At 39.6% G+C, this 115343-nt stretch carries 104 protein-coding genes, 5 tRNA genes and 4 pseudogenes; 52 read left to right on the forward strand and 61 right to left on the reverse strand.

Annotation, left to right across the window (positions count from 1 at the left end; translation table 11 throughout):
* Window positions 1–844: RHS repeat domain-containing protein (locus tag PR709_RS04715; protein WP_272570765.1), on the forward strand; the 844-nt coding region annotated here is incomplete at its 5' end.
* A gap of 11 nt (window positions 845–855) precedes the next feature.
* Window positions 856–1296: a hypothetical protein gene (locus PR709_RS04720; RefSeq protein WP_004918544.1), complete on the forward strand. Its 441-nt coding sequence runs from the start codon at window positions 856–858 to the stop codon at window positions 1294–1296.
* A gap of 158 nt (window positions 1297–1454) precedes the next feature.
* On the opposite strand, the gene PR709_RS04725 is transcribed toward PR709_RS04720, so the two are convergent.
* The gene (locus PR709_RS04725) at window positions 1455–1622 is read right to left on the reverse strand and encodes a SymE family type I addiction module toxin (RefSeq protein ID WP_154611413.1); all 168 of its coding nucleotides are present in this window, start codon (window positions 1620–1622) and stop codon (window positions 1455–1457) included.
* 659 nt (window positions 1623–2281) lie between these two features.
* Here PR709_RS04725 and PR709_RS04735 point away from each other — a divergent pair.
* Window positions 2282–2446 carry a hypothetical protein gene (locus tag PR709_RS04735; protein ID WP_004918543.1) on the forward strand — a complete coding sequence of 55 codons (165 nt, stop codon included), beginning with the start codon at window positions 2282–2284 and terminating at the stop codon, window positions 2444–2446.
* Complete coding sequence (locus PR709_RS04740; protein ID WP_004918541.1) at window positions 2446–2940, forward strand: CPCC family cysteine-rich protein; 495 nt, start codon at window positions 2446–2448, stop codon at window positions 2938–2940. The genes PR709_RS04735 and PR709_RS04740 overlap by 1 nt, the downstream gene beginning before the upstream one ends.
* A gap of 95 nt (window positions 2941–3035) precedes the next feature.
* Here the strand turns inward: PR709_RS04740 and PR709_RS04745 are convergent, their stop codons facing one another.
* From PR709_RS04745 to PR709_RS04795, 11 genes are all read right to left on the reverse strand, one after another.
* Window positions 3036–3326, reverse strand: a complete 291-nt coding sequence (locus PR709_RS04745; protein ID WP_071599647.1) for a SymE family type I addiction module toxin — start codon at window positions 3324–3326, stop codon at window positions 3036–3038.
* 690 nt (window positions 3327–4016) lie between these two features.
* Window positions 4017–4349 carry a helix-turn-helix domain-containing protein gene (locus PR709_RS04750; protein WP_004918538.1) on the reverse strand — a complete coding sequence of 111 codons (333 nt, stop codon included), beginning with the start codon at window positions 4347–4349 and terminating at the stop codon, window positions 4017–4019.
* Between the two features lie 970 nt (window positions 4350–5319).
* Window positions 5320–6093 carry a DeoR/GlpR family DNA-binding transcription regulator gene (locus PR709_RS04755; protein ID WP_004918537.1) on the reverse strand — a complete coding sequence of 258 codons (774 nt, stop codon included), beginning with the start codon at window positions 6091–6093 and terminating at the stop codon, window positions 5320–5322.
* 19 nt (window positions 6094–6112) lie between these two features.
* A complete protein-coding gene (locus tag PR709_RS04760; protein ID WP_014658027.1) occupies window positions 6113–6742 on the reverse strand; it encodes an epimerase in 630 nt (209 codons plus the stop codon).
* 21 nt (window positions 6743–6763) lie between these two features.
* Window positions 6764–7198: a PTS sugar transporter subunit IIA gene (locus tag PR709_RS04765; protein ID WP_004918535.1), complete on the reverse strand. Its 435-nt coding sequence runs from the start codon at window positions 7196–7198 to the stop codon at window positions 6764–6766.
* Window positions 7199–7321: 123 nt separating this feature from the next.
* Window positions 7322–8128: a BtpA/SgcQ family protein gene (locus PR709_RS04770; RefSeq protein ID WP_004918534.1), complete on the reverse strand. Its 807-nt coding sequence runs from the start codon at window positions 8126–8128 to the stop codon at window positions 7322–7324.
* A gap of 11 nt (window positions 8129–8139) precedes the next feature.
* On the reverse strand, window positions 8140–9453 hold the full coding sequence (gene sgcC / locus PR709_RS04775) for a PTS sugar transporter subunit IIC SgcC (RefSeq protein ID WP_004918533.1): 1314 nt from the start codon (window positions 9451–9453) through the stop codon (window positions 8140–8142).
* Between the two features lie 17 nt (window positions 9454–9470).
* Window positions 9471–9749 carry a PTS sugar transporter subunit IIB SgcB gene (sgcB, locus tag PR709_RS04780; RefSeq protein ID WP_004918532.1) on the reverse strand — a complete coding sequence of 93 codons (279 nt, stop codon included), beginning with the start codon at window positions 9747–9749 and terminating at the stop codon, window positions 9471–9473.
* The gene (locus tag PR709_RS04785) at window positions 9746–10867 is read right to left on the reverse strand and encodes a M42 family metallopeptidase (RefSeq protein WP_004918530.1); all 1122 of its coding nucleotides are present in this window, start codon (window positions 10865–10867) and stop codon (window positions 9746–9748) included. Before PR709_RS04785 ends, sgcB begins: the two co-directional genes overlap by 4 nt.
* 1266 nt (window positions 10868–12133) lie before the next feature.
* A complete protein-coding gene (locus PR709_RS04790) occupies window positions 12134–12508 on the reverse strand; it encodes a hypothetical protein (RefSeq protein WP_225829581.1) in 375 nt (124 codons plus the stop codon).
* Window positions 12509–12903: 395 nt separating this feature from the next.
* Window positions 12904–12976 (reverse strand) — tRNA-Lys (locus PR709_RS04795).
* 250 nt (window positions 12977–13226) lie between these two features.
* Between PR709_RS04795 and cycA the strand changes: the two genes are divergently transcribed.
* Both cycA and PR709_RS04805 read left to right on the forward strand, forming a co-directional pair.
* Window positions 13227–14630 (forward strand): D-serine/D-alanine/glycine transporter, encoded by a 1404-nt coding sequence (gene cycA / locus PR709_RS04800; protein ID WP_076914412.1) that lies wholly within the window; start codon window positions 13227–13229, stop codon window positions 14628–14630.
* 419 nt (window positions 14631–15049) lie between these two features.
* A complete protein-coding gene (locus PR709_RS04805; protein WP_272570768.1) occupies window positions 15050–15796 on the forward strand; it encodes a glutathione S-transferase family protein in 747 nt (248 codons plus the stop codon).
* Between the two features lie 266 nt (window positions 15797–16062).
* On the opposite strand, the gene putP is transcribed toward PR709_RS04805, so the two are convergent.
* A complete protein-coding gene (gene putP / locus PR709_RS04810; protein WP_014658023.1) occupies window positions 16063–17547 on the reverse strand; it encodes a sodium/proline symporter PutP in 1485 nt (494 codons plus the stop codon).
* A gap of 472 nt (window positions 17548–18019) precedes the next feature.
* Between putP and putA the strand changes: the two genes are divergently transcribed.
* Window positions 18020–21985 (forward strand): trifunctional transcriptional regulator/proline dehydrogenase/L-glutamate gamma-semialdehyde dehydrogenase, encoded by a 3966-nt coding sequence (putA, locus tag PR709_RS04815; RefSeq protein ID WP_404823888.1) that lies wholly within the window; start codon window positions 18020–18022, stop codon window positions 21983–21985.
* Between the two features lie 407 nt (window positions 21986–22392).
* Here putA and fliZ read toward each other — a convergent pair whose 3' ends face one another.
* Entirely contained in the window at window positions 22393–22905 is a 513-nt protein-coding gene (gene fliZ, locus PR709_RS04820) for a flagella biosynthesis regulatory protein FliZ (RefSeq protein WP_004918523.1), read from the reverse strand.
* A 1188-nt stretch (window positions 22906–24093) separates the two neighbouring features.
* Here fliZ and PR709_RS04825 point away from each other — a divergent pair.
* Both PR709_RS04825 and PR709_RS04830 read left to right on the forward strand, forming a co-directional pair.
* Window positions 24094–24408 (forward strand): DUF5339 domain-containing protein, encoded by a 315-nt coding sequence (locus tag PR709_RS04825; RefSeq protein ID WP_004918520.1) that lies wholly within the window; start codon window positions 24094–24096, stop codon window positions 24406–24408.
* Between the two features lie 297 nt (window positions 24409–24705).
* Window positions 24706–25500 (forward strand): hypothetical protein, encoded by a 795-nt coding sequence (locus PR709_RS04830; RefSeq protein WP_239686473.1) that lies wholly within the window; start codon window positions 24706–24708, stop codon window positions 25498–25500.
* Window positions 25501–25559: 59 nt separating this feature from the next.
* On the opposite strand, the gene mgtA is transcribed toward PR709_RS04830, so the two are convergent.
* The 4 genes from mgtA to cspE all read right to left on the reverse strand — a co-directional run bounded on the left by mgtA (window position 25560) and on the right by cspE (window position 30156).
* Window positions 25560–28271, reverse strand: a complete 2712-nt coding sequence (gene mgtA, locus PR709_RS04835) for a magnesium-translocating P-type ATPase (protein ID WP_272570770.1) — start codon at window positions 28269–28271, stop codon at window positions 25560–25562.
* 153 nt (window positions 28272–28424) lie between these two features.
* The gene (locus tag PR709_RS04840; RefSeq protein WP_004918513.1) at window positions 28425–29123 is read right to left on the reverse strand and encodes an MgtC family protein; all 699 of its coding nucleotides are present in this window, start codon (window positions 29121–29123) and stop codon (window positions 28425–28427) included.
* A gap of 520 nt (window positions 29124–29643) precedes the next feature.
* Complete coding sequence (gene dsrB, locus PR709_RS04845; protein WP_004918512.1) at window positions 29644–29835, reverse strand: protein DsrB; 192 nt, start codon at window positions 29833–29835, stop codon at window positions 29644–29646.
* Between the two features lie 108 nt (window positions 29836–29943).
* Window positions 29944–30156, reverse strand: coding sequence for a transcription antiterminator/RNA stability regulator CspE (gene cspE / locus PR709_RS04850; RefSeq protein WP_008911725.1), 213 nt, complete (start codon window positions 30154–30156; stop codon window positions 29944–29946).
* 471 nt (window positions 30157–30627) lie between these two features.
* Here cspE and PR709_RS04855 point away from each other — a divergent pair, with 471 nt between their 5' ends.
* Window positions 30628–31146, forward strand: coding sequence for a YlaC family protein (locus PR709_RS04855; RefSeq protein ID WP_004918510.1), 519 nt, complete (start codon window positions 30628–30630; stop codon window positions 31144–31146).
* A 122-nt stretch (window positions 31147–31268) separates the two neighbouring features.
* Window positions 31269–31344 (forward strand) — tRNA-Asn (locus tag PR709_RS04860).
* A 37-nt stretch (window positions 31345–31381) separates the two neighbouring features.
* Here PR709_RS04860 and PR709_RS04865 read toward each other — a convergent pair.
* Together PR709_RS04865 and PR709_RS04870 are read right to left on the reverse strand one after the other, a co-directional pair.
* Window positions 31382–32569, reverse strand: coding sequence for an anaerobic sulfatase maturase (locus PR709_RS04865; RefSeq protein WP_272570773.1), 1188 nt, complete (start codon window positions 32567–32569; stop codon window positions 31382–31384).
* A gap of 12 nt (window positions 32570–32581) precedes the next feature.
* Window positions 32582–34297: an arylsulfatase gene (locus PR709_RS04870; protein ID WP_004918507.1), complete on the reverse strand. Its 1716-nt coding sequence runs from the start codon at window positions 34295–34297 to the stop codon at window positions 32582–32584.
* Between the two features lie 218 nt (window positions 34298–34515).
* On the opposite strand from PR709_RS04870, the gene PR709_RS04875 reads away from it, so the two are divergent.
* Window positions 34516–34591, forward strand: a tRNA-Asn gene (locus PR709_RS04875).
* Window positions 34592–34716: 125 nt separating this feature from the next.
* On the opposite strand, the gene PR709_RS04880 is transcribed toward PR709_RS04875, so the two are convergent.
* A complete protein-coding gene (locus PR709_RS04880; protein ID WP_004918506.1) occupies window positions 34717–35001 on the reverse strand; it encodes a hypothetical protein in 285 nt (94 codons plus the stop codon).
* The gene (locus tag PR709_RS04885) at window positions 35001–35639 is read right to left on the reverse strand and encodes a hypothetical protein (protein ID WP_230084754.1); all 639 of its coding nucleotides are present in this window, start codon (window positions 35637–35639) and stop codon (window positions 35001–35003) included. Before PR709_RS04885 ends, PR709_RS04880 begins: the two co-directional genes overlap by 1 nt.
* 626 nt (window positions 35640–36265) lie before the next feature.
* Here PR709_RS04885 and PR709_RS04890 point away from each other — a divergent pair.
* From PR709_RS04890 to PR709_RS04905, 4 genes are all read left to right on the forward strand, one after another.
* Window positions 36266–36341 (forward strand) — tRNA-Asn (locus PR709_RS04890).
* Between the two features lie 205 nt (window positions 36342–36546).
* On the forward strand, window positions 36547–37596 hold the full coding sequence (pyrC, locus tag PR709_RS04895; protein ID WP_004918504.1) for a dihydroorotase: 1050 nt from the start codon (window positions 36547–36549) through the stop codon (window positions 37594–37596).
* 210 nt (window positions 37597–37806) lie between these two features.
* Window positions 37807–38061, forward strand: a complete 255-nt coding sequence (gene bssS, locus PR709_RS04900) for a biofilm formation regulator BssS (RefSeq protein ID WP_004918503.1) — start codon at window positions 37807–37809, stop codon at window positions 38059–38061.
* Between the two features lie 241 nt (window positions 38062–38302).
* Window positions 38303–38896 (forward strand): LuxR C-terminal-related transcriptional regulator, encoded by a 594-nt coding sequence (locus tag PR709_RS04905; protein ID WP_014658016.1) that lies wholly within the window; start codon window positions 38303–38305, stop codon window positions 38894–38896.
* 34 nt (window positions 38897–38930) lie between these two features.
* Here PR709_RS04905 and trhO read toward each other — a convergent pair whose 3' ends face one another.
* The gene (gene trhO, locus PR709_RS04910) at window positions 38931–39977 is read right to left on the reverse strand and encodes an oxygen-dependent tRNA uridine(34) hydroxylase TrhO (RefSeq protein ID WP_014658015.1); all 1047 of its coding nucleotides are present in this window, start codon (window positions 39975–39977) and stop codon (window positions 38931–38933) included.
* A gap of 259 nt (window positions 39978–40236) precedes the next feature.
* Here trhO and PR709_RS04915 point away from each other — a divergent pair, with 259 nt between their 5' ends.
* Entirely contained in the window at window positions 40237–40869 is a 633-nt protein-coding gene (locus PR709_RS04915; protein ID WP_040132990.1) for a DUF1007 family protein, read from the forward strand.
* Window positions 40860–41885 (forward strand): nickel/cobalt transporter, encoded by a 1026-nt coding sequence (locus PR709_RS04920; protein WP_196715977.1) that lies wholly within the window; start codon window positions 40860–40862, stop codon window positions 41883–41885. Before PR709_RS04915 ends, PR709_RS04920 begins: the two co-directional genes overlap by 10 nt.
* Before the next feature lie 138 nt (window positions 41886–42023).
* On the opposite strand, the gene ttrA is transcribed toward PR709_RS04920, so the two are convergent.
* The 3 genes from ttrA to ttrB are packed head-to-tail and all read right to left on the reverse strand — an operon-like array spanning window position 42024 to window position 46868.
* Window positions 42024–45110, reverse strand: coding sequence for a tetrathionate reductase subunit TtrA (ttrA, locus tag PR709_RS04925; RefSeq protein WP_014658011.1), 3087 nt, complete (start codon window positions 45108–45110; stop codon window positions 42024–42026).
* Window positions 45103–46131 carry a tetrathionate reductase subunit TtrC gene (ttrC, locus tag PR709_RS04930; RefSeq protein ID WP_272570775.1) on the reverse strand — a complete coding sequence of 343 codons (1029 nt, stop codon included), beginning with the start codon at window positions 46129–46131 and terminating at the stop codon, window positions 45103–45105. The genes ttrA and ttrC overlap by 8 nt, the downstream gene beginning before the upstream one ends.
* Entirely contained in the window at window positions 46131–46868 is a 738-nt protein-coding gene (ttrB, locus tag PR709_RS04935; protein WP_088499399.1) for a tetrathionate reductase subunit TtrB, read from the reverse strand. Before ttrB ends, ttrC begins: the two co-directional genes overlap by 1 nt.
* Window positions 46869–47132: 264 nt before the next feature.
* Between ttrB and ttrS the strand changes: the two genes are divergently transcribed.
* The 13 genes from ttrS to PR709_RS05000 all read left to right on the forward strand — a co-directional run bounded on the left by ttrS (window position 47133) and on the right by PR709_RS05000 (window position 61248).
* A complete protein-coding gene (gene ttrS, locus PR709_RS04940) occupies window positions 47133–48878 on the forward strand; it encodes a tetrathionate respiration histidine kinase TtrS (RefSeq protein WP_014658009.1) in 1746 nt (581 codons plus the stop codon).
* Window positions 48879–49006: 128 nt separating this feature from the next.
* On the forward strand, window positions 49007–49603 hold the full coding sequence (gene ttrR, locus PR709_RS04945) for a tetrathionate respiration response regulator TtrR (protein WP_004918493.1): 597 nt from the start codon (window positions 49007–49009) through the stop codon (window positions 49601–49603).
* Between the two features lie 268 nt (window positions 49604–49871).
* A complete protein-coding gene (locus PR709_RS04950) occupies window positions 49872–50816 on the forward strand; it encodes a Kdo(2)-lipid IV(A) acyltransferase (protein ID WP_004918492.1) in 945 nt (314 codons plus the stop codon).
* A 71-nt stretch (window positions 50817–50887) separates the two neighbouring features.
* A complete protein-coding gene (mdtG, locus tag PR709_RS04955; protein ID WP_272570777.1) occupies window positions 50888–52108 on the forward strand; it encodes a multidrug efflux MFS transporter MdtG in 1221 nt (406 codons plus the stop codon).
* A gap of 443 nt (window positions 52109–52551) precedes the next feature.
* Window positions 52552–54084 carry a peptide MFS transporter gene (locus PR709_RS04960; protein WP_004918490.1) on the forward strand — a complete coding sequence of 511 codons (1533 nt, stop codon included), beginning with the start codon at window positions 52552–52554 and terminating at the stop codon, window positions 54082–54084.
* A 142-nt stretch (window positions 54085–54226) separates the two neighbouring features.
* Complete coding sequence (locus tag PR709_RS04965; RefSeq protein WP_036943694.1) at window positions 54227–55018, forward strand: PhzF family phenazine biosynthesis protein; 792 nt, start codon at window positions 54227–54229, stop codon at window positions 55016–55018.
* Between the two features lie 212 nt (window positions 55019–55230).
* Window positions 55231–55641: an acyl-CoA thioesterase gene (locus PR709_RS04970; protein ID WP_014658007.1), complete on the forward strand. Its 411-nt coding sequence runs from the start codon at window positions 55231–55233 to the stop codon at window positions 55639–55641.
* A gap of 265 nt (window positions 55642–55906) precedes the next feature.
* Window positions 55907–56362 carry a DUF1097 domain-containing protein gene (locus PR709_RS04975; protein ID WP_014658006.1) on the forward strand — a complete coding sequence of 152 codons (456 nt, stop codon included), beginning with the start codon at window positions 55907–55909 and terminating at the stop codon, window positions 56360–56362.
* 435 nt (window positions 56363–56797) lie between these two features.
* Window positions 56798–57844, forward strand: coding sequence for an aliphatic amidase (locus PR709_RS04980; RefSeq protein WP_004918358.1), 1047 nt, complete (start codon window positions 56798–56800; stop codon window positions 57842–57844).
* Window positions 57845–57989: 145 nt separating this feature from the next.
* Entirely contained in the window at window positions 57990–59003 is a 1014-nt protein-coding gene (locus PR709_RS04985) for an AAA family ATPase (RefSeq protein WP_272570778.1), read from the forward strand.
* Window positions 59004–59006: 3 nt separating this feature from the next.
* On the forward strand, window positions 59007–59492 hold the full coding sequence (locus PR709_RS04990) for an AmiS/UreI family transporter (protein WP_053110773.1): 486 nt from the start codon (window positions 59007–59009) through the stop codon (window positions 59490–59492).
* Window positions 59493–60056: 564 nt separating this feature from the next.
* Window positions 60057–60623, forward strand: coding sequence for a tetratricopeptide repeat protein (locus tag PR709_RS04995; protein WP_004918352.1), 567 nt, complete (start codon window positions 60057–60059; stop codon window positions 60621–60623).
* 187 nt (window positions 60624–60810) lie between these two features.
* On the forward strand, window positions 60811–61248 hold the full coding sequence (locus PR709_RS05000; RefSeq protein ID WP_004918350.1) for a universal stress protein: 438 nt from the start codon (window positions 60811–60813) through the stop codon (window positions 61246–61248).
* A 183-nt stretch (window positions 61249–61431) separates the two neighbouring features.
* On the opposite strand, the gene PR709_RS05005 is transcribed toward PR709_RS05000, so the two are convergent.
* Both PR709_RS05005 and agp read right to left on the reverse strand, forming a co-directional pair.
* Window positions 61432–61923, reverse strand: a complete 492-nt coding sequence (locus PR709_RS05005; RefSeq protein ID WP_014658003.1) for a GNAT family N-acetyltransferase — start codon at window positions 61921–61923, stop codon at window positions 61432–61434.
* Window positions 61924–62076: 153 nt separating this feature from the next.
* Window positions 62077–63336, reverse strand: coding sequence for a bifunctional glucose-1-phosphatase/inositol phosphatase (gene agp, locus PR709_RS05010; RefSeq protein ID WP_004918346.1), 1260 nt, complete (start codon window positions 63334–63336; stop codon window positions 62077–62079).
* A 289-nt stretch (window positions 63337–63625) separates the two neighbouring features.
* Between agp and PR709_RS05015 the strand changes: the two genes are divergently transcribed.
* Both PR709_RS05015 and PR709_RS05020 read left to right on the forward strand, forming a co-directional pair.
* The gene (locus tag PR709_RS05015; protein ID WP_004918344.1) at window positions 63626–64066 is read left to right on the forward strand and encodes a GNAT family N-acetyltransferase; all 441 of its coding nucleotides are present in this window, start codon (window positions 63626–63628) and stop codon (window positions 64064–64066) included.
* A gap of 13 nt (window positions 64067–64079) precedes the next feature.
* Complete coding sequence (locus tag PR709_RS05020) at window positions 64080–64628, forward strand: GNAT family N-acetyltransferase (protein WP_272570779.1); 549 nt, start codon at window positions 64080–64082, stop codon at window positions 64626–64628.
* 10 nt (window positions 64629–64638) lie between these two features.
* On the opposite strand, the gene PR709_RS05025 is transcribed toward PR709_RS05020, so the two are convergent.
* The 7 genes from PR709_RS05025 to PR709_RS05055 all read right to left on the reverse strand — a co-directional run bounded on the left by PR709_RS05025 (window position 64639) and on the right by PR709_RS05055 (window position 72388).
* Window positions 64639–65097: a YbaK/EbsC family protein gene (locus PR709_RS05025; protein WP_036943686.1), complete on the reverse strand. Its 459-nt coding sequence runs from the start codon at window positions 65095–65097 to the stop codon at window positions 64639–64641.
* 127 nt (window positions 65098–65224) lie between these two features.
* On the reverse strand, window positions 65225–65905 hold the full coding sequence (locus tag PR709_RS05030) for a hypothetical protein (protein WP_036943684.1): 681 nt from the start codon (window positions 65903–65905) through the stop codon (window positions 65225–65227).
* 104 nt (window positions 65906–66009) lie between these two features.
* The gene (gene fdnI / locus PR709_RS05035) at window positions 66010–66663 is read right to left on the reverse strand and encodes a formate dehydrogenase-N subunit gamma (protein WP_004918336.1); all 654 of its coding nucleotides are present in this window, start codon (window positions 66661–66663) and stop codon (window positions 66010–66012) included.
* A complete protein-coding gene (gene fdxH, locus PR709_RS05040) occupies window positions 66656–67537 on the reverse strand; it encodes a formate dehydrogenase subunit beta (protein ID WP_004918334.1) in 882 nt (293 codons plus the stop codon). Before fdxH ends, fdnI begins: the two co-directional genes overlap by 8 nt.
* Before the next feature lie 12 nt (window positions 67538–67549).
* Window positions 67550–70597, reverse strand: a complete 3048-nt coding sequence (fdnG, locus tag PR709_RS05045; RefSeq protein ID WP_102780659.1) for a formate dehydrogenase-N subunit alpha — start codon at window positions 70595–70597, stop codon at window positions 67550–67552.
* A gap of 533 nt (window positions 70598–71130) precedes the next feature.
* A complete protein-coding gene (locus PR709_RS05050) occupies window positions 71131–71454 on the reverse strand; it encodes a YnfA family protein (protein WP_014657996.1) in 324 nt (107 codons plus the stop codon).
* Window positions 71455–71482: 28 nt separating this feature from the next.
* Window positions 71483–72388, reverse strand: a complete 906-nt coding sequence (locus tag PR709_RS05055; protein ID WP_004918324.1) for a LysR family transcriptional regulator — start codon at window positions 72386–72388, stop codon at window positions 71483–71485.
* Between the two features lie 97 nt (window positions 72389–72485).
* Between PR709_RS05055 and PR709_RS05060 the strand changes: the two genes are divergently transcribed.
* Window positions 72486–72926, forward strand: coding sequence for a PACE efflux transporter (locus PR709_RS05060; protein WP_004918323.1), 441 nt, complete (start codon window positions 72486–72488; stop codon window positions 72924–72926).
* Window positions 72927–73390: 464 nt separating this feature from the next.
* Here PR709_RS05060 and PR709_RS05065 read toward each other — a convergent pair whose 3' ends face one another.
* Entirely contained in the window at window positions 73391–74821 is a 1431-nt protein-coding gene (locus PR709_RS05065) for a 6-phospho-beta-glucosidase (protein ID WP_060560715.1), read from the reverse strand.
* A gap of 43 nt (window positions 74822–74864) precedes the next feature.
* Entirely contained in the window at window positions 74865–76304 is a 1440-nt protein-coding gene (gene ascF, locus PR709_RS05070) for a PTS cellobiose/arbutin/salicin transporter subunit IIBC (protein WP_036943678.1), read from the reverse strand.
* 356 nt (window positions 76305–76660) lie between these two features.
* On the opposite strand from ascF, the gene PR709_RS05075 reads away from it, so the two are divergent.
* Complete coding sequence (locus tag PR709_RS05075) at window positions 76661–77674, forward strand: LacI family DNA-binding transcriptional regulator (RefSeq protein WP_196715971.1); 1014 nt, start codon at window positions 76661–76663, stop codon at window positions 77672–77674.
* A 220-nt stretch (window positions 77675–77894) separates the two neighbouring features.
* On the opposite strand, the gene PR709_RS05080 is transcribed toward PR709_RS05075, so the two are convergent.
* From PR709_RS05080 to PR709_RS05100, 5 genes are all read right to left on the reverse strand, one after another.
* Window positions 77895–78158, reverse strand: coding sequence for a DUF2798 domain-containing protein (locus tag PR709_RS05080; RefSeq protein WP_014657992.1), 264 nt, complete (start codon window positions 78156–78158; stop codon window positions 77895–77897).
* A 243-nt stretch (window positions 78159–78401) separates the two neighbouring features.
* Window positions 78402–78938, reverse strand: a complete 537-nt coding sequence (gene aac(2')-Ia / locus PR709_RS05085; protein WP_004918308.1) for an aminoglycoside N-acetyltransferase AAC(2')-Ia — start codon at window positions 78936–78938, stop codon at window positions 78402–78404.
* A 102-nt stretch (window positions 78939–79040) separates the two neighbouring features.
* Window positions 79041–79628, reverse strand: coding sequence for a YcxB family protein (locus PR709_RS05090; RefSeq protein WP_272570780.1), 588 nt, complete (start codon window positions 79626–79628; stop codon window positions 79041–79043).
* 166 nt (window positions 79629–79794) lie between these two features.
* Window positions 79795–80808, reverse strand: a complete 1014-nt coding sequence (locus PR709_RS05095) for a LacI family DNA-binding transcriptional regulator (RefSeq protein WP_004918303.1) — start codon at window positions 80806–80808, stop codon at window positions 79795–79797.
* A gap of 75 nt (window positions 80809–80883) precedes the next feature.
* Window positions 80884–81435 carry a D-lyxose/D-mannose family sugar isomerase gene (locus PR709_RS05100; RefSeq protein ID WP_272570781.1) on the reverse strand — a complete coding sequence of 184 codons (552 nt, stop codon included), beginning with the start codon at window positions 81433–81435 and terminating at the stop codon, window positions 80884–80886.
* Window positions 81436–81646: 211 nt separating this feature from the next.
* Here PR709_RS05100 and PR709_RS05105 point away from each other — a divergent pair, with 211 nt between their 5' ends.
* The 5 genes from PR709_RS05105 to PR709_RS05125 all read left to right on the forward strand — a co-directional run bounded on the left by PR709_RS05105 (window position 81647) and on the right by PR709_RS05125 (window position 87824).
* Complete coding sequence (locus tag PR709_RS05105) at window positions 81647–82684, forward strand: NAD(P)-dependent alcohol dehydrogenase (RefSeq protein ID WP_040132983.1); 1038 nt, start codon at window positions 81647–81649, stop codon at window positions 82682–82684.
* A 3-nt stretch (window positions 82685–82687) separates the two neighbouring features.
* The gene (gene xylB / locus PR709_RS05110; RefSeq protein ID WP_272570782.1) at window positions 82688–84199 is read left to right on the forward strand and encodes a xylulokinase; all 1512 of its coding nucleotides are present in this window, start codon (window positions 82688–82690) and stop codon (window positions 84197–84199) included.
* Window positions 84196–85698: a sugar ABC transporter ATP-binding protein gene (locus PR709_RS05115; RefSeq protein WP_061064186.1), complete on the forward strand. Its 1503-nt coding sequence runs from the start codon at window positions 84196–84198 to the stop codon at window positions 85696–85698. Before xylB ends, PR709_RS05115 begins: the two co-directional genes overlap by 4 nt.
* A 42-nt stretch (window positions 85699–85740) precedes the next feature.
* Complete coding sequence (locus tag PR709_RS05120) at window positions 85741–86781, forward strand: ABC transporter permease (RefSeq protein ID WP_036943664.1); 1041 nt, start codon at window positions 85741–85743, stop codon at window positions 86779–86781.
* An 83-nt stretch (window positions 86782–86864) separates the two neighbouring features.
* Window positions 86865–87824 carry a substrate-binding domain-containing protein gene (locus tag PR709_RS05125; protein WP_376738367.1) on the forward strand — a complete coding sequence of 320 codons (960 nt, stop codon included), beginning with the start codon at window positions 86865–86867 and terminating at the stop codon, window positions 87822–87824.
* Window positions 87825–87862: 38 nt separating this feature from the next.
* Here the strand turns inward: PR709_RS05125 and PR709_RS05130 are convergent, their stop codons facing one another.
* Together PR709_RS05130 and PR709_RS05135 are read right to left on the reverse strand one after the other, a co-directional pair.
* Window positions 87863–88228: a hypothetical protein gene (locus PR709_RS05130; RefSeq protein ID WP_004918288.1), complete on the reverse strand. Its 366-nt coding sequence runs from the start codon at window positions 88226–88228 to the stop codon at window positions 87863–87865.
* A 284-nt stretch (window positions 88229–88512) separates the two neighbouring features.
* The gene (locus PR709_RS05135; RefSeq protein ID WP_004918286.1) at window positions 88513–89874 is read right to left on the reverse strand and encodes an alanine/glycine:cation symporter family protein; all 1362 of its coding nucleotides are present in this window, start codon (window positions 89872–89874) and stop codon (window positions 88513–88515) included.
* A gap of 462 nt (window positions 89875–90336) precedes the next feature.
* Here PR709_RS05135 and PR709_RS05140 point away from each other — a divergent pair, with 462 nt between their 5' ends.
* Entirely contained in the window at window positions 90337–91527 is a 1191-nt protein-coding gene (locus PR709_RS05140; RefSeq protein ID WP_171830837.1) for a TPM domain-containing protein, read from the forward strand.
* A 184-nt stretch (window positions 91528–91711) separates the two neighbouring features.
* Here the strand turns inward: PR709_RS05140 and PR709_RS05145 are convergent, their stop codons facing one another.
* Window positions 91712–92470 (reverse strand): YnfC family lipoprotein, encoded by a 759-nt coding sequence (locus tag PR709_RS05145; protein ID WP_004918281.1) that lies wholly within the window; start codon window positions 92468–92470, stop codon window positions 91712–91714.
* Between the two features lie 964 nt (window positions 92471–93434).
* Between PR709_RS05145 and PR709_RS05150 the strand changes: the two genes are divergently transcribed.
* Window positions 93435–93815, forward strand: a complete 381-nt coding sequence (locus tag PR709_RS05150) for a nitrogen fixation protein NifS (RefSeq protein ID WP_072197195.1) — start codon at window positions 93435–93437, stop codon at window positions 93813–93815.
* Window positions 93816–93981: 166 nt separating this feature from the next.
* Here the strand turns inward: PR709_RS05150 and PR709_RS05155 are convergent, their stop codons facing one another.
* Together PR709_RS05155 and PR709_RS05160 are read right to left on the reverse strand one after the other, a co-directional pair.
* Entirely contained in the window at window positions 93982–94434 is a 453-nt protein-coding gene (locus PR709_RS05155) for a hypothetical protein (RefSeq protein ID WP_230088470.1), read from the reverse strand.
* A 737-nt stretch (window positions 94435–95171) separates the two neighbouring features.
* Window positions 95172–95840: a hypothetical protein gene (locus tag PR709_RS05160; RefSeq protein ID WP_272570784.1), complete on the reverse strand. Its 669-nt coding sequence runs from the start codon at window positions 95838–95840 to the stop codon at window positions 95172–95174.
* Between the two features lie 639 nt (window positions 95841–96479).
* On the opposite strand from PR709_RS05160, the gene PR709_RS05165 reads away from it, so the two are divergent.
* The 4 genes and pseudogenes from PR709_RS05165 to PR709_RS05175 all read left to right on the forward strand — a co-directional run bounded on the left by PR709_RS05165 (window position 96480) and on the right by PR709_RS05175 (window position 99363).
* Entirely contained in the window at window positions 96480–97367 is an 888-nt protein-coding gene (locus PR709_RS05165) for a PhzF family phenazine biosynthesis protein (RefSeq protein WP_272570785.1), read from the forward strand.
* A gap of 284 nt (window positions 97368–97651) precedes the next feature.
* Entirely contained in the window at window positions 97652–98056 is a 405-nt protein-coding gene (locus PR709_RS05170; protein WP_036943657.1) for a DUF2251 domain-containing protein, read from the forward strand.
* A gap of 198 nt (window positions 98057–98254) precedes the next feature.
* Window positions 98255–98454 (forward strand): annotated as a pseudogene (locus PR709_RS19540) (IS3 family transposase); the annotation flags it as partial.
* Window positions 98455–98958: 504 nt separating this feature from the next.
* On the forward strand, window positions 98959–99363 hold the full coding sequence (locus PR709_RS05175; RefSeq protein WP_272570786.1) for a hypothetical protein: 405 nt from the start codon (window positions 98959–98961) through the stop codon (window positions 99361–99363).
* Here the strand turns inward: PR709_RS05175 and PR709_RS05180 are convergent.
* The 7 genes and pseudogenes from PR709_RS05180 to PR709_RS05210 form a co-directional block, all read right to left on the reverse strand.
* Window positions 99289–99691: pseudogene (locus tag PR709_RS05180) on the reverse strand (tyrosine-type recombinase/integrase); the annotation flags it as partial. The gene PR709_RS05175 and the pseudogene PR709_RS05180 overlap by 75 nt on opposite strands.
* Window positions 99692–100110: 419 nt before the next feature.
* Window positions 100111–100746, reverse strand: coding sequence for a hypothetical protein (locus PR709_RS05185; protein WP_187128955.1), 636 nt, complete (start codon window positions 100744–100746; stop codon window positions 100111–100113).
* Complete coding sequence (locus PR709_RS05190; RefSeq protein ID WP_272570788.1) at window positions 100737–101150, reverse strand: hypothetical protein; 414 nt, start codon at window positions 101148–101150, stop codon at window positions 100737–100739. The genes PR709_RS05185 and PR709_RS05190 overlap by 10 nt, the downstream gene beginning before the upstream one ends.
* Entirely contained in the window at window positions 101147–102214 is a 1068-nt protein-coding gene (locus tag PR709_RS05195) for a hypothetical protein (protein WP_132494587.1), read from the reverse strand. The genes PR709_RS05190 and PR709_RS05195 overlap by 4 nt, the downstream gene beginning before the upstream one ends.
* Before the next feature lie 126 nt (window positions 102215–102340).
* Window positions 102341–102649, reverse strand: coding sequence for a helix-turn-helix domain-containing protein (locus tag PR709_RS05200; RefSeq protein WP_132494585.1), 309 nt, complete (start codon window positions 102647–102649; stop codon window positions 102341–102343).
* A gap of 130 nt (window positions 102650–102779) precedes the next feature.
* Entirely contained in the window at window positions 102780–103067 is a 288-nt protein-coding gene (locus tag PR709_RS05205; RefSeq protein WP_272570789.1) for a hypothetical protein, read from the reverse strand.
* Window positions 103068–103598: 531 nt separating this feature from the next.
* On the reverse strand, window positions 103599–103787 hold the full coding sequence (locus PR709_RS05210; protein ID WP_272570790.1) for a hypothetical protein: 189 nt from the start codon (window positions 103785–103787) through the stop codon (window positions 103599–103601).
* 715 nt (window positions 103788–104502) lie between these two features.
* Here PR709_RS05210 and PR709_RS05215 point away from each other — a divergent pair.
* Window positions 104503–104942, forward strand: a pseudogene (locus tag PR709_RS05215) (hypothetical protein).
* 71 nt (window positions 104943–105013) lie between these two features.
* Here the strand turns inward: PR709_RS05215 and PR709_RS05220 are convergent.
* The 3 genes and pseudogenes from PR709_RS05220 to PR709_RS05230 all read right to left on the reverse strand — a co-directional run bounded on the left by PR709_RS05220 (window position 105014) and on the right by PR709_RS05230 (window position 106497).
* A complete protein-coding gene (locus tag PR709_RS05220; RefSeq protein WP_060560708.1) occupies window positions 105014–105481 on the reverse strand; it encodes a GyrI-like domain-containing protein in 468 nt (155 codons plus the stop codon).
* A 362-nt stretch (window positions 105482–105843) separates the two neighbouring features.
* Window positions 105844–106320 (reverse strand): annotated as a pseudogene (locus tag PR709_RS05225) (transposase); the annotation flags it as partial.
* An 89-nt stretch (window positions 106321–106409) separates the two neighbouring features.
* Window positions 106410–106497, reverse strand: a tRNA-Ser gene (locus PR709_RS05230).
* A 182-nt stretch (window positions 106498–106679) separates the two neighbouring features.
* On the opposite strand from PR709_RS05230, the gene PR709_RS05235 reads away from it, so the two are divergent.
* Window positions 106680–107009, forward strand: coding sequence for a TusE/DsrC/DsvC family sulfur relay protein (locus PR709_RS05235; RefSeq protein ID WP_004918228.1), 330 nt, complete (start codon window positions 106680–106682; stop codon window positions 107007–107009).
* 12 nt (window positions 107010–107021) lie between these two features.
* On the opposite strand, the gene PR709_RS05240 is transcribed toward PR709_RS05235, so the two are convergent.
* Window positions 107022–107303, reverse strand: coding sequence for an acylphosphatase (locus tag PR709_RS05240; RefSeq protein ID WP_223854711.1), 282 nt, complete (start codon window positions 107301–107303; stop codon window positions 107022–107024).
* Between the two features lie 219 nt (window positions 107304–107522).
* Between PR709_RS05240 and hspQ the strand changes: the two genes are divergently transcribed.
* Window positions 107523–107843, forward strand: a complete 321-nt coding sequence (gene hspQ, locus PR709_RS05245; RefSeq protein WP_004918224.1) for a heat shock protein HspQ — start codon at window positions 107523–107525, stop codon at window positions 107841–107843.
* A 70-nt stretch (window positions 107844–107913) separates the two neighbouring features.
* Here the strand turns inward: hspQ and PR709_RS05250 are convergent, their stop codons facing one another.
* On the reverse strand, window positions 107914–108327 hold the full coding sequence (locus PR709_RS05250; protein ID WP_036943643.1) for a CoA-binding protein: 414 nt from the start codon (window positions 108325–108327) through the stop codon (window positions 107914–107916).
* A gap of 261 nt (window positions 108328–108588) precedes the next feature.
* Between PR709_RS05250 and PR709_RS05255 the strand changes: the two genes are divergently transcribed.
* Window positions 108589–109047, forward strand: a complete 459-nt coding sequence (locus PR709_RS05255) for a methylglyoxal synthase (RefSeq protein WP_014657950.1) — start codon at window positions 108589–108591, stop codon at window positions 109045–109047.
* Window positions 109048–109086: 39 nt separating this feature from the next.
* Here the strand turns inward: PR709_RS05255 and helD are convergent, their stop codons facing one another.
* Complete coding sequence (gene helD / locus PR709_RS05260; protein WP_272570791.1) at window positions 109087–111141, reverse strand: DNA helicase IV; 2055 nt, start codon at window positions 111139–111141, stop codon at window positions 109087–109089.
* Window positions 111142–111399: 258 nt separating this feature from the next.
* Between helD and yccS the strand changes: the two genes are divergently transcribed.
* Window positions 111400–113586, forward strand: coding sequence for a YccS family putative transporter (gene yccS, locus PR709_RS05265; RefSeq protein ID WP_014657948.1), 2187 nt, complete (start codon window positions 111400–111402; stop codon window positions 113584–113586).
* Window positions 113587–113669: 83 nt separating this feature from the next.
* Here yccS and PR709_RS05270 read toward each other — a convergent pair whose 3' ends face one another.
* Window positions 113670–114272 (reverse strand): TfoX/Sxy family DNA transformation protein, encoded by a 603-nt coding sequence (locus tag PR709_RS05270; RefSeq protein ID WP_225829639.1) that lies wholly within the window; start codon window positions 114270–114272, stop codon window positions 113670–113672.
* A gap of 232 nt (window positions 114273–114504) precedes the next feature.
* Here PR709_RS05270 and sulA point away from each other — a divergent pair, with 232 nt between their 5' ends.
* A complete protein-coding gene (sulA, locus tag PR709_RS05275) occupies window positions 114505–115026 on the forward strand; it encodes an SOS-induced cell division inhibitor SulA (protein ID WP_014657947.1) in 522 nt (173 codons plus the stop codon).
* Window positions 115027–115343: the final 317 nt, after the last annotated feature.

The following is a 115343-nucleotide window of genomic DNA, read 5'->3' on the forward strand; positions in this document are numbered from 1 at the left end:
TACTGTGGCATATGATGCGGGTATTCAATGGCTCTATCAGCCGGGGGCCATCACTCCTACTGCTCGCTATCAAAAGGGGCAATTACACTATGTGGTCACTGACCATCAAGGTACACCCCGAGAGATTTTTACTGAAAAAGGGATAGCCAGTTGGGCAGGACGCCTCAATACGTGGGGGCAAATGGTATTTTGGCAGTCTCACGACGGTCGAGCCGACAATGACCCAAATTATACCGAATGCCATTTTCGTTTTGCCGGGCAATATGAAGACCGCGAAACGGGCTTGTATTATAACCGCTTTCGGTACTATGATAAGGACAGTGGGCAGTATATTTCACCAGACCCGATAGGGCTATTGGGTGGGTTGAATCCGTATAGTTACGTACACAATCCAACGAAATTTATTGATCCATACGGACTGAGTAGTTTTGATCCATTTATGCATGGAGAAATTACTGATTTTCCTAAAGACCTGCACTTTGGCCAAAATAGAATAGCCCCAAACTTTAGTAGTATTGGTAGTCAGGCCGATCCTTTAATAGCTGGAAGACCTATTCTCGATGTTGCGAATGATATTAAAGTTGGACATATTAGCCCCGATACCTTTGTTATTTCATACACAATTGATCCAGCTACAGGTAAACCTGTAACTCTTAATAATCGTGGCTTAGCTGCTATAATTGAGTCTGGTAAATACCCACAGCACGCAATATATGTTCCATATGAAAAGGTGCCAAAACACTTAGTTAAAGATATTTTAGATAGGCCTCCATCTAGATCTATAAGCATCACACAAAATAAAGATGGATCTGGCCTAAACAAAATAATTTGTTGTAAAAATTAATAAGGGAAAATATGAAACTACTATTAGCGTCTGAAAAATTAGCGTTTAAAGTATCTACTACGGATCTTGAGGTAATTTATACAGAATCAAGTGGGGTAAAACTGAGGATTGATATTCAAGATATTGATAATTTTAAAAGTGATACGTATCGTGAAATAGAAATTCACTTTTTAATGGTGGCTGAATTAAGATGTGTTTCTATGAATTTTTTTGATGCTTATTCTGATAATTATTCTATAGAAGGCCAAGGAATCATAACTAATAGAATTAACTTTTGGGAGCAAAATGGATACCACCCTGATTCAGGAATTTACCAAGTAATGAATTCTGATATATTGAAACATAAAAAAGTACTTTATGACCCATTAAATAGATTTAATTTAAAACATTATTTAATTACTGGAAATGATAGTTATGTTGAAATAGTTTCATCCAATTATGAATGTAATTAAATATAGTTATTAGGCCAGAAGAACCTTCCAATCTTCTGGCTTCTTCGTTTTTAAGAGCCGCTCAGTTTTGCTTTTAGCCGCTTGTATACTCTGTCATCAGCTCGCGCATCGTGTGCCGTATGGCAGTTAGTTGCGCTTGCTGTTGTTGGTTTTGTTGCTTAATCTCTCGGGTGCCTTCGCTGTCGGGGGATTAATACCAAACAGCCGTTTAAAATCTTCACCGTAAAAGTGAAACCTGTCTCAAAACCCGCGTCTTTTAGCCCTAGTCCTTTAAAGTGTATCGTGGGCGGTGGACTGGCTTTGCTGCCGTTCGGGGCATCCCCCACAGTGTAATGACGTTCTGTTTTGGGGCTTGGTACCGTAGCGTGTGATGCGGAAATTCAATGGCTTTATCAGCCAGCGAGCATCACCCCTACAGCTCGCTATCAAAAGGGGAAATTGCACTCTATGGTGACAGACTATCAAGACACACCCCGAGAGATTTTTACTAAAAAGGGATAGCCAGTTGGGCAGGACGCCTCAATACGTGGGGATAAATACATTTTTAGCAGTCCCAAGACGGTCAAGCCGACAATGCCCCGAATTATACCGAATGCCATTTTCGTTTTGCCGGGCAATATGAAGACCGCGAAACGGGCTTGTATTATAACCGATTTCTATACTAGGATAAGAATACCGGACAATATCTATGTCCTGACCCAATAGGGCTACTGGGTGGTGTGAATCCGTATGGGTATGTGCACTGTCCGACAGTTTGGGTGGACCCGTTTGGGTTGGCGGGGTGTTGCCTTGGGCTCACAGCATCCATTAACTGGAAGGGGTTCAATCCTCAGAAGAGAGATTACCAAATTGATGGTGTGACACATAATAACTTATCTGGTTTACAATATCATTATCTTAAGCATGGTAAGAATTCGGTGATATCACTCAGCCTCAATATTTAAATAAAGCCAAAGAGTTTTCTAAAAAACCGCTTACGGAAAGCATGCAGGAAGCTAAGGTTAATAACATTATTATTAAACATGATAAGAGTACTGGTGAGATCTTTGTCAGTCATGCTGGTAAAAGAGAAATGCGGACTTATTATATAGATGATGGTCGGGATAGCGATGCATTCCAAACTGCAATTGAATTAGCGAAGAGTTTATAATGAAGATTGAATTTTTATATTCAGAAGTGATTGATTTCTTGAAACTTCATGCATTATTTAAAGAGACTGTTGATGGGCGGGTTCAATTTCTTTTTGAGCTGAGTGAAATAGAAGATAAGCAACCACTAGAGGCAATAAAACAAAAGTATAATGATATAATACTTGATAATTTTAATTATTCAAAATTACTAAAAAATAGTTTTTTTGAAGAAATTATCAAAGATATTACAGGAAATGAAATAATAATTATAGACCGTGATGACAATTTAATTCGTGGTGTTCCTTGTTCCGCCTGTAACTATATTGTTTTTGAAGACAAAGAAGATGCATTTTATGAAATTTGTCCGGTGTGCAGATGGCAAAATGATGGTAGCTCTGGAGATGACTATAGTAGCTGTAACCATAGTTCCATGAATGAATACAAAAATACTGAATTTTTTAAACATCAATTAAATATAGAGAGTAAAAATTACGTGAAGTTTAATAACCAATAGCATATAAACAAGTAAAAACGATTATTTTGAGTAATAGACCGGAAAGATCCCCCCATGATTTTCCGGCTTTATTTGAGAGCTGCTCAGTTTACCCTTTAGCCGCTCACATACTCAGCCATCAACTTGCGCATCGTGTGTTTGATGGCACTGAGTTGCGCTTGCTGTTGTTGGTTTTGCTGCTTCATCGCTCGGATGTCTTCGCTGTCGGGTATCAACACCAAACAACCGTTTAAAATCTTCACCGTGAACGTGAAACCGGTCTCAAAACCCGCGCCCTTCAACCAATACCCTGTTAAGTGGATTGCCGGCAGTGGGTTGGTTTTGCTGCCACTCAGGGCATACCCTACCGTGTAATAACGTTCTATTTTTTGAGATTTAAGGGCTATATCAGCCCCAGTTTTGGTGCATCAACACAGTTATCGCCCTAAAGAGTGGCGATATCACTGGAATACCTAACACCAATTGATGGTCTGTTTCTCTCCCCCTTCCCCGCTGTATAGGAGGAGTTTACTAACGTTTAGGTATTAATAATGACTGAAAACTTACCATTTAACACCGGTTTTATATAAAAATTAAATGAGTATGCATGAATGTTGATATCAGTTTTACTACAGCGATAAAAGCAGATTTAGAGAATATAAAAATACTGAATAGAAGTAATAATCACTAGCTTAATTTTTACTAAAAGAGAAAAAGATGAGTTTAGAATGGCTCTTGGGAACACTATTTAGTTACATATACACCAATAGAGTATCATAATAGGTTATTATTTTATCGCTCAAATAAAACTCACACTCTAAATAAAAATGGAGGTCTGAGTGCTTAGTGAAATTGAAGTATATTTAATATATTACTACTATTTATATGCTCTTTATGTACAAAATCACTTATCTGATATCACCCATATAAGTACCACGAATACCTCCCCATCATGATCACTTAACATGATGGGGAAATTTTAAAATAACAATTAAACTCTACTTTATAACTTAAAGTAAAAATATAAAATACTTAAACATGCTAATAAGACTAAAAAATCATTAGATGAGTTTTATTTCAGGAGCACTTATGATTATTCAATGAGAAATAAAAACATTATAGTATTTATCTTGAACCATATTCATATCTATATCAAAAGCATTTAGATAAACCCCTTTAAAAAACTCAAACAGTGTAATTTTAAAAAAACCTAAAATTATAATCAAAACATCAGTAGGGATCGCACAAACACCACACTCATATCTAGATATTTGCTGCTGAGATACATTCATAATTCCAGCTAATTCCCTACCACTTAAAGAATAACTTTTCCTCAATTTTCTTAATTCTATTCCTACAGCTTTAATAAACACTTCCCTATGGCTCAAATCTAATTCAATTTGTTCAAATTCTAAATTACTAATTTTCATTTTTATTTAACCCCGAGTACAGAACGAAACATAAAGTCTGAATCATTCAATATTTCTTCGGTAATCTAATCAATTATCCTGATTAAATCAAATTATCCTAAAACAATATCCATTGATTATAGAAACCCCAAAAACAACAAATAAGTGTAAAAACTAATGGATTCTCTTGAACTTATAAGCCTTAATAGCCATTAATCCAAAAAAGACCATCATTATTGAATAGTAATAAAAACCAAAAGAAAACTCAGGAGGGAATATATTCAGATTAAATATTCGATTTTTACAAAAAAAAGCATTTAAATTTAATTGATAAAGTATATATTACAAAAAAAGGTAAAAATCATTAAGATTTATTCAATATCTTATAAATTAGGTTAAAAAACAGTCTACGGTGTAATACTTATATTAAAAAACGAAATATTACGAAACACTCAGCATCAAACTGACATAATACAGGCAGTTTACTCCCCTCTACGGCTTATTCAAAAATCTGATTTAGACATTCTCATTTATATTACTTTACTCATTTTATTAGATACATTTTTCTCTTGAAAAGAGTATTTCATCTCTTCATCAAATAAAATTTCAGCAACTCAGTTAGAGCAGAGCTTACTTCAAAATCAATATATATAAATTGGATTTTTTTACCTCATAATAAAAAATGAAGGCACTTAAATTCAATTAGAAGATATATAATAAAATAAAAACCAAGTAAACTCGAAAACAATAAAATAGATATTGATCATCGAAAAAATTAAATCATGCTATATCTCAATGCTAACTGAGCGCATCATGATGATAGCTGAAAATTAATAATCATCTAAAATAATACTATAAATCTGAAATTATTCACTTACTACTTATCCTAAAATAAGACAGCGACAACTAGATTCATCCTATCCTTTTAAGTGATCATATGAACAGCAATTTTACGGAAACATATAGCCGTAATAAATACGCCTATTATTCCCTAATAACCACATTTTAATTCACAGCCTGCTTGGCGATACCGTTGCTGAGTTTCACTCGATAGCCCACTATCGCTAATAATTGTTTTAATACAAGATAGGGTTGCAACAGCATGAGGTTCGAACATATCAAACTTTGTGTGATCCGCTAGCAAAATAACCTCTGGTGAACGCGCTATTAGTTTGCGTTTAACTCCCACCTCAAACATAGTAGCATTCGTTATTCCCATCTCAATCGATAATGCATCACAAGACATAAAGACACGATCAACGGCAAAAGCATTTAACGTCTCTAATGCTAGGCTTTCACCTACCGTAAAATAACCAGGCCTGATTAACCCCCCAATGATATAACTTTCTACATTTGGAAACATTCCAAGTTGGTTAGCTATTTTGATGTCATTACAAATGACTTTAACGCTAATATCCCCCAGACACTTCGCTAATTCTAAACAAGTAGAGCCTGAGTCAAGAAAAAAACAGTCGCCTTCATGAATTAATTTGCGAGCAATGAGTGCGATTTCACGTTTAGATGCACAATTTAAAGAGCGTCTGACATCAAATTGAGACTCTTTATCTGTCGTACTGTCGTCGAAATTTAAGTGCCCATGAGTTCGCGTCATACCAGGATAATGTTCAGCGATATATTGAAAATCGCGACGAATTGTCGCTTCTGCACAACCAAACAACTCCACCGCTTGTTGTGTTGAAAGCTCTCGACATTTCCAAAGATAGTGCAGCATCTGTTGGATCCGATCAGATTTATACAGACTCATAAGCGACTTCTCTCCGAATTTAATTGCTAAGTTGTTTTATCGTATTTTCATAATCGTCTGTCGAAAACAGTGCTCTTCCTATGACAAGATTATTAATACCAACCTTTTTTAATGACTGAATTTTATCTGCACTGATCCCACCATCAGCCCAATACTCCAGTTGGCTAAAGAGTGGTGGTATTTGCTGAATTTTATCCACTATTGATGGTATAAATTGCTGATTTTCACCATCCGGCTCGCTAGTCATCAACATCAAAGCATCTAATTTATTAATGAGGTATTGATAAGGAGCAACTGGTGTACTTGGATTTAATGCTATACCTGCTTTTGCCTTTATCTTTTTTATTTCAGCAATAATTTCTGAAGGGTTTTGCACCGCCTCAGGATGAAAGAAGATCCATTTGGGGCTAAAAGGAGCAAGCTCCCTTATCCAAAATAACGGTTGAGACACCATTAAATGAATAGATAATGCATGTTCTGTAGCTTGTGCAACTGCTTTTACCAACTTAATACCAAAAGTAATATTGTTGATAAAATTGCCATCTTCAATGTCCAGATGTAATGACCCAATATTCTGATTAGCCAGTTTATTAATAATTGAACCCAGCCAAAGTGGGTCAGCAGAAGCCAAAGACGGGTGTAATATCATCATCACTCCTTCATGGATAAATCAATATGAATTTAGCAACCGCAAAACATCATCATGGGTTTTAGCACAACGAATTTCATCAAGTAATAATGGATTATCAATAAGTTCAGCGATGTACTGTATGAGTCGAATATGATCATCACTTTGAGTTGCGCAAACAGTCATTAATAACCATACAGGGTCACAATCTTCATGACCGAATACAACGGGCTGTTTTAAGGTTGTGAGAGTAATTTGGTTATAGATAGCCCCTTGTTCCGGACGTGCATGTGGCATAGCAATGCCCGGAGCAATTAAATAATAAGGCCCCCAACTTTGGGTGTTTTTAATGATGCCTTGTAAATAGTTAGGCTCAGCAGCACCATGAATAATTAAAGGCGTACAAGCTATGCTAAGCGCTTCTTTCCAATCGGCTGCAACTTGATTTATTTGGATCCATTTAGCATCATCAATCATTGTATATTGACTCCTTTAAGGTTCGGTATATGCTTGATTATTGAGTCCTCGCCTAACTTTTGGCGAAGCTTGCGAGGACTCTTAGTATCACGAGGGAGATAAGTATTTTGCTTATCTCCTTTCTTATTGCCTTATGCTATGCACTTTCTCCATAAATCTTTCCACTCGAGTTTGATCAACAAAGTTGGCAAAAATGCCATCTTTTTTAAAAGTCGTCGCGGTGACACAGCCATCAGCAATACTCAGCTGCTCTTCAACGTTTTCGAGGCAAACCCCAGTGTTGGCAAAGACCACAGTATTCGGCACCGTATCTTTCACTTGTTTCAAAATTGCACTATCTGTTTTTGCTCCAGCAGTTAATCCCGAAACACATAGTGCATCTGGTTTATTATTAAAAACGGTAGACTTTGCTATTGAGCAGATATCTCGTCCACCTAGATATACCGCGGCTTCAGGTACAATATTAAAAAGCGTTTTTACATCCCCTGCCCCAATACGATGTTGATGGCGAATAGTTTCACCAACATTGGTATTCCATACGCCAAAATCACTTGCATAGGCACCCGTAAATATTTCTCGGATAAATTTCGCTCCTGTCGCCATCGCTAAATCGAACGAAGCGATCGGATCCCAAAGAACATTTACACCAAATGGTATACGGATCTCACTCATTAATTGACCAATGATCCGTGCCATTGCCGCAGTTGTCTCCGGCTTCACTTTAGTGAGATAAGGCAGGCTAAATTCATTTGAAAACATAACTGCATCAACACCGCCATTTTGTAATGCCATTAAATCCTCATATGCCCTATCAATTACCCATTGCATACTATGCTGCGCATTAAAATCAGGATCACCAGGTAATGCACGTAAATGGCACATAGCAATGACTGCTTTTTCTGTTCCAATAACATCCTTCAACCAACTCATTTCTATACTCCTTATTCAGGTAATTCACGATTACGTAAGAAAATAACGACACAGGCAACAATGCCAACAGTTAACACGACACCGATAAGACCAAATGACATTAATTCGTAAATAGACCAACCAAACATATTGCCAACTGACAGTGCGCTAATCTGCGCGCCATTTTCGGCAAAGTTAAATCCGCCATTACGTGCCATTTCGGTAAAGAAAGGGGCAAACTGCGTTGCGATGAGCAAAACGGTGCTCATAACAATCACACCACTCAGTAATGTGCGTAATAAGTCACCGCGGTGGATCACCGTGGCCATACAGATAAAGAAAGGAGCAACTGGCAAGTCAGCGAGTGGTAATACATTGTTCAATGGCAGGATACTTGCCAAAATCAACATGATAGGGATAAGAAGCAAACCCACTGCAATTGTGGTTGGATGACCCAGCGTTACGGCGGTATCTAGGCCAATAAACACTTCTCGATCATTAAAATGTTTCTGGAAAAATTTACGAGCGCCTTCAGAGATAGGAAGTAAGCCTTCAACAATTAAGCGGATCATGCGAGGGAATAGCACCATGATCGCGGCAACCGTAATCATTAAAGTCGCACAACCTTTAAAGTCTTCTCCTGCTGCAAGCCCAAATAATAATCCCAGTACAACACCGATAATAACCGGATCACCCACCATGCCATAGCGTTTTTGAATAGCTTGTGCATCGATATTCTTTCCTTTTAGGAAAGGGATCTTTTCATAGATAGCATCAAGAAGTACAAATAGAGGAACTGAGCTAGAGCCATACCCTTGAGGAATTGAAATCCCCTCCAAACCAACAATCGTCTGTACGCGTTTTGCCGTCCAATCTGCCATTTTTAGCGATAAGATGGCATGACACATAGCACCAGCGATACCATAAACTAAACTCCCCGTCGCAATTTGAACAACTGTTCCGGTAATTGCATAGTGCCAATAATTATAAATATCAACGTTCATTGTTTTCGTTAGGCGAGTAAACAATAACGTGATATTAAGTAAGAAAATAACGGGAATAATGACTGCACCAATCGCCGTTGCATAGCCAACACCGGATGCTGGCCCTGCCCCTACATCAAGTACATGTAGCGATAAGCCAAAACGTTCAATCATAATTTTGATGGGGGGGCTTAGGCTATCAATAGCCATCACGATCACTAGCCCCATTCCGACAAAACCAATACCGACGGTAACCCCAGCTTTAATGGCCTGTAGCCATGGAATGCGAAAGATTAAGCCAATAATTATCATGACGATTGGGACAAATACTGTACCGCCTAGAGAAAGTATATAGTCAAACATAACGTCACCTATGAGGTTTATTGTGATAACAACGTTTTAATTTTTTGTTTTAATGCATCGTCATTAACTCCTGTTAGTAAAGCGGCTCCATTCAAAGTCGGTACGCCATAATCTGTATCCGTTTTCATTGCGGTGATGATCAAATCAACACCGTGGCTGTTTAGTGGGATTTCGTTTAAACAACATTGTGAAGTCGCCACTAAGATGCCTTCACTAGCTAAGTAATCTTGGAGTTTTTGAGCAATCATTGTGGACGTAGACATACCCGTTCCACATGCAACGAGGACTTTTTTCATTTTAATGTAACCTCTTGGTTATTGTCTGAGTCAGACTCGATAGGAAACTGATTAGCGGGAAGTGTCGCTAATGCAGCCAATAACCGGATGCAGTCACTGAGATCTCGTAAGCTAGCAACTTCAGCCGGTGAATGTGTGTAGCGGCAAGGAATAGATAGGCTTGCGCAAGGAATGCCATCTTGTTCAACCTGAATATATCCCGTTTCTGTTATGACACCTGGTGCAACTTCTCTTTGTACCGGAATATGATTTTTGGAAGCTGTTTTTTCTAACATATTGATTAAGCGAACAGGAGTTACTAATCCCGCAAGCGTGCCTCTACCGTGATAGTTTAAGCAAGTAATGCCGACACCTTTGTTAATCACTAAATCCGAATAGTCTTGAAGGTCGGGCGTATCACAAGAAGGCGTAATATCGATCCCAATAGCAAGGTCGGGTTTTACACGGCGTAATACTGGTAAAATCCCACGAATATTAAATTCCTCTTGCACTGACGCGACAATAAATAGTGCGATTTCTAGCTTTTTATCTTTAATCGCATCAGCTAAACCAAGTAAAGCAGTGCATCCAAGTCGATCATCTAATGCTTTACTACACACCATGTCATTACCTAATTCTTGAGGCGGGTTATACAGTGTGATTGGCGTACCGACTTTTATGCCCATTCTTTCAGCGTCAGCCTTATCTTTCGCTCCGACATCAATCCACAATTGATCAATCGAGGGTGATTGCGTACGTTCATCACCTTTAGCAAAGTGATAGGATTTAATACCGATACATCCAGGTATTGAGCCGTGCTCTCCCGCAAGACGGACAACAGATCCCGACATCGTCACCTGTGCAGGCCCACCGACTCGTTCAAAACGAATAAACCCCGACGGTTCAATTTTTCGCACCATAAATCCCACTTCATCCATATGCGCAAATACCATTAAACGCAGCGCTTTTGCGTCGTCACTTCCATAACGAGCAACTATATTACCGAGGCGATCCTGCCAAACTTCCTTAGCGCTCTCTGTAAAATGTTTTTGCATAACATTGGCAATAGGGGCTTCATGACCTGAAATACCGTCCAAGGTCAGTAAGGAAAAAAGTGTATCTCGAATGGAAAATACCATAATGATGATCCTTCATTGACTAAAACGACATAAAGATGAGCGATTTATATGTAAAAAAAGATGGGATTATTGTGATTAAAATCACAACAAACCATTAAAAATAACAAATAGAAACAATTTTGTGACAAATATATAACAATTTCGCTCATGCTGATTGCACTAAATTTTTAGGCATTGATGGCTTTTAAATACTTAACAATGGTGATAGTGAATAGATCTTAGAAGCGTAAATGTCGATTTATCATGGACATAAAGCGCGTATATTGCCTTAATGGACTATGTTAGTTTACACGTCATTCCACACTGAAAGCTGATAACGTTTAACTATTGAGCTAAGTGAGCGTTTAAGCAGTGATATTTAATGAAAGGCAAATCGGCAGATTTATAGGGGATTGCATATCACTTTGTAGTAAATTTGCCTATCTTCATATTCATAAGTTGCGATGAAAATGTAATTACAAAACAGGGGTTTTTTAGTTAATTCATACTAAACCGCCTTTTAATATTTGTGTTAGTCATTTACCTGTAGTATTTTCTGTAAACCCATCCAATACTGATGATTATTTATGAACCCATTTAAAAAATTGATCACTGGACAATACCCTCTTATATCTGTTGCTATATTTTGGTTTATTTCTCAATTTTTAATTGGGGCGTTATTGAAAACGATCCAGTTGTGGTTGATTAAACACCCTGATGAATCCCTTTTATATTCAATAATTGCGTCATACGGCTTAAAAGTTGTTCTCTCCGTTTGTGTTCTATCTGGGCTCATATCCTTTTTAAGAAGAAAATTCTCAATTATTTACTTGCTGACTACTATTTTTATCATTCTCCATATTATTTTTAATGGATATTTATTTTTTACATTCGCACATTCTATTTTGTCATCCCTCTAACATTGGGGTTCGTTATGGTTATCACAATAAATTAAGGCATTGAACACCCTTGGTGGTGGCTCGATACTTTTTCATAAAATTAATATTTAACGCTGACCATATATTGCAGCCGTAAACTAGCAGGCAAGCAAGCACGATTTCTATTGCTTCGTCGCCACCTAGCATTGAAGCTATCGAGAGCATTCAAACCGCAATAGAACCTGCAAAATCTAAATAATGAGTTAGAATGTACCATACTTCGATTAATGTCCTCTGCCTCGATTTCGATACCACCGTGGAAATTGTGAAAAAGATACTCATCCACAAGATATATACGATAGAAGAAAATAAGGAAGATCACCTAATCTAAAAGCATGTTGGATTAATATTAATTCACACACCTTATCAAATCATCTACTAATTTAAAATTAGGGCGTACTGTAATTGGAATTCGAATCGAAGTGTCCATTCGTGCAGTAATAACAGCTCGATGATACTTTACGCCACTAATGTAAATATCTATTGTTTTTCCAGTGTTTTTAACAGAAAAATCACTCAGCCCAGTACCGCTTTTTAGCATAATAGCTAATGAGTCGTTTGTATCTATATATGTATTGAGTTTCGCTGATTCTATATTTTTACAAGCTATAGAGATTTCACTCTCACTGGTTTTAAAAGACAAGCACTCATTATCAGGTTTGCATTGGTTAGCCGCTATTGTCGATGTAGAGAATAATAAAGCAGCAACAGCTAGTAATTTCATAATCATAAACTCATTTTTTAAGTTACATGGATTATATCAGTTAATCATAGAGAGGGTATGATTAGAATCATTTGTAAATAGCATAGTGAGGAGTATTAGGAAAAGAAAATAACCGTAGAAAATGAGGAAGTTTACGCAGCGCATATATATTTATGGGCTATCATTCGAGCTAAGCGCTAGATATCCAAGAAATACATCAGCAGTAGCCTACCGCACCAACACACTTTCAACGAAGACTTACATCACACTTGGGTAATCTGGGGAGGCTCTATCCGCGCTTCAAGAAATGGGCGACTGGGAAAACATTGATGATATTTTAAATGCGAATGGCACGAATATGACACGCAAGATAATTTAAAAATACTCACTCACACATAACGCACTGATTTAATTAGTGGGTCGTGGGGGGTTCGAACCCCCGACCAATTGATTAAGAATCAACTGCTCTGCCAACTGAGCTAACAACCCGATGCACTCATTTAACGCCTCTCATTTAGCACAGTCAACATTATTCTGCTAATTTTACTTAACCAATTAAATTTTGGTTGCTAATGTTAACTTGGTGTTATATTCAGATTAAGATATCACCACTCTGATTACAGTCAGTTAAGTTTTTCTTACACTGACTGAGATTTGTGTCACAATATTTTATGCAAACACTGTCACACAATTAAAAATACACTGTGACTGCACATAACCACTTCTTTGGATAGATACTATGGAAGAAAATCAACCCTCAACATCAACAAATCCTCCCACAGAGAGGAATCAGCTAAAACGTAGCCTCAGCAACCGACATATCCAACTTATCGCTATCGGTGGCGCGATCGGAACGGGCCTATTTATGGGCTCAGGTAAAACTATTTCGCTAGCTGGCCCTTCTATCATCTTCGTTTATATGATTATTGGGTTCATCTTGTTCTTTGTTATGCGAGCGATGGGTGAATTATTACTCTCCGATCTTAATTACAAATCATTCAGCGACTTTTCTGCCGACCTGATTGGCCCATGGGCTGGCTTCTTTGTTGGTTGGACCTATTGGTTTTGTTGGGTCATTACTGGTATTGCTGATATTGTGGCTATCACATCCTATGTCAGCTTTTGGGTGCCTGATTTCCCTGAATGGGTGACCTCTTTCATCTGTGTTGTGACGCTGTTAACACTCAATTTAGTCTCAGTCAGATTATTTGGTGAACTGGAGTTTTGGTTTGCCATGATCAAAATTGTCGCCATTATCGCGTTAATTATCGTTGGCGGCACTTTAATCGCAATGAACTTCCAATCACCGGCTGGTCATACGGCATCACTAAGCAATATCTGGAATGACGGCGGAATGTTTCCTATGGGGATTAGTGGCTTCTTTGCTGGTTTCCAGATAGCTATTTTCGCTTTTGTTGGTATTGAATTAGTGGGAACTGCTGCTGCGGAAACCCGCGATCCCGAAAAATCATTACCAAAAGCAATTAACGCCATCCCTTTTAGAATTATTGCTTTCTATGTGCTATCGCTGATAGTTATTATGGCGGTAACACCTTGGCGCACCATCTTGGCGGATAAAAGCCCATTTGTAGAGATGTTTGTCCTGATCAGCCTTCCTGCCGCAGCAAGTATTGTCAACTTTGTCGTACTTACCTCTGCGGCATCCTCTGCCAATAGTGGCGTTTTTTCTACGAGCCGCATGCTATTTGGCCTATCAAAAGAAGGCGATGCACCAAAACAGTTTAGTCGCTTATCGAAAAAAGCCGTGCCTGCAACGGGGTTAATATTTACCTGCATTTGCCTAAGTTTCGGTATTATTTTGATCTACTTTATCCCAGATATCATGCACGCTTTCACGTTGGTTACTACCGTGTCAGCAATCCTATTTATGTTTATCTGGAGCATGATCTTATATAGCTATCTCAAGTTCAGAAAAAACCGCCCACAACTTCATCAGGCCTCGCATTATAAAATGCCAGCAGGTATTGTGATGTCGTGGATTTGCTTGGCTTTCTTTGTCTTTATGGTGATCCTGCTCGCCTTCCAGCACGATACAAGGCAAGCTCTTATCGCAACGCCTGTCTGGTTTATTATTCTATTCATTGGTTACCAAGTAGTTAAACGTCGTAAGCAGACCCATTAAAGACCAGATAGCAAAGTGTTCCCATAAAATTAGATACTTTGTTCAAATAACTTATCAGGCCTGATTTCAATACACTTCTGAACTCAGGCCTTTTAACGTTTATCTGTGTCGTAATGGCTTATCCATTCATATCCATAGCCTACCGATATGGCATATTTCTGCGCCAAATATGCTCAGCTCAAACTTCTTCATTTGTGCGAGTACATTTTCAATGCACTTTTTCCTAGCCATGCAGGCACCTTCTGTTAATGACGCCATTGACTTAAATTAGCATAGAGAATTTATATCTACGGACTATTAAGAATTTGAGCTGTTATTTATTAATTTATTTTGATATTACTTTGAAAGAGGTAAGTCACGAACTTGCCAGTAAAGTTCACTTTATCTCTAATGGGCAACGTTAAATTAAAGGTAAAAAAATGGCAGATTTATCCACATTAACTCTTTTTCATGATCCTACTTCAGAGCCAAGCAGAGCCGTTCACTGGCTTTGTATTGAAGCTAATATTCCCATCAATATCAAATACACATGGTTGACGCGGGGAGAACATCTTTCTAATGAATTTTTAGCCGTCAATCCGTTGCATCAGATACCCGCAATGCAGTACGACGATTTTTGCCTTTCCGAAGCAACGGCAATCATGAACTATCTTACAGATATTCACGGTTGCAGTGATAAATGGTTTGGAGCAACCCATCGAGCTAAGGCTGTCATCAATAAACATTTGTCTTGGTATCATACGAATCTTCGTAAAATATCAACATTGGAATATTTTCTTCCCGTACTGTTAATGCCTGCATATCTTGGGGTGGCAAAACCATCGGTCAATGAGATTGAAGCCAAATTAAATGCACTTCATGATATGTTTGCAAATTTAGATTTTCTGCTTGAAGGCAAAAATTTCTTAGCAGGAAGTGATATTTCCGCCGCAGATTTACTCTACGCTTGCGATATTTTTGCTTTAAGGATTGACCCCAATTTTAAGCAAATGATAGAAAAATACCCCAATATCCGTGGCTGGTTAACAAAACTTGAATCAAGGCCAAGTTATGAGCTTTCACATAAAGCATGGGATCATATTGTTCCGCAAATATTGGCACTAAACGGTGGGTCTAAGGGGTCTCCAGAGTGGATTGCGGATACTTGTGAGAAAGTCATCGGGTAACAAAAGCAAATAAGCGATTTAGACAAGCCTAGAGGAAGCAAGCTGAGCGCCTTACTCAAAGAAAATACTCAATTGGCTTATTTGTTCCGATTATTTTTACTGTCATTTACCGTGAAAAAACAACCAAAAAACTCAAATTTGAATGCTCATAAAATGAGACTATTTAAAAATAAAATCAATGAAAAAGATCCATTAGTCATTTTATATTTGCTCATAACCCCCAATAGTTGGTTACCCAACTATTGGGGGTTACTTTATTTTATCAATTATTTCATTTTATATTCCGCTTCAGCCTCATCAAAGCGGGCTTGAGCAGCGGCACTTGGCGCTTTAGTTATCATACTGACCACAATAATTGCAATTGTTGCAAGGATAAAACCAGGGATGATTTCATACAGATCAAACCATTTATATTTCATCCAGACTAATACGGTAACGGCACCAACAACCATCCCCGCAAGTGCACCTGTACGAGTCATTCGTTTCCATAACACAGAAATCAAGACGACTGGCCCAAATGCGGCACCAAAGCCAGCCCATGCGTTACTCACTAATGCTAACACCTTGTTATTCGGGTCACGTGCAATATAGATAGCAATCGCAGCCACTACCAGAACCATGATCCGCCCTACCCAAACCAGCTCTTTTTGGCTCGCATTTTTACGCAGGAACGGCTTGTATAAGTCCTCGGTTAACGCACTTGCGCACACAAGTAATTGACAGCTTAATGTACTCATAACCGCCGCTAAAATAGCAGAGAGTAAGATACCTGCAACCCATGGGTTAAACAGTATTCCTGCAAGCTCCATAAAAATACGTTCGTTATTTCCCATCACCGATGAGGCTAACGCAGGGTTAATTTCGAAGTAAGCAATACCAAAGAAACCAACCGCAGTTGTTCCTCCAAGGCAAAGGATCATCCATGTCATACTAATACGACGCGCAGAGCGAATCGTGCGATGTGAATCAGCAGCCATAAAACGCGCTAAGATATGAGGCTGACCAAAGTAACCTAGCCCCCACCCTAATAATGAAATAATCGCAACAAAATTCAACCCCTTAAACATATCTAAGTATTCAGGGTTTTTCGTTTGAATAACATCGATTGCAGTATCTAGTCCACCTAATGAGAAAATGATCACAATAGGCGTTAAAATAAGTGCAAATATCATCAATGAGGCTTGCACTGTATCAGTCCAACTGACAGCTAAGAAGCCACCAAGGAAGGTATAAGCGATAGTTGCTAACGCACCAAGCCACATAGCTTTTTCATAGCTAATATTAAAAGTACTTTCAAACAGTAATCCCCCAGCAACAACACCAGAGGCACAATAGATAGTAAAGAAAACAAGAATTACAACAGCAGAGATAATGCGTAAAATTTTACTATTATCCTCAAAGCGACTGGTAAAGTAGTCAGGTAGCGTCAATGCATTATTATTTTTTTCCGTTTGAACCCGCAAACGCCCAGCAACAAATAACCAGTTAAGATATGCCCCCAAGCTCAGCCCGATAGCAATCCAACTTTCTGAAATCCCAGCGAGGAAAATAGCACCAGGTAGCCCCATCAACAACCAACCACTCATATCAGAGGCCCCTGCTGAAAGTGCTGTGACTACACTACCTAAACTTCGTCCACCGAGAATGTAATCATCGAAATTCTTCGTTGAACGATAAGCTAAATAACCAATAAGTAACATGCCAGTAATATATACGATGAACATAATGATCATCGGAGTGCTTACAGTCATCCGTCTTCTCCATAGAATAGTTATCTTCTTTGGTTGTTGCACTAAATTGCACGCAAGCAAATTAAATAATAAATATAGTGTGTGTTGTGTTTGTATTTAGTTGCACTTGATTAAAAATGCTACCTTAGCATGCTAGACAATCTCATTTCCGATTAACAAGAAATTAACGTTATTTTGTTCAATAAACGATATCCGTATCACAAATGTTAAATTTTTGATGCAAGAATTAATCAATTCACTCACAACTTACCTAGCAAAGAGAATCAATAACTTATTAATTTTCAATCAAAACTAGCAAAATCCATTTCTAACCATCTCATTTTACAAATAAAAATACGATATATTTCACAATTCCTTTAGAATAGGCTTTAACAACGTTGCACAAAGTTGCAACATCATGCTATTGATGTGTAACTTTTTTGTTTCTAGTAGCTAATTATTTAGAGGAAATGGGATGAGTAGTACGACAACTATGGGTGTGAGACTTGATGAAGCGACTCGTGAACGCATTAAAACTGCTGCTCAACGTCTTGACCGCACGCCGCATTGGCTAATTAAACAAGCCATATTTAATTATCTTGAACAGCTTGATAATCAACAGTTCATCCCTGAGATTTCCTCGGGACAAGATAACAAAGATGGCCAAATATCAGAAGAAGAATCCGTTACTGAATCGAATTATCAGCCTTTTTTGGATTTCGCTGAACATATTTTACCTCAATCGGTTAAACGCTCAGCGATTACATCTGCTTATCGTATTCCTGAAACACAAGCACTGCCGATGTTGCTACAACAAGCACAACTCCCCGCAGAGCAAGCAGATGCCGCCCATAAGTTGGCTTATTCCATCGCAGAAAAATTACGTAATCAAAAAAATGGGATTGGCCGCTCTGGTTTAGTTCAAGGCTTATTGCAAGAGTTTTCACTCTCTTCACAAGAAGGTGTTGCACTCATGTGTTTGGCTGAAGCTTTATTACGTATTCCTGATAAAGCAACACGAGATGCACTCATCCGCGATAAAATCAGTACAGGTAATTGGCAATCTCATTTGGGCCAAAGTAGCTCCATGTTTGTTAATGCAGCAACTTGGGGATTACTATTTACAGGCAAACTGGTTTCGACTCACAATGAAGCCAAGCTATCTAGCTCATTGAACCGTATTATTAGTAAAAGTGGCGAACCATTAATTCGCAAAGGCGTTGACATGGCAATGCGCTTAATGGGAGAGCAATTTGTTACTGGCGAAACAATTGCACAAGCATTAGCGAATGCAAGGAAGCTGGAAGAAAAAGGTTTCCGCTACTCTTATGATATGTTGGGCGAAGCGGCGTTAACAGAAAAAGATGCTCAAGATTATATGGTATCCTACCAACAGGCGATCCATGCTATCGGTAAAGCATCGAATGGCCGCGGTATCTATGAAGGACCGGGGATCTCTATCAAGTTATCAGCCTTACACCCTCGTTACAGCAGAGCGCAATACTCTCGCGTAATGGAAGAGCTATACCCTCGTTTGCTATCACTCGTATTACAAGCCCATCAATATGATATTGGAATTAATATTGATGCTGAAGAGGCAGACCGTTTAGAAATCTCCCTCGACCTACTCGAAAAACTTTGCTTTGAGCCGCAACTTGCAGGTTGGAACGGTATTGGTTTTGTTATTCAGGCGTACCAAAAACGTTGCCCATTCGTGATTGATGCAATTATTGATCTTGCTGAACGAAGCAAACGCCGCTTGATGATCCGCCTAGTTAAAGGGGCTTATTGGGACAGTGAAATTAAGCGCGCTCAAATTGATGGTTTAGAAGGCTACCCTGTTTATACGCGTAAAGTGTATACCGATGTTTCATACCTCGCATGCGCTCGCAAATTGTTGTCAGTACCAAATCTGATTTACCCACAATTTGCAACTCATAACGCCCATACGCTGGCTGCAATTTACCAAATTGCAGGTAAAAACTACTATCCAGGTCAATATGAATTCCAATGCCTACATGGAATGGGTGAGCCATTATATGAACAAGTTGTCGGGAAAGTTGCTGATGGTAAACTCAACCGCCCTTGTCGTATCTATGCACCTGTCGGAACACACGAAACCTTATTGGCTTATTTAGTCCGTCGCTTACTCGAAAATGGGGCGAATACCTCATTTGTGAACCGCATTGCTGATGCGACCATTCCACTTGATGAACTAGTATCTGATCCTGTCAAAGACGTATTAGAGTTATCGAAAGCAGAAGGACAAATTGGGTTACCTCACCCTAAAATAGCCCTTCCTCGTGACTTGTATGGAAAGAATCGTGTCAACTCAATGGGGCTAGACCTCTCCAATGAACATCGCTTAGCATCGCTTTCTAGCGCACTTTTAACCGCAGCGATGCAAGAAAAATTAGCTCAACCACTACTTGGTGGGGAATATCAACTGGCTAAATCAGCCGAAAATGCGCTTCCAGTGATTAACCCAGCATGCCATTCTGACATTGTCGGTCATGTTCGTGAAGCAACGTTGGAAGAAGCAGAGCATGCATTAAACATCGCCAATGATGCAGGAGCTATTTGGTTTGCGACTCCACCGTCAGAGCGTGCAGCTATCCTCTTACGTGCCGCAGACATCATGGAGCAACAATTACAGCCTCTACTTGATGTACTGGTTCGTGAAGCGGGGAAAACCTACGCTAACGCGATTGCAGAGGTTCGTGAAGCCGTTGATTTCTTGAATTATTATGCAACTCAAGTCCGCGATGACTTTGATAACAATACCCATCGACCGTTAGGCCCTGTGGTTTGCATTAGTCCATGGAACTTCCCTCTAGCAATTTTCACCGGACAGATTGCGGCAGCTCTCGCAGCAGGTAACACGGTATTAGCGAAACCCGCAGAGCAAACACCACTGATCGGCTCAATTGCAGTATCAATGCTCCATCAAGCCGGTATTCCACATGAAGTATTGCAATTTTTACCGGGTAAAGGGGAAACGATTGGTGCGAAATTAGTGGGTGATGCAAGAGTTCGTGGTGTAATGTTTACAGGCTCTACGGAAGTTGCTGGATTGCTGCAACGTAATATTGCGGGAAGGCTGGATGCTCAAGGACGTCCAACCCCACTCATCGCAGAAACTGGCGGATTAAATGCGATGATCGTCGATTCGTCGGCCTTAACAGAGCAAGTCGTGACAGATGTTGTCGCTTCTGCTTTTGATAGTGCAGGTCAACGCTGCTCCGCCCTACGTATTTTATGTATCCAAGAAGATGTCGCTGATCGCACAATTCGTATGTTAAAAGGTGCGATGGAAGAGTGCCGTATGGGCAATCCAGAGCACCTTTCTACGGATATCGGGCCGGTTATCGATAATGAAGCTAAAGAGAATATTGAACAGCATATCCAGCAAATGCGTAGCAAAGGTAAAGAGGTCTTCCAAGCTGTATTTGACAATATTGATGACCTACGTGAGCAGTCCGAAGGTACTTATGTTAAACCAACACTGATTGAGTTAGACAACGTTGGCGAATTGAAAAAGGAAATATTTGGTCCTGTATTACATGTGGTACGCTACAAGCGCGAACAACTCACCGATCTTATTGAACAAATTAATGCGGCAGGATATGGGTTAACACTTGGTGTTCATACCCGTATTGATGAGACTATCAATCAAGTCGTTATGAAAGCAAAAGTCGGTAACTTATATGTCAACCGCAATATGGTAGGTGCTGTAGTTGGCGTTCAACCATTTGGTGGTGAAGGCCTCTCTGGTACCGGACCTAAAGCCGGTGGCCCACTTTATCTCTATCGGTTGTTAAGTGAACGCCCTGATAATGCGGTATCACGTACACTCGAAAGACAAGACAATGAGTTAGCAATGGATGCCAGCGCAAGACCACAACTCCTCGAACCTTTTGATGCCTTCTCGTCATGGTTGGAGAAGCAAGAAAATCGCATCGAACCGGCTATCTTTGAGCAGTTTGCACGTCATGCACAGGCGGGGACTTCGCGTTTATTACCTGGGCCTACAGGGGAAAGAAACACTTATACTTTAACGCCTCGAGGCACTATTTTATGTCTCAGTGATAACGAGAAAGACTGCTTAGTGCAATTGGCGGGAGTTCTTGCGAGTGGCTGCCAAGCATTATGGCCAGAAAGCGAAATACACCAAAAACTGTATAAGTCGCTACCTGAAAAAGTGCGTAACGCAGTTTCAATCACCAAAGATTGGCAAGAGTATAACGGACATATTGAAGCGGTTATTTACCATGGTGACAGCGATCAACTCAAAATCGTCTGTGAAACGGTTGCCAAACGTAAAGGCCCGATTATCTCTGTTCAAGGCTTTGAACGAGGTGAAACTAACTTACTGCTAGAAAGATTAGTTCATGAGCGCTCACTAAGCGTCAACACCGCTGCTGCTGGTGGTAATGCAAGCTTAATGACAATTGGCTAATTAACCACAGCCTGAGCCTAAAAAATATTGGGGTCAGGCTGTTTTTTTGGTTTTCAGAATACCTCAATTGATCAGACTCCCTACCCTCAATAACACGCTCCTATTCACGCTTTAATCACTTACCATTATTACTGGCGCTTTATGATATTGGTTAATTAAGAGCGAATTATACTCAATAAACAATAGTCATTATTGCTTATTCTTTATATGACTTAATTGGTCAAAATAATATCTATATTCTGATTCAGGAGTATTAAACTAATAAATATTTGGCAGTGTAATTGGTAATTGAATAATAAAAGTGGGCTTATTTAAAGGGAAAAGCAAAAAGGTGCCCAAAATGGACACCTGACATATTTTAACTATAACATTTTAAGCAAGCACTTGACTTGCTCTGATGCTATTGATTAATTTTTCTCTGATTCCCAGTATAAATATTGCTCATATTTACGGAGCGCAATATTATAATTACTGAAAGCCGATTCAGTCATTTTATCGCTTAATTGCTCTTGGATTTTGCTTGTAGTGAACTCTTTCATTGAGAAGTTTGATGATGAGAGTAGTTCATCTAGGCGGCGCAAACGAACAACATATTCACGAACGGTACTATGGCTCATTTCAGTCTGTAAAAATAAATACTGCTTAAATGACATAATATCAAAGAAGTCAGTATTACTATTGCAATAAATTTCGCTGCAGAAACGACAAAGTGCAGTAAATTTATCCTGTAACTCAAGCCAAGTATTTTCATCGACCAACTCAGTCATCTCAGCAATAGCTTCTTTATTCAAGATACTATCGTTAAAAACGAGAGAGATACGATCCAATGTTTTATGACAATGTGCACAATGTGTTTGGCTGTGTTTAAAGTCTTTAATATAACGACTCAGAGGCCGTTTCTTAACAATAGAAGCAGACATGATGATAAAGCCCTGTGTGTAAGTCTAAAATTAAAATTGTAGCGTGACATGTCACGTTACATTCTGATTATGCCCATAGCATTATTATTATCCGCTATGTTGCATAGTGATACAGATATACCTATATCAAGCTATTTACTTTCACTTAAGGTAAGCATTCATACTAAAAAAACACCGTATGCACTACTTCCCTCTGTGAAATGCATTCTATCGCGTCTATCGCTCTTTGGCGAATTTCTGCGAAGACTAGAGTTTGGTACGAATTTGATTTAGCGTCAACCTATTAAACCAGTCTTTTATTGTCTTTGCATAAAATCAAAGCACGATGAAATTTTATAAGACGCTCACCATACCAACCACTAGGACAGAAACTTTACTGATATTCACCAGTGCATTCAATGGAAATTTAATTTAAAAATCAGTTCTATAGATAAATTGACGCTAAAATAGCAAAAGTGTGACGCAAATCACTTAGCATAACTAAAATTTAACTATTTATGCCGTAGTTGTTTATTTTTTAAATAGTCCATAAGCTACTATAAACACTAAGATGTAAATTATTTTTTACATTTATATGACAATTACACATATGAATTTATTTTCTGATTATATGCAAAATAGTTATAGTTTATAGCAAAAAAGTCTATTAGGTTTATAGAACTTACTTAATGTTCTTCCAGAAAACCAGTAACTTAATGATATACAGCAAGTATATTCCTCTACGTACTTACTCATAGAAAAGGATAGTGAGTTCATCGAACGATGAAAAAAGCATCATAGAAAATGTCACGCCATCCACATTTTCTGTGGGTAAAACCCCCTTCAATCTGTGGATAACTTTCTTGGTAAGTGATGAAATGGCACTTTGCATTATCTGAATGAAAAACAAGCGACTCGCGGCAACTGTTCTAACGGCTCTCAATATCCAACAAGTGGATCAGGTACACATATCGTACTTTCAATAACACATTTTCATTGTTCTTATTCCAAGCCTTATTTAATGAATAACTCGTATTATTTAGACTAAAAAACCAAATAGTAAATTTATAACGATAAAAATATTTATTTTTGATTAACTTATAAACGATTTGTCGAGTTATTTTTTAGGATTTGTCACGTTTGATATTGCAGCAATCTCTTATATACTCGATTTTGCTACTTCAATAACAAATAATTTTAAGGTTGATTATGAAAAAGTTAATTTTAGCTTGCGGTATGGGTTTAATGGCATTGACTATCACTGCTTGCTCTGAAGAAGAGAAAAAAGCAGAAGTAGTTGCAGGTGCAACTGAGACTTGTAACGCATATTTTGCTGAAGTGGATGGTTTAATCGCTAAAGCTTCTGAAGATCCACAAGCAAAAACTCAACTGGACTCAATGAAAGGCCAGCTGGAAGAAGGTAAAAAGCAAATTGCAGCATTACCTAAAGATCAGCAAGATAAAGCTTGCCAACAAGGTATTGATGCACTGAAACAAATGAAATCTGTATTAGGTCTGCAATAATCAGATATCTTTGAAAATATGGAGCCATTAATCCTTGGCTCCATCACTCATAGCGAATCTCTTCATATCTTCCAATCGATGACATCCACGAAACGTATTATTGTTTTTTGAAAGTAATTTCATCTCTATTTACCTACTATAAATTATACGGAAAAAACAGTCATTGCGTGGCTATTAGACGCTATTTTAGATAATACGAAATAACCTATTAAGATTCATTTTAATCGTAATCTAAATAACCACGTAATGATTAGATTTAAGGTCCTTTTAAATAGAGATTATTCAAAAGGGGAAAATATGAAATTTTATCTAACATCCACACCCACTAAAGCCTACGAAAGTGATACCTTTTTAAGAAAAATTAACAGTAAAGATAAGTTTATTGTCACTGTAGAGTCCGATAATAATGAATTAAAAGTTACCCCTCAAATAGCACCTAAAATAAACTATATTAAAAACACCCCTTTTGAATTAAAGAAAACATTAGAATTTGATATTAATCATATTCATGATAGCGTGAATCATTCCATCTCAGCATCTTTCCAAGATACCCTATCGAGTTTGACACGTGGGAAGCTTCCGTTTTTTAATCAAAAAGAAAAATCGAAGATCTATGAAAAGATTGTTGATGAATTTATCTTGCAAGAACAAAAAACCTATGTTTGCTCAATTATTAACAAAGAAATAGATAAAATAAACAGTCAAATTTTAACAAAAAACCAAGTTAACGATAAAAAAGAAAATATTATTACTAAAGCGGATAAAGCCAAAATATTTTCACAGATAGAGCAGTCTCATGGCATATACCTTGGTGTCGACTTTGATACGCTAGCTCAACCCTCAATTAAGGGGGCCGTTATCTCTGTCAAAGAGCTAGAAAGCAAGCTACACATTCTCGCAAAAGAGTTCTCGGACGGAAATAGCCTAGTGAGAGGCCAAATTAAAGAACTATGTTTAAACACAATTAGTGATTATATTTTCTCACACTATTACCCGAATATCTCATTAAGCAAGATCAGAGAAGATACGGCAACCCTCATCAATAATATTGTTATCGAGAAGTCCAAGCAACAACCATTAATTTTTGTTTGATAAATAAAAAGCAGTAAAGTAATCTTATATCACTTTACTGCTTTATTATGCCCCTTATATTACAACCAATTACCAAACCGTTTAATATAAAACTGTTTCATTAACTGAGCGACAATACAATAACTGACTAGAGTTAACACCAGCCAAGGGAAATATTCAATTGGTAATGGCTGTAATCCAATCATTTCACCAAATGGCGAGAATGGAATATATAAACCTAGTACCATAATAAACCCGGTGGTTAATAATACAGGTAATGCTGCTGTACTTTGGATAAATGGGATCTTTTGAGTCCGTAACATATGAACGACTAATGTTTGTGATAATAATCCCTCGACAAACCAGCCTGATTGGAATAATGCTTCATGAGCAACCGTATTGGCCTGAAATACATACCACATCAGTGCAAATGTAGTGATATCAAATATGGATGATGTTGGCCCAATCCAAACCATAAAACGGCCAATGTTTTTTGCATCCCATTTACGGGGACGTTTTAAAAACTCTTTATCCATTTTGTCCCAAGGTAAAGCCAACTGGGAAATATCATACAATAAATTTTGCACTAACAGGTGGATGGCTAGCATCGGCAAAAAAGGAATAAATGCACTTGCAATCAATACCGAGAAGACATTTCCAAAATTGGAACTCGCGGTCATATTCAAATATTTAATGATATTGCCGAACGTTTCCCTTCCTTTAATTACGCCCTGCTCAAGAACCATTAAATCCTTTTCTAGCAGAATAATATCAGCGGATTCTTTCGCAATATCGCTACCTGTATCAACAGAAATTCCGACATCCGCATCACGAAGTGCGGGCGCATCGTTAATGCCATCACCTAAAAAACCTACTGTATGGCCATTCGCCTGTAGTAATTTTAAAATTTTGGATTTTTGTAAAGGTGTTAATTTACAGAATACCGATACCTGCTCTACTTTTTGTTTTAACGCCTCATCGGTCATTGCCTCGACTTCAAGGCCAGTCATAATTTCGCTAATACTTATCCCAACGTCACGGCAAATTTTTTCCGTAATGATGGCATTGTCACCTGTTAATACTTTTACGGTTACCCCATTGTCTCGCAATGCGGCAATTGCTGAAATTGCACTTTCTTTTGCAGGGTCGAGGAATGTCAAAAGACCACGTAATTCAAGCTGCTGCTCAGCTTGGGCTGAAAGAGGTAAACAAGCCTCATCTTCATTTAAGTGACGAGTTGCAAGTAATAAAACGCGAAAACCTTGACGATTATAGTCACTCACTAACTCACTGATTTGCTTCCTAGCTTGTGAATCTAATAAGAGCGATTGACCATTTTGCTGATAGCTTGTGCATACCGCTAGCATCTCTTCCGCCGCACCTTTGCATATCAACAGAGCCTCACCTTCCGCTGTTTTTACCGTGACAGAAAGTTTACGACGAATAAAATCAAACGGTAACTCATCGATTTTTTGATAAGCACGTAACTGTTCAATCTCCTGTTTCCCTCTTCCTCGGCGAATAATTGCCTGATCCATCATATTTTTCGTGCCGCTTTGATTAAAACTATTTAACCACGCGAGCTGAAGGATTTGGTTATCTTTCTGCCCTGCACTATCTAAATAATGCTCTAATATGATCTTATCTTGCGTTAACGTGCCTGTTTTATCTGTACAAAGGACATCCATTGCCCCAAAATTTTGAATCGCATTAAGCCTTTTAACAATCACCTTGTGTTTAGACATGGCGATCGCCCCTTTGGCTAAATTAGAGCTAACAATCATAGGCAGCATTTCAGGTGTGAGGCCGACTGCAACAGCAAGAGAGAATAGTGTCGCTTCAAACCAATCGCCTTTTGTAAAACCGTTAATCAACAAAACAATCGGAACCATCACCAACATAAAGCGAATAAGTAACCAACTCACACTACTGACTCCACGATCAAATGCAGTTTGTGCACGGGTTCCTACGATTGATTTTGCCAATGAGCCAAGGTAAGTTTTTGCCCCTGTGGCAACCACAATACCTCTTGCTGCCCCACTGGTAACATTGGTTCCCATTAAACAAATATTGGAAATCTCCAATAATTCATTTTCCGTTGGCGAAACCGTTTCAAGACTTTTAGCACTAACATCCCCCAAAGTGTCATATTTCTCTACAGGAATTGATTCCCCTGTTAATATGGCCTGACTGATAAAGAGGTCGCGAGACTCAACGAGTTTGAGATCTGCTGGAACCATATCCCCTGCCGATAACAGTACAATATCTCCCGGCACTAAACACTTTATTGGAATTTCTTTACGGACTGAGCGCCCTGTTTGGTTATCACGACGAAATACGGTTGCTGTCGTACGAACAAGTGACTTTAACGCCTCCGCGGCCTTATTAGTTCGATACTCCTGCCAAAATCGCAATAATCCGCTTAGCAAAACCATCGTGACAATAATAATCACGCCCGTTAAATCAGTCTCTTCACCGTGTCGTTCTGGGATCAGGTAATCGGTGAAAAAACTCACTACAGCCAACGTCATTAAAACAAAAATAAAGGGATTCTTAAATGAAGAGAGTAGCTGTTTCCATGCTGGAGGGGCCTTTTCATGAGCGACTTCATTTTCCCCCACAGAGACTAATCGGTCGAGTGCTTCATTCTCGGATAAACCAAGTAAATGAGTTTGATACGCATTCAGCACTTGCTCTACTGTTTTGTTTGCTTGTTCGCCAACAATAAATTTTTGGTGTCCAGTCACTTTGGCATTTTTGCCAGTTCTGTGTTGATGCCTGATTTCAGTCATAACGTTTATCTCTACTAGGCACTTTGCGTGCGGCTTAAAACGCTATCTAACTGAAAATAAATTATTTATTCATAGTTAGATAGCTCCTGTATTGGCTCCATGACGGAGGGTGATCGTCCATTGCGGCTCCTTTTGTTAATGATGATCTGGCATTCAGGCTGGCAGCTCTGATGCGACTTTCCAATTGATTGCGCTAACACTCTGTTCAAGACTGATCCGACACACTAGCGCTTCAATTTCTTTCTGTTCCGCTGGCGTCGCTAAAAACTCCGCGAGCACCTCTAACTGTTCAGGTTTCAATGTATCGGCACTGCTTAATGACTGTAGACGAATATTTAACCCATTGATGGCCTGTAAAATTAAAGTTCTCACTAAGATTTCGTCTTCTTGATGGCACATCACGCGGATCTTATAGCGCTGCGCTATATCAATCGCCTGCTGCTGTGGCTGTTTGTTAATACGTTGTGCTGCCTCTCGCAGTAAGATATTGGCGCACAAGATAAGCATGGTTGCCATGGTCGCTAAAGAATATTGGCCAAGTCCACATAACACACCAATCCCCGCTGAGCACCAAAGGGTTGCCGCCGTATTCAAACCACGGATATTCATTCCTTCACGCATAATGACACCAGCGCCAAGAAAACCGATCCCTGACACGACTTGTGCCGCAATTCGTCCGGGGCTATCAGGTGAAGTTGTCACTGAGCTTAAAATAAATACAGCCGCCCCAGTTGCAACTAAGGCATTAGTGCGTAGCCCTGCCATACGTTGACGCCATTGACGCTCAGCGCCGATTAATGCTCCTAGGCACATTGCAGAAACTAAATTGAAAATATCAGGAGTAAATAACATGATTGTTCCTCCAAAAATAATTTGGATATATCAGTCATATTTCAAGCCACAGTGTTTTTAACAATATTTATTCACCGCAGAGGCATCATTAGCTATACCTCTGGCAATGTATTCTCTTGCTGCTTCACTGCATCTCAAATTATTTTGGGTAGATGAAAATATGGAAAATAAATTCCATATAGCCTTAAAGTGAATAATAAAATAATTATTCAGACGTTATAGGCATATACCCGGAGGAAATAATGAATAGAAATAGAGCTTCATGATTTTTACTCACAAAATAACAATAAGCTATTGATAGCTCATCACTTTATATTAAGGAGTATCGCGTGCATTTACGCTCGATACTGCCCGCCATGGTGGCAAGCAGTTAAATAGAAAGGTAATTAATTACTTGCCAATAAATTTAGTGTTTGTGTTACAACTCTGACTGTCCAAGTAATTATCTCCTAAGAAAATTTGCAAGAAGTATAGATTGCGTCATTTATGAAGTAAAGCTTTAAAAAAATATTTAACAAATTTAACTTTCAATAGGGCTGACAAATACGCCTTCACCACCCTCTTTTTCGTTAAAAAACCAAATACCGCCCGGGTACTCTGGCAAGGAAACTAAATACATTGTACCTTCATTAAAAGGCTCAATTAACAATATCTTCCCTTCACGACGACTCTGTCCGTCTGTTTTAACATAAACACGATCATGAATTTTCATTGATGGCGGTCTCCAGTAAAAAAAATCCTCTGAAGCCTAGTTTAGCGGGTATGAAAAAGCCCGTCATTAAAAATGACGGGCTTTAGAAAATCAGTTAAGCAATTAAGCTTAGATTGCAGTTACGTTAGCAGCTGCTGGGCCTTTCGCACCATTTTCAATGGTGAATTCAACTTGCTGGCCTTCTGCCAGAGTTTTGAAACCAGCGCCCTGAATGGCAGAGAAGTGAACGAAAACGTCTTTGCTACCATCAGCAGGAGTGATGAAACCGAAGCCTTTAGACTCGTTGAACCACTTAACTTGACCTTTCATTTTGTCGGACATTTGACTTTTCCTATATAACATCAAAAAAACTTGCCTTTTCGGCATATATGGGCCAGAGTCAACTATTTAATCAGGAAAAAACCAAGATGAAGCGTCACGGTCAAAGGCTATCTGGGATAACTTTCTTCTTTAGAACACAAACTCAGTAATCGTACATCAAATAGGACTGCTAAACAGGCCGAGACTCATTAACTCATGAGTTAAGGATAATAGCAACTATTTTATATAGATTACCCCTAAAAAAATGCTGTTTTTTAAGTTACGTCACTTTTCACGCGGTTAACCGAACAAATTTTTTCGCATTTTGTTGATAGATTAAAAGATTTATTGAACAAATATCCCATTTGTCAGTGAGATTATTCTTATACAGTGACAATTACACTCAAAATTTTTTACAACTGATATATAACAATTCAACTTACGCATGATACTCTTCAAGGTATAGATGCCTTTACAGAGAGCTATCACATTATGGATATCATCAAAAAAATACTTATTGAAGATTTAGACACCATCAATAAAAAAGAAAAACGCGATGGCAAACCTTACTTCAACAGTCAATTCATCGCAAATCATCCTTACCTGTGTATCGGTATGGTCGCGGCCTATATTCCATTAGCAATTTTGGTTTTATATGCCCCTTATTTTGGTCTGTATTGGATGCTAGGTTTTACCGCACTATTTGTTATATTAGCTGCTGTCTTATTATTTGATATTAAACCTGTTTACCGTTTTGAAGATATTGGCGTGCTCGACCTGCGTGTTTGTTATAATGGCGAGTGGTTTGTTACCGAGCAAGTTTCTGATGCATCAATTCAAAAGATACTTGATTCAAATGAAGTCAATCATGCAATTAAGCAAGAAATAACCCGTTTGCTAGAACTTAAAGGGATGCTTTCATTTTATGATATTTATCATATTGCCTATCCTGAGATCCCATCACAGGCAAAGGCCCCTTTAATGACTCAGAATAAAGCGCAATATCAATAAGCTAGTATGAAAATCAACCATAATGCACAGTCAGTAATCAAACAGATTATTTTTGTGTTTTTATCGTTGACAGTCTGAGGCGATACCGTTAATATTCGCCTCGTTCTCAGGAACACAACAATTCCTCCATAGTTCAGTCGGTAGAACGGCGGACTGTTAATCCGTATGTCGCTGGTTCAAGTCCAGCTGGAGGAGCCAAATTTTGAAAGCCCGCTTTATAGCGGGCTTTTGCTATTTAAGCAACCGCATTTTTTAAGAATGCATTACGCCAATGCTGAACCCCCTGCGCATTTCGCTGATATTGCCTTATCGGCGCTAGCACCAAACTAAAAAAGGCAAAGTAGCCTTCGCACAATTGGTTACGTCCAAATTGATTCAAATGAGCCGGGCAACCGCCTTGGCAAACCATTTTAACCGAGCATTGTTGGCACTCTTTGCGTCGACTCTTATTTTGCCCAAAAGGCAACGAGATAGATGCCTCAACAAAATCACTAAATCCTTGCTGCCCATTAAATTGACCAAGATAGTGACTTTGATTTGCTTGATGATCGCAAGCGTAAATCTCGCCTTGAGTTCCCATCATCATATTCGTGCCACAGCGTTCTGAATGAACACAAGTACTGCTCACCTGAGTAAAGTATTGGCTATATACCTGTTCAATGTTCATCACAAAAACACGCCCGATATGCCCTGACGCTTGCCACTGTTGATACACTGAGCTTAAAAATAGCCCCCAATTATTCGCACTGAGTGTGAATCCTTGATGGATAGCATCCCCCTCCAGCATAAGGGGTTGAAATTGAATATAGCGAATACCAAGTTGTACAAAATGAAGGTAAATCTCTTTGCCTAAATGAGCGACACCATCGTGTACCACCGTCAATATATTGAATTCAATGTCAAACTGTTGCAGTAGTGCGATCCCTTTTATTACGGAGGCATAGCTGCCACTATTTCCCCTTCTATCATGACGGTATTGATCATGGATAGATTCGGGGCCATCAAGGCTCACGCCAATAACAAAATCATGTTGTTTCAAAAAACGGCACCAAGAAGGCGTTAATAACGTCGCATTCGTTTGCAACGTGTTAATAATACGCACTCCGTGAGGCGCATATTTTTGCTGTAACGCAATCGCGCGCTTATAAAAATCTAACCCCGCTAATAACGGCTCTCCACCTTGCCAGACAAAATTGATCTCTTTGGTGTAAGCCGGCTGGGCAGCTATATAATTTTTAATAAATGGCTCCAACATGGCTTTGAGCATTGGCGCCGCTTTCTGCTCATTATGCTGGGGGTAATAACAATAATCACACTTTAAATTACATCCCGAACCAACAGGCTTTAATAAAATATGAAAAGGAATTGCTGATTTTAATGATTTCCCCTGCAATCTGGGAGGGTCATAAAAAGAAATTTTCATATTAACCTCCCATCATTTCACCTTTGCAGGCTCAATACGCTTATTTGTCTTCGGATCTATGCCGATATAGTTCCCTGTAGACTCATCGACACCGATGTAATCGATAGCCTCTCCTTTCGCTTCAATAATCATGCCGGTCTTGGCAAATTGTTCATATTTCTTTTGCAGCTTTTGCACAATTTCAGGGTGTTTTGCCGCTAAATCACGGGTTTCAAGTGGATCTTCTTTTAAATTGAAAAGTTGCCAAGGAGCCATTTCTGCTTTTGGAGAGGCTTTCACTAAACGCCTTAATTTCCAATCGCCTTCGACTAACGCCGCTTGATTATGTAATTCGACACCAAATAGCTGCCGTGGATTAACAGTCGATTTGCCAAGGAAATGGGATTTAAAGCTCGTACCTAACATCGGTAATGGATGGATATTTTTGATCTGCTTATTAGCATCAATACCAGCAAATTCATATAGCGTTGGGGCAATATCGTAAACCGCCATCGGTGTTTTATCTATACTCCCCGCCTTACCAATACCCGGCCCAGTGATAATTAAATCGGTATTGATCCCCCCTTGAGCACTGGTCGTTTTATGGTAATTGGCATAAGGTGCATTACTGACATTCGCCCATTGAGGCCCCACAGAGACAAACGAATTCTTACGCCCAAGATTTTCATAGCTATTATCAAACTGTTTCCAATATTCAGGGTCTGACTCATAATAAAAACCGGATGCAGGGTTTGCACCATTATCTGTCGCAAAAATAATAATCGTATTTTTATCTCTCCCCGTCTCTTTTAGCGTATTAATAACGCCACCAATTTGATCGTCCATATAGGCAATCATTGCAGCATATACTTGCATCGTTTTAGCTGCATAGCGCTTTTCTTCAGGGGTTAATTGTTCCCATTCCTTATCCAAATTTAATTTCGGCATCGGTGTTTTATCGTTAATAATCCCTAATTCTTTCAAGCGATTTATTCTTTGCCGATAAATTTTGCCAAATCCTTCGTCATATTTTCCGTCAAATTTACGGATCCAGTCATCAGGCGCTTGGATAGGATCATGAGGTGCGGTGAAAGCGAGGTAAGCAAATATTGGTTGATCACTCGGAGTCTGTTTAATCCACTGTTCCAATTGCTGCGCATAGTTTTTACTTGAATAAAAATCGCTCGGCAACGAAACTTTCTCGCCATTTAACGTATAATACGTATGGAAACTTTCAACCGTTCCAAGCGGTTTAGCATCATCAAAATGACTGGTTCCTCCTCCCATAAAAGCAAATGCTTGATTAAAACCTCGGTCTGTTGGCCTCGCACCTTTGGTATAACCTAAATGCCATTTGCCTGACATCAACGTGTTATAACCCGCATCTTGGAAGCGTTCAGCCATGGTTACCACTCTATCCGTTAAGCGTAATTCATAACCTGGCTTGCCGACCGTATTTTCATACCACCACATTCCTCCCATTCCCGCTTGTTGGTTTGTGGCTCCAGTCATTAACATTGAGCGTGCAGGAGCAGACATCGGCGAAGTGTAATACTGGCTCATCCTGACACCTTGCTCAGCCATTTTTTGCAAATTTGGTGTTGGGATTTCCCCTCCAAAAGGGCTAATGTCCGAATACCCCATATCGTCGGCAATGATGATCAGAACATTAGGCCTATCATCGACTTCCCCCAATGCCACACCCGACATCACCGAACTTAATGCAATTGCTAGCAGTGTTTTTTTCATCACATCACCATATTGTTAATTTATTGTATCATTAACGTTAAATATAGTTTTGCTTTATGACTATCGTTCTTAGGTATGATATCTACAGGTAATGTTTTTCGCCGACATAACCACCGCATTGCTCACTTAGCAATCACTTGGCATTTTTTTTCATATTTATACTTTACAAGCATGAACAGGATGGGTAATATGCGCCTCGTTCTCAGGAACACAGCAATTCCTCCATAGTTCAGTCGGTAGAACGGCGGACTGTTAATCCGTATGTCGCTGGTTCAAGTCCAGCTGGAGGAGCCAAATTTTGAAAGCCCGCTTTTTAGCGGGCTTTTTCGTTATGCAGACTTGTTCTAACATTATTTGAATAAATCGCGTTCGTTAGCTAATAACTCTTTATTTCCCTTCTCTATGGTTTGCCTAAAACGTTATGAGAGATCTAAGAAATCAATAATGGTCAAGTGCTTTTTATTCATTTCTAACACTCGATTTTGTAAATATTGCTGAGTGATTTCATAACGGTCATTGTTAGCATATTTCACATAAACCATTCTTAGTAAAAAATAGAGCACAAAAAGTGCCAAGTTGAGCCCTAAGAATAACAACAGAATATGTAGATTAGCTATAAGCTCAGGAGCAAGGGAAAAAGAAAAAGGCATTAGTGAGAATGTCATAGTGAAACCAAAGAGAATGGCGAATTTTAATGAAAACATTACGCTATATCTTTTGAAGAAAAAAAATATATTGAAGTAAATAGGTAAGCTGATTGACTCGTATTATTAATGAGACCAATCACCGCTTTTTTCTCATCATGGATAATCTCAACATCATCCCCTTTTGCAACAATAAATGGCGCTTGGCTCCTCATAAAGATACTATTTTCCTTTCTTCGTTCATGAGTACCACAATAGTAAATATTGCCCTTACTGTGAATATAATGGTAATTATTGGATGCATCAATTTCTACCCTTTTATCAGCAACATAGTTACTTATATGTACATTCTTATTAATAGTTTCCTTTTCCTCAACTTCAAAATGACTAACATGCAAACCTAATTTTTTTATACGATTAATATTTATATCAGGATTACTTTCTATATAATAATGTTCAGTGAAACTCAATTTATTAATTATCTTTCTTAACAGAAAAAACATATAGAAATAGGCTTTTTTATTGAATATTCCAGTTTCACTTTGTCCCTTTTCTTTTTGTAAATTTAGAATCGCCGAATTAAAAGGAGAACATAACATTATCCACAATCCTTTTACCCCATAAATCAAACCTATGTAAACAATTGCCATCAGAATAAATGCTATTCCTGATAGGAATATATCTGCTTTTATAATCATTATCAGGATCGCCATGATAATTAGCACAAAAAAATTAAAGAGAAATGCAAAATCTCCCTCTCCTCGCTCGTAATCAGTCGTCAATTCACATCCATTTTCAGCGATTAACCAATATAACCAATAATCACCACTATCGAGTTGACTAACACAAACCTTTAATTTTTCATTTTTTTGATACTGTCTAATTTGGGAAGTATTTGGGGAAATTGAGAGCTATAACAATATAAAACCTTATTTGATGCTATGATCCTTATAATGTCATCACCACAAATTTGTTGAATATCATATCGGTCAAACTGTACCTCAATGACCGTAGTATCCTTTGGCACATGCTCCTCCTTGTTCTATTCCATTTTTAGTTTTATCGTACGTTAAGATAACGTGCCTACTATTATTAAATCAGTTATCCATACTAAAATATGCAAACCAAGCCACAAAAATAGCAATGACCATTCATCGCAAATACCACAATTATAGCGATCAGTTTATTTTTAGCACCTGTCAGATCCCTTATTCGATGAAAGTTACAGCAATTCGATCACATAACAAGCAATCGAACTTTTATTGCTGTTTCTTCTTTGACTTTTAGAATCAGTAACGCTAATATTCCTCTCGCTTTAAGGAGTTCCTCCATAGTTCAGTCGGTAGAACGGCGGACTGTTAATCCGTATGTCGCTGGTTCGAGTCCAGCTGGAGGAGCCAATCTCTTCTTATTTAATTCATCTTAATTCATCTTAATTCACCCAACCTTATCTTAAATTTATATTTGTTCTGTCCTATCATAAAACCATTCTTTTTCAAGATAATTGTGAATTAACATAGCTATTTTATCGTTTTCGTTTTATCATTCTGCTCCGGCTTGAGCATTTCGCTCATTACTCTATTTACCCTTTACGGAGCCGGTTTCATGACAACTGCAACAACTTTAACGATCCGCCGCCCAGATGATTGGCATGTTCATTTTCGCGATGGTGATATGCTAAAAACTGTTGTGCCTTATACCAGTCAATTCTTCGGTCGCGCCATTGTCATGCCAAATCTCGTTCCCCCTGTCACGACAATAGAGATGGCTAAAGCATATCGTGAACGTATTATTCAAGCAGTTCCTGAAGGTGATCGCTTTACGCCATTAATGACGTGTTATTTAACTGACACCACGAATGCTGATGAACTAATACGCGGCTTTCATGAAGGGGTATTTACTGCTTGTAAACTGTACCCTGCCAATGCAACAACCAATTCAAGCCACGGAGTCTCTGATATAAAAAATATCTACTCTGTACTTGAGGCAATGGAGCAAGCAGGAATGCCATTATTGATCCATGGAGAAGTCACATCCAGTCAGATTGATATCTTTGATCGCGAAGCTCGTTTTATTGAGCAAGTCATGGAACCTCTTAGAAAAACATTCCCTAAATTAAAGGTGGTTTTTGAGCACATCACCACTAAAGAAGCTGCCCAATATGTACTAGGGGGCGATGACTATCTAGCAGCTACATTAACACCACAACATTTAATGTTTAATCGCAATCACATGTTAGTTGGCGGTGTGCGCCCACATTTGTACTGCCTGCCTATTCTAAAACGCAATGTTCACCAAGAAGCATTGCGTGCAGCCGTTGCTTCAGGCAGTGATCGTTTCTTCTTAGGAACGGATACAGCACCTCATGTTCAACATCGTAAAGAGTCCTCCTGTGGCTGCGCTGGGGTTTTTAATGCTCCAACAGCACTTGCAGCTTATGCAACAGTTTTTGAAGAACTCGGCGCACTTGCTCATTTTGAAGCCTTCTGCTCATTAAATGGTCCTAAGTTCTATAATTTACCTGTTAATGATGGCTTTATTCAGTTAACTAAAGAAGAAAATATAACCACCTCATCCATTGAGTGCGGCCATGATGCACTGATCCCTTTCCTTGCAGGTGAGGATGCTCGCTGGTCTGTACGCGTTGTTGACTAGTCATATCGACGGGAAGCTCATCACTTCCCGTTAGTCCTTTTCCCTTTTTTGTCACTTTTTTGCATAATCTGTCATTTGGATGCAAAAAAAAGCGTATTTTTCTTTTCAATTGGCAAAATCCCCTTATACTGATTGATACTCGTTATGAGTTTTTCGCTCTTAGTCAGTTATCGATATATATTTATCACGCAGTATGATTAGGAGGTGTTTATGAATAGAAAAAATGAAGTGATTCAGACTCACCCTGTTGTTGGCTGGGACATCAGTACTGTTGATGCCTATGATGCAATGATGTTGCGTTTGCATTATCTCCCAGAAAAAAGTGAAAACAGTGAGAACGCCATTGTTGATAAAACAATGTGGTTAACAACCGATGTAGCCAGACAACTTATTGATATTCTACAAGCCGGTATTGATAAAATAGAGTCCGGTGATTATGTAGAGCCTGACTTTAAAACGCACTAGTGAAAATAATGGATATTTGGTTATTACCAAATATCCATTAACACCATCAATAATTCATATCTTTTTAGTATATTAAATTTTTATACTTCTAATAATTAATATTCATAATATAAAAATAATAATAGTTATTTTTATATTAATTGCAAAAACAAACTAAATTAATTATTTTTTATCACTAGTTTATTGACTTTAATATCCATTCCAATTTATTGTAATCCTCTTTCTAACAAGGATGTTCCTTATGAGAATACTCATTATTGATGAATGTTATTATACTCGAATTGGTATTACTGAATACTTATCTTCAAATAAAAAACTTGAGTTTATTAGTGTAGGATGTATTGATGAAGCTATTCATTGTATTAACAATAGTAAACCCAATATCATACTCGTGAATTTAACTTATTATTGTCACCATTCCAATTACTGTTTAACTTTAAAAAAGCTATTAAGCACATCAAATGAGATTAGATTCTATATCTACATTAATGCCCCTTATCCAATATCTGATAAGCCACTATTACTTAAAGATAATTATTTTATTATGTCTAAGAAAATCATTATCCCTACGTTAGATAAAGTGATCAATGATGCGGAACAAATAGAAAAAACAATAAGGCTAACTAATAATTCAAACTCATCAATATTTACACTAAAAGAACAATGCATTATTAATAGTTGGATGAATGAAACACCGAATCATATTATTTCAAAAAAACTGGGGATCAGTAATAGCACCGTTTATTCACAAAAAAGACATATTGTCACCAAAGTCTATGTTAAAAACCGTATTGAGCTATTTTTTATTTATAATATTTTTAAATATCTCTATTAAAAAAAGCCCTTAATCGGGCTTTTTTTATGAGTGACTAATTATCGTTATTTAATAGGCCATCACTTAAGCGATGACGTGATTTATTAAATATTTTATTGCTGACTTCACGCCCTGCTCGACGTGCACGTTGCACTTCTTCTGGCAGTTTCATCTCCTCAGTACAGGCAACACTACAGCAGCCTTCATATTTTTCTGCGCATGAAGGGCACTGAATAAATAATAAATGGCAGCCATCATTACGGCAGTTCGTATGCGTGTCACAGGGTTCACCACATTGATGGCAGTGAGCCAATACTTCATCAGTAATGCGCTCCCCCATGCGGTTATCAAACACAAAGTTTTTCCCTTTAAAACGTAACGGTAAACCTTGCTCTTTGGCTTTACGCGCATATTCAATAATACCGCCTTCAACGTGGTATACGTTCTTAAAGCCATTATGCAGCATGTAAGCACTCGCTTTTTCGCAGCGGATCCCACCTGTACAATACATGACTATATTTTTATCTTTTTGTTCCTGTAGCATATCTACAGCCATTGGCAGCTGATCTCTGAAAGTATCAGAAGGCACTTCAATCGCGTTTTCAAAATGACCAACCTCGTATTCATAGTGGTTACGCATATCTACAAATACGGTATTCGGGTCATCAATCATCTCATTCACTTCATGTGCTTTAAGATATTGCCCTGTCTTTGAGGCATCAAATGAATCGTCAGTAATCCCATCCGCAACCACACGATCACGGACTTTCATGCGTAAGACCCAGAAAGATTTACCATCATCATCAATAGCGATGTTAAGACGTAAATTATTCAGTTCAGGGCTAGTGCTATAAATCAGTTCGCGCAACGCTTCGACATTTGATGAAGGCACGCTGATTTGAGCGTTGATACCTTCTTTAGCGATATACACACGACCAAACACATTAAGTGCTTTGAACTTCACATACCACTCGTTGCGAAATTCTACTGGGTCGTGGATGTTGAAATATTTATAAAACGAAATCGTGGTACGTGGCTCAGTCTCCGCCAACATACGCTCTTTAAGAATTTTATTTGAAATTTGATTATGTAACACTGGCATGGTGTTCTTTAAACCCTTATAACTCATTGATATTAATTTAATAAAATGTACCAGTGTCCACATAGTGTCCACACTAGCCATTATGACTATTATCGCTGTTATTTTGTGAATAAAAAACCCTGAATGTTAAAAGGTTTTATATTGAATATTACAATGCCCTCTCGATAGTAAGTTGCACCATAAATTTATTTCACATTGAAATTAAGTTATGTTATAACATTTTTCGCCTATTTGACTTACTCGTTGAAATGTACCGCTTATGAAATTCAATGTGTTATTCCTCAGTTTGTGTTTAGTCTTTTCTTTCAAGAGTTTTGCTCACCCCCATAGCTTTATCGATATGCAGGTCATACCCGAAATCAAGCAACAGCAAGTTATCGGCCTGACATTCACGTGGAAGATGGATCCAATGACCTCTGCGGATATTGCTTATGAGTTAAAAAATAGCCAAGAAGATGACATTCAATGGAAAACGCAAGCGGCAACATTAATGGCAAATATTCTTGCCCAAGACTATTTCACCGACTTTTATTCACAAGGTAAAAAAATAGCTTTTCAAGCGATACCAAGCCACTACCGCTTACAACGTGAAGGGCTACAGCTTATTTTTTCATTTACTGCGCGATTAAAACAACCCGTGCCGATAAAAGGATTGGATATCGAGTTTATGACTTATGACCCGACATTTTTTGTCAGCATGACCTATCCCAATCAACAGGCGGTTATTCTATCTAACACGCTAGACTCCCAATGTAAAATGACGCTCAACGAGCCTAATGTCACTGATGAGTTACGCTTTTATGCCTACTCGCTCGATATCAATCAAACACCTGAAGATGACACCACATTAGGGCTGCAATTTGCTCAAAAGGTGAAGATTGCATGCCAGTAATTCAACATAATAAGCCCAAGCACCTAAACTTAATCATCATTGGTGTAGTTTTCATCGCTCTCTGCGCCGCCGGCGCTTATCTCTACCAAAATTGGTCAGTTTGGTTACAAACCAGTGTTGCTTGGCAGCGCCAGCTCAATCTTTTACTCTCGGAACTACTGCAATCGACTCAGCGCGACCCATTACAAGCAGGTAGCTTGCTAGTCGCTGTCAGCTTTTTATATGGGCTCCTTCATGCACTAGGCCCAGGTCATGGTAAGCTGATCATTAGCACCTATATCGCCACCCACCCAACACGTTTAAAACAAAGTGTTATCCTTAGTCTACTCGCTTCTTTATTACAAGGTGCCGTGGCGATTGTGTTAGTTTCAGCTGTATTAGTGGTTTTCCAGCTCTCTACTCGCCACTTGAATATGGTTAGCTTATACAGCGAAAAACTCAGTTATGGTTTCGTTGTTTTGCTGGGTGCCTTATGTTGCTACAAAGCATTTCATCAATGGCGAAAAGCCAGAAATAAACGGACAGCATCAGTCTTACATATCCAGCGCCTTTTGCCGTTAAATTCAACCTCAATATCCGCTATCAAGACACCGCCTAAAATGGCTCCTCTTTGCCAGTGTGGTCACCAACATGTTGTCTCAAGTCAGCAGTTACAAGCCTCTTTACGCACCCAAGCCATTTTGGTGCTATCTATGGGGCTGCGACCTTGCTCCGGTGCATTATTGGTATTGCTTTTTTCTTATGTGATTGGGGTGTATACGTGGGGGATCTTCGCTGCACTAGCCATGGCAATGGGAACCGCATTCACCATCAGCCTTATTGCTTTGTTTGTCTATTTTATGCGTCATCACGCAATGCGGCTGACCAAAACTCAGGGGATCTCTTTTTCGCCTTACTGGCGCGCGCTCCTTTATTTGTGTACAGGGTTAATTTTTATTCTGTTAGGTGTCTTGATGTATCAAAGTGTGATACTCACTGAAACAGCGTCACCTTTGCTATCGCCACGAATACGCTGATCAAAAGACGAAAAAAAGGAGGGCTCCCCCTCCTAGGCATCTGCCGAAGTTACGATGAGGTAGCCACATCGTAAAGCGCAATGTCAACTGTCTAAACTTATGGTGACCAGCGCAAAGTGCGCTGGTCTGTTATTACTTTTAACCGATTAATTCAATTCGAGCCGGTAAGCCTTGTCTCACTGAGGCACCGGATACCCAATCTAACCAAGTATTCGCCACTTCACGCGTCGGGTCGGCAAAACCTAAATCATTTAGGTTAATGCCTGAACCATTCGCAGCGTTCATTGGCATTGGCTCACCATCAAGGTAATGCTGTTTAGCCCCCATTTCTTTATGACCATAACCATGTTCGATGGCTAAAACCCCTGGCATAACACCGTCTAACACACTGATTTGTGCTTCAACATGACCGCCTGGCGTAGTTATCTTGACCCAATCTCCATGCTTAACCCCCATTTTTTGGGCATCATCAGGGTGAATAGCCACAAGATTGGTAGGTTTCACATGGCGTAAACGTTCAATCATTGTCGTTGAGCTACTCATGACATGGGATTTAAATGACATAAGCTTTAACGGCCATTCTGTTGGTGGGAAAACCTTATTCACATCTTCCCCATTCGCTAAACGAGGCGGATAGTAAGTTGGACAACCACTATAGCGCTCCCCCGTAATCGCATGACGGTTCACCGCCACCGTTGGGTTCCAAATCTGCAACCCTTTCTTCCACTGAGGCCCTGTTGCATCACCATCCCACGCTTTTTCATAAGGCGCAAAACGACCACCGCGAGTATAGATATAGGCAACACGACGGATCTCTTCCGGTTTGAGTGTTTTTTCCATTGCAGGCAAAATCCGTTCCACACCACTGATTTGGATGTCTTCATTTGCTGCTTCTGGCACTGGTTTTTCACCTAACCATGCCATATTTGCAGCGACACGTAGGTAATAATCTTCAGCACAATTAAGTGGATATTTATTTCCATCCATATCTTCAATCACGTTGTCACCAAACCCAGGAAGGTCGAGCGCTTTCGCCACTGCGATACAAAATGCTTCCATTGAAATAGGCTGACCGTCGGCCGTTTTCGCGGTACGTGCTCCAACAATTGGCCAGCGAGCAGTACTGGCTTTCACTTGAACCCCCGACCAAGCCCCACTAAAGCCCCAACTTTCAAAGTTATGGGTATCCGGCACAATATAATCCGCCAGCGCTGTTGTCTCATTCATAAAGGCGTCAATACCAATGATAAGTGGAAGATGTTTTGGGTCTTTCAGCTTTTCTTCCATCACCTGACGAATGCCTGCAATACCGTAAACAGGGTTAGTCATGTTGGTGATCCATGCCTTAAGTGGATACGGATAACCCATCAACGCTGACGCTAATTGTTCAGTTAACTGACCTTTGGCAAACGGATACCATGGTGCTTTTGCAGGATAAGGATTTTCACCAGCAGCAACGCGAGCCTTGAATTCATCTGATTTTTCATAGGATTCGTTACTACGGGATAACACAACACCTTTTGGTTTCACTTTGCCAGCGTAGCTCGTTATCTTGTAACGAGGACCATCGCTTTCACCGTTGAATTTACCACCACCTACTGATACCCCACCTTTCAAATTCAGGTTACCAATAAGCGCATTCAGCATAATGACCGACCACGCGGTATAGAATCCATTACCCCCCATCATACCGCCATGCGAGATCACCGCAGCTTTACGATCATAAGAGGTTAATGCACGCCCCAGTGACTCAATGGTTTTAACTGGAACTTGGCAGCGTTCGCTATACTCTTCCAACGTCATGCGCTCAGCTGCTTCTTTCAAACATTGGAAACTAGATTTAACCGTGACTTCGCTACCATCGTGCAATGTCACCTGACGCGTGACAAACAGCTCTGCCTGCGTCACATCATCTGCGGGTTTTAGCTCACCTGACGCATCCTGAACCAAATATGCTTTTTTGCTGTCATCATCTTCCGCCATCTGACCATTAAGATGTGAAGCGATCAATAATTGCCCTGCTAATGGATGCTCGTCATCAGTGATCACTAAATGAGTAGAGTTGGTCCAGCTCTTTTCGCCAACTGCTTTCATCGATTTTTCGCTTGGTACGCGCAAATATGCGGCATTGTAACGCTCATTTTCGATGATCCAACGGATCATTCCCATGACTAATGCCGCATCCGTTCCCGGCTGCACAGGAACCCAATGCCCATGATCATTCGCCAAAGTCGTTGTAAGTGGCAATGCAGGGGCAACCACAACATAGTTAAAATTGTCACGTAAACGTGCAGATGCCAGTTGGCGACCTTGGCGTTTAAATGGGTTACCCGACTGTGCTGGCGATGTTCCAATAAATAGCGCAAAACGAACATTATCCCAATCCGGTTTGACGTGCGCATTTTTATCCAGATCATCCATTAGTGCCCCAGAGCCAGCACGGTATGCCAGACCACAATAGGAGCCATGGGCACCAAAGTTTTTACTACCAAAAGCATTTTGGGCAAAGCGGCGTATAAAACCATCACGACCATCATCCCCCGCGTTAGTCACCAGCAGTTGGTTGGCTTTGGGGCCTAATTTAGGTTGTGATGGATCGAGAGGCGTTTCAAGGTCACGGATCGCCCGTAAGCCATCAACATGCCCTTCACCAAACAAATCGCCCCCTTCAACCACTTCTTTGATTAATTGTTCAAAACTGATACGTTCCCATTTACCTTCACCACGTTTACCAACACGTTTCATCGGCTCTAGGATACGCAATGGGCTAGTTAACCCTTCCATTAAGGTTGCACCGCGAGCACACGCCGTGGAGCGATGTTCTAACCCACTTTCGCCGCCCATTTTATTAAACGCCGTTTTCAGTGGCATACCATACGGGAAATGTTTTTCGTGAGACAGAGGGTGATATGGATTCCCCGCAATACGTAGCACTTCGTTTTTTGCCGTATCGACACGAGCACGGATCCCACATTGAGTCCAGCATCCAAAACATTGGGTCATCGCAATAACTTGGCTAGGATCCTCTTTCCAACCACCGTTAGCTTGCCCCTCTGGGCGCAATGAGTTGCCATGAATACGATCTAATGTGACTTTACCGGAAGTGCCATTGGCGAGGCCATCAACTGCACGCTTAGCCACATCACGGTAACCTGCACCAAATAGTGCTAAACCACCGACAACTAAACCACCTTTGAGCCACTGACGTCTTGAGAATTTAGCCATGTTGCACTCTCCTAGCAAACCAACGAACACCTTCACGAATAATAATAATCAGAGCGATCCACAAACCAAACGTACCAAGTAGAGCTAACAGTCCGTCCGTTCCCATCGGGAAGTGATATGGATTAACTAACACGTTATATTTTGGCACCGCTTGAACTTCCATTAGGAAAACCCAGCGCAAGCTCCACGTTAGCCCCATCGCCACTAATGCCGCTACTGTGATATAAACCATTGAGCGTGTAGCCTTTAATGTCATGATTGACATTGCCAATGCCACAACCCACAGTGCGCATATCCCCATGAGCATCCACCAGCCAGGGCTTGCGACCTCTAGTTGATGACGAACAGCAATACCTGAAACAGTGTCACCCGATAACCACAATGCAAAGCAGACAGCTAACAGAAGCAAGCTAATTGCCTGAAGACGTGCTAAGCGCTGCTGGTATTGAGGTTCACGACGAGCCCCCAAGCTAATTAACGCAGGAACCGCTTGCATTGCACTAAAGAACAGCAGTACAGAGATCCACCAGCTAAACCAAATAGGTCGTGCGATCAGCACCGAGGCTTCACGACCGGTATATAACAATAAACCTACCGCAGACAGCGCTGACAGTAAGGCCACCCAACGTGTTGCTTTAAATTCTTTTTTCCAAATTAATTTCACCAACAACGCAACAAAGTAGAGGCCGCTAAAAGTGGTAAACAATGGCAGTAAAACTGAGCCCCACCACATCCATGACCAAATAGTTGGATGAGCATAGAAGTGCCAAACACGCGCCGTTTGGTGTAAGTCGGCGGTCAGCGCTAATGGAGCCGTGATCCCCATCGTTATCGTGATAAAGACGGCAATCATCTCTAATCGGCTATTTTCACTCTTACCTTGCCAGTGCAAGTAACAAGCATAAAGTGTCGCGCAAGCCGCGATACCGATAAAAAAGAAGTATTGAACGGCCCAAGGCAACCAGAAAAACTCTTGTGGCTGTGCCATAATTTCCGAAATATAGGTCACTTGTTCGCTCATCAGAATACCTCCTGCCATAATGCGGGTTGCCCTTTACCGGCTAGCGGTTCAACAAAAGCATCATCCAAGCCTAAATAAAACACTTGAGGTAATGTGCCACTTTCCGGTTTCAGCACTTTAATTTCGGCTTTATGTTCTTCGAGCATTTTCCGGATCGTACTGTTTGGATCTCTTAAATCACCAATAATTCGCGCGCCACCAACACAGGACTCAACGCAGGCTGGTAGTAAGCCGACTTCAAGACGATGCGCACAAAATGTACATTTATCTGCGGTTTGGGTCGTATGGTTGATAAAACGCGCATCATATGGGCAAGCTTGTACACAATAAGCACAGCCAACACAGCGCTCATTATCAATAACCACAATTCCGTCTTCCCGTTGAAACGTGGCTTGTACTGGGCAAACGGGCACACAAGGCGGGTTATCACAGTGGTTACACAAACGTGGTAATAGGACGTTTGCCACGCCATCCTGCCCTTTTAAAGAAACTTGATATTGGTTAACCGTCGTACGAAACTGACCTTGCGGTGTCTGATTTTCAACAGAACAACTAACGGTACAGGATTGACAGCCGATACAACGGCGTAAGTCAATCAGCATGCCATAACGTTTTTCAGGGTTACCTTCGCGGCGAGTTGGGGAGAAATTGAGTCCAGCTTCGGCAATCGGTATTAACGATGCCCCCGCGGTGACTGCCCCTAATTGTTGTAGAAATTTTCGTTTACTCAGATCCATAATTGGCTCCAGTAGGACATTGCTAATGCAAAAACAGATGGTAAATATTAGTATGCTTTTGGTTTTACAGGCTTTATTTACCGTTACCTCAACCTATTTTTGATAACCACGGTAATTCTTATTTCTCTTTAAAAACGGTGTGTTATCTTTAATTAGCTTTATTGTATGAGGGGCTGCGTAACGACCCTATTGTGGTTTACCACATACCCGTAACTAAATTGATCTAACGCAACGAATAACCCAAATATGTTAAAGAAATCATCTATGTCTTTGTATCGCCTACTGTTCATCTTGCTTCTTGCTGGCAGTTTTCCTGCTATGGCGGCTGAATGGAAAATCGGGGTGCTTGCACTACGCGGTGCAAACTCAACACAATCCCACTGGCAAATATTAGCCGACACATTAAATGAGTCTCTACCGGGTGAACATTTCACGTTACAGCCACTTAACTTGGATGAGATGCGTGACGCAATTGCAGAGCGTAAGATAGACTTTCTGCTGACAAACCCTGCTCAATTTATCCAACTCGATAGTCGCTATCATTTACGCTGGTTACTTTCATTGCGTTCATCCGTAGAGCCTGATAGCGCCACTCGTAACGTTATCGGAAGCCTTATTTTAGTGCGGGCAGACAGTGATATTAACGAGGTAAAAAACCTAATTGGTAAAAAAGTGGGGGCAATTTCTCCAGACGCTTTCGGCGGCTACCTTTTAGGTTATAAGGTACTCAGAGATATGGGGTATGACGCAGAAAAAGATTTTCGTATGCAGTTTCTCGGTTTCCCCGCCGATGCGCTCTTATATGCCTTACGCGATAGCTCACTTTCGGCTGCTATCATCCCTGTTTGCTTATTGGAAAATATGGACAGTGAAGGATTAATTGATAAAAACCAGTTTCGGCCTTTAATTGAGCATGCGAGCACTCTACCTTGTAAGACCAGCACTGAGCTTTACCCTAACTGGTCATTTGCTGCCTTGAATGATGTCCCCGATAATTTAGTTGATAAGGTGACCAAAACATTACTTTCATCCGATAAATCTGGAATGCGTTGGGGAGCCCCAGCATCAGTGAACCAAGTCGAAACCTTGTTACGTGATGTAAACCAACATCCACAGCAACGACAAATTTGGCAAGACATTATGAGTTGGTTGATCCAGCATCAACTGTCGCTAGGCCTCGTCTTACTCTTTTTTATCTTACTTGGGGTCAATCATGTTTGGATAGCCTTCTTAGTTCGCCGCCGTAGCCGCCAATTAGAAGAGGCTCACAATCGCTTACGCCAACAGGAAGCGAATTTAGAAAAAGCTCAGCGATTAAATATATTAGGTGAAATGGCCTCAGGGTTTGCCCATGAGCTTAACCAGCCACTTTCCGCGATCCGCCACTACGCACAAGGTTGTATTTTACGTCTCAAAAAAGAGTCAGATGATCATCCCCTGATTAATGCCTTAACAAAAATTGATAATCAAGCACAACGCGGGGCCGATATTATTCGTAATCTTCGCCTATGGGCTGGGAAACCTCACCAAGAGGTCGCACTGCAACTGAGTGAGCAGCATGTTATACCGACGATACAACATATTTGGCAATTACTACGGGTATCGCAACATTATCCACAGGTCAAACTCATGTTACCGGATAGCCGTGACGTTTCATTGAAGCTACCTGAAACACTGCTGGATCAACTGCTATCAAACCTCATTAGTAATAGCTTGCAAGCCGGCGCGACAACATTATGTTTTAGCTTTCACTTTGCCCCAGAACGGTTTTTACTCGTACTACAAGATGATGCAGGCGGCATGCAGCCTGAACAACTGACTCAAGGGATCACGCCTTTTGCAACCACTAAAAAAGAGGGATTAGGGCTAGGTTTAGTGATCTGCCAGCGATTGATCCAAAGCCAAGGGGGCGACATTCGCATTGAAAATAATGTGAGTGAGGCTGGCTTAAATGGGCTAAGAGTAACCCTCATTTTCCCGTACCATCATGGAAAATCGAGCGAAACATAGCCTTATTCAGTAACGATAAATAGGACTTTCGCATACTATTGATAACATTAACTATGTTAATATGTAAAAATACATTCATCATGAATTTAAACATTGATATCCCAATTTGATGAAGTGAGGTTCTATTCATGCCTGTTATCCATCTGGTGGACGACGATCCGGCAGTTACCGATGCTTGCCAATTTCTCCTTGAAACGCTCGGTTATACCGTCGTTGTTTGGAATGACAGTGAACAATTTGTTCAGCAAGCCGACCTTCACCAAGAGGGCGTGGTACTCCTCGACATGCGTATGCCAAAACTGGATGGTCGCCAAGTTCACCAACTGCTCAAAGCCCAACAAAGCACATTAGCGGTGATCTTTCTCTCTGGTCATGGCGATATTCCTATGGCCGTCGAACAAGTCAAACTAGGCGCTGTCGATTTTCTACAAAAACCAATTGATAGCCAGCTATTAGCAAAAACACTTGAGCAAGCACAAGAAAAAACCCAACAAGCCACGGCAAGTTATCTTATTCAGCAGCGTTACCAAACACTGACACCAAGAGAAAAAGAGATTTGCAAATACGTTTTGCAAGGCTTAATTAACCGGGAAATCGCCGATGTGGCCTGTGTTTCTGTTCGAACCGTCGAAGTGCATCGTTCTCGCATGATGGAAAAAATGGCAGTACGGAATTTGGCCGAACTGATGAGTACCCTACAGACGGCCAATTTATTAAATGAATAATTTGTTATACTCACCATACTTTAGGTGGCAACGCTGTTAATTAAGTGAATTTACTCAAATTACGGCCTTAGGTCTCTACTGACCTGCCCCTCAAATTATTTAGAGTATATAATAGATACTATTGATAATTTGATTGCTTTTAGCACTAGCTTGCTTGCTCAGCTCATGGCCTTCTAGTCGCTAAAATCAATCTGTTAATCGCTGTTGTCATAAAAATTTAAACAACTCACAACAGCCTTCAGTCACTAACCTAATTTTTTGGAAACCAATGATACAAGCTCCAAAGTTTGATAAAAGTTTATTACACCCACGTTACTGGCTCACTTGGTTTGGTATCGGTCTGCTTTACGTACTGGTTCTTTTGCCCTATCCCATGATTTATTGGATGGGAACCCGTTTAGGCTTATTGTCCAAACATTTGCTAAAAAAACGCGCCCAAATTGCCGATCGCAACCTAGCGCTCTGTTTTCCTGAAATGAGCTTAGAAAAACGCCAACACTACATTGATAAAAATTTTGAGTCCGTGGGTATGGGGGTTTTTGAAACAGGCATGGCATGGTTTTGGCCTGAATGGCGCATACGCCGCTGGTTCAAAATCGAAGGGCGTGAACATATGATTGCGGCTCAATCGACAGGTCGTGGCATTATTGTATTAGGGATCCATTTTCTGACATTAGAGCTTGGTGCAAGAGCTTTCGGTATGCTTAACCCCGGCATTGGCGTTTACCGCCCAAATGATAATAAATTAATGGACTGGCTTCAGACCCGAGGACGCCTACGCTCTAACAAATATATGTTGGACCGCAAAGACGTCAAAGGGATGGTACGCAGTCTCAAACAAGGGGAAATATTGTGGTATGCCCCCGACCATGATTATGGTCCTCGAAATAGCTCGTTTGCCCCACTATTTGCAGTAAAAAATGCAGCAACCACCAATGGCTCAGCGATCTTATTGCGCTTAGCGAATCCGCTTATTGTTCCTTTTATTCCACGTCGCTTACCCGCAGGAAAAGGTTATGAGTTGGTTATTCAACCTGCTGTCGATGATTTCCCTATCGATGATGAAGTCGCGGTTGCAACCAAAATGAATCAACTTATTGAGCAAGCGATATTATTAGCCCCCGAACAATATATGTGGCTACACCGACGTTTTAAAACGCGCCCCAAAGGAGAAACTTCTTTGTACGGTGATTTAGACAAAATCCATCATTAGATAAAACACAACGGCTGTCAGTTATCTGGCAGCCGTTGTGTTTTAAGCATAAACAGTTGAGCAAGGAGTCTATGTTAAACAGAAACAATTATTGGAAACGTAATCTTTATGTCGTTTGGTTCGGTTGTTTTTTAACCGGTGCGGCATTTAGCCTGATCATGCCTTTTCTTCCGCTTTATATTGAGGAGTTAGGGGTTACCGATCACAGCTCATTAAACCTATGGACAGGGGCCGTTTTCAGTATTACGTTTTTGTTTTCCGCTATTGCCGCTCCATTTTGGGGGCGTTTATCTGACCGCAAAGGCAGAAAGTTGATGCTACTACGCTCAGCACTCGGTATGGCAATAGTGATGGTGCTCATTGGTTTCGCTCAAAATATTTGGCAATTATTGATACTAAGGGCCTTATTAGGACTACTCGGTGGATTTGTGCCCAATGCAAATGCACTCATCGCCACACAAGTTCCCGTGAAAAAAAGTGGTTGGGCAATGGGCGTATTAGCGACGGGCGCCGTTAGTGGTGCCCTGATCGGTCCATTGATTGGCGGGTTACTTGCTGACCAATATGGCTTACGCCCCGTTTTCTTTATTACTGCAACGGTTCTCTTTATTTGTTTTATTGTGACCTTATTCTATGTTCGTGAACGTTTTACCCCTGTTTCACGTAAAGACGCGCTGAATAACAAACAAGTATTTGCCTCCCTCAAAAATAAGAATTTGGTGATTAGCTTATTTTTTACCACCATGATTATTCAAGCTGCGATTGGTTCCATCAACCCTGTCATTACACTCTATGTTCGTGATCTTGCAGGCACGACTGAGAATTTAGCCTTTATTAGCGGGGTAATTGCCTCAATTCCAGGGGTTGCAGCGCTACTCAGTGCGCCTAGATTGGGGAAACTAAGTGATCGTATCGGGCCAGAAAAAGTGCTACTTGCAGTATTAGCGGCCTCTATTTTCGTTTTATTCCCTATGGGATTGGTGAGTAATTACTGGGAGTTGGGGGCGCTGCGTTTCTTGCTCGGTGCATTAAACGCCGCTTTATTGCCCGCAGTACAAACATTAATTATCTATAACATCTCACATCAAGTGACAGGGCGCATTTTCAGCTACAACCAAGCCTTGCGGGATGTTGGGAACGTGACTGGCCCGCTAATGGGCTCGTTTGTGGCCGCAAGCTATGGCTTTAGAGCCGTCTTTTTCTTTACCGCTGCCTTAGTTCTATTTAACTTACTTTATTCATGGTACATCATTAAACGTCAATCTCAGGATTGTAAATCACCATCGGCCTAATAGAAAAGAGAGGGCTAAGCCTTCTCTCGCTGCTGAACAAAACATCCCATCACGTTCACTGTGAATAATCGGTAGAGTTATTTATTCATTTCCCTCATTTATTGTAGGTATAACAGCATTTTATGCAAAAAACACAGAAAACATAACATAAATTTATGTTTTATAAGGATATGTTTCTTTTATAATCACCTCTTTTCTTGTCAACAAAATTCCTGTATTGTCGCCTACCTTATCGTGAAAAATGCGAGTGATATCGACTTTTCACCTTAAAAAAACACTTTTCACAATAAATATATTCTGTTTTTCAGTGTTTTTATAATAATGTATGTTAAAAATATGTTTACAAAATGAAGTTAACATATCTCTAAATTTTGGCACCTACCACTTTGTCAGGTGTTTTTTCAAGCACAACTAATCAAAATATAATTTATCGGAGTTCACAGATGAGTCATTCTGCGACTAAAACAAAAACCTTTTTTGGGCATCCATACCCACTGAGTTCACTCTTCCTCACCGAAATGTGGGAAAGGTTCTCTTTCTATGGCGTGCGCCCACTGCTCATCTTGTTTATGAGTGCCGCACTGCTACAAGGGGGAATGGAGTTACCTATTGAGCAAGCTTCCGCTATCGTCGGGATCTTTGCTGGTGGGGTTTATATCACATCACTTCCTGGTGGCTGGCTAGCAGATAACTGGCTAGGGCAGCGCAGAGCGGTTTGGTACGGCTCGTTAATCATTGCATTCGGCCACTTATCAATCGCAATGTCAGCGTTTTTAAGCAATACCTTCTTCTTTGTTGGTCTCCTATTAATCGTGTTAGGAACTGGTTTGTTTAAAACCTGTATCACGGTCATGGTGGGAACACTCTATAAAAAAGAAGATACTCGTCGTGACGGTGGTTTCTCCTTGTTCTATATGGGGATTAACATGGGGTCGTTTATCGCCCCGCTGATCATCGGCCCTTTGCATGAAAAATACGGCTGGCATCTTGGCTTTGGTCTTGGCGGTATCGGTATGCTGATTGCACTCTTGATTTTCCGTTTCTATGCCATCCCACAAATGCGCCGCTACGACAAAGAAGTCGGGTTAGATTCAACGTGGAACCGCCCAACTGTCGAGCGTAAAAATGTCGGTAAATGGGTAACGCTCGCTATGGCAATCCTCGCGGTGTTGGTGATCCTTATCGACAATGGCGTTATCCCCTTTAATGCGGCGACAATCGCAAAAAGCTCAGCCTACATTATCTCCACGTGTGTGGGTATCTACTTCTTTTTCATGTTCTTCTTTGCCGGCCTTAATAGCAGTGAGCGTTCACGTCTCCTCGCTTGTTTGATACTGCTCATTGCAGCAGCTTTCTTCTGGTCAGCGTTTGAACAAAAACCAACCTCATTTAATATCTTTGCGCGTGACTATACCGATCGCCAAATGGGCTCATTTGAGATCCCAACCATTTGGTTCCAGTCTATCAACGCATTGTTTATTATCCTGTTGGCACCTGTCTTTAGCTGGTTCTGGCCTTCTCTTGCCAAACGCAATATCAACCCAAGCAGCATGACTAAATTTGTCATCGGTATCTTATTTGCTGCGGCAGGCTTTGCGGTCATGATGATGGCAGCCAACCAAGTTCTTGCCACACAAACAGGGGTTTCGCCGTTCTGGTTAGTTTCGAGTATTCTTTTACTCACTCTCGGTGAGCTATGCCTAAGCCCTATTGGCTTAGCAACCATGACTCTGCTGGCACCACAAAAGATGCGTGGCCAAGTGATGGGGCTCTGGTTCTGTGCAAGCGCATTAGGTAACCTTGCTGCTGGTATCATGGGCGGAAACATCAATAAAGAACAACTAAATTCAATGCCTGAGTTGTTCTCACATGTTTCAATCGCATTAGTTATCTGTGCAATCGTGCTAGCTGCATTAATCATTCCAGTTAGAAAAATGTTAAAAAATGCAGATGATAACGAAGTAAACGCAAAATAATTTTCCGTTAGTTATCAATTATCCCCACGCCCGATATGCAGAATTGCCTATCGGGCGTTTTTATTTCATCCTTAAAACTATTATGTTAGTGATTAATTAACGCTATACTTTTCCCCTATTTAACCTGCTTTTGGAAACCGTTATGAGTCTTTCAACACTGCCTGTTTTCTATGTTGATGCTTTTACCAATACCCAGTTTCAAGGCAACCCTGCCGCGGTCGTATTACTTGATGAATGGTTACCAGATAACCAATTGATTGCGATTGCGGCTGAAATTAATTTATCAGAAACCGCATTTTTAGTTGGGGATCATATTCGCTGGTTCACACCGGCGGTAGAGGTCAATCTCTGTGGGCATGCCACATTAGCGGCTGCATTTGTCCTTAATCAGTTTAGACAACACCCCATTAACCCTTTTATTTTTAAATCCCTCTCAGGGGAGCTGACGCTTTATAAAAATGGCAGTGGGTTTACTCTCGATTTCCCTATTCTCAATACACAACCTGCTTCAATTGCAGATTACCCACAGCTAGCCGATATTTTGGGGGTTGAAATTGAAGCATTGTGGCTAGCTAAAGATCGCTATGTCTGTTTCTTAAGTAGCCCTGACCAAGTGGCACACTGCTCTCCAAATATGTCTGCTTTAGCTGCACTGCCTCTACCTGGCCTAACAATTACAGCAGCAAGTCATGAACCACATATCGACTTTGTTTCACGCTATTTTGCCCCAGCTAAAGGCGTGGATGAAGATCCCGTCACAGGTACCTCGCATTGTGCCATTGCCCCATTATGGGCGGCTCGCTTAAATAAAAATCAGTTAGTCGGCCATCAAATATCGGCTCGTGGTGGTGTCGTACTATGTGCGGTTGAAGATCAGCGGGTAAAATTAACGGGTGAGGCAACACTGTTTTTAACGGGTCATATACATCTATGATCACTAATATATTTACCCTTGAAATATCATCGGTGTAATTTATTTTAAAAGCATATTACACTGAGTTGATAGATGAAAGGCAGCTAGGCGACGACGCATATGCCACTAAATACATACAAATGTATGCCATTATTGCATCAATGCCGTCAGCAATGCTGCCATTTGAAGTATGACGAATATCGTCTCCACAGCAATTATTGTAAGGCCATATTATGCGTTCTGACGTTGATGAGATAATCACGCAAAAAATTGAAGGTTCTATCACAAGTGTTTCAAAGGTTATTTTTCCAACCACCACTAACCACCACGACACCTTATTTGGTGGTACCGCTCTCGCTTGGATGGATGAGGTCTCTTTTATTACCGCAACACGTTTTTGCCGTAAACGCTTAGTGACAGTCTCAACCGAAAAAATCAATTTCACTCACCCGATTCCTTCTGGCACCATCGTCGAATTAGTCGGTAAAGTTAGCCGCGTTGGTCGAACAAGTTTGACTGTCAATGTGTCGATATTCTTAGAAGATATGTATCGTGAAGGACGCGAAGAAGTGATCCATGGTCAATTTAATTTTGTTGCCGTTGATGATAACGGAAAACCAACACCGTTATTTGATATGGAATAGTGTATATCTAGGTAGCAAGCTGTCAATCGAACCCGTTCAACAGGCACTCACCTGCTACCTAGCTGTCTAAAAACAACACGTTCAATCTAGATAGGAAAATTTCCGCGTATATCTTGATCAAATGCTTTTTTTTACCTGATTAGCTAATGATAGAATCCCCTCCCTTCGATAACCTCTCCCGATAGATGGCTCGATAAACATGTCAAGAGAATGACGGGTTCATTTTCTATTCTGGTTTAACTTTAATCATTATTTAAGAATCACTGTGAAAATACTTTTTTCTATTTCTTTAACAACCGCGATTTTGTCAGCCGTTTGGGCGTGGTTAGCGAATTCGTTAGGGCTGATTGGGTGGGCTGGTTTTTTAGGCTGTACCGCTTATTTTGCTTATCCAAAAGAAGGCATTAAAGGGTTGTTCATTACCTTCTTCACTACCGCCAGCGGAGTCGCATGGGGTCTCATTATGCTCCACAGCGATACCTTGTTTAATGGTATTCCTAATTTATTGGAATATTTGATCACGGGTATTGTGGCTTTTATGATGTGCATTCAAGCAAGGCAGCAATGGCTATCATATATTCCCGGCACATTTATTGGCGCATGTGCTCTTTTTGCCTCTCAAGGCGAATGGACAGCCGCCCTTCCTTCATTATTGGTGGGGGTCTTATTCGGTTATTTAATGAAAAAAAGTGGCTTATGGTTATCTGAAAAATTAAAGTGACATTTCAATTTTACGGGGTTGCCGTTTTATCATGACATTGATCAGTTAGTTGTGCTGATTTTTTACAAATAAGAACGACAACCCTCTACTAAAGATTAAACTTTGAAAAACAGCTAAGCGCGCCCATCACCAACATTTATCATTAATTTAAATCAAAATCACAATATAAAAATAAATTTATTACACAAATTTTCGTTATTATCCCCCATTACCTCTTCTGTGATTGACCAAGTAAAACCCCATATAAACGATAAAACACACTCTCTAAGAAAAAATTAGCTAATAAAATCAAACAATTAAATAACTCCACAAAATTCATTATAAAAATGCGACGTAAATCACATTTCGGCGCCATTTACTCCCCCCACTTGTAACTTAATAACTATATTTACTTAGTCGTAAAACGAACATCAAAATGACACAAAGGGGAAACTTATGAGACATGGTGATATTTCAAGTAGTCCAACATCAGTGGGTGTTGCGGTTGTGAACTATAAAATACCTCGTTTGCATAATCGAAAAGAAGTTATTGAAAATGCAAATAAAATCTCAGATGTTATTGCAGGAATGAAAACCGGTTTTCCAGGACTTGATCTGATTATTTTTCCTGAGTACAGCACTCAAGGCATTATGTATGATCATGAAGAGATGATGGAAACGGCAGCAACTGTACCGGGTGATGAAACACAAATTTTTTCAGCTGCATGTAAAGCAAATGGTGTGTGGGGCGTATTTTCAATCACAGGTGAACAGCACGAAGAACATCCCTTAAAAGCCCCTTATAACACACTTATCTTAATTGATGACAAAGGGAATATTGTACAAAAATACCGCAAAATTATCCCGTGGTGCCCTGTCGAAGGTTGGTATCCCGGCGATAAAACTTATGTTTCAGAAGGACCTAAAGGGTTAAAAATAAGTCTGATCATCTGTGATGATGGTAATTACCCTGAAATATGGCGTGATTGTGCAATGAAAGGCGCTGAGTTAATTATTCGCTGCCAAGGCTATATGTATCCTGCCAAAGAGCAGCAAATTATGATGGCAAAAACCATGGCGTGGGCAAATAACTGTTATGTCGCCGTGGCGAATGGAACAGGTTTTGACGGTGTTTATACCTACTTTGGTCATTCCGCTATTATTGGTTTTGATGGTCACACATTGGGCGAATGTGGTGAAGAAGAGATGGGCGTCCAATACGCGCAACTTTCCGTCACGGAAATTCGCGATGCGCGTCGATATGACCAATCACAAAACCACCTCTTTAAAATATTACATCGTGGTTACACCGGTATTTATCAATCAGGTGATGGTGATAAAGGCCTCGCAGAGTGCCCGTTTGAGTTTTATCGTAGTTGGGTTCTAGATGCAGAAAAAACTCAACAGCAAGTTGAAAGTATAACCAGAGAGACTATCGGTGTTTCAGAGTGCCAAGTTTACAATTTACCAACCGATGGCAATAAAATAAAAATTGTAGGCTAATGAATAAACTATAAATTTACTAAATATAAATTGTTATTTTTAAACGTTGTCGTATGCGTCAACAACGGGGAATATTATCGTATTTTATATAAATAGTTTTTCTTGATTTACTACTTAATAAATTATCACTATTTAGGAATAATCCATGCCCTTTATTAATGATATGCTAGCTGAAAGTCATAAAGAAAAACACATTTCAGAGCCCCAAAAAAAGATGGGCCATTTCCGGTTTATTTTTGATCCTGATAAAGTCATTCAATATATTGAAAATACTATTATTGGCCAAGAGGAGGCTTTAAAACAGTTAAAGGATATTCTTTATTGTATTAAAACCAATATTTTTGATCCCGAAAGGCCACTAAGTACCATGCTATTTCTTGGGCCAACTGGTGTTGGTAAAACAGAAACAGTGATCGCTTTAGCAAAAGCGCTTAATAATGGTAAAACGCATTATTGTCGCATAAATATGAATACGTTGTCTCAAGATCATTATGCCGCGTCTTTATCTGGTGCACCTCCCGGTTACGCCGGGAGTAAAGAATCATATTCCTTGTTTGATATAGATAAAATCGAAGGAAGCTATAGTACACCAGGTATTGTCTTATTTGATGAAATAGAAAAAGCAAGCAAAGAAGTGATTAGAACACTGCTCAATATTCTTGATACTGGTGAATTGAGCCTTGCAAATGGTCAGAAAGTTATTAACTTCAAAAATGCCATTATTATTATGACTTCCAATTTAGGCTCTAGAAATATTTTAAATGAAAAACAGGGGTTAGTACATTTATTCACTAAAAAATATCATCAGCAAAAAATACTAAAATTGTTAGAAAATAAATTCGAACCTGAATTTATTAACCGTATCGATAGAAAGATTAGCTTTAATAAAATAGATTCAGAACAAGCGAGTAAAATTATTGATATTGAACTTTCAAAACTCAATAAAAGAATCGCTAAAAACGCCGTCACAGTAGTACTGGATACTGCAACAAAAATGAAAATAAATTCAATGTGCGATCGTCGCTACGGGGTAAGAGATATCAAGCGAATATTTAAAATTCATATTGAACCATTAGTTGCCGATGTAATATTACATGAAAAAAGCAGAGAGCACATAGAATTTACTGTCGAAAAAAATCAATTCTCCCTCAAGAGGTGATAAATGAATGGCCTATTACTCATTTTTATTGGTAGCGTTTTAATCATTAACGGTATTTCTATCATTAAAGGATATGACAATAAAGAAACAGGAATATTCAATGGCATTATTGGTTTTTTCTGCTTAATTGGCAATATTGTTTTAATGGTAAATGCTAAAGAAAATACTGCATACCTTGCCATTGCCCAATCAATGTTATTTACATTCACTTATATTTTTCTCAGTTTTATAAAGATATATTCACTAACAGGGAAACTATTTGGTTGGTACTGCCTTTTTGTCTTTTTTAATGCTTTATTCTACGCCTACTACACAAGTGCTGATGCTCGAATGATTGCACTATGGTTGCTTTGGGCTATTCTATGGTTTCTATTTTTCTGCGTATTTTCACTTAATAAAACCATTAAATATCTCGGTGAGTTAACTTTGGTAATCGGTATTGTGACTTGCACCTTACCTGGGCTAATGATGGTAACTAACGCCTGGTAAAATAACGTCTAAATAACAACATCCCCTAAATTGCTAGGGGGTGTTAACGATTTTTAACTTATATTTAAATAATTATACGTTTAAGAAAATGCCTAAAAATAACCGGCTTTAAATGCCGTTTTTAAGGGGTTGTTAATTGATTTTTATTTATTCTTTACCATGCTTGATATTTCAAAAAAACTATCCCAATCCAGCATTAGCAAAAAAAACCAGTATATCGAAAAATACTATATAATATGCTAATTACAATATAATAAACTTATAAAATACTCCCACTCCGTCACCATCTGAATTTAACTCACCCCATGCCTTGTTTTATATTAAAAATACACATAATCTGCGTGATATCGATTCATCACATTGAAATATCTTCCATCATATAAAAAACGTTAAAACACATTGATATTCTATGTTTGGCGACGTAGAGTATTTAACGTAAAATTTATTGGTTAACCCTAACAACGATTGTTGATAATGTTATTATTCGCTTGATCTATGTCTTCATATAAAAACGAATCACTATCTTTATCTTGCTCACTGACACAATAAGATATTAATAGCACTATGTATAAAATCTACTCATTACTGTTACTTTTCATTCTTTCTATTCACTCAAGTTTCGCGGAAGTTCCAAAAGAGACGTTAAGAATTGTGGAGAATGAAGCCAAAAAAGGTGATATCAAAGCGCAAGTTATGCTAGGTATTGGCTATTACCTAGGCAAAGAGATAAAACAAGATTATCCTAAAGCTAAAAAATGGTTAACTATGGCGTCCAATAAGGGTAACGCAGATGCACAGCTTTTTTTAGCCGACATGTACTTAAATGGTAATGGCGTTGAACCTAACATTGAAACCGCAATCAACTGGCTTGAAAAATCCGCCAATCAAGGCAATGCAGAAGCCCAGAATTACCTTGGGCAGATATACTATCAAGGCGTTGGAGTGAAACAAAACTACATTATTGCTTTTGATTGGTTTAAAAAATCAGCCGATAAAAAGTTCCCACCAGCACAATACCAAGTCGGTAAAATGTATGAAAATGGTGAGGGTACAGAAATGGATGATAAAGCGGCGAGCGAATATTTAAATAAAGCCTGTAAAGGTGGTTTAAAAGAAGCTTGTAAAAAGTAACCTATTCGTTTGATTCACTGCTACAAGCCGTAGCAGTGATACTTTCCTCCCCTACTTTCAACACAGAACAGTTATCCCCTTTCATTTTTAACCAAAATAGCTAATTACATTTAAAATATTAATGATTAATTTCAATATGCTTTGAAATGTTCTAAACTTATAAAATAAAAGATAAAAAGGAGGATTTATGTACAAAACTATTTTAGTTCCGATCGACGTTAGCGAAGATGCACTGACTGATCTCGTCATACCCCATGTTAATGCAATTCAGAAATTAAATGACGCTGAAGTTCATTTCCTTGCTGTCACAGCACCTATTTCTAACTATTTGCGCTATGGTGGAACCATTCTTCCTAGTGATTTCCCTGACGAAGAAAAGCAAGCCGAAGTGATTCTCGATGAATTAAAAGAGAAAGTTAAACGCTTCTCTATCCCAGAAAATAAGATCCACGTCACCTCTTCTGTCGGCTCCGTGAAAGATGAAATCTTGGCTATCGCTGAGGAAATCAATGCAGATCTCATTTTAATCGGCTCTCGCCATCCAAGTATGTCAACATACCTGTTAGGGTCTAATGCAGCATCTGTCGTGCGCTATGCAAAAACTTCAGTTTTAGTCGTTCGATAATAAAAATGCGATAGCAAAAAATAGATTTTTTAATAAAATATTCAGCCTTTAAACTCATCAAGATCATCTTTTTACGATGATATCAAGAGATAATAAATACACACAATTTATAAGACTATTACACAAGATTATCAGTTAAATTGAAGGCTCATAAACATTTTCGTGGCTTTCACGCCCTGCTTTTTAGCAGGGTTTTTTCTTCATTAACGATGATAGTTTCAATCGAAAACGCTTAAAAGCCACCCCATCAAAATCCACCTCTCCCTCTTCGATAAAACCATAGCGCCTAATTGCGCCCAGTTTTTTTCGACTTAGTGGGAGGTGGATAGTTATCGACGTTAATGACAGTTGAGCCGCCGCTTGCTCAACTATTTTTTTAGCAATATTTTTACCGTATCCCCAGTAATCTGGATGAAGCACTAACGCTAAATCTGCGTCTCCATTTTCATCTTGAAAACCACCCCAGCCGCCAAATACGCCATCAAAAGTTAATGCCCACACACCAAAGCCATGTGTTTGCCAGTGTTGCTCTTTCTGTTTGACCCATTCCTTGCAAAAAGTCTCATCAAATTGATTATCACCTAGCGGCATATGCGCTAATACAAGCGGGTGAGTATTTAATGCGATGATGTCATGACAGTTAATTTGACTTAAACGTTGTAATTGGATATTCATTTTGTCCAGTTTTATCGATTTATCTTGTGTAAAAAACAAATGCTAACACACACACTGGGGTCCATTCCGTGAGTTTTAACATGCGAAATATAAAGTATATATACAGATGATATTTATTGCCCGCAAGACCACGGGCAATAAATAGAGGCTATTTTAGTTTGATTGATCTAATGCTGATTTCATCACTTTTTGGAAATCTTCCCAAGAGCAGTATCCATTTTTATCTATTGGGCAATTTTTCATTTCTAGCGTGACATGTTTTGGTGGCGTTTCTAAAGACAGGTAACTATTATTTCTAAGTTGCTCTGCTGTTTGATATACATACTCCACTTTAACATAGTCTTTCTTATCGCTCTTATCATGCCAACGTTGGAAGACCAATTTTCCACCAATAGGCGTATATTCATATTGATCAGGTAGTTTATAAGGTTTGAAATCCATTGCTGACATTAAGGAAGCAATATTTGAGTCATGCCCAACCAACATAATAAATTTAGCAGTCTCACCTTTATCAGCGGAAACAAAGCCCTTATTGATATAATTTAATAATGGGTGAGCCACATTCTTCGCAATCAATTTGGGGGAAAATAGCGTTTCCTGATAACCATTTTTAAGGGTATTTAATTTAGTCCATTTATCATCCGTGTTGACCATACCCCAAGCCACTTGTGATTCAGGAAAACCCTCATAGTATTGCAAATCGATAGCATCTACTGCCGAGTTCGCTATTTTAAGTGAGCCAACAACCCCCGGTTCTTTATTCGCTTCAATAATAAAACTGTTTGTTTGCGATGAAAGCTCGCAGAGTTTATCGGTCTTACATTTCTCCGAATTTTTAATGTCGAGCACGGTATCCAATTCATCATAACCAGGTTTAAGGTTGAGGCCCTTTAAATGCTCCTCCATGGCTAATAATGCTTTTTGTTTAAACTCAGGGCTATCGTTAGTAATGATTGGATTAAAAACAGGATCCATCTTACCTATTTCAGGTTGGTGGTGGATCTTCACTGTGCACCCAGGAAATGCGCCCGCAGTGAAAAATTGAGCCGTTGCAATGGTTCTTTGTAAGCTATTCGTGTAAACGAAAAGATCTTCATTACCCGTTGGGCATAATTCATCGGGAACTAATTTATTTTGCTCAATCCATTCTCTAAAGTAGTGCCCCATATACACTTCTAGTGCACCACCTTTTGTTGTTAAATAGCCACTTTGCGCATCCCAAGCTGGCCATTTTTTATCGGTAACTTCGGTTAAGATCCCCGTATTCACAATCGGTGTACGCAAATTATGACGACTTAATAATAAAACTTGGTCAAGTTGCATATTTTCGACATTATCGGTATTTGCAAGTACTGGAGTCATTGGGGTAAGCAATGCGGCTGATAAACAAACTGTTAAAACTTTATATTTCATCGAAAGCTCCCTACCATTTTGTTGTTGTATATTATCGTTATGATTCCTGCCGTTAATATTCTATAAAAACAATCCCATTATGATTATTTTTCTATAAAATTAACATTCCGTTATAATGAAGTAACTGACTTTTTTTTCTGCGATTAATATCTCAAAAATAGACTTGGCCTGCTGTTTTTCCCTCAATTAAGGATAAATACGCTATTTCTATGAAAGCTATTTTAAAATTGCGCTACGGCATATTAATCAATACACTCAAAGAAACGACATTGGGCTAAAGGCATCATTCATGGGTATTCAACCTGCTACTCCTGCACAATACCAGCAAATTATGGCTGTTTGGGAGTCATCCGTCAGAGCAACGCACGATTTTTTACCTGAAAATATATTACAGACGTTAAAAGTGGCAATCCGTGAACAATATCTTCCCCAATTGGCAACTTATGTCTCAATAGATGAAAATAACCAAATAAGTGGGTTTATTGGCGTTGATCAACATAAACTTGAAATGTTATTTATTTCAGCGGCTCATCGGGGTAAAGGAATAGGTAAACAACTCCTCAATTTTGCCATAAAAGAGCTGGGCATTAATGAAGTTGATGTCAATGAGCAGAATCCACAGGCTGTTGGTTTCTACCAACATATGGGGTTTACACAATTTGCTCGTTCTGAAACGGATGGTGAAGGTAACCCCTTCCCCATTCTCCACATGCAATTAACCACAAAATAATACAAGGTTTCACATGTCAATCATAGAACTTGAAACGCCTCGCTTACGTTTAAGACGCTGGGCCGAACAAGATAAAGAGCGTTTTTTTGATATGAATAGTTCACCGGAGGTAATGCGCTACTTCCCTTCGGTATTAAATAAATCACAAAGTGATCAAATGATGGACACGATTATGGAACGATTTGCCACCCAAGGAGGATGGGGCATATGGGCCGTTGAATTAAAATCGAACCATTCACTGATTGGGTTTGTTGGATTAAATATTCCAGAATATCCGCTTCCTTGCTCCCCTTGCACAGAAATCGCATGGCGATTACTTCCGCAATATTGGCGGCAAGGCTATACAACAGAGGCGGCCAAGACTGTTATCCAATTCGCTTTTAATCAACTTAAACTAAAAGAAATTGTCGCATTCACTGCGGTCGCCAATACCCCTTCTGAAGGCGTGATGAAAAAATTAGGGATGACCAAGGAGTCTGAAAACTTCGCTCATCCAGCACTCCCTGAAGGCCATTGGCTACAAGAACATGTGTTATATCGCCTACAAAACCCTTATTTGTAAATCGATACAACTATTGGCAAATATCTATCCAAGCACCTTTGGTCAGCTCGAGCATCCGTTGAGGCGATATTCTCAGCGCACTGTTTACAGAGCCAGCAGCAGGCAGTACCTCACTGTATTGTTGCAATGAAATATCGCAATATACAGGGAGTTCGGAAGGCAAACCAAATGGACAAACACCCCCAACAGGGTGACTGGTTAGCTCTACCACCTCATCGGCTCTGAGCATTCTCGCTTTCGAGCCTAAAGCCTGTTTAACCTTTTGGTTATCTAATCGAGCTTCTCCAGCACAAACCACAAGCACAACCTCATTTTTCACTTTCAATGATAAGGTTTTCGCTATTTGGTTAGGCTCAACATTATGAACGATGGCAGCTTGCTCAACGGTAGCCGTCACGCCATCGGTTTCAATAATGTCGATATCCGGCGCATGTTGAGCCATAAAGCGTCTAACAGATTCAATACTCATAGTCGTACTCTTTTATTGTTGTTTGCAAGTGATTGTTAATGTATGTCGCTGACTTCGCTCCGATAATTGAAGTCGCTGTTCTAAGCTATGCTGCTTTTTATGTTTGTTTTTCAGAAAAAGTGCTGTTTCAGTTCAATGGGTCACACGCACATTGATTTGCTGAATAACGAAGCGCAAGGTTTATATGGTGATACAGTTCATTGGTTAACCTATCATATTCTGCTTCTAACCCTTTTTCATAAGCTAAAAATGGGGATGAATCATTCCATGACCCCATACCACCGAATACCCAAGCGCCACATGCCACATCAAATAATCGTTCACAAAGCATCTCATTATCTTCAACTGGCTTTTGGAGTTTTTCTGCTTGCGATTTAAAAATAGCAGCAAATCCTGTTTCACCGATTTGTTCAGCTAATTGTTCAATTTTTTGCAGCGTCAGCAAAAATGCCTGCAAGTTATTCCCTTCATTTTGCAATGATGACAGAGATTGCTCTGATACTGACTCAACAAATATGGCACTTTCATCTGCCCATTCTAAAGTTAAAACTATTGAAGTAGGCTTATCGCAAGTGATGACGATTTGTTGCTGTTGATTAAAATAGTATTGGCTGTTTCTTGTTATATTTAAATAACGGCGTAACTGTTCGATAAAATCATCCACCTGAATTTCTCGGATAACTTCTGCGCCTTGTTGGTTACATAAAACCCAATATTTCACATAAGACATTTTACGTAATAATGAACGGTCTTTTTCTCGTTTTAATGCTCGAACGGAACAGTAAGCAATATATTGGTCAGCCCGCATGTTTTTTTCCTCTGCATATGCACGAACCATTAACACTAACAAAAAAATCGCCAAAAAAAAGCCACCGCATTATTGCAGTGGCTTTGAATTAAAAATGGAAAGCGTTACGATTTGTTTTTTTCCGTTTCCGCCTCTTTTGCTTCAATTTCTCGATACCAACGAGGGTGATGTTTTTTCGCCCAACGACGACTGACTTTCCCTTCAATCATCCCCTTAATCGAGCCTTTAACCCAAAATGCCATATACATATGAATCAGAATAGCGTGAATTAAGATGATTGCCGCCGCCGCATGGATAAATAAACTCCAGCGTACTAACCACATTGGGAATAAATGCGCAAAATATGGACGCCAGATAATGATCCCTGTTGCTAAGAGTACAAAAATCATACTCATGATGCTCCAGAACATCATTTTTTGTCCTGCGTTATACTTGCCTACATCTGCAACATGGTGTTCGTTACCTTTAAGAACCTCAACAATGTTCTTGATCCAAGGTAAATCTTGTTTATCTGGAATGTTATGTTTTACAAAACGGAAAAACATAAACATCAACACCACAAAGATTAATACGCCAAAGAATGGATGTAGGATCCGCCCCATTTGTGGTGTACCAAAGGTTTCAGTCAACCATTGCAATGTTGGGAAAAAGAGCGCTATCCCAGACAAAGCAACTAAAAAGAAGCAGATAACCACGGTCCAGTGGCATGCTCGGTCAATAAACTTTGTCCGAACAATCATTTTGCTCTTTTTACTCATGACCATCTTCCTCCTCTTCATCATCCACTTCTTTATTAGGGCCAACTCCAACATAGTGGAAAATCAACCCTGCAAAAGTGGCAATAAAGCCGACTACTGAAAGTGGTTTCAAGACTGCCTTCCACAAGTTAATCGGTGTATCAATTTGTGGATCCTTTGGTAACCCATGATATAACTCTGGATTATCCGCATGTTGGAGTACATACATCACATGTGTACCGCCCACGCCTTTAGGGTCGTAGATCCCTGCGTTTTTAAAACCACGTTTTTGTAGTTTATCGACACGCTCAGAGGCATATTCCAACATCTCTTTTTTAGTACCGAAATGAATAGCCCCTGTTGGGCAGGTTTTCACACAGGCTGGCTCTTGGCCTACCGCGACTCTATCCACACACAAAGTACATTTATAAACTCGATTATCTTTCGGGTTTAAACGAGGAATATTAAATGGGCATCCCGCAATACAATAACCACAACCGATACAGTGCTCAGATTGGAAATCCACAATACCATTTGCATACTGGATAATAGCGCCTGCTGAAGGGCAAGATTTTAAACAACCAGGATCCGTACAGTGCATACAGCCATCTTTACGGATAAGCCATTCTAACTTGCCATTTTCAGTCGTTTCGCTAAAACGCATCACTGTCCATGACTTAGCGCTCAAATCCAGAGGGTTGTCATAAACCCCCACACAATGGCCGACCTCATCACGAATGTCGTTCCATTCCGAACACGCCACCTGACAGGCTTTACAACCAATACAGGACGTTACATCAATGAGTTTCGCAACTTCAAACTTGTCATCACGCGCTTGTGGTGGAGGCGTAATACTGTTGGTCGCGGAACGTTTAATAATGTCTTGAGATTGCATTCGTTCCCTCCCTTACGCCTTCTCTATATTAACCAAAAACGCTTTATACTCAGGTGTCTGAGAGTTTGCGTCACCAACGGATGGTGTTAACGTATTCGTAATGAAGCCTTTTTGCGTTGCACCTTCAAAGCCCCAGTGGATCGGTACCCCAACCGTTTCTATCGGTTTACCATCGACCATCAACGTTTGTAAGCGCTGTGTCACAACGGCTACTGCTTTAATGAAGCCACGTTGACTGCTCACTTTGACTCTATCGCCATTTGCAATACCTTTTGCTTTCGCCAAGGTTTCACTGATCTCAACGAATTGTTCAGGCTGCACAATCGCATTTAAACGCGCATGCTTCGTCCACGTATGGAAATGCTCCGTTAAGCGGTAAGTCGTTCCGACATAAGGGAACTGCTCATGGTTTCCAAGGCGCTTTTTATCGTCCTCAAAAATACGTGCCGCTGGGTTAGAAACGACATTTGGATGTAGCGGGTTCGTACCTAATGGGGTTTCAAACGGCTCATAATGTTCAGGGAATGGCCCTTCCGCCATTTTATCAATTGCAAATAGACGGCCTAAGCCTTCAGGTTGCATGATAAATGGCCCAGTACCGACTTCAGGTGCCGAAGCATTAAAGTCAGGAATATCATTACCGACCCATTTTTTCCCATTCCACTCGATCAACATCCGTTTTTTATCCCATGGCTTACCTTGTGTATCACAAGATGCACGGTTATAAATCACGCGGCGATTCAGTGGCCATGCCCACGCCCAACCTAATGTATTTCCGAGTCCTGATGGGTCACTGTTATCACGGTTTGCCATCTGGTTCCCTTTTTCGGTCCAGCAACCAGTATAAATCCAGCAAGACGAGGCCGTAGAGCCGTCATCGCGTAACAGCGCGAACGAGCTAAGCAGTTCACCTTTTTTGGCTTGCAAATTACCGTCAGCATCATACAAATCGACCAATGCAACGCCATTGTTCTCTTTCGCAACTTCTTCTGATTCAGGATGGAATTGGCGTTTGTAATCCCAACGCATCTGCATTAATTGATCACGACCTTTCCCGCCTTCTTGCTCATAAAGCTCGCGGATTTTATATAAAATACCGGTTAAGATCTGGCCGTCATTACGTGCTTCACCCGGTGCGTCTGCTGCCTTCCAGTGCCATTGCAACCAACGGCCTGAGTTAGCAATCGAACCATCTTCTTCGGCGAAACAGGTTGATGGCAAACGGAACACTTCAGTTTGGATAGATGCCGTATCAACGTCATTCATCTCACCATGGTTTTGCCAGAAATTAGCCGTTTCCGTCACCAAAGGGTCAACAATAACTAAGTACTTCAATTTACTTAAGCAGCTAACTACTTTGTTCTTGTCCGGGAACGATGCAACAGGGTTAAAACCTTGGCAAATATAGCCATTAACTTGATCTTTACTCATCATGTCAAAATACTTCATGACATCATAAGCCTGATCCCATTTTGGCAACCAATCATAGCCCCATTGATTATCTTTTTGCGCAGCATCACCATAGAAAGACTTCATCAAACTGACAAAGAATTTTGGATAGTTACTCCAATAGTTAACCTGATTTGGCAACGTTGCTTTTGGTGTATTAGCAGCTAAATAGCTGTCTACTGTCACCATTTTTTCAGAAGGCAAAGTGAGATATCCCGGTAGACTTGTTGATAACAAACCGAGATCCGTCAGCCCTTGAATATTTGAGTGACCACGCAGCGCATTCACCCCACCACCAGCCATACCCATATTGCCGAGCAGCAATTGGATCATCGCCATAGTACGAATATTTTGTGCACCAACAGTATGCTGAGTCCAACCTAACGCATATAAGAACGTTGTTGTTCTATCGGCAGCGCTGGTTGAAGCCAAAATTTCGCAGACTTTTAAAAAGTCATCTTTTGGTGTACCACAAATTTGTTCGACGATTTCGGGTGTATAACGAGAAACGTGCTGTTTGAGCAAATTCCATACACAACGAGGATGTTGTAAAGAGTCATCACGCAACGCATGACCATTTTCATCAAATTGATAGTTCCACGTGGTCTTATCATAAGCGCGTTTTTCCGCGTTATAACCACTAAATAGACCATCTTCAAAGCTGAAATCATCCCTTACCAAGAGTGCCGCATTGGTATAGTGTTGTACGTACTCTTTATTAATTTTGTTATTTTCTATCAGATACAGTAGTACCCCTGACAAGAAGGTAATGTCAGTACCTGAGCGAATAGGCACATAGTGATCAGCCACTGATGCCGTACGCGTAAAACGTGGATCAATGACAATCAGTGTGGCATCGTTGTTATTTTTCGCTTCAATTGCCCAGCGGAATCCAACAGGATGTGCTTCCGCAGCATTTCCGCCCATCACAACGACGACATTAGCATTTTTGATATCAACCCAGTGGTTGGTCATCGCACCGCGACCAAATGTTGGAGCAAGACTTGCTACCGTTGGTCCGTGTCAGACACGCGCTTGGTTATCAACCGCTAACATCCCGAGGGAGCGTGCAAATTTCTGAGTTAACATACCGGTTTCGTTGCTCGCCGCAGATGCACAAAGCATCCCTGTCGATAACCAACGATTTACCGTTGTTCCTTGTTCATTTTTTTCGATGAAATTTGCGTCTCGGTCATCTTTCATTAACCGAGCAATACGGGTGAAAGCTTCATCCCAACTTATACGCTGCCATTTATCAGAGCCTGGTGCGCGATATTCAGGATAACGTAGTCGATTTTCACTATGGATGTAATCAAGTAGGCCCGCCCCTTTAGGACATAAAGCTCCACGGTTAACAGGATGATCAGGATCTCCTTCAACATGGAAAATAGCGGATTTAGCATTCATGGCACCATCGCCCATGCTATAGATTAATAATCCACACCCTACAGAACAGTAAGTACAAGTATTACGAGTCTCTTTAGACCGTAGTAATTTATATTCACGTACATTGGCCATTGCCGTTGCTGGCATAAAACCTAACGCTGCTACAGTAGTACCTGCCATCCCGCCGGCACAGATTTTAAAAAACTTTCTGCGACTGACGTTCATTGCTTCCCTCTTTATATTTATTGTCATTACCCTAAATAATCCAAGCATGCGATAGGTGGCTAACAACGCTATTTCGAGACAAAGATAAATTCTATAACTCGAATTAATCGGTGCAGTCCAACACTAAGCAACTTGAAACAAAATGGGTATAAGTCGGTCGCAGAATATCAGCGTATGATAATTATATATTGCCTAAAATCAATGAATGTGAAAATAAAAGGTAAATTAATATTAACTGAGTAGTTAATCTCCAATTAAATATACTACCAATAGAGTAGCTATTTTAAATATTGATACAGATCAATTAACGATAAATTTATAAATTGCAAAAATATAATTCAGATCAAAATATAAAAACCACAAGACCAAACAAAAATAAAACTTAAACCAAATAACGCGCTATTTATCATTATTATTAAATTTAACTTTAGGAATACGTAATTTTACTTTAATTCAAATAATCATCCAACTAAAAACAAAAATCCCTTTTCATTAATAAGCGTTAATTAATTATATTAATTTAAAATTAAACGCTATTTCCAACCACTAATAATAATACCAGCACCAATAAATACTACTACAGCCCCCACCCAGTCCGTTGTGTTTAATGATACACCATCGACTATACGCAACCATATCAATGCAGTTGCAATATAGATCCCCCCATATGTTGCATAAATTCGCCCACTTGCTTCAGGATGGAGCGTCAGCAACCAAACAAACAACATTAAACATAGTGCAGCAGGCAAAAGTAACCATGCACCACCTTGCTTTTTCATCCATAAATACGGGAAATAGCAACCTGCAATCTCAGCTAACGCTGTTAAAAAGAATAAACCAATAATGTTTAGTGACATAAAAGTATTCTCTACATTAGAACCGTTTTCAAACACGGGAAGATTGCATTAATTGATTATTTGCCTTTAATAATTCAATACATTCCTGTGCACCACGCTTTAACACCTGACCTTTCAAGCAAACAATATGTATCGGTAGCTCTAAACCATTCGGCGTATTTTTAAACTCTAATCGTTTCAGTGAACCCTGCTGTAATTTATCTTTAATTAAAGAGAGGGGTAAATTTCCCCATCCCATTCCAGCTTCAACTAATCCCAATGCCATTGAAAAATTATCTGTTCGCCAATAATTAGTCGCAACCACAGCACGAATATCGCTGAGCTGATGCTGAAAACTAGTAATAATTATTTGACGAGTCTGCACGAGATCTTCCATATATAAGGAAGCTGAATGCCCAATTGATGGATGTTTTGATGAGATGGTTGCGACTAAAGACTCATAGCCAATACAGTGAAACTGTTCTTGTGAATTGACCGATATACCACCAAATGCAATGGCTAATTGAATATGATTTTGATGCAATAAAGGTAAAATATCATCTTGAGGCGCGGTCATTAATTCTACATGCATTAATGGGTAGCGCTGACTCAATATTTTTAGCGCATCAAATAATAAATCAGGGTTAATTCCTTCCGCAATTCCAATCGTTAACGTACTTTCTACCCCTTGAGTCAACTCGCGAGAAAATACATTCAACTGCCATAGATTATCCACAATATTACGTGCATAAGGTGCTAAGGCCAGCGCTTTTTCGGTTGGTTTAGGCTCCCTTGTATGCCTTTCAAACAACAAAAAGCCCAACTCCGCCTCTAAATTGGCGATAGCCATACTCACCGCGGACGGCACACGGTGTAATGCCCTTGCCGCTGCTGAAAAAGATCCTTTTTCTAATACCGTTAAAAAGATCATTAAATTATCACTGTTAAATGGCATCTCTAACCTTTCAATAATATTGATAGTAGCTGACTTTTATTATCATCAATATTGATTTAATTTACCAGACCTGACGACACAGTAAATGAGATAAAACATGCAAGGTATTAAGCGTAAAATTGTTTTTATCACCGCCTATGAAGTGATTGGCTGGGTGATTTCATCATTAGCACTCGCATTTCTTTCGGGGAATTCAGCGGGTACAACTGGGCCTTTGGCTTTGGTAATAACCACTATCGCCGTTAGTTGGAACTTTATTTTCAATGTCGCTTTTGAATATTGGGAATCCAAACAGAAATCCCGAATTCGCACATTTCGCCGCCGGTTTGCCCATGCGGTTTTATTTCAATTAACCTTGGTGATCTTTCTAATTCCATTGATTGCTTGGTGGCTATCAATTAGCTTGTTACAAGCTCTGATATTGGATTTTGCTTTAATTATTTTTATCCCTATCTACACATTCTTTTTTAATTGGGCCTTTGACAAGATATTTGGGCTTCCGGCATCTGCCTTGCCGCAACAGGAGCACAGTCATTAATGAGCTAACTCAAATAGCCATCCTAAATAAGGATGGCTATTTGGTTGTTGACGAAATAGTTAGAATAACCCGCAAACACTAGCCAATCATATTATCATTCACTGACCATCCCATCATTACTCCACCCACTTCTTCAATAGAGTGACTGTTGTCGTTCAAACAATGCCGCTTTCTACCTTCCAGCCAACTGAATGAGAGAGCGTTTTCCCTTCCTTTGAAGCGGATAACATTCCTCGCTGGTAACATGCCTCCATGATTTCATGGGTATACAGAATCAAACTCGCGCAATTCCTTGGCGACGATAACTTTGATCAACAACCATGGCTTCAAGGTAATCCACCGAAATGAGGCCATCATGAATTACCCTATTTCTCTGTAACGGTCATAAATGACTTTTTTGGCTACACTAGAACGTTTTCACCGTTTTAATAGCCCCTAGTTAAACACTGAACTAGGGGATTCTGTTATTCCAGATCCTCCCCATGACTCGCGATGACTTTTTGATACCAGTAGAAGGATTTTTTTTTCTTTCGTTCACGTGTTCCCCTACCTTGATCGTCAAGATCAACATAAATAAAGCCATAGCGTTTACTTAATTCCCCAGTGGACGCAGCAACCAAATCAATACATGACCATGCTGTGTAGCCGATTACCGGAATACCATCCCCAATAGCCTCAGCCATAGCACGAATATGGCTACGTAAGTAGCTAATCCGATAATCATCATTAATTTCCCCGTCTTCCGTCACTTCATCTTTTGCACCGAACCCATTTTCGACTAAAAAAAGTGGTTTTTGATAACGGTCATACATCATATTCATCGTGATACGTAAGCCCAAGGGATCGATACCCCATCCCCAATCACTAACCTTGATATAGGGGTTTTTCAAGGACTTAACGACGTTGGCTTCGCTGCTATTCTGCTCGTTCATTTCTGCGGAAGTGCAACGGGAAGTGTAGTAACTAAAAGAGACAAAATCGACGGTATTGGTGAGAATCGCTTCATCTTCTGGCTCTACAACAAGCGAAATGTTCTTCTCTTTAAATAAGCGAGTCGCATAAGCTGGATAATATCCACGTACCTGTATATCCGTGAAAAAGAGGTTCTCGCGATCTTTATTCAGTGCCGCCCATACATCATCAGGACGACATGACCAAGGATAAAATCCCCCTCCAGCTAACATACAGCCAACTTGGTTGTCAGGATTAACTTCATGCGCAATACATGTCGCTAAAGCGCTGGCCACTAACACATGATGAGCCGCCTGATATTTAACCTGCTCAGGATCTTCATCAGCCTTGAAAACAAGCCCTGCGGCAGAAAAAGGGCTGTGCAGCATAATGTTGATTTCATTGAAAGTAAGCCAGTACTTTACTAAGCCATTAAACTCTTCGAAACAGGTTCGCGCGTAGCGGCTAAAAAAATCCACCATTTTTCGGTTACGCCATGAACCATACTCAGTCACCAAGTGCATGGGAACATCGAAGTGGCATAAAGTAACGAGTGGCTCAATATTGTATTTCTTACACTCATTAAACAGATCACGATAGAAAGCAATGCCTTCAGCATTAGGCGCCAACTCATCACCATTAGGATAAAGCCGACTCCATGCGATGGACGTTCTAAACACACTAAAGCCCATTTCCGCGAACAGTGCGATGTCTTCTTTATAGTGATGATAAAAATCAATAGATTGGTGACTGGGGTAATATTCATCCTTACGTAAGCTATAGCGTTGTTCCAACCCCAGTTTAACCGGCATCCGATGACTACCATAAGGGATCATGTCCACCGTGGTCAGCCCTTTTCCACTTTCACGGTATGCTCCCTCAGCTTGATTGGCTGAGATAGCTCCCCCCCAAAGGAAATTCTTGGGGAATTTTGCTGTGGACATACGTGTTTCTCCTGATTTATTCATTCACTCAGATAATTATTTGTTACGAACGAGATAAAGCCTGTGCTACCTGTTTTGGTTTATCATCCTGTTTTTCAACAGGAATATCTTCAAACCCAAGTAGCAGTGTCACAATAAATGACATTACCACCGACAAGATCATGACTCCAAATACCCAAACGATACTCATCGGATTTTGTGGATCAAAAAACTGTACGCTGGTGAATAGACCCGGAGCGGCCATAGAGTGACTTGCTAAACCACCGATTCCAGCAATTGCACCACAGAAAAATCCAGTGATTAAACAAGCGATTAAAGGTTTCTTAAGACGTATTACTACGCCATACAGTGCAGGCTCTGTGATCCCGGCGACAATCGCTGAGGCCGCAGCGGCAAGTGCCGTCTGACGTAATTCAGGGTTTTTCGTCCGCCAAGCAACCGCCAGCGATGAGCCACCCAATGAGAGGTTGGCACCGATTTCAGATGGCATCACCATGCCTTCTTTTCCTGTCTCAGCAATTGTCTGAATAATGGTTGGAGTAAATACTCGATGCATACCCGTCATGACGAGCAGTGGCCAAATAGCTCCCATAATGGCGACAGATAACCAACCAAGATAGTCATGAATAGTGTAAACCAGCGCTGAAATGCCACTCCCAATCCAGACCCCCATCGGCCCAATCAGGATAATGGCAATCGGCGAAGCTATCAGCACAATGAGCATCGGTTTAAGGAAATTCTTTGTAACCGCAGGGGTGATTTTATCAATCCATTTTTCAATATAAGAGAGGATCCAAGTCATGCATAATGCAGGGATCACAGTATAGGTGTATTTTACTGGAGTAATTGAAATTCCAATAAAATCGACAGGTTGACCTTGCGCTGCTTTAGCCATTAATTCAATAAATGCTGGATGCACCAACACCCCTGAAATAGCAATGGCGAGCGACATATTGGTTTTGAATTTCAGTGCAGCAGAGGCGGCAACCATAATCGGTAGGAAGAAAAATGCCCCATCACCAATGACATTGAGCAAAATAAATGTGGAGGAACTTTTTGTCAGAATACCAGACATCTCGAGGATCATGGCCAGTAATTTTACCATTGACGCGCCAATAATCGCAGGGATCAGCGGTGACATCGTGCTGATTAAAGCATCGAGAATACCGCTTCCTACACGGCGAAAGGACCAGCTTTTTTTAGCGATAAGTTGAGTTTCCTGCACAGCTCCTTCTGGTAGCAACTTGATCACTTGCTCATAAACCTTTGAAACTGTATTACCAATGATGATCTGATACTGTAAGTCCATCTTCACTACACCCAGCACACCATCGATACTTTTTAAGCGTGCAAGGTCAACAGGCTTATCGCTTTTCAATACAAGCCGCAGACGGGTCATACAATGAGTAATAGCAGTGATATTTTCACTCCCGCCAATAGCATCAACAATTGCACGGGAAACAGCCACATAGTTCTTTGACATAATTAAATGCTCTCTTGTAATCACACTTTTCATTCAGCGGTATGCAGCTATACCCGTAACGAATACATATTCTGGTTTTTTGTAAACGCACCTAAACCTATGTATTAATAGATATTTAATATCATTGCTTAAGTGTTTATATTACTGGGCAACAAATAGGTAACCGGTTACATATAATATTTAATATATTTGAAAGTAGTTCAAGACGTTTATTATTTTAATTGTTTTTATGTGACAGTTTTCACGTAATAGGATTGGGTTTTGGCTGGGATCCGCTTTGGTAGTGACATAGACCTCTGCATCTCCCTATATAAAAGTGTAAAATGATTTTGATATCAATTTGTCAGGATAAAGATATGTCTACAATGCAGGAAGTAGCGAAACGGGCAAACGTATCAAAAGCGACAGTTTCGCGAGTACTATCTGGAAAAGGCTACACCAGCGAGGAGACCAAAGTACGGGTCTATCAAGCCATTGAAGAAACCGGCTATCGTCCTAATTTACTAGCGCGTCACCTTTCAACCAGCAAATCCGCCTGTATTGGTTTGGTGGTGACCAATAATCTTTATCAGGGCAGTTATTTTAATGAAATCCTGTCACAAGCAGCAAAAAAACTAGAGGACAACGGCCGGCAACTGCTCCTTGTTGATGGAAAGCACAGTGCAGAGGAAGAGCATGCTGCGATTCAATTTTTGCTCGGATTGCGTTGTGATGCGATTATTGTTTATTCACGCTTTCTGAGTATTAGCCAGATAGATGAAATCATTGATCAACATACCCAACCGATTATGGTTGTGAACCGTAAACTGAGAAAAAATCACAGTCACTGTGTTGTCTGCGATCATAGGGGCGCCAGTTTTAATGCGACACAGTATCTCATTTCCCGAGGGCATAAAGAAATTGCCTTTATCACTGGTTCAATGGACTCGCCAACCGCGATTGAACGCCTGTCTGGTTATAAAGATGCCTTATCTGCCAATGGTATTGATATTAATGAGTCACTAATTATTTCTGGTCACTGGACACCATCTTGTGGTACTCAGGCCGTAATAAAATTACAGCAGCAAGCGACGCCTTTCACCGCTATTCTAGCCAGTAATGACGATATGGCCATTGGTGCAATCAAAGCGTTGGATGATGCAGGTATAACCGTTCCATACCACGTTTCCGTTATCGGTTTCGATGATATTCCATTAGCCCCCTTCCTAAAACCTACTTTATCCAGCATTAAAGATCCAATAAGTGCAATGATTAATGAGGCGATCCATCGCACTATTTCAATGCTTGATGGTGGCTATTTTTCAAAAGAAAACATCTTTACGTCTGAATTGAAAATAAGGGATTCAGTCGCTGATGGCCCTTATTTGTAGCGACCCACCATTAATCTCGTATGAATTTGGTGGCTATCAATGAGTTTGTTACAAGCTCTGATATTGGATTTGGCTTTAATTATGTGTATCTCTATCTACACATTCTTTATTAATTGAGCCTTTGACAAGATATTTGGCTTACCCAAAACCAGCATTACCACAAGAAGCGCAGATAACTTAATAATACCAATACGCCATCCATCATAAGGATGGCGATTACTTAACTCTTAACAAAAAATAGAGAGAATCTTTTCGCTAGTGGCAGAACGACCAGTACGGTAGGAAAAGCAATTATCCATGATAACATCCAAGAACTTAACCAAGGTGCTAGCATTTCACTATTCAACCCTAACGCTTTAACTGTACTGATTAAAGAAACAATACCACTCATCACTAATGACAAGAAAAAAGGGATCAAAAAGATCAGTGCTCTGGTGGGAAGTTTAGGTATTCCAAAAAGGGTATTTTTATTTTGTGAAGACATCGTGCAGACTCCAAATAAGACGAACACAACAGCATATAACTGTTGCATGACAAGTTATATGCGTTGATTAACGTAAACGCTTACGAGTCCTTAGACTAAAAATCAGCCTGTATTCTATATATAACAATTTTGTTGTCAAACTGGATTACCATTTAATGGTTTTATTTTTATCAATAAAATGAAAACTAACCTAAATATTATTAACAGTAATCCAGAATAATAACCCTATATTATCAATTTTGATTACCACTGATCACCGCCACGAAAATCACAGTAAAGCGAAGCGGTAAAATCAACCTCACCATCCGCTTTCCAGCCCATGACTCCGCCTTCTTCTTCAATAGAACGGATATAGCTCCCTTGTTTCAATTCAAACAACTTACCTTTCCAGATTTGCCATCCAACCGAATGATACAATTTTTGTCCATCATCCGAAGCCGACAGCAGCCCTAATTGATAACACGAAGCTATAATTTTATTGGTTTGCAGCATCAATTGCCGCCCAATACCTTGGCGACGATAACTTTGTTCAACCACCATCGCTTCAACATACCCTACAGAGATAGGCGTATTATCTAGGGCCATATGGCGTTGAATAATTGCAACATGACCAACCAATTTTTGTTGATCAAAAGCCATGACGTGCATTCCACCTAAAGTGTGCGCGAAATCGTCATGCGAAAAATCGCCTTCAAAACCTTCAATTAATAAATCGTAAAGCGCTTCTTTTTCACTCAGTGTCAATTGGCTGGTATGCAGACTGCGGTATTCTATGCCCATAAAAACCTATATTAAAGTCGATTAAAGATACCGATACATTATAACGCCATTGAACCACCAAAAAGCGAAACAATCGTGCACTTTTCTTCACTTAACAGCTTATTATGGCACCGTATGTCGCTCGATTTGCTTTTTAATAAACGAATAAAGTTGCTGAAACTCTTCTTGTGAAGAAAACACTCGTGTAGGGAAAATAATAAAATCATTATCTCCAACCTGGACAAATATCAAATCTTCTTGCACATCAACCTTGTTAACTCGAGGCCATAACACCTTATACATACTGTTATCTTGAATGGACTCAATAAAATAACGGTTAATTTTAATATGTCTAATATATATCTCATCATTTTGCTCTTTGTGTTCATATTTTTTCATAAAATATTTTTCTAACACACTAGAAAGAAGGAGCGCCATCACTGCTATGACAATAAATGCTAGGGCTGTGCCACTCATTCTTTGTAAGCGAGCCATACTCGGGTCTATCTCTGTCGATAACAACAGCAATAATGCAATAGCAAAAAAGAATAATAAACCGATGACAAGACTATACAAGCTTAGATTGGCTATATTAAGGACCCAATGATAGGGTTTAGCCACGCTTATCACTTTGTTTGCTTTTATATACTTTTGTATTTTTCGTATTTCAGAAATAGAAAGTGAAAACTTGATGTCATAACGGTCTTTCATCTCACTAATGCCCCCAAACATTGGCTTTTAATCTATCTTGGCAAGTATCACTATAGAGATATAAAAATGATATTTCCTCATGAAATATCACCCATAATAGTCTTATTCAGACACGTTAAGTTATGATAACAACAATATTTTCACCATTCTATGAAAGGAAAATTGACTAAACCGTATTGGTGAGTTTACCTCTAACAATAACCTTTGCTGGCTTCGCTGTTTCATCCGATGCCCTTCTCACCGCCATGTTAATCACTTGCCAAGAGATTTCTTGCAAATCGTGCGAGATACAAGGGAAATTAAAACCATAAATTGATGAATAAGAGACCTCATCAATACTAAACAGTGAAACATCATCACGTAATGAAATTTGATGCTTAATACAAGCCTTGATGATCCCCAAAGAAATCTGGTTATTACAGCCGACAAAGAAATCAGGGGCACTGTTTTTTTGTAGATAGCTATCCGTTACTTTATAAGCTTCATCCATCAGAAAATCTGCATATAAAATTTCAACCTTATCGACACTTCCTTGTAATGCAGCTTTAAGCCCTGTCACCCTATCCCGTGCGACATTAGAATCTTCGGGTCCTGAAACAATGACAACACTTTTTGCCTCTTGTGACTGTATAAAACGCCCGGCTTGCAAACCACAGTCTAAATTATCAATATAAACACCACTACAGTGCTTAATATCAACTTCTCGGTCTACTAAAATAACAGGGATATTTAGCAGCTCAAGCTGCCGAAAATAATCGGGCTTATAAAAACGATCAGACGAAACCACAGAAAGAATGATGGCGTCAACATTATAACCTATCAACTTTTCAATGATACGCGCCTCATTTTCCTTTGACTCATAAGAATCAAAAACCAATGTGTCGTACCCTACTTGATAGGCTTCTTGTGTCATCAACTTCGCTAAACCACCAAAAAATGGGTTCCCCATATCGGGGCTAACAATACCAATCGTTTTTGATGACTTAGCACGTAAATTGCGCGCTACGGCATTAACGACATAACCGATTTTGTCTGCCGCCTCTAAAATCCTTTTCAGCGTCTCGGGATGAACTTTATCTGGCTGAGAAAAAGCGCGTGATGCGGTGATTTTGCTGACATTAGCAAGCGCTGCGACATTTTCTAATGTCACTTTCTGTGACTTATGATCGGCCAATTTCATCTCCTTATTAAATTAAGTATCATTTCGTACCATTATAGTATCATTTAATCGTTTCAGTCATGCAAAACCGTAATATTATTCGATCCCTTCTAAACGTCGTACTCTTGGGTCGGTAAAAATATCAAATTCATCACGACTTTCACTTGAGAACTCAGAAACAACCGCTCCCATACTGCCAGCTTTAAACCAATGTAATGTATTAGGTTTTATCGTATACTGCTCTCCCGGTTTGAGTAAAATAAAGCGGTCACACTGATACCTCTGCTCATCACCTTCTGGTTTAGGGCAAATCGGTTCCCCCGATTCATTTTTATTCAATGTTAACGAATCATCATCAACAAATAGGTATACTTCCCCCCACCGACAACGAAAAGTTTCTTGCTTACCCATTGAAGAGCCAAACGGTGGATGCCGATGCTCAGGGCAAACCTGATGGGGAAACAGCACCAACTCTTTAGCACAATAACGTTCGCTATTACAATAAGTTAACAGTTGTAAGCCTGAACGTGGATAGTCTGGTAATCCAAAACTGGCGATCTCAATTCGTGCTTTTTCTTCTTCTGTGAGACGGATATGTGCTTTTTCTAGAAAATTAACGACTTGCTGCCGATAGTGTGCTTTATTCATGCTCTGCTCTCCTCAATGATACCGATAACATTATAACGGCATCCCCCCCTCAAAAAATGTGATCAGGTAGCCTATTCTTCCGCTTTTGTTTACAAAAGTGCCACTCATTTAATGAAACTATAACCTGCGTCACATAAAAATAATAAAATTCGATCTAATATCCGCATCATAAAAATGATATCGATACCATAAAAATGAGCCAGAGGTAATCATGAAAGCATTAGTACTCGAAAAAGCAGGGAAAATTTCTATTCAAGATTGGCAAAGTCCTGAAGTCCTTGGAGAGGATGATGTCGAAATTAAAATTCATACCGTAGGCATTTGCGGTAGTGATGTTCACTACTACCAACATGGTCGTATCGGCCCCTTCGTCGTTGAAAAGCCAATGATTTTGGGCCATGAAGCATCCGGCGTAATTACCGCTGTTGGTAAAAATGTCACTCATCTAAAAGTTGGCGATCGCGTATGTATGGAACCCGGTATTCCTAATTTACAATCCACGCAATCGCGCGCTGGCCTGTACAACCTCGATCCCGCTGTACGCTTTTGGGCGACTCCTCCTGTTGATGGTTGCCTACGCGAGAGCGTTATTCATCCCGCTGCGTTCACTTTTAAATTACCTGAAAATGTCTCTTTTGCTGAAGGCGCAATGGTTGAACCACTCGCTATCGGTATGCAAGCCGCGACCAAAGCTGAAATCAAGCCCGGTGATATCGCACTCGTTATTGGTGCGGGAACTATCGGTATTATCACCGCGTTGTCTGCACTCGCTGGCGGCTGTTCAGATGTCATCATCTGTGACCTCTTCGATAAAAAACTGGAAGTCGCTAAACAATATCCAGGCCTACACCCTATCAATAGCAAAGATACTCAAGCTATCGCCGATAAAGTTAATGAACTCACTGAAGGTAATGGGGTGAATGTCTTATTCGAATGCAGCGGAGCGAAAGCGGTGATCGCTAATATCACTGAGCATATGGCACCGGGTGGAACTGCCGTATTAGTTGGTATGCCAATTGATCCTGCGCCTTTAGATATTGTTTCAGCGCAAGCGAAAGAAATTACGTTTAAAACCATTTTCCGTTACGCAAACATGTACCCACGTACTATCCGCCTACTCAGTTCCGGTAAGCTCAACGTAAAACCTTTGTTGTCAGCCACTTATAAGTTTAAAGACAGTGTTGAGGCTTATGAGCGTGCAGCTGAAGGCCGTCCAACCGATATTAAGATTGTGCTGGAAATGGAGTAATACATGACATTGTATGCTGGGATCGATTGCGGTACACAAAGTACCAAAGTCGTTATCGTGGATAGCGAAAGCGCACAAATTTTGGGTGAAGGCTCTGCGCCTCACCCACTCATTAGCGAAGCATCTGGGCGCCGTGAACAGCATGCTTCTTGGTGGACAGACGCACTTGTCAGTGCGTTTCATCAAGCGCTCAATAATGCCAGTATTGATGGTAAAGAGATAGCCGCAATCGCCGTTTCAGGCCAACAACATGGTTTTGTGCCTTTGGATGCCCAAGGCAAAGTGATCGCACCGGTTAAACTGTGGTGTGATACGGAAACAACGGCAGAAAACCAAAAGATCATTGATGCTTTAGGTGGCACTGACGGTGCGTTATCTCAACTCGGACTCATGCCTCAAACAGGTTATACCATTTCTAAAATTTTATGGTTGAAAACTCACCACCCTGAACTTTGGGAACAGTTAGAGACGGTATTACTGCCACATGATTACCTCAATTTTTGGCTAACGGGCGTTCGTGTGGCTGAATTTGGTGATGCATCTGGTACTGGCCTGTTAAATATTCGTACCCGTGAATGGGATGTTCATACCATCAATCTAATTGATGATTCAGGCCGTCTACAACGAGCTTTACCTCCACTTGTCACTGCTGAAACCTGCATTGGCACCGTACTTCCTGAAATCGCCCATAAACTTGGCATTTCGAGCCAAACGAAAGTGGCATCAGGCGGGGGTGACAACATGATGGCTGCAATTGGTACTGGTAATATTATACCGGGTATCATCACCATGAGCTTAGGTACCTCTGGCACACTATTTACCTATTCGAATACACCTGTTGTCGCCGATTCAGAAATGATTGCCGGTTTCTGCTCTTCAACCAATGGTTGGCTGCCTTTGATTTGCACAATGAATGTCACATCAGCCACCACGACGATACAAAAATTTTTGAATCTTGATCTTAATGATTTTAATCAGGCCTTAGAGCAAACAGAGCCGGGTGCTAATGGGTTACAAATACTGCCATTTTTCAATGGCGAACGTGTTCCTCAACTGCCTCTCGCTAAGGCGAGCATCCATAATATTGATAGTAATAATTTAAATGCACAAAATTTGAGCCTTGCTGTCGTAGAAAGCGCCACTTATGGTTTGCGCTTTGGCATTGATTTATTCCGTAAACAAGGGATACAAACCAACGAAATCCGCCTAACTGGTGGCGGGGCTAAAAGTGCCAAATGGCGTCAAATTGTCGCGAACATTATGAATTCCCCTGTTATTTGTGTGACTAACAGCGAAGCTGCCGCACTGGGAGCGGCTATTCAAGCTGTTTGGTGCGACACCTTAACAGAGCAAGATAATAAAACAGAATTATTAGCAAAAATTTGCCAGCGTTTCGTTCACCTTGATGAGAGCACGCTGGTCAATCCTGATAGTGAAAAAGTTTCTCGCTATGAAGCTTTATATCAAGACTATCTTTCGTTACTCCAAACTGAATATCCAGAGGTGGCTGTATGACAAACTCAGCGGGCATTCAGGCGGATGAACTTTTACATATTACTGGGGTTAAAAAATCGTTTGGGCCAGTCGTTGCGCTGAAAAATGCGCAATTTAGCCTGAAAAAAGGATCTATTCATGCTTTATGTGGCGGCAATGGCGCAGGTAAATCGACCTTTTTAAGTATCCTAATGGGGTTCATTCAGCCTGACTCAGGCGACATTTTTGTGAAAGGAAAACGGTGTCACTTTCATCAACCAAAGGATGCACTCAATGCCGGTATAGCGATTGTTCAACAAGAACTGAGTTCGATTCCTGATCTGACAATTGCAGAGAATATTTGGTTAGGTCGCGAGCCTAAAAAACTCGGTTTCGTTGATTTCAAAAAAATGAATCAACTGACAGCAGATTTAATGGCTGACCTACATTTTGATCTTTCGCCAACAGAAAAAGTGCGCAATCTCAGCGTTGCTGAACAACAACTGGTGGAAATTGCTAAAGCACTTTCTCACTCAAATGCTGACATCATCATTATGGATGAACCAACATCCGCAATAGGTGAAGAGGATGCGCAAAAAATCTTTGATGTGATTACGCGTTTAGCTCAAAAAGGCAAAGGGATTATTTATGTTTCCCACCGCCTATCCGAGATATTCCAAATCGCGGACACTTTTTCGATTTTCCGTGATGGCACATTTATCACTGAAGGGGCGATTGCCGATATTACTCGCGAACAATTAATTGAGCATATTATCGGTGGCGAATTTAAAGATGAATTCGCCAAATTCAACCAACCAACTAATGAAACTATTTTAACTGTCGAACAATTAAGTTGGCTCAATAAAATAAAAAATATCAGCCTCACCCTGAAAAAAGGCGAGATCCTTGGAATATATGGGCTGGTTGGGTCGGGCCGTAGTGAGTTTCTTGATCTTATTTTTGGTATTGAACACGCCTCATCGGGAACCATTAAAATTAATGACATCCAATTAGGGAAACACTCCCCTCAAGATGCCATTAAAGCGGGCATTGCTTATGTCACTGAAGACAGGAAAGAAACGGGGTTAATGCTGGGTCGTTCAATTAACGAAAACATTAATATCGCTTCATTCTCTGATATTAGCCGAGCGAGTTTTATCAATGAAAAGAAAGAGCAAACTCGTGCAGATGACATGATCAAACTCTTCAACATTAAAACACCAGATGCCGATCAACTTGCAGGAAATCTTAGTGGTGGTAACCAACAAAAGGTTGTCTTAGGCCGTTGGGCGCTTCTCGACCCTGAAGTGATGCTACTTGATGAACCAACCCGTGGAATCGATGTGGGAGCCAAAAAAGAAATCTATCGTTATATGTCGGAGTTCGCTTTAAAAGGCAAAGGGATCATCATGGTTTCTTCTGAACTGTCAGAAATTATCGGTATGAGCGACCGCATTATTGTATTCCGTGATGGTGAATTAGCTGGTGAGTTATCGGCAACTGAAGCAACTCAAACAGAATTAATGAAACTTGCTGTTTAATTCAGCACATTGGTTTTTATTCAAAAAATAAAGAGAAAAACTATGAATAGTACTTACTCTACGCCAACAACGGGGATGTCCTTTTTAGCCCGCAATAAGAAAAACATGCACAAGTACGGCATTATCATGGCTTTCTTTGTACTTTGCCTAATTGTTGCTGTGATAGGTGAAGTGCAAGTTGCGCGCGGCGAATGGACTAACAACTATTTTCTTAGTCAAGACAATATGTTGATTGTCTTACGCCAAATATCAATTAACGGTATCTTAGCGATTGGCATGACCTTCGTCATTATCACCGCGGGGGTTGACTTATCGGTTGGCTCAGTCCTCGCTCTGAGCGGTATTGTAGCAGCGCGTTTTGCAACCACAAATGCAGGCCTATCCATTGGCGACACCGCGAATGCCGTTATGATGCCAATGATCATCGCATTAGGCATTGGTATCATCTGTGGTCTCATTAACGGAACTATTTTAGCAAAATTCAACCTACAACCGTTTATCGTGACCATGGGGATGCTCTCCGCTGCCCGTGGCCTAACCCTATTAACTACCGACGGCAACCCCGTATCACAACTCAATAATGACTTTAGATGGTTAGGTAATGGCTATATCTTTGATATCCCCGTGCCCGTCGTCATATTAATCGTGATCTTTGCACTCGCTTGGGTATTGCTAAATAAAACAACATTTGGTCGTTATGTCTATGCGGTTGGTGGCAATCCTAAAAGTGCAAGAACATCCGGTATTAGTGTCATCAAAGTCAAAGTGCTGGTTTATACCCTGTGTGGTGCATTGGCGGGTATTGCTGGGCTGATCCTTACCGCAAGAACTGGCTCTGCACAAACCAGTGCCGGAGGAGCCTATGAACTAGATGCTATCGCTGCCGTCGTTATTGGTGGAACCAGTATGTCTGGTGGCGTTGGTACACTGGTTGGCACCTTCTTTGGTGTGCTAATTATCGGCGTTATGAACAATGGATTAGATTTGTTGGGTGTTCCCTCTTATTACCAACAAATCATTAAAGGTGCGTTGATCGTCATCGCGGTTCTGCTCGACCCTTCACGTAAACAAAGACGTGACTAATTAAAACAACACTGACCCTCACTGTGAAAGGTATCATAATGAAAAAAATGACTAAAATTGCAGCTCTTACCACTGCACTATTCATGAGTAATATGGCGCTTGCAGCCAAAGAGGAGCCTGTCAAAATTGCTATTTTGATGTATGGCATGAAAGCTGAATTTGTTCAATTAATGGAAAAAGCCGCCAAAGAGCACCCTGCGGTTAAAGAGGGTGAAGCGGTGATCACCGTTTACGATGGTCGCTATGATCCGATGGTGCAAAACAACCAAGCGGAAACAGCAATTCAGACTAAAGCAGATGCTATCATCATCAACCCAATGGATTATGAAGCGAACATTGATGTCGTCACTATGGCAAATGATGCCAAAATCCCTGTGATCGTGACTAACGCACGCCTCAACACGGATAAAATGACCGCTGAAGTTGTTTCTGATGACGTTTTAGGTGGTTATATGGAAGCAAAAACCGTCCTCGATAAAATGAACTGTGAAGGTAATGTTGTGATTATCGAAGGCCCTAAAGGGGGTAGCGGTGAGATCCAACGCGGTGAAGGTAACGATAAAGCTATCGCTGAATGTGGCCCCGGAAAAATTAAAGTATTAGAACGCAAAACGGCTAACTGGTCACGTGCAGAAGCAATGCCACTCATGGAAAACTGGTTACAAAAACACCGTGGCAAAATCAACGGCGTCATCGCTCAAAACGATGAAATGGCTTTAGGTGCTATCGAAGCCATTAAAGGTGCCGGCCTTGATGTAAATAGCTTTGCTATTGCTGGTGTAGATGGTGTTTCTGATGCAATCCTAGCAGTGCAGAACGGAGAAATGGTTTCTATCCTACAAGATGCCAATGCTCAAATGCAGGGCTCGATTGATATCGCAATGAAGTCAGTCAAAGGCGACAGCTATCAACCCAAATCAGCTATTTGGAAACAATATGCCGATCAACTGCAATGGAATGACGGTAAAGATAAACGTTACCAAATCCCTTGGACTGTAGTCACAAAAGACAATGCGCAACAACTGTTAGACGCACGTAAGTAAGTTATTTTTATCGCCACTCATACTTTGGGTGGCGATATTCAGCTCACATTATGAACAATCGGTAATTTCGTTATTTCCAATTCCGCTTCCCCTATTTTCGTGCATTCGACCTTTTCCCCATCCTTATAAATAAAATAGTAACGTTTATGATCCCCTGCCTTTTTCACTAATGAATCACCATTTAAGAAATTATAAATTTTATAGTTTACATTGTGTTCGTTATAACTAATGGCCGGGTGAGAGACAATAAAGCGGCTTCCCCACTTCAATGTGCTAATTAAATAATTTGTATGTAGTACGGTCATCACTCCCCTTTCAGGGCATTTAAGATCATATTCTTTCATCGCTTGCACAGGTAAACAAATCGCACACAACATCGCAATCGAAATCCCCTTTTTTAGCATTTTCCCTCCGTATTATTAGCTTATTAATATATTACTCGCATCACCATTCGGGTTTTTATGAAAACATTGCCTCTACACAATTGCAATATTTTTCCTGTGAAATCATAGCGCTATTCTATTTATAAATAGAAAAAATCGATATTACATATAAGAAATATAGGTCTAACAGGGAAAGGCGTTGGAAAAGAATTAGGTGCGAATAAGAGCAAAATAAAAAACGAAAATACCCTACCACCTAAATGTTGAGATGGCCTCACAGAGCGTGAGGCCATCAGTGATATTATTTATTTTTCCATATCAATGCTGTCGGCATTGACATCTTTAATATGATCCCGCGTTAAACGGTAAACAACCGGACTTAACAATAATAGAGCAATCAAGTTCGGTATCGCCATCATCGCGTTTAAGGTATCTGCAAGTAGCCAAACAAAATCAAGAGATTGGGTTGCACCAATCGGTAATGCAATAAGCCATAACACCCTAAAGACCTTAATTGCCCTCACCCCAAATAAATATTGCACACATTTTTCACCGTAAAAACTCCATCCTAGGATAGTGGTAAAAGCAAATATGGCTAACGCAACGGCAACAATATAATTCCCTCCGGGGATCGCTGATTGGAAAGAAGATGCGGTTAGTGTCGCCCCTGTTTCACTTGTTAACCATCCACCAGTAATAATGATAGTAAGACCTGTTACCGAACACACGATAATGGTATCGATAAAAGTACCTAACATTGCGATCAACCCTTGGCGGATCGGGTTTTGAGTTTTTGCCGCAGCGTGAGCAATAGGTGCACTTCCCAAACCAGCCTCATTGGAAAATACGCCACGCGCAACACCAAAGCGAATTGCCGCCCATACAGCAGCACCGGCAAACCCACCCTGAGCCGCAACCGGTGTAAATGCTGAGGTAATCACTAAAGAAAATGCAGCTGGGATCTCCGTAAAATTGAGCCCTAATACCAATAAACCTGCACCAAAATAAGCCACGGTCATGAATGGTACGAGTTTCCCTGCAACATCAGAGATACGACGCAATCCACCAATTAACACAGCACCAACTAAGATTACAAGTGCCCCAGCAGTCAACCATTTATGCACGCCGAAGTTACTTTCCAGCACATCGGCAACAGAGTTCGCTTGTACAGTATTCCCAATTCCAAAACTGGCGCAAGCACCAAAAAGAGCAAATAATGTACCTAACCAAATCCATTTAGGCCCTAAACCATTTTTGATGTAATACATTGGGCCACCAACATATTGTCCATACTTATCGACTTCTCGAAAACGTACCGCAAGCACAGCTTCTGAGTACTTTGTGGCCATACCAACCAATGCCGTGATCCACATCCAAAACAGCGCGCCTGGCCCTCCCATCACCACAGCGGTGGCAACCCCTGCGATATTACCAGTACCGATTGTCGCCGATAATGCTGTCATTAACGCATTAAAAGGCGATATTTGCCCTTCACCCCTATCCTCATTTTTCTGAAACAGTAACTTAAACCCTGTACCCAATTTACGGATTGGCAAAAATGCCAATCGGAGCTGCATATAGATCCCAACACCGAGGATCCCAATCAACATGGGAACTCCCCACACAATACCGTTAAGTTCTCCTAACCAAGCTGTTATCAGTTCCATTCTGCCCTCACATAAGCTGTATTCACTTTATTCTTTATCCGTCTGTCACAATTCAATAACATTTCTGTATAAAATTTAATAAAGACGATAAATCTATTAAGTGCGAGAAAAAAATGTCTTAAATAGCAAGATAAGTTAAAGAATGTGAGTAATGTCACCTCGTTGCGATTAGAAATTAAGCTTTTGTTAGACAATATGTGAGCTTTGCTACTCAAGAGTTCAAGAGTAGCCTATTAACATTTAATGATATGAATGACAGGTTTTAACGAATATTCTTATTTTATCGGAACAATATTCAATGATTAAATTAATTTTAATTTAATCATTATTTCTCAAAACGCTATTCCATCCTATGAAAACGATTACAAATTAAATAAGATTATGTATTATTCAGTCAGTATATGCTGACGTTATATGACTATCGAATATAATGAAATTCACCCTTTCAGAAAGGATTCCACGATGATTGGCAAAATTCAGCAAACAAAACAATGGCTATGGGGATTGTTTTTCTTATTGTTCTCTATTCCCACTTTTGCGAATACACTTTCTATTCCCACGATGACCAGTCACGTCGTGGATGAAGCACATTTATTAACAACAGAACAGCGCGATAGTTTAGCTCGACGGTTAGCGCTATTTCAGCAACAAACTGGGTCGCAAATTGCCATTTTAATCGTAAAGAGTACTTCCCCATTAGATATTGAAAGCTATGCAGAAAAAGTATTCAATCAATGGAGGATTGGTCGTATAAATATTGATGACGGTGTTCTTTTACTCGTCTCTGTCAATGACCGTACAATGCGTATCGAGGTGGGTTATGGGTTAGAAGGGGCAATCAGCGATAGCCTTGCAAAGCGTATTTTAGAATATGATTTTATACCTGAATTTAAGCGCGGTAATTATGCAGGAGGTCTCAACCGTACTATTGATTCCCTAATCGCCTTAATAAAAAATGAGCCACTCCCTGACGCCAAAACTCCTAGCTTTTTTATTTCTAAACAACCTGCTCCCTTTGGTTTATTAGATGCTTCACTTGCTATCGTACTAGCGGCAAGCGCTTATATCTGGCTTTTTATCATATATCATCTTATTAAATTACATAAACTTAAGGCTGCAATTCCAATCGCTATCATTCTCTTGTTAACTGCTTACACTGGCGGCTTTAATAACCCCGCAGGTAATGGCATGAAGTTTGGAGAAGATTTTTTATATACAGAATTACCACGTTGGAGCCAATTCCTTTTTCTCAAAATACTACCCACCTGGATGGTGTTCATCCTCGCTTTCACTATGTTTGTTGCGATATTTCTACTTTTATTTTTGGCTGTTGCTATTATTTATAAAATACTTGGCCTCATTATTAAGTCAGAAAAAAAGCGTCTTTCGATTACTATTGCCTTCTTATTTACTGGTTTTATTTTTCTATTTGCACTCGTCATATCAGAAGGTGATTTTGTTATTTCATCCGTTATTTCAAGTAGTGTTGGTTGCATCATTGGCATTGGTCATTATTTTGGTTTTATCAATGTGTACATTGGTGGGAGCAATAATAATGGCCGAGGCGGCAGTGGTGGAAGCCGAGGCGGTGGCGGATTTAGCGGAGGTGGTGGCGGGAGCTCCGGTGGAGGCGGCTCTTCAGGGTCGTGGTAAATTTCCTTAAGACTACGCCATAGTAGCCATTCACGGGATACGCCTAACACCAGATTTCAAGTTAGGTTGCTAAAATAACAATTTATACCCTCTTATAACTGGCTTTTAAAAATTAAAAGCCAGTTATACTCTGAGAGGGCGATTCTTGGACACAGACTAAAGATCCTTTATAAAAATTTCGCTATCAATAGAATGACACTTCCGTCGTACTATCTTTGATTAACTTAATGTCCTGACCATTTTCATTTATTGTTAGTTCAAAATGACACTTATGTGCAATATTTTGGCTATTGTAATCACATTTAGAGTCTACTTGTAAAATAGTCTGACCTAACACACGAATTTTCATTAACAGATCAAATGGCTTAGTGATATCTTTCCCATATGTAATAATGGTTTCAGATATTACTTTATTATCTTTGTAATATTTTATCGTTGTTGGTAGTTTAAACTCATTATAATTATTTTCGCTAAACTTTGTTTTATTATCTGCCAATACAGAGCCGATAATAATCCCTTCTTTGTTATATCGATATATCAGTTTTCCATTATTATCCTTTCTTGATAATATCGTACAGTTATTACCGATTTCCATTTCTACAGGGCCATTATTATCCCTACCAACTAATTTATTTTTAACTCTCTCAACAAAGAGATAATTATGTACACCACTGAGGTATTCGTCCTTTTTTTGGTTTAAAGCAAAACTATCTATGCAGCCATCACGACCAATTTTTAACAATGACTCATAGTTAATAGACTTGTCTTTATTGTAAACGACGGACCTAATTTCTTTAACATTTCCTTTAACTGGATTAAAATCATAGAGTTGTGCCATGTTGAACACAACAGGATTATATTGTTGCTTTTGAAATGCCAAAGATTCAGAAGCGATAAAAAAAGTAATTAGCGGTGTAATTGCCAATAGGTATTTATTACTCATTTTTAATTTTATACCTCTAAACGACTTGTATGCTGTGGTTTATTTTCAATAATCATTAATTTAATTTATTATCAATATAATATTTTACATAAAAATCAGTTAGTTAATAAAAAACATTACACGTAATAATAGCATGTATGCCCCTAAATATGCTAATGGTAACCACCTAAATAAATAAGATTTATCTCATCTTTTCGAGCCATCCGATGAGCAAATTTGAGTAAAATTTAAGCAAAAAGACACTTAAATTAGGAAAAATAACTTTTAATTATATTATACTTACGAAATATTCCAAGCACTGTAAAAATATCTTTACTCTTATAAATCCGAAGTCATAGTATGCATAGAAACAGGTACTGTTGTTAAGGTTAAATGGCTTTAATTTTCACACCCCAGAATATTGATATAAGTAAAAATAACTATATTTTCATTTACTCACCATCAAGCGTAATAAAATAGCTTATCGCTCATCATTTAATTTGATAAAAAAATTACTACTCATTAACATAAATGTTCAATGCACAATCATTATAAATCGATAACATCAGAACATGTGCAAAGTGAGATGAGTGATGATGGCATAGCGACAAAATCATCCTTTCCGCAATTCCCCGTCTTATCACACACCAATCTATATCATACGGTACTTTTTATGGTCGAATTGATTTGCGCAGTTCAGAAGATTAGGCACCTAAATGTGAAGAAATTGCCATCACACTATTCACCTCTTTATATGGCAATATGGCGCCACCCGACGTTCATAGATGAAGAGCACACCGAGGACACGTCTTGAGCGCTTATGTATCCCCTCTTTAGCTATAGAGGTGATGTTTTACAAGCAAAGGTCAAAAACAGTTATTTCAATCCATCAGTAGGGTTGAAACTAGCATAAATTTATATCAATGTTCCTAGTCAGTGTGGTACGTTTATATATTACGATATTGATAATTCGACAAGGCAAAAGATGGAAAAGAAAAAAATATACTTTATCTATATGCCTAGCCCTATACTTGGCAGAAACCCTATACAAGGGGTAACAGGTTCCGGTATTTTCGGCGCTTTGTTTAATTTATATACCGAAGATAACTATATATTAGCCCTACAAAAAGCGATAGCACAGAAAAATTTAGACTGGCATGTTTACCGAGATGACACCGAATCAGATATAAAAAAACTTATTGAACAAGGTGCTAGACTTCTGGTCTGCGCCCCAGGTTTGAAATACATGTTTTATAGAAAAGGATTCGACAGAAAAAACATTATTTATCTCGACACTTTTGAATATGCGAATAATGTCACAACACCTGTTATAGATAGAATTGTCGAATTAGAAAATTTGCAGTGAATATACATTTATTCATCTTTATTTACGCATGTGGAAGTACCATACGCCATCTCTAAATCAACATATAAATGTACTGTTTTTTCAACAACATAAAACACCAACTCTATCAACACATCTATCATTAAGACCTTAAATTAAGGTTGTTTCTTAAGAAAATAAGAAGGAACTAGTTAAATTGAAAATACTGTTTCATTTTTTTTGAAAAACACAAAAATGCAGTTAACAGCAAACATAATGCAGTTTCCTCATACTTCCCCCAAAGTGCCCCCAACCTTTCAAGATCACTATCATAACGAATAGGACCTTCTGGGATGCTGGCCCACCCACCACTAAAATTAGAATATAAGAATGAAATAAGAAAACAAAACCATCCTAATAAGGTAAATATTCTGGCTAACCGATTTCTTTTAAATGATAAATACAAAGCAGCAACTTGAATGACAAATACTAATAACATGATTGCGTTAAAGAAGTAAGTTTCAATTTTCAAGTAAAGAGGAATGTTCATCTTGTAAACAACAAATAAAAAAGATGTGTTTTTTAACAAATAAAACAAAAATGAAGATATATTAATTATAATAATTATCTGAATTATCCATAATGAAATAGGTTTTTTCACTTAATATCCTTATCAGCTTACGAAAAATTTTAGACAAGAATACAGGATATTTAACTTACTGTCACCATTTCGTATTTCATAACTTTCTTTCATTAGTGGGCTGTAATTTTTTCATAATCTAGCTTCAATAAATGATAACTTTCATATTGAGCCAGTACATTCCTATAACATTTTAATTATCGTTATTTGACCAAAGGAGTATAAAATCAATTAGATAACCTACTGACTGGCATTCATTTAATATGTTTAAAAAAGTCGCTAGGAAAGATTTTATTCCTCTGCCCCATAGGTCATTATCAGATTACGTTTAAAAACACCAAACTTACATCATCTATAAGATAACACGAAGATATAAGTATACTCTACAAGTGACGGCTATTTGTTGTTGTAAACTTCAAGTCATGACCTATAACAGAAGCCCATGTGGTAGATTTATAAGGCCACTTCACTATAGTGACCTTTTGTTAAACTCTCTGAAAATTATTTTTGCTCGCTTTTTTCAGTAGGATCAAACGGTAGACCGTTAGCAAAAATAAAGGATAAAGCAACAATCAAAAATGTAGCGACCACGAATAATTTGTCTATCACTTTTTTCATATCGATCCCCCTAGTTTTAATCTATCAAAAATTATGACAAGTTCTATGATTTAGCAAGTAGCCTTTCATTGAGACAGCATTAAAGAAGATATATGCCAATAAGCCCGTTGTACGGGCTGTTTGACGAAAATAACTTGACGCTAAAAATGACTTAATACTTCATATGTTATTGATTGTTCTGAGCTATCAAGCACTTTAATTTTTGCGCCTTTGTATGAAATAATATTACTTTTCTTTAAATCATACTGGATATCATTATTAAAGCCTTGGTTTTCAATATTAGAACCTATTTGCCTATAGCCTATATTTACAGAGTCACCATTTTTCCCATTGAAAATTAATGCTTCTTCAAAGGAATTTCCTGCAGGATTACTTAATTTCACCTTATCAAATTTAGCCTTATCGCTACAGATAAAGACATTAAATTCGGTGACGACACATAGCTCATGACTCTCTTTTTTTACTAATAATGAAGTCCATGGTTGCCCAATAACTTCAACGACCACACTACCAGAATCATTCGTATTCGTAGGCATATAAAAATCACCTTTATCGCTTTCCCCTACCTTTTTAAAGGTTCCTGGCGTCACTTTATAGGCTAAATCTATCTGAGTTGAATCGAGCACTTTGATCCCATCAATCTCACTAATTACTCCATCCCTTACTAAGGGTTGCCCAATACTTATCGTGTTTACAGTTCCTATTTTTGGCTCGCTCACCTTATGTGAAGAAGGGATATAGTTATATTCCGTAACTGCGCATCCCGATAAGGCAACCATACAAACACATAAGACTGATAATTTTCTCATTTAACTAAATACCTATATGGACAGAATAATAAAATATTTTACATACCGAATGTTACATTTATTAATAATGACCAACAAGTTATTGTCGAGTAACAGTAAAATGCGATTATCTTTTACCACCTAGTTATTCTTAATATTGCAGTTAATCGATGATTTTACCCCACTCTTTCATAGAAAAATTCCATTTATGTTAATTAATATACCGACAAACAATATGATGAAAGAGGTGAGTGACGCTGATATTGAGTTAAACGTTCGTTGTACTAGCTAATATTGCACCTCTCCCATAAATCGAGATGCTTTATATGTTACTTTAGCTGCACAAGTCCGAGCATTTTAGTTTTTACAAGCTTTCTTCCTAAAAAGATGATAGAAAGGGTTTCTGTCACAATAATAAAAGGCTTGATGGTCAGAGAAAGCATTTAGCTGTCTGTGGCATTGAAAAATATCTGGGTATATTGGGGCAGAGGTTGCTTTGAAAATATTGGTACTTTTCCGAGCTACCGCAACGTCTATGTAATCTATTTTATGTTTTAGGCACGACACAAAAGCGACCATGCCCAACCTCACATTGAAGATATCCAACCTATTAACGATACACAAAACGTATAGAACCTATTTATTACACAGGAGCAGTTAATGCAAAACGAGGCAACATACTCGGTTGAGCACGGCGTCAAGGTATACCTTGTGAACTCATTTACCCAGAATAATTCTGGCGGTAATCCTGCTGGGGTGGTTCTCAATCCCCCAAACCTAAGCATTGCACAAAAAATAGCTATCGCACGTCAAGTTGGTTTTTCCGAGACTGCATTTGTCTATACTGGCGAGGAGACGGATTTTGAAGTGGATTTTTTCACATCGGAAGGGGAAGTCGATTTTTGCGGGCATGCAACACTAGCCGTTTTTTTCACTCTAGCCTCACTTAATTTGCTTACACCAGGCTCTTATACACAAAAAACCAAAGCTGGTATTCTAAACGTAACCGTCAGTCCTGACAGTATCGTTATGGATCAAGCTTTACCTATCACGCGGCATGGGCCTGATGTTGAAGATATCGCCGCTGCCATCGGTATACGACCCGAGGCTATTACAGGAACTGGCTTTCCCATTGAAATCATTTCAACAGGTTTGCCTGATATCATCATTCCCGTGCAGGCTGGCCAATTAGATATTCTGCACCCCGATCATGACGCTATCGCAAACTTAAGTCGTGAATTCGGTACTATCGGTTTCCATGTCTTTGAGCTGAGCCACCATGCCCCCATCACGGCCCACTGCCGAAATTTTGCCCCTCTATATGGCATAGATGAAGAATCGGCAACTGGCAGTGCCAGCGGCGCGCTAGGGTGCTATTTGGTCAATCATGTTTTACCTAATGAAACTCACTTTCTGTTAGAGCAAGGGCGAGCAATGGGCTGTTCCTCGATGATCCAAGTGACGATTGATAGACAAGCACAGGCGATTCGTCGTGTTAGAGTTGGAGGGCAAGCCACGATGATTGGTACAAGAGTAATTAGTATTTAATCAAGCACATCACAATTATCGTCCAAGTAAACCGTCGATAACGTTTTGCACTAATGGAGAAACAGCCATAGGCATTTCCACTCATTACCAATTAAATTCAGGTATTAATAGATTTGAGCGATTATAATAAAATGAATCCCTAACAAAAACTGCCACCACTAAGACTAGCGTATTTATACATATGTAGGATTGTAAGATAAATATTTTTACATATGACGAGCTTTTTCTATACTGAGTTTTGACAGTTTTTTTACTTTACAGGTGCATAAATTAAGGAACCACATATGACAATACTAGTTACAGCTCAAGAGCAAATTATCGTGGGGCAGGAAAAAGTAATCGAAAGCTTGGCCCCTGAAGGTACATTTGCAGCTGTATTTGAAGATGATGGAGAAACAGGATACTTCTATGCGCTAGATGAATCTGCTGACGGCAACCCAATTCAGGACGCCCTCCATATTTACAATGTAGAGGATATTTCAGATAGAAACATTCCATCTGATGTCAAAATTGGCTGGTCAGAAGATAGTCTTAAGTGCGTTCTGTTAATTAATAATTACCCACATGGTATATTTAATTTTGAGACTAAAAATGGGTATTGTCGTAGTGGTTTTCCGCCACCAACAAATCATAAATGGTCTATTTTAGGACACGAATGGAATGATACTGTTCATGATTTTTTTAAGTAACGCGTCTGGCATTTTTTAGTTATTACTTTTTAAAAAACGATATCTCAACTGTCCACTTCCCCTAAAATAAGATAGCTATAATTAGAGTTTCTGCCCAAAAATTACAGAAGCCGTTATGAAAACGTTCGTTTTACTGAAACGCAAATTGTCAGCAACTAGAAAATTCTAAATGGGTGTGTCTCAATTAGTAGGGAGTGGACACATAGTCTTTACGCATGGATTAAAAAATAAGCCAGACTCTTCGCAATATCAAATTATATCTATTGAAAGTGATGACATTCTGCGACTTAAAAAAGAGTTACAAAGAGTCACTAAAAAGCAGGATACATTAAAAAAGCCGCGTTGTACTTTGCAAGTCAATCCGACTTAAATATGCCTTTATTAAAGCCAACCAACATGGTTATGAAAATCTGGACTACGCTTGTCACTCTCAGCCTGAATAGTCATTGTGGCCATAACTTTACCTGTAGCTGTTTTAACTCTCTCAGGGGATTTTATTACCGTTCCTGATGTGGTGATTCTGGTTGATTTCGCTTTTCTCATTTTTGATTTACTCACCTTCATACCATCATAGTAAATGCTGTATAACCTGCTTTAATTTGAAACCGAAGATGTACCTACTGCATACTCATAAAACACTAGTGATAACAAAGATATTAATCAATCCAATCTAATTTTGGTCAATGGCAAGCATTAGGTTTTATATAGCCCAATCAATAGTACTACCGTGGTTTATCACAGTACCATTTTGGTACGTTATTACTATGAGTCTTTTTGATATCAAAATAACCACACCGTGTTTGCTTATGGTTATTAGAAATTATTTTCCTATTAAAAGCCTTTTCTCAATTAATAGTATTTAGTAGGCTAAAATGAAAAACATGCTAGCTAGGGTAATATCTATGTCTCAAGATTTTAACGTTTACCTCTCTTCTAAGTCACTCCCATCACCTTTCGAGTGGCTGGCGGAAATAGCCAAGGTTAATAAATCACTGATTATGGATACTGATTTTGACTTACTCACCTTTTCTGGTTTTCTTCCTTATCAATTAGATAACGAGATTACCGGCTTTGAATACGGCTCATGGTTTATGGATGATGATCATAAAAAAGAAATTAATATACCTACAGCTGATTTCTGTATTTTATTCTCAGTTGGTAACCGACCGCTTGAATTGATAGCAGCTGTAATATCCGCATACTGCCTTGTAAAGCTAACTGATGGAGTCCTGTCAGATCCCCAAGCAGGTATTCATATACCGCCATCTCAGATTGACTCTTGGATGAAGGCGATGTTGGCAAAGTAGCCCTAGCACTCTACGCCCATCAATATACTGAGCATGATTATACGTTCCACGAATAGAGTTTATTAACGTGTGCTAGCTGTGTCTCAATCCATGCAGTGTTATAACCTTGTTCATGTAGGATGGTGCTCATTGTGTGCCTGAAGCCGTGGCCTGTGGCTCGCCCACTATAGCCCATGCGCCTAATCATCGTATTCAGTGCCATATCTGGTATGTGCTTTCTATAATCAGTGCGACTAGGGAATATATATTGATAACTGCCACTAATGGGATGTATCTGTTTCAGCAAATCAATCACCTGCTCTGATAGCGGCACAATATGAGGTCGGCGTGTAAGCACACTTGATTAGCATATCTGTTAGCTTCATAAGTCACTAATATTGTAGAGGTAAATTCTATACAAAAACTATACAACAAATTGTAGAGATTTAGAAAGACGTTAGTAGACTTCGGTAGAGTGAGATTTCGCTGGAACGCTTGATTTAACTGAGGTTAGGAGACTTTAATAGACGTGATTGGAAGTCAAGATGGGGAGGAGAGAACCACACATAACAGTCAACACACTGATAATAAATAATTATTTAATTTATAATTTTCTAGATACCCCCAAATGTACCCCCTAATATTTTTGTCATACTTGTTTTGAGGTGATTTTTAACCTCAATGTTAGCCCTACACTTTCCATTAACATTATTGCAGAAATATCAATAATCTTAAAATCATTGCAAATTATAAAATACCATTCTAGGTTTATTTTTTATCTTTAGGGTCAAAGCCGAGAACAACTCCCATATGTCTTACCTTGTATGGTAAACCTGAACGGGCGTGTTTATGTATTGAGTGGAAACTTAATCCTTGCCTAGAGTCACATTGAGTCGAACTATATTCAGGTAGCTGTTCGCTATCCAATCGTTTTTTCCACTCATCAATAACTGCTGAGGCATCATTTGTCCTTATATATATAACTAGCCCACCATTGCAATTTTTGTTAGTACCAGACGAATACCTTGTACATAATTGGTTAAATCCTTGCATTAAATACTTATAATTTGAATGTATTTTGGCTTCTCCCAACCACATATAATCTTTATGTTTAATGACTATGTCTGAGTGACCGCCGATCATTTCATCATGTGTTGCATGATAGCCTTTCGCCCTAAAATGGTGAATAATATCTGTAGTTAATCTATCTTCTCCATCATTTTTACGTACTGACGGATCCTCTTCCATAAACTCAATGCATGTTTCTAGCTCTTTATAAACATTTTTGACAAAATCATCATAGCTATTGCATAGCAACTTATTTAGAAAACTTTCCACTGATTTATCAAAAAGCGCAAATTTTTTTAAATCAGCGATTGTAAGGTCATTTGAGCCTAATTGCATATTATCTCTCTCCCAAAATCAGAAAGAGATAGATACATAAATATCTTAGACTCATAATCTTGAACTGATTCCCCAGTCTCAGGATGATAATAAACATTATTTATCTGGCTATAAACTAGTGTTTCATGATCTACCTGTTCAATAAAATCACCATCAATAAATTCGAAACACACATTAAAAATAGGAAACTGCTCACCAGACAAAAAATTAATGACATTGAAAGTAAAGCTACTTTCTTTATTTTTAATAATTTTATTTATTTTATATATAGGTAAGTGTTTGAGATTGTCTTTCTCTGAGATACAAATATAGTCTAGTATTGAATTGCAGGCGCAAATAAGGTCTTGATCAAAACTGACCTCTATAGATATCTGCTCTAATAATTGCGCCTTTGTTACCATCATATAACCTTAGATACCAAAAAGTTAAAATCACTTTCAGTGATACACCCTTCAATAATAGCACAGTTTACAGTAGGATTGCTTTGAGAAATTGCCGCTACTCCTGCATCAATTGTCAATTTCAGTGCTGTACCACACTCTCCATCCCATTGTTTAGTAATATTATAATTGTTTGTATCTCCATTTATTGCTTGTAACCCAACCTGGTGAAATTTTTCTCTTCTTAGATCTTCGTCACGACGCCTCATTCTCTCTTTTTTTACAGATCCTGTTCCAGTCGAGTGTGATAGAGTGTTAATCAAACCATCGCCGCTAACATATAACTCATTAATTTTATCGAATAAATTTATTTTTTTAAATGGTGACTGTATCTTTAACCATGTATTAAATTCATTTGAAATCATATTCCAGTATCTTAAATTAGCATTATCAATCTCTTCATTGTTAATGTTTCGACTATGGTCTATTTGGATTTGCAGAACACCATTCAACTTATTGAATAAAATACTATCAAACGATTGAGCTCTACCACTTTTAATTCCTATTATTTCTTCATAGCCATCCAACTGCTTTGGTTGGTTTCCATCAAAATCTATATCATTAATATCAAATGTATCTCTCTGCTTATAAGCTCGAGGATATGTCATTACTACTCTAATCTCGTTTGCATTATCATCGATATGAACAGGGCATGGATTATTTAATTTCAAATTAAACAACGATTTATTGTCTAATATATAAGGGTAACTATTTTTATATGTTTTAATATCTTTATGCTTTGTTGTTGTAAAAATACGATTTATTACATCAACCGTATTCTTTACGTTTTTGTCATTTACATCTGACAACCGTCTAAAATAGACAGTCCTTTTTCCATAATACAGCTGGGATAGATATAAATTTTTAACTATCTCATCACTATCACTATCATAAATTTCATTATAATAATCTAAAGCGGCTTCCCATCCTTTTGCTGATGCTAATCCATTGTGTGTCAATCCATGCTGGATAGTACGGAACGAAACATCCTTATCTCTTAATAATGATAAAATATCATAAGCTCTCATATGCTTTCCCAATGAAATCATAAAAAATATTTACAATTAGAATACATGCTAACTTTAAAGATCGTAATACTGATAAAATCACAGTAGAAATCCAATTAATCTTATTATCCTACAATTCACTATGTTTTAATTAGTTAGCCTACGTTTTCTTTTCGCCAATCTCTGCTCCAGCTCCCTCTCCGCTTCAATCTGAGACATAAACATATTAAAACTTCCATTCGATAAGGTGCTTTTCTTTCTTTTTTCCCTAATAGACAGACTCACACCATCATGAAACTGATCTTGCTCAAACCGTTTCAAGCTTTCTTTACTAGCGCGCCATGACCTGCCAACACGGAACATATGATATTTAGCAGGGTTTCTATATACAGTCGACTCAGAAAGCTTAAGTAGTGCTGCATATTCCTTTACCGTGAAAAGTGAATCATCTTCCATAGCTATCCTCTGAATATGTAAGAGTTACTTTTAATTTTCAGGATAACTTAGCTGGGTTATTAATTCTGGGATAGCGATTCAATCTACGTTCATTTATTTTGAGCTTTATTTTTATCATAGGGCTCATTTACTAACAGGTAACTATCTGCGCCCCTGTTAGCTGATAACCATTAAACCATTCATAGCGACCTGTAGCTGTTACTTTGTTTCCTTTCTGGCAGGTCATAAGCTCCAGCGCGTTAATATCGAATGCCACTATCTTTAATGGGTACGGGCTACGCTTGTCACTCTCAGCCTGAATAGTCATTGTGGCCATAACTTTACCTGTGGCTGTTTTAACTCGCTCAGGGGCTTTTATTACCATTCCTGATGTGGTGATCCTGATTGATTTTACTTTTCTCATTTCTGGTTTATTCATCTTGATACCATCACAATATAAGCTATCGGTTAAAATATAATACTGGTGAAATTCTGGATATATAGATAATAACTCTAATTATAAGGGGTGATCTAAACGTTAATTTATCGATGATGATACGGGATAATCCCGCATGTAAAACCTTACCGTTTAAACTTGTTGTAGCTCGTTGCTGTAGCCTTGGCATTCAGAGTAGATAACCTATTGATTTCATCGGTAACGCATTTTTGCGTCATGGTAACTTATTGATATTTATTCAGAGGACAAAATTGTCCTGTGGGTATCGCAATGCTTATTTGCATTGTGGTTACTTTTAGTGGTTACCAGAGTGGTTACTTTTATCTAATGATCATGATTAGAACATTGCCAGCCAGTGACGAGCCTCCGATTTCAGAGCCTCATGACTCCTTGAGATTAAGGAGTCCAATTTAGCCGCCTTATGTGCTCTTGATTTCAAGGAAACCTATACCTGTATACCGTCGCACTTTTTAGTGCTTCGCTTAATATTTAACCATTTCGATGGTCATCGTATCAGCGTTTTGGTGCGGGCTTAGTCCATTGGTAAGTTGGCGCTGTCATTCTGAGCCTGTGACGCTCTTTAGCCTGTATTGTCTGGGCTACACCCGTTCTAATTGCTAACCTATCGCGTCCATTGAGTGATCGCCCTTGCTGGTTGGCTATCTCCATCATAACGGCTTCTATTGCTTCACGTTGTAACATGGCTATACCTCAAGGAGTGTTGTGATTATATCAATACCTTGATTGTGCTGAATTGGAACAATCGATACTTCAATCAATTCCTACACAATCCAAAGTGACGGCCTCGAAAAAATCAAGCAGCTACTGATACGAACAATATCATTTTGCTGCGTACCTTTTCGCGTACTGCTCACGAAAGTCTGGATTTTATTTAATTATAACCAATAGTTAGTATTAATTAAGTACCTACTACATACCTAAAATAAAAAAAATGATGTCTGGTTTTGTGAGGTTCGAATAGCTAAATAAACCACCGTGGTTCTTTTTGATATCACTGTAATAACACCGTGATTAATAGTTATTGTTGTTAGCTGTACTGGCTAATATTTATCTGCTTTGGCTAAAGGCACTAATTTGTGGGTTTGGTGCATGGGTAGCATTTCAACTGTTACCCTTTCCGATTGTTGCGATAATCACAATGGTTGAAATAGGCTCAAAAATGAGCCGATTGATTTTGTTAGTAAAATTAGACTGCGCTCAAATTTGAGCTTTGCCATATATTCAATCAGTTACAAGGCGCAATAATACGTTTTGCTTGTTTTACAGTAAGTTACCATAACTTTAAGTTATAGAATTATCCGTTAAATCCACCAGCAACTTTATATTTTCTTATCTGTATAACACTGTTATACGCTGATATAATAAGCATTCAATGAGTTAATAACGGACTATTATCATGAGTAAATCTAATCTTATTGCCTTTTCGTATACCTGCTGAACTGCAAGCCCTGTTTAATGATGCTGTATCGAACTCTGGCAGCGATAAAACAGCGTAGATAGTCTCAGCTATCAAAGAGAAGTTAAACCGCCCCAGACAATAATCCTGACGCTCGTATGTTATCGCTGGTGGAACGCCTAGAATCGTCTGTAGCGTCTTTAATTGCGGGTAAGGCAGATATCCCACCGCATACCTATAATGAGTCTGCTGTCGTTTCTGTGGTTAATTTGGTGCTACCAGAGGGAATAGATAACGGGCGCATTATCGCTGAACGAATTAATGAGGCTGGCTACCAGACTAAAGGCGGCAAAGCGTGGGATAAGGATATTTATTCAGCGTGGAAGCGTCACAAGGATATTGTGGGGGAAGTTAATTTCAGTATCAATCTTCTATTTTAATTTGCTTACCGTTAATAGGGCGAGCGGCTTGACGAACCCACTCGCTTAATGTGAATAACTTATTAATACTCCTATTTTTTTAAAATAGGCACTAGTAAGGTAAAGTATTCTTTCTCACAAAAATTGACAGGATAAACCTCTAGGCTTGCTTCCATGTAATTTAGTGCGTATTCATTTTGTTCATTTGCCCAGCGTCCATAAATATCTTGATAAGCATCGGCTAGTTTTGAAAGGTTGGGAACCGTTGTTTGTAAATATAATGTTTTTGGTAAAACAGATTTAATTAACCCATCGGTAACCATTCCATCAGCTACTTCTACAGCCGCCTCATAAATAAATCTATCCTCACCCAGCATCCTTGATACACCAAAACTTTCTACTTCTAAATCAGTTTTACTTTCCTTTTGTTGACTTAAAAATAACGTAAAAAATTTTTGCCATAAAGTAGGGCAATCGTCCATTGCTTTTCGCATATCTGTTTCAATTGAAATTCCTGCTATGGTGCGTTCTGGTAATTCGATTATTGAATAAGTAAACATCACAAACTCCTTGTGTATTGATCGTTTATTAGCCATTAAGCATATAACATAATTTTCAATAGTTAAAATAAAATCAATTAATCCAACTGATATTTATTTTCTACACTTGATTAGAATACAAAGTTCAATCTATACATTTTGCTAGTAACTAGCCTCTGTATTCCTCAGCTTAAAGCGTTAGGATGTGTTAGGGTTTTGTCATCAGAAAAACGTTAAGAATTGTTAAGATTGATAGGTGAGGCTAGATTAAAAAATATAAGGTTTTATTAGGTTGTCCTTATCTTAATACTCGACGTTAATTTATCAACAAAGGGGACCCTGTAAATAATTCGGTGTATTTGCCTTTTATTAAATGTGGCCGTTTCGTTTAGGCGGTCACCGAACTCAATAATAAAACGACTCATTGCCTGTTTCCAGTTTTGAATTGGCATACTCCATTTTTTAGAGGCCGATTCAATCGCTAAATCAATCACTTTCCGTACAGAGTCATCGCTGGGGAAGAGCTTACGTTTCTTAATCGCATGACGGATAACACTGTTTAATGACTCGATGGCATTGGTTGTGTAAATCGCTTTACGAATATCATCAGGGTAAGCAAAAAATGTATTCAAGTTTTCCCAATGTGCGTACCAACTTTTACTCATTTGTGGGTATTTTTCATCCCATATAAGAGCGAATTTCTCCAGTGCCATCAACGCAGACGTCTCTGTTGCGGCACGATAGACCGTTTTTAGCCCTGCGGTCACGGCCTTGTAATCTTTCCAAGAAACGTACTTTAAGCTGTTACGCACCATATGAATGATGCAGAGCTGAATTTGTGTTTGAGGATAAACGCTATGTTAGTAGACTTCGGTAGAGTGAGATTTCGCTGGAACGCTTGATTTAACTGAGGTTAGGAGACTTTAATAGACGTGATTGGAAGTCAAGATGGCGGAGGAGGAGAGATTCGAACTCTCGGATGGTTTCCCATCGGCGGTTTTCAAGACCGCTGCCTTCAGCCGCTCGGCCACCCCTCCGCGATGACGTGCACTATAAACATCTGCGCTTTCGATGTAAACCCCCTATTTTATCAATTGCTATAAAAATAGGCACTTAATGTGTTAATGGGCTAAATTATCAACATTTCCAACAGGTCGCTTGGGTTATCGCCTATTTTTTGCTAAATTTGCACTCTATTTTTGTTTAGGTTGAAATCTGTATGTTGCTTTTTAACGGCCAAGAAATTGAGACTGACCCTCAAGGCTACCTTATCGATAGCCAACAATGGAGCGAAGATCTTATTCCTCTTCTCGCAGAGCAAGAAAATATCACTTTGACAGAAGAGCATCTTGAAATCATTCGCTTTGTTCGCGCATTCTACTTGGAATTTAATACATCTCCTGCCATCCGTATGCTCGTGAAAGCCGTTTCACAGCAATTTGGGGAAGATAAAGGAAATAGCCGCTACTTATATCGACTATTCCCTAAAGGCCCAGCAAAGCAAGCAACAAAACTTGCCGGCCTGCCAAAGCCCGTGAAATGTATTTAAATGGCTAGCCAATTAATAGCGGACCGAAAAATCCGCTATTTTTTCAGTGTGCCAATTTTCACTAAAATAGTGATCAATCTTTGCTCCTGGAGGGCCACCTGCATTGAGCCATTCTTCGACAAAACGGATATCTTGGTCTGAACCATAGATACCCAGTGCGACACTGCCATCTTCGCGATTATAGACATACCCTTTTATGCCATTTTGATTCGCCCAATGATACGTTTGGTAACGAAAACCAACTCCTTGTACGCGACCATAGATATAAAACAAACGTCCGGTTGATGTTGTCATTTTGGCCCCCATTATCAGTGCATTATTTACTAAAATACGATTTATTACAGTTGTCTTTTATTCATCGAACATATAATCTGGAATTGAGGCACTGCTTTTCAATGTTGCATATAAGACAGTGTATTGCGTTATGAGTAATTGTCCATACATTGGCTTGAAAACGCGGAACACTGCCCCAATATAAAGTTATAGCATAAGCAAGGCTTTTAGGAGGTGGCTATGATGATCACCAGTAAATATGGGATCGGGCAACAAGTTAGACATAAACTACTCGGCTACCTAGGCGTTGTGGTCGACGTCGATGCCGAATATTCGCTCGAACAACCACACGATGATGATATTGCTTCAAACAGCACATTACGTGATCTGCCTTGGTACCATGTTGTTATGGAAGATGACAACGGCGAAGCTATTCATACTTATTTGGCTGAAGCGCAAATTACTTATGAAACCGCTGATGACCATCCAGAGCAACCTTCCATGGACGAATTGGCAGAGTCTATTCGCTCACAATTACAGGCACCGCGCCTACGTAACTAGTTGTTTATAAAATTATTAACTTGTATCCAACAGTAAAGCAGCCCAACGCTGCTTTACTGTATTGTCATGCTTACTTTTCTAAACCTAATAAAGGGATTTCTTGTTTTGGGCATCTATCCATAACAAATTTCATGCCCGCAGCAAGTGCGATGTTTTTCGCATCTTCACTAATAACCCCCTTTTGTAGCCACAGTACTTTGGCTTTAATCGCAACGGCTTCCTGTGCGATCCCCACCGCGGCTTCAGCATTACGAAATACATCCACCATATCTATTGGTTGAGGAATATCCGCTAATTTTGCGTAGACTTTTTGCCCTAATAGCATTTGCCCTGCTAATTTAGGGCTGACAGGGATTATGGTATATCCTTGCTCTAATAAGTACTCCATCACTTCATAACTTGGACGATCTTTTTTATCACTTGCGCCAACTAAGGCGATCGTATTGACACTACGTAATATTTCAGCAATTTCTTGGTTAGTCATCAAAATAACTCCCTAAATCAGTAAACTATTAATCTACAATATGATATATGTTGTAGTGTGTGCTAACTCAATTTTTCTACTATGAGTACCACGTTGATGTTGCTGGCAAGATGAGAGAAAACATGGATTATGTTTTCAATTACCCCAGAAAGTTATGAGATAGTTTTTCTCTCATTATTGCGATAAAAACCAGCAGATCGCGACAAACACGTCATTATTAATATGCTTAGCGTGATACCACGCCACCTTTAAGGGAACATCATGGAATCAACTACTCGTACAATAAAAAACACTAAAAATATAGCACTCGTTGCCCATGACCACTGTAAATCTTCATTATTAGCTTGGGCAACAAAGAATAGCGAACAGCTTAAATCTCACCAACTGTTTGGAACGGGTACCACCGCGAAACTGATTAGTCACCATACAGGGCTTCATGTTACTGGTATGCTTAGCGGCCCTATGGGCGGTGACCAACAAATAGGAGCGATGATCTCCGAACAAAAAATCGATGTTTTGATCTTTTTCTGGGACCCTCTGAATGCTGTTCCTCATGATCCAGACGTGAAAGCCTTATTACGTTTAGCGGCTGTTTGGAATATCCCTGTAGCCACTAATCCAGCAACAGCAGACTTTATTATTACGTCACCCTATTTTAATGGTGCAATTGATATAGTGATCCCTGATTACCAGCAGTACTTACAAGAACGCACAAAATAAGCCTTCAAGAGCCGGATAGTTTATCCGGCTCTTTGCTATTTAAGGTTTTTTCTGTCTAGGCACACCTAACTGTTTTAATTCACTAACGAACTCTGATGGTTCATCGGGGTTATACAGTAGCCATACTTGCTGTTTTGCACGCGTCATTGCCACATATAACAGTCGCCTCTCTTCTGCATGCTCAAACTCCTCATGTTTAGGGAGTAACACTTGTTCCATAATGGATTCGCGTGCCGCCGCTGGGAATCCATCCTTCCCACTGTTCAGCCCACAAATAATGACATGATCGGCTTGCTTCCCTTTAGAGGCATGAATGGTCATAAACTCAATCTTAAGCTTTGGCCAGCGTGTTTGCGCTTTATTTAAGATTTCTGGTCGCAGATAGTGATAACGTGCTAAACATAAAATAGTTTCATTTTCCGTGACATAACCACTCATCTTATCGAATAAACGCTCCAGTGCATTTTCATAAAGCAAAACGACTGACTTTTTATTGCCTTTAACGAGGCTATTAAGTGGTTTATCGAGCTGCGTCGGATTTTGCAATATAAAGCGATTCGCAATTTCACCAATGCGCTGATTAAACCGATAAGTGGTGTCTAATGCGCACAGCGCTCCTTCGCCAAAATTGTGTTCAAAAGAGGTTGTCAGATCAAGCTCTGCCCCGCTAAAACGATATATAGCCTGCCAATCATCACCAACAGCAAAGAGTGACGTTTGTTTATTCTGTTGACGCAATGCCTGTAGCAGTTTTGCTCTTAACGGCGAAATATCTTGAAATTCATCGACCAATATGTGTTTCCAAGGGCTAATAAAACGCCCTTTCTCTAATAAATTAACAGCTTGATGGATCAACCCAGAGAAATCGATAGCCCCTTCATCTTTTAGAGCAGTTTTCCAAGCCTTTAATAAAGGTGACATGAGACGAAGGCGTTTTTGAAACAGATCTCTAAACTGTTCGTCGGCAGATTCGATCATCTCTTTCTGGCTACCGCCATGCATACGCATTAAACTTAACCAGCGCTCTAAGCGACTTACTATCTTTTTACTGATTTTTTCATCTTTCCAGAATTCACCTTCCGGCACATCCCACTGTAGCTCCTCAGTTAGCCACTCCCGCCAGCCTTTCGCTTGCGCTTTTTTCGTACTGCACTGTGTACGCCATTCATTCAATAACAATTCACCGCGTTTTTGAGAGTCAGTTTCGAATTCACTGATAGCAGGTGATTTATTGCTTCCTTCACGAATGATATAGAGCGCTAGCGCATGAAATGTTTTGGCTTCAATATCCTCCTGCTGCAAACGCTCTTGGATACGTTCATTCATTTCTTGCGCCGCTTTACGACCAAACGCTAATAATAAGATTTGCTCAGCCTTAGCGAGCTTTCTTAAAAGAAGCCAGCCGGCTCTCGCGACTAATACTGACGTTTTCCCACTCCCCGCCCCAGCAAGTACTAAAACGTTATCTTCTCCATTAATGACGGAGAGTGCTTGGCTTGAGTTTAACGGGGAGGTTTCAACATGTTGGAAAAAATCACTATAGCGTGACAGGATTGATTCACTCCATTGTTGGTTAACCTGTTGCCGACAACGTTCTCCATCATTGAGCCATTGCAAACAGTAGTGATAAGAGGCAGCACAGTTTTCAAATTGACTGACTCGCGCTAACGGCAGAGGAAGGGAGGAAAATTGCTCGCTGATCTTTTTACGAAAGGTGTTTAATTCACGCAAGCTAAACCAATTATCCTGCTGAGTTTGCTGCTGTATTCCTTTTGCGAGGGCGACAAGCACTTGAGCACTGACCTCACTCATTTCAATGCTCCATTGTTGCCATTTATCATTTAAATAGTGATAAAAGCGTTGCGTTTGCTTCCATTCGGTTCCATGCAAACGAACAACTTGCTCATCAGCTAGTTCAAACTCTAACTCCCCCCAAACAATTCCCCTTTTGCAATGAATATCAATTAATTGGTTAAAAGGGATAAGATATTGATGTTTTTCACCACTCACCTCAATGCCAGCATTTAATAAGCGAACCCGATTATAGGGATGCTGAGCCAGGCGCTGCCCAATCTGTGTTGATTTCAGTTCCATACATCCTGCACCTGAGTAGTTCAATCATGAAAATAACGGCTGCTTGATTCCAGACAGTTTTTTATTACTTACAAACACGCTATCCTATATAGACTCTAAATATTCGAGTTGTATCTAGGCGGCAGGTTAAACTGCTTGTTTATTCGTCGAAAAGACGCCCAAGGAGCCTATAAACCTTGAGCACTTCAACACGTAACAGCTAGGCAACTTAAAATATAACGAGTATAGACTACGAAATGTTCGCCTCTGAGGTACTTTGTGTTAACGCTGCTTACCAGTTATCGTCGTGTTTTATATAACAGTCATGCTCTATATTATATCCGAATCTTAATCGCCCTGACAGGGACGACACTGATCCCTTGGTTATTGGGGCAAGAGCCTAAAGTCACAATCCCTCTGACATTAGGTATGGTAGCGGCCGCCTTGACCGACCTAGATGATAGGTTGACTGGCCGATTAAAAAACCTAGCTATCACCCTACTTTGTTTTTTTATTGCCTCAGTTTCGATTGAGTTACTGTTCCCGCATCCCGTTCTGTTCTTTTTTGGGTTGGCACTCTCGACCTGTGGGTTTATTCTCTTAGGGGCGCTAGGTCAACGCTACGCCACTATTGCATTTGGTGCGTTATTGATAGCCATCTATACCATGCTTGGGGTGCCAATATTTGATACTTGGTACCAACAACCCGCCCTATTACTTATTGGGGCTATTTGGTATAACCTTCTTACGTTGATCGGCCACATTCTTTTCCCTGTTCGGCCTTTACAAGATGCGATCACTCAATGTTATCAACAGCTAGCCGCCTACCTCGATGCAAAGGCCAACTTATTCGACCCTGATCTTGAAGATGACTACCAACAGTCAGTCTATGATTTAGCATTAGTCAATAGCACCTTAGTCAGTACGATGAATCAGGCTAAAATTGCGCTGCTCAGTCGGCTCAAAGGCGATAGAGGCCAGAAAGGAACACGTAATACCCTACAATATTATTTCGTTGCACAAGATATCCATGAACGGGCTAGCTCATCACACATACAATATCAGCAACTGAGTCGTACGCTACGCCATAGCGATATTCTCTTTCGTTTCCAACGACTACTTAGCATGCAAGCGCGGGCTTGCCAACAGGTAGCACAATCTGTTTTGTGGCGTAAGCAGTACCAACATAACCCGCGCTTTGAAGGTACTTTTGCTTACCTTGAAAACTCACTGCAACTGCTAAAACAACAGTCACCTGCAATTCATGAAATTAAGGCGCTGTATAATCTACTCAAAAATCTAAAAGGGATTGATGTCCAACTGAGAGGGCTTGGCCTCGAACAAGGTTCACGCCAACAGAATAATAAACAATTTGAACAACTCTCAGATGAGTCACCTTCAGGCATCAGTGATATCATCGCGCGCTTCAAGCACCATTTAACGCCGCAATCCGCCCTGTTCCGCCATGCAGTTAGGATGTCTCTCTTATTATGTACAGGCTATCTCATCATCCAATTATTTGATTTAGAAAGAGGATATTGGATTTTATTGACTAGCTTGTTCGTTTGTCAGCCTAACTATAGCGCAACAAAACGGCGGCTCGCACTCCGTATTATTGGCACACTGATTGGGATCCTCGTTGGCTTGCCGCTATTAAAATTTGTTCCTTCTATGGAAGGGCAGCTCACCTTAATTGTTATCTCTGGGTTACTGTTTTTTGTTTTCCGCAGTAGCCAATATGCGCAAGCGACACTATTTATTACTCTGCTCGTTCTATTTTGTTTCAACCTGCTAGGGGAAGGATTTGAAGTTGCTCTCCCTCGGGTCATTGATACGCTAGTTGGTTGTTTTATAGCCTTCCTTGCTGTTAGCTTTATATGGCCTGATTGGAAATTCCGCCAATTACCGCAGGTTGTGCAAAAAACCATGAACAGTAACTGCCGCTATTTAGATGCGATTTTACAGCAATATTACCAAGGTAAAGATAACAGTCTGGAATACCGTGTTGCACGCCGCGATGCCCACAATAATGATGCTGAGTTTGCTTCTATCGTTTCCAATATGGCATCCGATCCTAAATCGTATAAAGTCACTCAAGAGCAAGCCTTTAGGCTCCTCTGCCTCAACCACACCTTACTGAGTTATATTTCAGCATTGGGTGCGCACCGAGAGCAAATGCAAAATGAGGAAAACCTGATTATTTTGAGTGATGCTATCTGTTATGTAGAAACATCATTACAAGTCATGAGCCTAGATACCTTAATGGATGAGAAATCAGAACGTCTACGAGAGAGCATCACTCATCGCATAGATAGCATATCGACCAGCGATGATGAAAAGACGGTCCTTATTATGGAACAAACAAGGCTGCTGCTTGAACTGATCCCTGAAATAAAATCCATGATCAAGCAAATTAATATTCCCGTTACTTCGCCTCTTGCAAATGGCCATCATTCAGCCATATAGCGGATAAATCAAACTGATGAGCGGGTGTCAAAATACAGCATTAATTGTTACACCCGCTTGTGCGACCTTTAGCCTAATACGGTTCAACCAACGCTGTTGTACCAATTAATCAACTCTTGTTTAATTTGTGTCGGCAGCACAGCACTGTGATAACCTTCGATTGCACCAGCCAACCCAATTAATAATTTGATACTAGGGGAAAAACGACCAAGCTGTTTTAACTTCAAAAAACACGCTTTCGCGCCTATTTCACGTAAATCGTCGGCTTTATGAATACCTATTTTCCCTAATGCCCTTTCAACCGACATATTCATATTAGGTAAATCTTTTATCCGAGTGACGGCAGACTGCTTTTGCTGCCGCTCTTCAATAGCTGAGCGATAGGCTAAATCAATGCAGTGCAATAAAAGCGCTTCATTCTCCCAAATCTGCTGAGGTAACTGATAATAGCGCAGCTCTAGTGGGATCCCTTTTTTACTGAAAACTAACCGTTCAAGTTCAATTGATTCAAAGTAGCTCCTTGCAAAAAGGCAGCCACGTAAATATAAGAGCCCATCAAGCGCTAAGCCAACAATAACGTTATCAACAATCAAACAATAGCCGCCAAAATAGTTTTTCTTTTTAAATTCACCAAAACCTTTTAACAGCTGATCTAATCGAGAATCATTTTTTTCCGTTAAAGACATACACCCAAACTCCTTATGAGCATTCATCTACTTCCATCCTTGTGTGTGAAACTATAAATACCTTAATTTTACAAACAATTAGCAGAACTACATTCTGAGAGGATCCGCTAAAAACTCCAAGAATATTGCAGATAAAAACAACAAAGTTGCGAAGCGCTTTGAAAAAATAGTCTTGATATTGGATAAATATACAGTTACTGTATATGCATACAGTTTGATTGTGAGGTGAACTATGGCTATTTATTCTTGGAACAAGGCAACTGAACATTCTGTTAACCACAGCACACAAGCAATGCCTTCAACACCGCCTATTGATGGCTCGATGCAACAAGGCATGGTGAGTGAGCTGGTTTACGATGAAAAACATCCTATTATGGATTACATTCTACTGCCGATGTTGCGTCAGTTCGGGGCGCAATCTCGTTGGCTGCTTTGGCTAAGCCCCAATAAAAAGTTAAGTCGTCACTGGTTAATGCAATCAGGCTTGCCTATTAACAAAATTATGCAACTCAGCAATATGGCGTCGATAACGACGATAGATGCGATGGAAAAGGCATTAAGAAGTGGTAATTATAGTGTTGTTTTAGGTTGGCTACCGGAATTAAATAAACAGGACTTTGCTCGCTTACAAACGGCAGCACAAGAAGGACATTCTATCGGCTTTATTATGCGCCCTCAAAAAACACATAATATCGCAAGTATCCATTCTGGACAGCAAAATAACCTAAAAATTCACTCTAACTATTATCACTAGCCAAGATTAAGAATATTCTTAGTAAATTTGACATTCGGATATCTCAGACTCAGAAAATACCGAAAAAATAATTGAGATCAATGTGATAGATAATAATCAACTCAAAATAGGATTACGTTTATCTCTCTGATTTATCCGCTAAAAAATGTTTTTTTACCATGATTTTTGCTTGCTCTACTTGTATCTTTTTTAGTTCGTTGTAGACTTTAGCTTGTTAAGGTTATGGCATTATTTTTTACTTTTTATAAATTTTTGTAGATAATGTCAGCGAAACCTAGCAAGTATTTTAAACCAATGGCGAATAATAAGGCTCTTTG

Origin of the sequence: Providencia sp. PROV267, assembly GCF_028477825.1 — a bacterium.
GTDB lineage: Bacteria > Pseudomonadota > Gammaproteobacteria > Enterobacterales > Enterobacteriaceae > Providencia > Providencia stuartii.

Excerpts from the sequence above, each read along its gene's own strand:
- PR709_RS05095 (WP_004918303.1), bottom strand. The coding sequence starts at position 80,808 with ATGAAATTGGCCGATCATAAGTCACAGAAAGTGACATTAGAAAATGTC.
- PR709_RS05080 (WP_014657992.1), bottom strand. The coding sequence starts at position 78,158 with ATGTCTTCACAAAATAAAAATACCCTTTTTGGAATACCTAAACTTCCC.
- sulA (WP_014657947.1), top strand. The coding sequence starts at position 114,505 with ATGGCTATTTATTCTTGGAACAAGGCAACTGAACATTCTGTTAACCAC.
- putP (WP_014658023.1), bottom strand. The coding sequence starts at position 17,547 with ATGACTGTAAGCACTCCGATGATCATTATGTTCATCGTATATATTACT.
- ttrA (WP_014658011.1), bottom strand. The coding sequence starts at position 45,110 with ATGGCTAAATTCTCAAGACGTCAGTGGCTCAAAGGTGGTTTAGTTGTC.
- PR709_RS05135 (WP_004918286.1), bottom strand. The coding sequence starts at position 89,874 with ATGGAACTGATAACAGCTTGGTTAGGAGAACTTAACGGTATTGTGTGG.
- PR709_RS05145 (WP_004918281.1), bottom strand. The coding sequence starts at position 92,470 with ATGAGTAATAAATACCTATTGGCAATTACACCGCTAATTACTTTTTTT.
- PR709_RS04995 (WP_004918352.1), top strand. The coding sequence starts at position 60,057 with ATGTATAAAATCTACTCATTACTGTTACTTTTCATTCTTTCTATTCAC.
- fdxH (WP_004918334.1), bottom strand. The coding sequence starts at position 67,537 with ATGCAATCTCAAGACATTATTAAACGTTCCGCGACCAACAGTATTACG.
- PR709_RS05130 (WP_004918288.1), bottom strand. The coding sequence starts at position 88,228 with ATGCTAAAAAAGGGGATTTCGATTGCGATGTTGTGTGCGATTTGTTTA.
- PR709_RS04855 (WP_004918510.1), top strand. The coding sequence starts at position 30,628 with ATGGATATCATCAAAAAAATACTTATTGAAGATTTAGACACCATCAAT.
- PR709_RS04790 (WP_225829581.1), bottom strand. The coding sequence starts at position 12,508 with ATGAAATTACTAGCTGTTGCTGCTTTATTATTCTCTACATCGACAATA.
- PR709_RS04750 (WP_004918538.1), bottom strand. The coding sequence starts at position 4,349 with ATGAAAATTAGTAATTTAGAATTTGAACAAATTGAATTAGATTTGAGC.
- PR709_RS05075 (WP_196715971.1), top strand. The coding sequence starts at position 76,661 with ATGTCTACAATGCAGGAAGTAGCGAAACGGGCAAACGTATCAAAAGCG.
- fliZ (WP_004918523.1), bottom strand. The coding sequence starts at position 22,905 with ATGTCTGCTTCTATTGTTAAGAAACGGCCTCTGAGTCGTTATATTAAA.
- PR709_RS05000 (WP_004918350.1), top strand. The coding sequence starts at position 60,811 with ATGTACAAAACTATTTTAGTTCCGATCGACGTTAGCGAAGATGCACTG.
- PR709_RS04770 (WP_004918534.1), bottom strand. The coding sequence starts at position 8,128 with ATGAGTTGGTTGAAGGATGTTATTGGAACAGAAAAAGCAGTCATTGCT.
- PR709_RS04905 (WP_014658016.1), top strand. The coding sequence starts at position 38,303 with ATGAGAATACTCATTATTGATGAATGTTATTATACTCGAATTGGTATT.
- PR709_RS05175 (WP_272570786.1), top strand. The coding sequence starts at position 98,959 with ATGTCTCAAGATTTTAACGTTTACCTCTCTTCTAAGTCACTCCCATCA.
- PR709_RS05165 (WP_272570785.1), top strand. The coding sequence starts at position 96,480 with ATGCAAAACGAGGCAACATACTCGGTTGAGCACGGCGTCAAGGTATAC.
- dsrB (WP_004918512.1), bottom strand. The coding sequence starts at position 29,835 with ATGAAAATTCATGATCGTGTTTATGTTAAAACAGACGGACAGAGTCGT.
- PR709_RS05195 (WP_132494587.1), bottom strand. The coding sequence starts at position 102,214 with ATGAGAGCTTATGATATTTTATCATTATTAAGAGATAAGGATGTTTCG.
- PR709_RS05065 (WP_060560715.1), bottom strand. The coding sequence starts at position 74,821 with ATGTCCACAGCAAAATTCCCCAAGAATTTCCTTTGGGGGGGAGCTATC.
- mdtG (WP_272570777.1), top strand. The coding sequence starts at position 50,888 with ATGTTAAACAGAAACAATTATTGGAAACGTAATCTTTATGTCGTTTGG.
- ascF (WP_036943678.1), bottom strand. The coding sequence starts at position 76,304 with ATGTCAAAGAACTATGTGGCTGTTTCCCGTGCAATTGTTGATGCTATT.
- PR709_RS04840 (WP_004918513.1), bottom strand. The coding sequence starts at position 29,123 with ATGTTATTTACTCCTGATATTTTCAATTTAGTTTCTGCAATGTGCCTA.
- PR709_RS05025 (WP_036943686.1), bottom strand. The coding sequence starts at position 65,097 with ATGAGTATTGAATCTGTTAGACGCTTTATGGCTCAACATGCGCCGGAT.
- PR709_RS05105 (WP_040132983.1), top strand. The coding sequence starts at position 81,647 with ATGAAAGCATTAGTACTCGAAAAAGCAGGGAAAATTTCTATTCAAGAT.
- PR709_RS04740 (WP_004918541.1), top strand. The coding sequence starts at position 2,446 with ATGAAGATTGAATTTTTATATTCAGAAGTGATTGATTTCTTGAAACTT.
- PR709_RS05005 (WP_014658003.1), bottom strand. The coding sequence starts at position 61,923 with ATGAATATCCAATTACAACGTTTAAGTCAAATTAACTGTCATGACATC.
- PR709_RS05090 (WP_272570780.1), bottom strand. The coding sequence starts at position 79,628 with ATGAAAGACCGTTATGACATCAAGTTTTCACTTTCTATTTCTGAAATA.
- bssS (WP_004918503.1), top strand. The coding sequence starts at position 37,807 with ATGAATAGAAAAAATGAAGTGATTCAGACTCACCCTGTTGTTGGCTGG.
- PR709_RS04950 (WP_004918492.1), top strand. The coding sequence starts at position 49,872 with ATGATACAAGCTCCAAAGTTTGATAAAAGTTTATTACACCCACGTTAC.
- PR709_RS05190 (WP_272570788.1), bottom strand. The coding sequence starts at position 101,150 with ATGATGGTAACAAAGGCGCAATTATTAGAGCAGATATCTATAGAGGTC.
- PR709_RS05235 (WP_004918228.1), top strand. The coding sequence starts at position 106,680 with ATGTTGCTTTTTAACGGCCAAGAAATTGAGACTGACCCTCAAGGCTAC.
- PR709_RS04915 (WP_040132990.1), top strand. The coding sequence starts at position 40,237 with ATGAAATTCAATGTGTTATTCCTCAGTTTGTGTTTAGTCTTTTCTTTC.
- helD (WP_272570791.1), bottom strand. The coding sequence starts at position 111,141 with ATGGAACTGAAATCAACACAGATTGGGCAGCGCCTGGCTCAGCATCCC.
- PR709_RS05115 (WP_061064186.1), top strand. The coding sequence starts at position 84,196 with ATGACAAACTCAGCGGGCATTCAGGCGGATGAACTTTTACATATTACT.
- cspE (WP_008911725.1), bottom strand. The coding sequence starts at position 30,156 with ATGTCCGACAAAATGAAAGGTCAAGTTAAGTGGTTCAACGAGTCTAAA.
- PR709_RS05210 (WP_272570790.1), bottom strand. The coding sequence starts at position 103,787 with ATGTTACAACGTGAAGCAATAGAAGCCGTTATGATGGAGATAGCCAAC.
- mgtA (WP_272570770.1), bottom strand. The coding sequence starts at position 28,271 with ATGACTGAAATCAGGCATCAACACAGAACTGGCAAAAATGCCAAAGTG.
- PR709_RS05150 (WP_072197195.1), top strand. The coding sequence starts at position 93,435 with ATGGAAAAGAAAAAAATATACTTTATCTATATGCCTAGCCCTATACTT.
- PR709_RS05050 (WP_014657996.1), bottom strand. The coding sequence starts at position 71,454 with ATGTCACTAAACATTATTGGTTTATTCTTTTTAACAGCGTTAGCTGAG.
- PR709_RS05220 (WP_060560708.1), bottom strand. The coding sequence starts at position 105,481 with ATGTTTACTTATTCAATAATCGAATTACCAGAACGCACCATAGCAGGA.
- PR709_RS05100 (WP_272570781.1), bottom strand. The coding sequence starts at position 81,435 with ATGAATAAAGCACACTATCGGCAGCAAGTCGTTAATTTTCTAGAAAAA.
- ttrC (WP_272570775.1), bottom strand. The coding sequence starts at position 46,131 with ATGAGCGAACAAGTGACCTATATTTCGGAAATTATGGCACAGCCACAA.
- PR709_RS04765 (WP_004918535.1), bottom strand. The coding sequence starts at position 7,198 with ATGATTGATGATGCTAAATGGATCCAAATAAATCAAGTTGCAGCCGAT.
- PR709_RS05125 (WP_376738367.1), top strand. The coding sequence starts at position 86,865 with ATGAGTAATATGGCGCTTGCAGCCAAAGAGGAGCCTGTCAAAATTGCT.
- PR709_RS04865 (WP_272570773.1), bottom strand. The coding sequence starts at position 32,569 with ATGAAAATTTCTTTTTATGACCCTCCCAGATTGCAGGGGAAATCATTA.
- PR709_RS05160 (WP_272570784.1), bottom strand. The coding sequence starts at position 95,840 with ATGAGAAAATTATCAGTCTTATGTGTTTGTATGGTTGCCTTATCGGGA.
- ttrR (WP_004918493.1), top strand. The coding sequence starts at position 49,007 with ATGCCTGTTATCCATCTGGTGGACGACGATCCGGCAGTTACCGATGCT.
- PR709_RS04735 (WP_004918543.1), top strand. The coding sequence starts at position 2,282 with ATGCAGGAAGCTAAGGTTAATAACATTATTATTAAACATGATAAGAGT.
- PR709_RS04825 (WP_004918520.1), top strand. The coding sequence starts at position 24,094 with ATGAAAAAGTTAATTTTAGCTTGCGGTATGGGTTTAATGGCATTGACT.
- agp (WP_004918346.1), bottom strand. The coding sequence starts at position 63,336 with ATGAAATATAAAGTTTTAACAGTTTGTTTATCAGCCGCATTGCTTACC.
- PR709_RS04970 (WP_014658007.1), top strand. The coding sequence starts at position 55,231 with ATGCGTTCTGACGTTGATGAGATAATCACGCAAAAAATTGAAGGTTCT.
- PR709_RS05240 (WP_223854711.1), bottom strand. The coding sequence starts at position 107,303 with ATGACAACATCAACCGGACGTTTGTTTTATATCTATGGTCGCGTACAA.
- PR709_RS04980 (WP_004918358.1), top strand. The coding sequence starts at position 56,798 with ATGAGACATGGTGATATTTCAAGTAGTCCAACATCAGTGGGTGTTGCG.
- PR709_RS04990 (WP_053110773.1), top strand. The coding sequence starts at position 59,007 with ATGAATGGCCTATTACTCATTTTTATTGGTAGCGTTTTAATCATTAAC.
- PR709_RS05120 (WP_036943664.1), top strand. The coding sequence starts at position 85,741 with ATGAATAGTACTTACTCTACGCCAACAACGGGGATGTCCTTTTTAGCC.
- PR709_RS04985 (WP_272570778.1), top strand. The coding sequence starts at position 57,990 with ATGCCCTTTATTAATGATATGCTAGCTGAAAGTCATAAAGAAAAACAC.
- sgcB (WP_004918532.1), bottom strand. The coding sequence starts at position 9,749 with ATGAAAAAAGTCCTCGTTGCATGTGGAACGGGTATGTCTACGTCCACA.
- PR709_RS04830 (WP_239686473.1), top strand. The coding sequence starts at position 24,706 with ATGAAATTTTATCTAACATCCACACCCACTAAAGCCTACGAAAGTGAT.
- PR709_RS04965 (WP_036943694.1), top strand. The coding sequence starts at position 54,227 with ATGAGTCTTTCAACACTGCCTGTTTTCTATGTTGATGCTTTTACCAAT.
- PR709_RS05205 (WP_272570789.1), bottom strand. The coding sequence starts at position 103,067 with ATGAATAAACCAGAAATGAGAAAAGTAAAATCAATCAGGATCACCACA.
- cycA (WP_076914412.1), top strand. The coding sequence starts at position 13,227 with ATGGAAGAAAATCAACCCTCAACATCAACAAATCCTCCCACAGAGAGG.
- PR709_RS05030 (WP_036943684.1), bottom strand. The coding sequence starts at position 65,905 with ATGCGGGCTGACCAATATATTGCTTACTGTTCCGTTCGAGCATTAAAA.
- PR709_RS04755 (WP_004918537.1), bottom strand. The coding sequence starts at position 6,093 with ATGAGTCTGTATAAATCTGATCGGATCCAACAGATGCTGCACTATCTT.
- PR709_RS04785 (WP_004918530.1), bottom strand. The coding sequence starts at position 10,867 with ATGGTATTTTCCATTCGAGATACACTTTTTTCCTTACTGACCTTGGAC.
- PR709_RS05255 (WP_014657950.1), top strand. The coding sequence starts at position 108,589 with ATGGAATCAACTACTCGTACAATAAAAAACACTAAAAATATAGCACTC.
- PR709_RS04870 (WP_004918507.1), bottom strand. The coding sequence starts at position 34,297 with ATGAAAAAAACACTGCTAGCAATTGCATTAAGTTCGGTGATGTCGGGT.
- PR709_RS05015 (WP_004918344.1), top strand. The coding sequence starts at position 63,626 with ATGGGTATTCAACCTGCTACTCCTGCACAATACCAGCAAATTATGGCT.
- PR709_RS04720 (WP_004918544.1), top strand. The coding sequence starts at position 856 with ATGAAACTACTATTAGCGTCTGAAAAATTAGCGTTTAAAGTATCTACT.
- PR709_RS04960 (WP_004918490.1), top strand. The coding sequence starts at position 52,552 with ATGAGTCATTCTGCGACTAAAACAAAAACCTTTTTTGGGCATCCATAC.
- PR709_RS04760 (WP_014658027.1), bottom strand. The coding sequence starts at position 6,742 with ATGATATTACACCCGTCTTTGGCTTCTGCTGACCCACTTTGGCTGGGT.
- putA (WP_404823888.1), top strand. The coding sequence starts at position 18,020 with ATGGGTGTGAGACTTGATGAAGCGACTCGTGAACGCATTAAAACTGCT.
- sgcC (WP_004918533.1), bottom strand. The coding sequence starts at position 9,453 with ATGTTTGACTATATACTTTCTCTAGGCGGTACAGTATTTGTCCCAATC.
- PR709_RS04880 (WP_004918506.1), bottom strand. The coding sequence starts at position 35,001 with ATGTTTTCATTAAAATTCGCCATTCTCTTTGGTTTCACTATGACATTC.
- PR709_RS05060 (WP_004918323.1), top strand. The coding sequence starts at position 72,486 with ATGCAAGGTATTAAGCGTAAAATTGTTTTTATCACCGCCTATGAAGTG.
- PR709_RS05170 (WP_036943657.1), top strand. The coding sequence starts at position 97,652 with ATGACAATACTAGTTACAGCTCAAGAGCAAATTATCGTGGGGCAGGAA.
- PR709_RS04920 (WP_196715977.1), top strand. The coding sequence starts at position 40,860 with ATGCCAGTAATTCAACATAATAAGCCCAAGCACCTAAACTTAATCATC.
- PR709_RS04805 (WP_272570768.1), top strand. The coding sequence starts at position 15,050 with ATGGCAGATTTATCCACATTAACTCTTTTTCATGATCCTACTTCAGAG.
- PR709_RS05140 (WP_171830837.1), top strand. The coding sequence starts at position 90,337 with ATGATTGGCAAAATTCAGCAAACAAAACAATGGCTATGGGGATTGTTT.
- PR709_RS05185 (WP_187128955.1), bottom strand. The coding sequence starts at position 100,746 with ATGCAATTAGGCTCAAATGACCTTACAATCGCTGATTTAAAAAAATTT.
- PR709_RS05250 (WP_036943643.1), bottom strand. The coding sequence starts at position 108,327 with ATGACTAACCAAGAAATTGCTGAAATATTACGTAGTGTCAATACGATC.
- pyrC (WP_004918504.1), top strand. The coding sequence starts at position 36,547 with ATGACAACTGCAACAACTTTAACGATCCGCCGCCCAGATGATTGGCAT.
- hspQ (WP_004918224.1), top strand. The coding sequence starts at position 107,523 with ATGATGATCACCAGTAAATATGGGATCGGGCAACAAGTTAGACATAAA.
- xylB (WP_272570782.1), top strand. The coding sequence starts at position 82,688 with ATGACATTGTATGCTGGGATCGATTGCGGTACACAAAGTACCAAAGTC.
- PR709_RS05020 (WP_272570779.1), top strand. The coding sequence starts at position 64,080 with ATGTCAATCATAGAACTTGAAACGCCTCGCTTACGTTTAAGACGCTGG.
- fdnI (WP_004918336.1), bottom strand. The coding sequence starts at position 66,663 with ATGAGTAAAAAGAGCAAAATGATTGTTCGGACAAAGTTTATTGACCGA.
- trhO (WP_014658015.1), bottom strand. The coding sequence starts at position 39,977 with ATGCCAGTGTTACATAATCAAATTTCAAATAAAATTCTTAAAGAGCGT.
- PR709_RS05200 (WP_132494585.1), bottom strand. The coding sequence starts at position 102,649 with ATGGAAGATGATTCACTTTTCACGGTAAAGGAATATGCAGCACTACTT.
- PR709_RS05055 (WP_004918324.1), bottom strand. The coding sequence starts at position 72,388 with ATGCCATTTAACAGTGATAATTTAATGATCTTTTTAACGGTATTAGAA.
- ttrB (WP_088499399.1), bottom strand. The coding sequence starts at position 46,868 with ATGGATCTGAGTAAACGAAAATTTCTACAACAATTAGGGGCAGTCACC.
- PR709_RS05270 (WP_225829639.1), bottom strand. The coding sequence starts at position 114,272 with ATGTCTTTAACGGAAAAAAATGATTCTCGATTAGATCAGCTGTTAAAA.
- PR709_RS04885 (WP_230084754.1), bottom strand. The coding sequence starts at position 35,639 with ATGATTATAAAAGCAGATATATTCCTATCAGGAATAGCATTTATTCTG.
- ttrS (WP_014658009.1), top strand. The coding sequence starts at position 47,133 with ATGTCTTTGTATCGCCTACTGTTCATCTTGCTTCTTGCTGGCAGTTTT.